This window comes from Methylotuvimicrobium buryatense 5G, assembly GCF_000341735.1.
Lineage (GTDB): Bacteria > Pseudomonadota > Gammaproteobacteria > Methylococcales > Methylomonadaceae > Methylotuvimicrobium > Methylotuvimicrobium buryatense.
The window spans coordinates 4,007,924-4,123,266 of record NZ_KB455575.1; the positions used below are offsets into that span (position 1 = coordinate 4,007,924).

A 115,343-nucleotide genomic window follows, 5' to 3' on the forward strand; every position below is an offset into this window, starting at 1 on the left:
CATGGGCGCCCGCAAACGGCAGGGAAACATTACGCGGCCGAGTCAATAAAACCCGTCCGGCGGGAGATTTAGCGGCGAGGGTGAAAACGATGGGTTTCGGCTTCCGCCTCTACCCATCCTACGCAAGAGCCACCCTGTAGGATGGGTAGCAGCGAAGCGCAAACCCATCATGGGCGCCCGCAAACGGCAGGAGCCACGCCAATCCCGTATTCCGCTACGCTGCATACGGGCTACGTGCTCCGGGTGGTGACCATTGTGAAGTTTCGCCAAGACTTTAGTTGATGTTTGGTGTTGATGTTGTTGCATGCATCTCTGTTGGGGTGGCAACACCCCTTTTTTTGAATTTATCGTTCGCACGGTCCGGTTATCGTTCCCGCGGTTCGGCCATCGTTCCCGCTCTCTAGCTATCGTTCCCACGCTCCAGCGTGGGAATGCATCCCACACCGCTCCGCGGTGCGAGGACGCTGAAGCGTGGGAGCCAACTTGATAGGGTGTTGTAAAACCCGTCCGGCGGCAGATTCGGCGGCGGGGTGAAAAAAGATGGGTTTCGGCTTCCGCCTGTACCCATCCTACGCAAGCTTATCGTTACCACGCCGGAGCGTGGAAACGAGATGGGGGAAAGTTGTCCTCATTCCTTAGCGCAGGCTTCGGAATGGGGTTTTTATTTACATTTGCATTGAGATTTGAAACTTTATGAAAAAGAGCACTTTACTTATTACCGCACTGCCTTTGTTGCTTGCCGCGAGCGTGGCCAGCGCCATGCAGCCGCCTGCGCCTATCGTCATCAACCCGTTCGGAAACCAAGGCAATGGCGGCTGCAATATCGCCTCGGAAGCGGGCGATAGCGTATATCACGGCCCTGCCAGCGTTAAAGTCACCATCAACAAAAACTTCGCGATCGCTTCTTGTACCGTCACTCCGGATACCGACGGCGATGTGCAACCGGCTTTCGTCGAACGCGACGACGTGCCTTGCCGGATTAAATACGATCATCCAGGGCCTTACTTTTACAACGGCTTCGGCGGCTTCACCGCCACGCCTAGCGGCAATGTCATTGCCCGTTGCAAGGCCGAATTAACTTCTGAATAGGTTGCGTGGATAGAGGGATTTGGCGGCGGGGGTGAAAACGATGGGTTTCGGCTTCCGCCTCTACCCATCCTACGCAAGCCCCCCGTTGTAGGATGGGTAGGAGCGAAGCGGAAACCCATCATGGGCCCCCGCAAACGGCAGGGAAACGTAACTTATAGAGAGAATAGATTTACATGGCGCTACCTTTTCGTTTTTTATCGTTGCTGTTACTCGCGGCATGTACGGCTTTCGCATTGGGCCCTTGGTGGACGATGCGTTCGATTGCCCAGGCCGCGGACGAGCGGGACGAGGCGCAATGGCATGCGCTGGTGAGAACCGATCATTTGCAAACCTATGCCGGTAAGTTGCTCGAAGCCATGTTGGATTTGCGCATGTACGCGGATATGAAAAACGACACGCGCGAAGCATTGCGCGACAATTCGGACGGCAAGCGGCTGGTCGAAAGCACCGCGCGGCTGTTGGCCGGGCCGCAAGGTTTCAGGCATTTGCTGTGCGGCGAGTTGACCGATGACCCGAACGGCGAAGCGCAGGGCCAAGCCGGTTGTTGGGCGCTGGACGGTTCCGTCCGTTGGGAGTCGCCGATCAAGGCGCGGGTCAGCTTTACCAATCCCGAAACGCTTTGGCAATCCGAATTGGTTTTGCTGCGCATCGGTTTGTTTCAATGGCAAGCGATCGCGGTCGATTTGCCGGCCGATGCCATTTTAAAACGCTTTACTCAGTCGCTGGGGTTGGAGTCTAAGTAAGTTTTAAACGATGGGTTTCGGCTTCCGCCTCTACCCATCCTACGCAAGTGCCACATTCCTCGTTCCCAAACTCTGTTTGGGAATGCCTACCCGGACGCTCTGCGTCCAACAACGCGGAGCGTTGCGACATGAATTCCCATGGAGACCGTAGGAACTGGAAATAAAACCCGTCCGGCGGGAGATTCGCCGGCGGGTTAAAAACGATGGGTTTCGGCTTCCGCCTCTACCCATCCTACGCAAGAGCTTCGTTGTAGGATGGGTAGAGGCGTAGCGGAAACCCATCATGGGCTACTTAAGCTGTTTTTTCAGAAGTGCTGTAGCGCCGATACTTTTTTACTTGTTATTTTCGGTAGTCGGATAATTATTACTCTAAATGAAACTGCCTCAATTTTTTTCACGTCCATCCCATACGCTGCTGTATATCACCGAAGTCAAAACGTTCCGTATCGATACCGACCGCAAGGGCGCTATCACAGACGCTTTGAACGTGTTCGACATTGACTGCGACAAGGCCGGAAAGCTGCCGGCCGCGCTTGAACAGATTATTTCCAAATCGTCTCCGCTGGGCCGCAAGGTCTGGGTGTTCTATGTCCGTTTGAATACGCACGCGTTGAGTTTGCCTTCGGCGCAGGTTGAAGGCATCGAGGGCGACATGCTGGAGCAGGCCTTGCAATTCGAATATGAGGCGATGACCGGCAGGTCTATCGGCAAAAACCGTTTGGCGTATTGCTTTCTCGGCAGCGATGAAGACATGAGTCATTATTGGTTGAATTTGATCGCGGAGGAAACTTTGGCCGACACCGCGGCCGTTTTAAAAAAAGCCGGTTGCGCGTTGGCCGGTTTGTCTCATCCGGGCGGCTTGCCTGTGCTGCTGTCCGAAGACGGCAAGTCGAGTTGGTGGCGTATCGAGTGTTGGTCGACGACGGTTTTCGCGCTTGCAAAAACGCCGGACCAGGGGATGACGTTGCAAATCATGATCAAGGAGCAACATCCGCAGTGGCATGAAGAACTCGATCAATGGCTGCTGGAAATCGGCGCGGTCGATAAGACCGAAGTGTTGTTGAATAATCAGATCGAATTTACTCCCGAGTCCGATGCGAAATTTCATTTGACCGATGAGGCCGCTTTGACGCAGTGGCTGGCGCACTGGGCGAAGCATCTGATCAAGCAGGATGCAGTCGGCGTACCGCTGTTGAATCCTAAGGTTCCGATCAATCGGGAGTTGTTTTATATGATCGGCAGCGGCGTTTCGGCGGCGTTGCTGTGCGTAAGTCACAGCGCCTGGCTGTTGTATCAAACGCAGGATTACGAATACAAGACCGAAGCGTTGACGCAAGCGGAACAAGATCTGAAAGTTTATCGCGAGTCGGTTTATAAAAATCAGCAGGAAATCGGCAAGCTCGATAAGAAGATAAAGACTTTGCAGGGTAATGTCGATTTGGTTCCGAAGGCGTTGAGCGCGTTTAAGGCGCGTCCGGCCGCGCTATTGAAGCATTTGGCCGTGGCCAGTCCCGATGATTTGTTGATCGAGAGCGTTGAGGTTGTCAATGGGGGTTTGCGGGTGTCGGGCGTCGCGCTAGAGGCCGATTTACCGAACCGGCTGAGCAATCGCTTGGAGCCGGTTTTGTCGACGCTCGGTTGGCGTGTCAATGCGCCGTCCAAGAAGGATATGGTCTTGCTTGAAGGGGGCGGTCCCTGGGAGTTTTCCGTGATGATCGACGATAACGGGTTGAGCGGTTTTATCGAGCATGCGGAGCAGACGCCGCTATGACGCCCGAGCAAAAGCGCGAGCGTCTGCTGAAACGGATTTTACCGGGGATGGCGATTACTGTGATTTATTTTGTGTTCGTTAGCGGGTTGCTATCCGAAAAGATGCAAAAGGCCGAAGAGACTTATCAGGGGCTGTATCGGCAAGGGATTTCGCCGGCGGCGCTGCCGGGCGTGATGAATCAGGTCGATCAAACGCGGCAGCAAATCGATACGCTGCAACGGCAGCAGTCCGAGCTGGGCAAGAAAATGTTGGAGATTGCCGGTTTTTTAAGCGGCGAGTCGTCGATCAACGAGGCGACGGCGCTGCTTTCCGAGATCATGATGCGGCATAACATTTGGGTGATCGAGGAAAAGCGCGAAAGTTTTCCGGCGGAGCAATTGAGCGTGTCGTTGCGGGAGGTGTTGCAATGGGTCGAGCCGGAGGGCGGATCGGATAGTTCCGGAGCCGGTAAAGGTCAGGGCAAATCGGCGCGGACGATTCTGGTCGGCCGGTTGTCGTTGCGCGGCGCTTATTTGGATATGTACCGGGCGATGGCTGAGTTGGCCGCGAGCGGTTTTAAGGGGGTGCCGGTGCAATTGACGATGCAGACGCCGGAAGACGGCGCGCTCAGGCAGGGCGAGTTGGAGTGGGAGTTGATTTTGTGGATGTAGTTATCGTTCCCGCGTTTCGGCGTGGGAATGCAGCCCGGTAGAGCTGTAGGATGGGTAGCAGCGAAGCGGAAACCCATCATGGGGACCCCGCAAACGGCAGGGAAACATTACGCGGCCGAGTCAAGAAAACTCGTCCGGCGGGAGATTTGGCGGCGAGGGTGAAAACGATGGGTTTCGGCTTCCGCCTCTACCCATCCTACGCAAGAGCCGCCCTGTAGGATGGGTAGTAGCGAAGCGGAAACCCATCATGGAAGCGGCTCAGCGCCGGGTTGCTGGAGCGTGGGGAAGCATAGTTTTAGCCGAAGACGGCACAATGAATTCTAATAAGTTGAAGATATGACGCAATTACCGGGGTTTTCGTTGAAGAATTGGCAAAATCAGGCGCAACAAAGCCATGAGGAATTACGTGCTCAGGCGCGGGAGCCGGTTCAGGATGGCGAGGCGATTTTATTTACCGACGATGTTCTGTCGCTGACCACGGCTGTCGAGGATATCTCTTCGGGTGGAGCCGGTTTGGTGCTGCGCGACGAGGTTTGCGCAATCCGGGAAAACGTGACCTTGACCTTGACGATACAGTCTGGGCATCAGCGCATGACGCGTCAGGCGGTCGTGCGATGGGTCAAGGTGTCGGGCCCGGAAACGCGCTTAGGTATCCAATATATCGATCATGTTTGTTTGTCGCCGGATTCGCATCGGTTGGACATTGAAAGCGTGCGCATCGATCCTTCTTGCGCGTTGCGCATTCCGGCATCGATCGCGGTGCGCCGAAAGTTGCTGCCGTTTTTGGCGATGGACGGGGTCGTGCATGTCGCGACGGGAAGCCTGATCAATGCCGGCTTGACCAATGCGGTGGAGCGGCTGGTCAAGTCGCCGGTTCGTTTATGGGATGTCGACAAGTCCGCATTGGATAAGGTCATTCACGAGGTTTACGGCAACGCCTTGACGGTCAAGGCGTTGCCGGTGGCGGGCGCGGCAAGCAACGATGCGGTCGACTTGGGCGATAAGTTGCTGTATGCGGCCTATATTCGCCAAGCTTCGGATATTCATATCGATCCGGGTTTCAACGGGGCGCGCATCCGGTTTCGCGTCGACGGTCAATTGGAAAATTACGATGTGGTTAAACACGGGGCCTATACCGAGTTGGCCAGCCGTCTGAAAGTCATGGCGAATTTGGATATCGCCGAAAAACGTTTGCCGCAAGACGGACGTTTTTCGCATCAATTCGTCAGAGGCGGGCGGCGCGTCGACATTCGCGTCGCGACACTGCCGACCAAATACGGCGAACGCATCACGATGCGGCTGTTGGCCTTGCAAACCGGCGCTTTGACGTTGGACCGGCTGGGCTTTATCGGCGAGCATCAGCGCATTATCGAAAGTTTTCTGCGCCGGACTCAAGGCATGATGATTTTGACCGGGCCGACCGGCAGCGGCAAAACGACGACGTTGTACGCGGCGATTCGGATGCTGCTCGAAAGCCGCGATTTAAACGTCATTACGATAGAAGATCCGATCGAATACGAAATCGAGGGCGTCGCGCAGTGCGAGGTCGATCCGACGTCGAACAAGGTCGATTTCGCGAAGGCCTTGCGCAGTATTTTACGGCACGACCCCGATGTCGTGATGCTCGGCGAGATTCGCGATCAGGAGACTGCGAATATCGCGATCAAGGCCGCGTTGACCGGGCATATGGTGCTTGGAACCTTGCATACCAATTCGGCGGCGGCGACCGTGACGCGCTTGATCGATATGGGCGTGGAGCCTTATTTGGTCGCGGCGGCGTTGCGTTTGGCGGTGGCCCAGCGCTTGTTGCGGCGCTTGTGCAAGCATTGCCGCATTTCGCGTCCGTTGACGGAACAAGAGGCGTTGATTTTAGGGCGAGCTAATTTGACCGGCGCGCGAATTTACGATCCGACCGGTTGCGTGTATTGCGGCAATCGCGGTTATGCCGGGCGTATCGGTTTGTACGAGTTGTTGGAGCTGCGTGCGGATTGGGCCCGCGATGTCGCGCAAGGTCGCGGCGAGGCGCAATTGGTCGAAAATATGCGCGAAGCCGGTATGCACGGTTTGATAGACGATGCGATCGACAAGATGATAACCGGGGAGACGTCGTTTCATGAGGTGCTGCAAGTGGTTTCTTCATGGTAGTGCGCGGCGCTGTTCCAGCAATTCCCAGTTTGAGCAGTTTCGCCGATCTTAGGGTGTGGGGTATGCCTGTCGAGGAACGCCGTAAACCCATCCATGGGGGCTTGGCGGCAGCTAAGCGCCAAGGATGGCGTGAATGCAGATTTTGCATTACGCCATGGATGGCGTGTATTAGGGCAATGCAGGAGCAATTGCCGAGGAGCAAAAATCTGTCCCGCTGCCGACATCCTCGCCAAGCATACCCCACACCCTTTTTGATCCCCAAATTGGGAATTGCTGGCGACATTCATCGGTGATTGCATAATGGCGTTATTTACTTATACCGCCCGCGATCGTGGCGGGCAGCAAGTCGCTGACAGTATCGAGTCGCCGAACCGGGAGCGCGCGATTGCCGCTTTGCGCAAGCAAGGTTTGTTGGTGCTGGGTATCGACGAGCAGAAACCCAAAGGCGAAGGCGGGCAATTTAGTCTGAATCCGCTGGATTACCGGTCGATGCATAACGGCGATATCGAGCATAATTTTCATCAAATCGCGGTGATGTTGCGTAGCGGTATCAGTTTATTGGAAGCACTGGAGTTGACGTTGGCGCATGCGCGGTTCGGCACCCGCAAGACTTGGCGCAAGCTGCGCGATCGGATTCAAGAAGGCAGTTCGTTTACCGAGGCGTTGGCGGAACATTCGATTTTTAGCCAGTTTACGATTCAGTTAGTGCGCGTCGGCGAGCAAACCGGTCATCTGGGGACGGTGCTGGATCAGGCGGCGCATGAGGTAAAAGCGAGCCGCAAGTTGAAAAAACAGATTATTTCGGCATTGAAATACCCGCTGTTTACGTTGTTGTTTGCGATCGGTTTGGTCGTTTTTATGTTGACCAGTCTCGTGCCGGAGATCAAAAAATTGCTGCAGATTACCGGTAAGCCGATGCCGCCGATTACGCAGGCGCTGATCGATGTGTCCGATTGGTTTTTGGCGAACGGTGTGTTTATCGGAATCGGTTTGGTATCGGCGGCGGCCTGTTTTATCGCGTTTTATAGTTGGCCGACGAGTCGTTGGTGGATAGACCGTTACGCGTTGCGGGTGCCGGTGTTCGGCTATGTTTTTCGTTTGTCCGGTACGGTGATGTTTTCGCGGGCGATGGGCTTATTGCTGCGTAGCGGCGTGGTGATCGTCGAAGCGTTGGAAACGATGGAAAAGCTGCATGTCAATCAATATATGGCTAGCTGCGTTGGTCATGCGCGAGACAGTATTTTGCACGGCGTCGCGCTGGGCGATGCGCTATCGCCGCGATCGGGTTATATGCCGTTGATGTTGCAAATGGTCCGTGTCGGCGAAAGTTCGGGCACATTGGATCAGCTCTTGCAGGAGATGGCTGACTATCACGATGAGCTGTTGCAACGGGCCATCGCGACCTTGACCGGGATGATCGCGCCGGCGATGACGATTATCGTCGGCGGCGTGGTCGGTTTTGTGTATGCCGCTTTTTTGGTGGCGATGTTTTCGGCCGCCGGAGGCAGTCCGTCATGAGGTTTTGGTTAGGAGTGTCGATGCTGGCTGCGATATGCGGTTCGGCTACCGGCGAAGTTGCCGGTGAAGATCGGGCGCCGCAAGCGGATGTTGTGCGCAGCAAGGCGTTGACGCGAGGCAATATTGCCGAAGCGACCGAGGTTTTGCGCGACCCGACGCAAATGAGCGGTAATTTTCGTCAAGCGGTGAAAAACATGGCGCCGGCTCAAGCCCCCTCATCAAGCGCCGGAGCCGCCCGGCAAAATTTTCCGACGATAGAGTTGGTCGCCAAGGCGATGCGCACCGAAAAGGCGGGCAAGGTTGTGTTACGCGTCGGCAATAGCTTGCTGCATATGCGGTTGGATAATAGCGTGTCGATCATGCACAACGGCGCGCTGTTGAACTTGCGCATCGATGAAATAACGGCCGAGCATGTTCAAGTTCATCTACTTGAATTCAATCAAACGTTGATTTTGCAGTGATGCTCGGTGTTTAGGTTTTTTCGGATTTAAGAATGCTCAGGATTTTTCGTTTTTGCGTATTGTTGGCCGGTTTGTTTATCGTTCCCACGCTCCAGCGTGGGAATGAATACCGAGACGCTCCAGCGTCTCGTGCCGTTGGGGCGGTACTCAAGCGTTCTCACGCAGAACGGGGGAACGATAAAAGTGCGGGCGCGTGGGGGAGGGTGCGGTCACTCGCCCGACAGGACGCCGTGAATACGTCCCTGTAGGCTCGACGGCGGCTTTCCCTGCCGCCGACGCCTGCCGGTCGAGCAACCGCACCCTCCTCGGAACCGGCATTTCTATCGTTCTCACGCAGAGCGTGGGAACGATAAAGTTCATCTGGTTGAATTCAATCAGTCTTTGATTTTGCAGTGATGCTCGGTGTTTAGGTTTTTTTCGGATTTAAGAATGCTCAGGATTTTTCGTTTTTGCGTGTTATTGGCCGGTTTGTTTATCGTTCCCACGCTCCAGCCGTGGAATGAATACCGAGACGCTCCAGCGTCTCGTGCCGTTGGGGCGGTACTCAAGCGTTCTCACGCAGAACGGGGGAACGATAAAAGTGCGGGCGCGTTGGGGGAGGGTGCGGTCACTCGCCCGACAGGACGCCGTGAATACGTCCCTGTAGGCTCGACGGCGGCTTTCCCTGCCGCCGACGCCTGCCGGTCGAGCAACCGCACCCTCCTCGGAACCGGCATTTCTGTCGTTCTCACGCAGAGCGTGGGAACGATAAAGTTCATCTGATTGAATTCAATCAGTCTTTGATTTTGCAGTGATGCTCGGTGTTTAGGTTTTTTTCGGATTTAAAAATGCTCAGGATTTTTCGTTTTTGCGTGTTATTGGCCGGTTTGTGGGCCGGGCTTTGCTTTCATACTTCGGCGCATGCGCTAAGGAGCCCGGAGCAGAAAATCGCGCAATTGGATTTTCGCGATATCTCTGTCGGCGATGCGCTGAAAGTCCTGTCGGATCAATCCGGCTTGAATGTGATCGCTTCGCAGGAAGCGGCGCAGATTCACATCACGATGTATTTGCAAGACATTACGCCGATGGAGGTGATCGATGCACTCTCCAAAACCTACAATTTGTGGTATCAGCACGACGGCAGCGCCAACATCATTCGTATTTACACGATCAAGGAATATCGGATGGAGCAGGTGGAGTTTAAAAGGGAAGAAACCGAAATCTTCACGATGAAGAACGCAAAGAACGCGCTGGATTTGGCCGAAACGATACAGAATTTGTTCATGGAGCGGGTGCGCTTGAGCTACGGGCGCAACCAAAACGAACTGATGATGGATTTGAGTCAGCGTTTTCAACGCTTCAATATGTTGGATAGCCAGACGACGCTGGGCTCCGGCGGGTCGCGCGGCGGCGGCGGAATGGGCGGAATGAGCGGCGGCATGGGAGGCATGGGCGGCGGCATGGGCGGCGGCATGGGCGGCGGTATGGGAGGCATGAGCGGCGGCATGGGTGGCGGTATGGGAGGCATGGGCGGCAGTATGGGAGGTATGGGCGGCCAACAAAACATGCGCTCCAATCGTCAAGTCGAAATGGACGAACAAATGCGTCTCCAGACCGAGTTGATGCGTAAATATGCGGACGACCCGCAAACCTTTCTGGCGGGCGATTCCGAACGCGGACGTACGTTGTTGAGAGAAAGCGTGCAATTGCAGGCGCCGATCTATGTCGGCGTTATCAAGCACCAGAACCGTGTTTTGGTTCGCACGCGCGATTTCGATGCGATGCAGGAAATACGTCAGTTGTACAAAACACTGGATACCGAGAGTTCCATGTTGTTGATGGAGGTCAAGATCCTGTCTCTGGATTTGTCGGACGGTTACGACTCTTTATTCGATTTCAAGATTCGTCAGGGCGATGCCAATATTTCGACCTTGAATGCGACCAGCGCGCTCAATAGCGCCATCAATACCGCGGCCGCCGTGTTCGATCCGAGTTTGCTGGCGACCGTGATCAGCGAAAAGTTCGAGATGCGTTTGCAGTTATTGGAAAAGGAAGGCCGCGTGACCGAGTTGGCGACGCCGATGTTGATGACCACCAACCAGGAAGTCAGCCGCGTGTTCGTCGGCGAGGAACGGCCGATCGTCAGCGGTTATTCGGCATCGAGCACGCCGGGCGGAACCGGCACCGTCCAGCAAATCGTTCAACCGATTCTGGTGCCGGAAACCGATACCCGCGCGATCGGCACGACTTTGTTGTTGACGCCGAATATCAATGCCGACCGCACCGTGACCATTCAATTGTTGGTCGAGCAATCCACGATCGCCAACGATCAAGCGACGATTCCGGTACAGGTGGCTAATGCGCTGGTCGAGGCGCGTATTGATTTGGTCCAGGAACGGACTTTCAGCGGCACGGTTGTCGCCAATGACGGTTCGTCGATCGCGGTCGGCGGCTTGATCGAGGAAGGCGCGCGCAGCCGGGAAAACAAGGTGCCTATCTTGGGCGATTTGCCCCTATTGGGTTTTTTCTTTCGCGAAGAGGCGCAGGCGCGCGAGCGGCGCGAACTGGTCATCGTCATCAAGCCGCATATCATCGGCACGCCGGCCGAAGCGCAAGACGTGAGCCGAGCCATGGCCGAGAAAAACAGCGTGCATCCGAACGCGCCGATGATGGACAACATGGATGTCTACAGCAATCCGGACCGGCGGCATAAAGGTTATGTGCTCGAACAGCCCTATAAGCAATACATGAAGCAAGATGCGACCGATAAGTATCGGGGGCGCGGGGATTCCAGAGAGTTTCCTGGACGATCCGGCGCTTCGCGCTCGGAATCGACTTCGGCGCAGCAAACTTATATGGACTTGACGCGCTATGCGGCCGAATCGATTCGGGTATTGCCGGAACAGCGCCAACCCCATGCCAAAATTCAACCGGCCGCATTGCAACAACAAACACCGCTGGCATTGTTGCCGAACGAGTCGATTCGGATATTGCCGTTTGAAAGTTGGCGGCAAGGCGGGGTTTATGTCACTGCGCTGGAAGTACGCAATGCGTCGCCGCAACCGGTCGCGATCGATCAAAGGCAGCTCAAGGGGCGCTGGCTGGCGGCGACTTTGGAGGGCGATCATCTTGCCGCGCAAGGCGATTTCGGCGATTCGACCTATTTGTATCTGATCTCCGCCGAACCGTTCGACGATATCATCGCCCATTTACCGGTAGGCGGAGGTTAGGAATATGCACAAAATAACTTCGCGAAACAGTCAGCTTTGTGGAGGTTCGGTAACTCGCTTGACAGGCCGCCGTGATTACATCCTTGTAGGCTTGACGGCGTCTGTCCCTGCCGCCGACACCAGTCAAGCGAGCCACCGAACCCCCTTCCTGCATTTGAAGAAGTTATTTCATGCTCGCTCTTTAATCGTAACAGGACCGGACAACATTCGACGGAGCCTTTTGGAAAAGCGGTGTCGGTTTCTTGCGCTAGTGGGATTGGTTTCCGTTTCGGCGTGGGGACAAGTGCCCGAGCTTAACATGCATGTCTTCGAGACGCCGCCCGCGCCGATTCCGGTAACGAATATAACGGCCGGACTCGATCAAGATGAAATGACGTCCTTTCAAATGGTCATTTTCGACCCGGAGGCCGAAGCCGAAACCTTGGACGAATATCCCCGGCATCGGCAACGGCGGCAGGTGGTCGACGATTTTAGCGTTTTGGTCGCCGGCGATATCGGTTATCAACGGGAAAGCCTGGCGTGGAGCGTCGCTTCGGCGGATGGTGCGATAGACCCGATTACGCGTGTCGAATGGCAAGACCTCGACACCTGGAAGTTAAAAGGCCGCATGGATATCGTTTCGCCGAGCGGCATTACGCTACGCGGCGATGCCGGTTACGCCTGGGTTTTGAACGGCAGCGGACAGGAAGCCGGCTTCGACGGCGCTCCGAATTCTCAAAATGCCGGTGACGGTTATAGTTGGGATGTCTCGGTCGGACTAGGCTACCGCCTACAGGTCGGCGATACCGAATCGGTTGCCTTCGCCGCGACGCCTTTGGCGGGTTATGCCTGGCGTCGGCAACGTTATGTAATGCAAGGCGTGGAAGAAAACCGCTATGCCGCGAGTTGGCAAGGGCCTTGGGTCGGCCTGGATACGTCTTTGACCTGGCTCGACTATCACCAGTTGTTTGTTTCCGCGCAGTATCATTGGGCTGATTACGAGGCATCCGGCGACTGGCGGCAGTTGGCCGATGTGCGTCATCCCGATAGTTTCGAGCATGAAGCCGATGCAACCGGTTATCTGGGATCGTTGGGATACCGTTATATGCGTCCCGAGGGCTGGGGCTTGAGTCTGAGTTTCGATTATCAAAAATGGCAGGGCGATCCAGGGCAGGAGCGGTTTTATTTTGCCAACGGCGAGGTCGTGGAGTCGCGATTCAAAGACCTGTCGCGCGAGTCGGTCGGCGTGAATTTAGGCATTAATTTACAATTTTGAATGCGTATGTTGGGAGCGATCCGGCTCCTTGTGGGCGCGACGCCTTCGTCGCGAATTCGAAGCGCTGCAGGATGGGTTTCCGCTTCGCTGCTACCCATCCTACAAGGCGGCTCTTGCGTAGGATGGGTAGAGGCGGAAGCCGAAACCCATCGTTTTCATGCCTCCGATGGATATTTTGCCGGATAGAGGTCATAAACCCGTCCGAAACCTTTTAATGGTTCCCACGCTCTGCGTGGGAACCCAGGCGGGGACGCTCCAGCGTCCCCGAACCGCGGAGCGGTTCGGGCTGCATTCCCACGCCGGAGCGTGGGAACGATGGGATGTTGGGAGCCATCCGGCTCCCTGTGGGAGCGACGTCTTCGTCGCGATTTCGAAGCGCTGCAGGATGGGTTTCCGCTTCGCTGCTACCCATCCTGCAAGGCGGCTCTTGCGTAGGATGGGTAGAGGCGGAAGCCGAAACCCATCGTTTCACTTAAATTTGAATGCTTATGATGAATCGATACCGTTTAGTGTTTTTATTGATGGTCTGTTGCGGCGTGTCGGCACAGGGCGCGGACATACGCTTGAGCAGTCATCTGCAACGCTTGCAAGCCGAATTCCGTCAGCATAGCGCTGCCGGCAAACCCGTTCAGAGTTTCGTTTCCGCCGACCGAACGCTGTCGGTGATCGATCATCGCTATGTCGTGATCGACATTTCGGCAGCCGATTCGGCACAGGCCGAAACGCTGCTCGAACACTTGCAATCACTCGGCATGATGCACGCGGTCCGCTATAAACAACTCGTTTCCGGCGTGTTTCCGATTGAAAGCTTGCATGAGCTCGAAGGATTGTCCGGCGTCAATTGGGTGCAAGCATCGAGCGCATCGCGCCATGCGCTGGGACCGCCAGGCGGCTTGGCCTACAACGCGGCCGATGCGGCGATGTTCACCGATGTCGTGCGCAAACGCTATAACGTCGACGGCAGCGGCGTGACGATCGGCGTCTTGTCCGACAGCTACAACTGTTTGGATGGCGCGGCGGACGACGTGCTAAGCGGCGATCTGCCGGACGATGTCGTCGTGTTGCAGGACTATCCGTTTTGCGATGAGGGTTTAAGCGACGAAGGCCGGGCGATGATGCAATTGGTTTACGACATCGCTCCGGGGGCGAAGCAGATGTTTTATACCGCATGGATGGGCGCGGCCGGCTTTGCCCAAGGCATTCAGCGTTTGGCCGATGCCGGCGCCGATATCATCGTCGACGACATCGCATACCTGACCATGCCGATGTTCCAAGACGGGCCGATCGCGCAATCGGTCGACGAAGTCAAGGCGCGCGGCGTCGCTTATTTTTCTTCGGCGGGGAACATGGCCAGGCTGTCTTACGAAAACGATTTCGTGTCGGGCCGCGAGCCCTTGTCGTACGATACTGCGCATGATTTCGGCAAGGCGGCGGGGCAGGCTTCCGATTTTTATCAGAAAATCACAATACCTCAAAACACGGGTGTGCGCATCGTGTTGCAATGGGACGACCCGGCTGAAATCGCCGGCGGAGCAGGCGCGAAAACCGATCTGGATTTGTTTTTATTGGATCACAGCAAACGGCGCATCGTGACCAGCAGCCAGGACAGCAATATCGGACACAATCCGGTCGAGATTCTTGGCATCGAACACTCGATGGAAACGACCGAGTTTTATTTATATATCAGCCATCGGGCCGGGCCCGCGCCCAAGCATGTTAAATATGTAATGTTCGGCCCGCCCGCGCCTTGGCCGGATGCAAAAGAAGACGAATTGGTACAGCTTAGCGTGCAATTTAACAACGGCGCCCCGGCTTTGGTCATGCCCGATGGGCAAGTGATGCAGCGAGGCAAGGCCGTTGTCGTATTGGAACGTGAAATTGTCGAAATCAATACGCAAGAGAGACCTTTATTTCTGGGCAGCGACAGCAATGTTCTAATCGAATACAAAGACGAATTTCATCGCATCGGTGCACCCTATTTGTCTATTTGGTTCATTCCAGAAGGTTTCAAGGCCGCGTTGATCGGCCGCGAACTGATTCTTTACCGCGATATCGAAGATGTCGTGCCCTTGACTATCGACCACTACCCCACCCACAGCGGCACCGTTTACGGTCATGCCAACGCGGCCGGCGCGATGGCGGTCGGCGCGATTCCCTACGAGGAAACGCCGTGGTTCGGAACGCCGATTACAGACAGCAAAATTCAGTATTTTTCATCGGCGGGCGGCACGCCGATTTATTTCAATCGGGACGGTATCAGGCACAATCAGGCAGAACAGCGCCTTAAACCCGATATCGTCGCGCCCGATAATAGCGACACGACATTTTTCGGCAATGACAACGACGGCAGCGGCTTTCCCAATTTTACCGGCACCTCGGCAGCAGCGCCGAATGCCGCCGCCTTGGCGGGCTTATTGAAACAGGCGTTTCCGTTTTTAAGCCCCGATCAAGTTCATCTGGCGATGCGTAAAGGCAGCCTGGCGCTACACGATCCCGCAGGCAATGTTTCACAACCGGCTCCACCCAATCCGGACTGTGAATTCGCGGACGACTTCAACTGGGGGACCGGTTGCGGTCTGGTAAAGGCGGACCGGATTTTTAGCGAAGCCGGTAATGCGGCCGACTCCGTGTATTTAACCCTAAAGGCAATCGAGCCTCTCGTCATTGCCGGCCGCGAATTCGCCTATCGCTTCGAAGTGCACAATTTCAGCGGACAAACCTTGACCAATTTACAGGTAAGCGCCAAGGGTCTGCCGAAATTCCTCCGCTATCGCTACGTCGACGGCTGCCCGAGCTTCAACAGAAAGAAAGTCGAATGCAAACTCCCCGACTTGCCTTCCGGCGGCACGGCGGCTTTTAGCATCGGCGTGATGCCGAGAAACAATCCGACCCGGCGCTTACTGCTCGAAGCGGAAGTGTCGACCGACGCGCCGGTCGATTTAAGCGGCGCGCAAGCCGTGCTGGATATCGAACTACTGGCGGTGCCCGGCGATATCAACGGCGACGGCTGCGTGGACAAAGCCGATTGGCGCCGCCTGTTCAGCGCCTATCGACGGGGCGATCATAAACCGGCCTACGACTTGGACGGCGACGGCCTGGTCGGACAAAGCGATTTGCAGATATTGAAAACGCTCTACTCCAGACCGGGAGGTAGACGATGCCGTTGATAGCGACCGACAGAATCGACCGAATGCCCGCCCCGAAACGTCGCCAGCGAGGACTCACCCTAGTCGAACTGACCGTAACGCTGTTGATACTAACCGTACTGGCAACCATCGCGATACGCTCGACCAACGACCTAGGCTTTCAAGTGCGTTACGAACAAACCAAAGAACGCCTGGAAATGATCCGAAACGCAATCCTCGGCAATCCGAGGTTGATCATTAACGGCCAGCAAGCGATTAGCGGGTTTGTGGCGGATATGGGGCGGTTGCCGGGGAGCGTACGTGATCTACTTCAGGCCAGTGCTTGCATAGTTGGCGGTGTCGCTACTCAAAAATCTTTATTGGAGTGTGAAAGTGATGGTGGATCGTGGACATGGTTTGACACTCCGTGTACTGATGATGTTTCCACAACGCAAATAGATTGTTCGATAGCTGGTGGTCTCTGGCTTGGTTGGCAAATTCATTTGGAGTCAGGCTTAGGTTATGGATGGCGCGGCCCATATCTAAATGTGTCTGGTAATCCCGATGGCACGGATACATTTACTGATGGTTGGGGACGAACAGGAGTGGATAAACCCGGAACTCTTTCAATTGATGAGGCAATAAGCAATTATGGTTGGGAGTTGGAAAATACACCAAGTATCAACGATTTAAAAATTATCAGTTACGGAAAGGATCAAGTCTATGACGGTGGTAGTTGTTCAAATGATTTCAATTGTGATTTCTTCACGCAGATTCTAGTAAGCGATTATCAAAAAGATATTTTCCCCGGCATTACTGTGAAACTCCAAGGAAGAGTGTTTTCAATGGATAGTCATTGCAGCAATGCGTCTTATACAACTCGGGTAGATTGCGAAGCAGCTCAAGGAATATGGTATGGCGGATGTAGTGAAGGTATTCCGGGCTCTCCTAGTCCTAGTTATTCCAATAAAACAACTTGTGAAGCTGCTAGTAAAACATGGAAATCCTGCAGCCTAGCAGTCTATACAACACAAACTGACTGCGAAGATAATGATGGTATTTGGTATGGCGAGGGATATGGTTGTTCCGATGCAGCATATTCTAATAAAACGGCTTGTAAAGATGCAGATGCTAGTAATACATGGAATAGTTGTAGTGATAAAGATGAAGAGACTCGTGCTGGTTGTGAGGCTACAACACCAGCATCTAACTGGTTTGGGGATGGAGTGGCTGGCGAGTCAAGGTTGGTTTGCCTCAGGGTATATCATTATTCAAATGGATCAATAGACACACTTATTCCAACATCTACGCCAGTTATTTATGAAGATGGAGCAATACATAATTTAGTCTTCGATTTTCCAGTAAACAGTTTGATCAAAACAGGTGAAGCACGTATTGCAATTTATTACCAGAGAGGTGTTGATGGCTGCAAAACCACGATACCTTATCCCTGGGAAAGTAAGCCACAACCAATAACAATATATCCCAGAACTTCATTGCCAGTAATAAATTGGTAGAAAAACGATGGGTTTCGGCTTCCGCCTCTACCCATCCTGCAGCGCTTCGAAATCGCGACGAAGGCGTCGCTCCCACAAGGAGTCGGATCGCTCCCAACATTCCATCGTTCCCATGCTCCGGCGTGGGAATGCAGCCCGAACCGCTCCGCGGTTCGGGGGCGCTGGAGCGTCCCCGCCTGGGTTCCCACGCCGGAGCGTGGGAACCATTAAAACGTTTCGGACGGGTTTATGATCTCTATCCGGCAAGATATCCGTCGGCGAGGCGAAAAACGATGGGTTTCGGCTTCCGCCTCTACCCATCCTACGCAAGAGCCACCTTGTAGGATGGGTAGCAGCGAAGCGGAAACCCATCATGGGTTCCCGCAAACGGCAGGAAACCCGTTCGGCAGCATGTATTTTGAGGATTTGAGCGAATGAAACGATGTTCTTGTTTTTTGCAACGCGGTTTGACGTTGTTGGAGTTGAGTGTTGTCTTGCTGGTGTTGATTGCGCTGGCCGGGTTGATGGTGCCTTATGTCGTCGGCACCGGGCAAATGGCGATGTGCCGGGCGACCGATGCGTCGATGACGGTTGTGAAAGAGGCAATCATGGGTGGTTCTGCGGGGCCGGGTTATTACATGGATACTTTGGGCCATTATCCTTCACCAAAAGACAATCCCGATCATAAATATGGCTTGCATTATTTATTCGTGGCTGGAGGTCGGGATAAATATAATCCCAAGACCGCAGTCGGTTTGCGAGATCCGTATTTATCGACCGGTGGCAGATCAACTGATCAATATCATGCCAGCTTCGGCGCTGTTTTTGATTCGTCGAGCAATCCAAACGGTACGGTGCATATCGATCACAATGATCTGGACCTAGATTTGTATCATGTATTCGACGCCTGGGGCAGACCGATTGTTCTACAAGTTCCAATCGATACCAGCGACTCAGAAGATCCCTTTAAATACGCGCGGTTGGTTTCGGCGGGACCTGGGCATGGGCTTGGGCCAAAAGACGCCGCAATTGATACCACGATTAGCAATCTAGATGCCTCCGACCGCAACGACGACCGGGTGCTTTATCTACGCATGCCCGATCCCGGTCGTAATGAGCCTTGCGATAACTATTAACACTGTTGCGGGTTCTGGCGGCACTGACCTGCGCGACATTATTTTCGACCGAGAAGGATTGACAGTATGGAACATGACTTAGAAGCGTTAATTAACCAAGCGAATCAAATTATTCTGGGTAAGGATCGGCAAATTCGATTGGCGGTGTGTTGTTTGCTGGCCAAAGGGCATTTGTTGATCGAGGATTTACCCGGCGTGGGGAAGACGACTTTGTCGCATGCGCTGGCTAAATTATTCGGTATGGATTATCAGCGTTTGCAATTTACCAGCGATCTGTTGCCGGCGGATATTATCGGTTCGTCGGTGTTTATGGCGAATGAGCATGCGTTTAAGTTTCATCCCGGCCCGATTTTCAGGCAAATGATCTTGGCCGATGAAATCAATCGCGCTTCGCCGAAGGCGCAAAGCGCTTTGCTCGAGGCGATGGAGGAACGGCAAGTAACGGTAGACGGCGAAACGTATGCTTTGCCCGAGTTGTTTTTTGTGATCGCCACGCAAAACCCGAATCATCATGTGGGTACGTTTTCTTTGCCCGAGTCGCAATTAGACCGGTTTTTGATGCGGATCGAGCTGGGTTATCCGGATCATCGCGCCGAGTTGTCGTTGTTGTCCGGCGAGGCGCGCTATCGCTTGCTTGAGGATTTGCCGGTGATGATGCCGGCAGAGCGTTTGTTGCAGTTGCAGGATCAAGTGGCGCGCGTGTATGCCTCGCCGGCTTTGTTGAATTATGTGTTGGCGGTCGTGACGTTTACTCGGCAATCCGATCAGTATCATTGCGGTTTATCGCCTCGGGCCGGTTTGGCTTTGCTGAACGCGGCTAAGGCTTGGGCGTTGTTGGCCAATCGCGACGCGGTGTTGCCCGAAGATGTGCAAGCGGTATTGCCGGCGGTTGCGGGGCACCGGATTCGTTCCGGGGTGGGGAATTCGGAGGCTATCGTGGCGCCGATTTTACAAAACGTGCCGGTGGTTTAAGTGCTGTCTTTACCTGCCGCCGACGCTCCGGTAAATGAAAGTTTGAGACGTGGGGGAGGGTGCGGTCACTCGCCCGACAGGACGCCGTGAACCCAGCACCTAAATTATCCAAGATAGTTAACCATAGCCAATGGGCTATGGAATTTAGGTGCTGGGTGAATACGTCCATGTAGGCTCGACGGCGGCTTTTCCTGCCGCCGACGCCTGTCGGTCGAGCAACCGAACCCTCTTCGGAACCGGTATCTGAGCAGGACGGGGTTTAAACCCCGTCCTAAACGTTTCGCCCGTGGCCAAAGCAAACCGAAAGTAACTATTCAGTCCCCCGGAAATTATCGTTCCCACGCTCTGCGTGGGAATGCCTGAGTACCGCTCCAGCGGTACGAGACGCTAGAGCGTCTCGGTTTTCATTTCCACGCCGGAGCGTGGGAACGATAGGGGCTGTGAATAATTACAACCGAAATGTTTGGAGCAAATCGAAACGTTCGGAGCGGGTTGAATAACCCGCCCCGCGCTCATCGTTATACATAAATTGTAGGGTACGCTGCGCGTACCAAAGCCGTGCCCTGACGGTTCGGCTGGCGCATGAACATCGAGGGGTTACCATGGTACGCACAGCGTACCCTACGCGGATCAACTAGCGTTAGGTGTGGGATATCCAAGGGTGTTAAGTGACAATAAATGGTATCGAGGTCTCATTGGTTAAGATTGCGAAAGGTATATTTTGAAACGAATTACGGTTAGAGGTGTGGGATGAACGCAGATCTAGCGTCATTGAAGCAAGGTTTCGGGTTCGGGCGTTTTTTCAGGCGGGGCGAGTCTGCGAGCGGTCCGTTGGAGTTGACGCGGCGGCGGGTTTTTATTTTGCCGACGCAGCGGGGGCTGAGCTTGGTTTATACCATTGTGTTATTGTTGTTGATCGCTCTGATTTATAACAATAATTTGGTGTACGGCTTGGCGTTTTTTCTGGCTAGCCTATTTTTTGTGTCGATTTTGCATACCTATCGGGCGCTGGCCGGGTTGGTGGTAAAAACCGGTTATGCGGCCCCGGTTTTTGCCGGCGAATCGGCGGGTTTGTCATTGACGGTGAGTAATCCGACGGACACTCGACGCTATGCTTTGTCGGCGCATCTGGAAAACGAGTCGGTTTTCGATTTGGAGGCTCGGCAAAGTAAAACGCTCACCTTATATATGCGTACTCAACAACGCGGTTGGCATTCGATTGGCGCGATAACGCTGGCCAGTCATTATCCGTTGGGTCTTTTCCGGGCCTGGTCGCCGCTGCGCTTTAGCGATCGGATTTTGGTTTATCCGAAGCCGGCTCGGGATGTCGTGCCTTTTCCGGACGCAAGCGGGTCTGACGCAGCCGGGCAGAGCGTTAGCGACCGCGGCGGGCAAGACGATTTTATCGGCACTCGCGAATATCAGGCGGGAGATTTGTTGCGCCAGATTCATTGGAAGGCTTATGCCAAGGGTCAAGGCTTGTTGTCTAAACAATATGCCGGCGAGTCGGTCGGCACCGAGTTGTGGTTGGATTATGGGCAGGCTTTCGGGGAGCGAACCGAAGATCGTTTGAGCAGTTTATGCCGCTGGATTTTGGATGCCGATACGGCCGGTTTGCGTTATGGCTTGCGTTTGCCGGGCTGCCGTATTCCGCCGGATCACGGTGCTTCGCATCGAGCCCGCTGCTTGAAGGCTTTGGCTCTTTTTGAGGGCGAGCGATCATGAATGCAGGTATCTTGCGAGGCTTGTTATTTGCGGTCGCTTTGATCGTGCTGCCTCACGTCGGTCATATTCCGCCGCTTTTATCCGTATTTTTTGGGGTGTTGTGGTTTTGGCGTTTTTGCGGTATTCGTTATCCGAATTGTCTGCCTAAGGGCATGGCTGCTTCGGTGTTGATGTTGGTCGGTATCGGTTTGCTGGTCGCTCATCATCGAGGCGAATGGGGGATCGGTAGCGGTACGGCCTTGTTTGTGACGGCCTTGGGCTTGAAGTTGTTGGAGTTGAATAAGCCGCGCGATGTTTATTTGATTGCTTATTTGGGCTTTATCGTCATTGCCGCTCAGTTTTTGTATTGGCAAAACATCGTTGCCGCCGTTTATGGTTTGTCGGTCAGTTTGTTGTTGTTGGCCTGTTTGGTCGCCGTGAATCAGCATGGCCGTCTGTTTCGCGTCGATGTATTGCGCAGGATTTCGTATTTGTTTTTGCAGGCCCTGCCGATGACGGCAATTTTATTCATGGTGTTCCCTCGGGTGCAGGCGCCTGCCTGGGCATTTTTGAATGACGATAAGCATCGGGCGCAGTCGGGCCTCGGCGATATTTTGGAGCCGGGCGCTTTCGATCAATTGGCTTTGTCGCCCAAACTGGCGTTCCGGGTCAAGTTTGACGGGGCGATGCCGCCTAAGGATCAATTGTATTGGCGCGGCCCGGTGTTTAGTTTTACCGACGGTGTTCGGTGGCGCAGGTCTACTAATGCTCATGCCAAGTATTATCAAGAACCCTTGCAGGTATCCGGTCAATCGTATGCCTATCGCTTGTTGCTGGAACCGCAAGCTCACTCATGGGTGTATGGGCTGGAGATGCCCGTCGAGTTTGATGACTCGTTGCGGCGCGATGCCAATTATCAGTTGCTTAGTCGGGTTCGGAGCGAGGAGGCCGCCGAATTTAAGCTGGTGTCTTATTCGCACTACAACACCGGTCGTATTACGCGTTCGGAGTATGCGGAAAACCGGCAATTACCCGGCGAGCCTTCCGTTGAAGTCGAGTCTTTGGTTCGGCAATTACACGGTTTTGACGAGGCGCCCGAGCGGTATTTGAATAATGTGTTGGCGTGGTTTCGGCGGCAGGGTTTTCAATACAGTCTGACACCGCCTTTGATGCCGGATCGTCCGATTGAAACATTTTTGTTCGAGGCCAAAACGGGTTTTTGCAATCACTATGCGACGGCGTTTGTTTATTTATTGAGGGTCGCCGATATTCCGGCCCGTGTGGTTACGGGTTATCAGGGCGGCGAGTTCAATAAAATCGGCCGATTTTTAGAAGTCCGGCAATCGGATGCGCATGCCTGGGCTGAGGTTTGGCTGGACGGCAAGGGTTGGGTTCGGGTCGATCCTACGAGTGCCGTTATGCCGGTTCAGACCTCGCAAGATTCGCTTAGGGATGAGCGTTCGGAGTTCGGAGAGGCGGGCGCGGCGCCCATTGACCGGGAAATTCGAGATTCCTGGTCCGATTTGAAGCCGGTCGAGCAGTTTTGGAATAGTTTGGAATATTACTGGCAGCGCTGGATCGTGAGTTATGGCAGCGGAACGCGTAGCGATCTGTTGAATCGCCTTCATCTGAAGCATTGGCAAGAGGTGTTGTTCGGCTTGCTGGCCGTATGGCTTGCGGTGATGTTGATTTTGGCGGGTATGTTGTTGAGGCCTTGGGGCAAGCGTGACGATCCGGTGGTGAAATTGTATCGGAAATTTTGCCGGAAAATGACCCGGTTGGGCGTGGAGAGAGCAAGCAGCGAAGGACCGATCGATTTTGCGCAAAGAGCAAAGGTGCATTGTCCGGAATTGGCGCGCGATATCGATGAGATTACCGAGATATTCGTTAGATTGAAATATCAGCGTGCGGATTCGGACGGCGATTTTAGGCGCTTGAGAAGGAAGGTTTCGGGGTTGCGATGTTGAATTCGGAAGGGCTACGCAAGAGCGACCCTGTAGGATGGGTAGCAGCGAAGCGGAAACCCATCATGGGTTCCCACAAACGGCAAAAAACATTACGGTCGGATTGATAACACCCGTCCGGCGGGAAAACCGGCGGCGAGGCGAAAAACGATGGGTTTCGGCTTCCGCCTCTACCCATCCTACGCAAGAGCGACCTTGTAGGATGGGTAGCAGCGAAGCGGAAACCCATCACGGGTACCCGCAAACGGCAAAAAAGCATTGCGACCGGATTGATAACACCCGTCCGGCAGGAAAACCGGCGGCGGCGAAAAACGATGGGTTTCGGCTTCCGCCTCTACCCATCCTACGCAAGAGCGACCCTGTTGGATGGATTGTTACCTACCGACTTCATGCCAAATAAATCCTCTCCAATGCACTGCGCGAGACATTGCCGCGTGAGTCTTCGGCTTCGATGTAGTAGCGCACATTGCCTGCCCCGACCGGTAAGGACGCGGTGCAATAATCGGCCGATACCGAGGCGCCGGTGTGGCTTGGATATGGGCCGTGATTGTTGAGATCTAGGCGTTTCTCGCCGGAAGCTGTGCGCAGTACGAGTGTCGAGCGCTTCAGGCCCGATAGATCGTGGATGAAAGTATGCAACGTGGCTTCTCTCGGCGCGGCTTTAAGACAACCCTGTCCCCAACAATCGCCGCCCGGGTTTTCCGGCGTAACCCAGGGGGCGAAAATGGTAGGTCCGGTGCTGTCGCCGACTTGTTTAACGGCGCTGCCGAGTAATTGCCAGCCTTTATTGGCCGCTTCGGTGACTTGTTTATCCCAGACGTCCTGACCGGTCCAATACCAGTAACAGCTGGTTTCGGCCGTGAGCATCAAGCGCGAGGCTTCTTGCAGCGCGGCATGTTCCGGCGCGCTGTCTTCGATCGTATGCACGAGGTTTTGCAGTGCCGTTAGAACGGCCCACGAGTTTAGGTCCGGTGAGTAGGGTTGGTCGTAGCGGCTGAACCATTTCATGAATTGCGGATCGCCGTTATCGGCACCGCTCCAGGAGCCGGGTTCGATATGCACGGCCTGAGCCGGGTCGGGCGGGAAACGCTGCAAATAATCCTCGCTGGTGGTCAGTTCGAAGCGCGGGTCTTGATGCAGCCAGCGCACCAGTTCGCCGGTGTTGTGATGATAATAACTGTCGGCACCGCCTCCGTGATTGTCGCCGTCTGAATGGAGCAGAAAAAAAGGCGGATGTTTCGGATCGAAACTGCCGGTTTCGACGATTCGATCGTAAACCTGACCGAGTACGTCAGCATATTGTAAGGCGCCGAAGCCGCCCCGGGCGTCTTCGTTGCCGATGTAGCGCTCGGCCGGAATGCCGATGATTTTATGAATCTTGCCGTCAGGGTCTTCGTAGGCGATATATTCGGGCCGCATCAGGCTTGGAGAAATTTTCGAGCCGGCCCAGATGTTGTGCAGTTGCAGCCAATCGTCGATCGGCGGGTTGACTTGTTCCGCGGGGTTGGGCGGCAGCATGCCTTCGTTGATACCGGCGTAAGGATAGTCGCGGCAGGCGCGGTAGCGGTGGATGGAATCGTAGATCACCGCCTCGATGCCTGCCTCCTTCAGTGCCGGAATCATGCGTACATGGAAGGCGGTCTCCGGGGGAAACAAGACTTTGGAGGCTTCGGCTCCGAAGTGGGCGCGTATGGCGTCTTGGTGCCACTGAATGTGGCGCACGATGTTGCGCTCCGGGATCAGCGCCATCAGCGGATGAAAGTAGCCGAACGCGGAAAAAGCCATGCGGGGATTGCCGAGTGCGGTTTTGGCGCCGGCGATGCCGCGCAACTCGTTTTTCCAGCCAGAGAAACGGCCGCCGCACAAGCCTTGCGCTTCGCAGCGATCGAGTTGTTCGATCAGCGAACCGCTCCAGCTGGTGGATAGGCCGGCATGCGGCAAGTTTCCTTCGTCATATTGGCGCACCGCGGCCGGTAGGAAACCGGTGTAATTGCCGACGCGGGAGCCGAAGATCTCGTCTTTTTCGCCATCCCAATAATCGGGGTCGGCCGCGCGGTAATAAGGTTGGTGCATGTGTTTGTGAATGCTGAAGTACACCTTGATGCCGTCTGCAATCTCTATTTTTCGTGCGGCGCGGGGAGGAGCTTCTAGCCGGAGATCTCGGTAGACTTTGATCCAGTCGTCTCCTCCGGCCCGGCTCAAGTCGGCCTGGCGGCAGCCTTCGATCTGTATATGGATGTGATTTGCGGCAAATAAACCGGCCGGTATCTTTGCGGTATAAATATAGCCGCCTTTGTCGTCGGCCCGGCTGCCGATCGCCTCATCCTTTATGATTTTTTGCCGGCCTTCGCCATGCAATATCACTTGGGGAAACGGGATTATGCCGTCGGCGCGAAAGCTGATCTCGAATGATGGATTTTTTCCCGAGGCATCGCAAGCAAGCGATTCGGGGCAATTGATATCCGATAGTTTGGAAAAAATACTCATCTTTATGTCCTATGATTTCAACGGCCGAGAATGATAAAAGTGTAGGTCTTCTTAATCAATCTGTCGACTATGCCGGCCGCTGCTTTTTGCACAATTGGTATATTTATACTTGTGTATAACGGTGAGAGCTACTGCTTGGGAAGGCGAGGAAAATTATAACTAATTAGATATTTTCGTGATTTGCGTGTGTTTTGTGGGCAACATGCTTGGGTTAATCATCGTCTTCCAGCAATTCGACGCCGATTCTGCTTCGATGCACGCAGTCGGCGTAGATATCGTCTGCATTCGACAAGCCGCGAGCTTCCAAATAACACTGGCGCGAAACAGTCAAATAGTCTTCTAAATCGATCTTAGGCGTTTTGTGTCCGGCAAAACGCATGCAGTTTGTAAAGGTGCCGGCATCGTAAAATATGGGGATTTCGACCTCGGTCATACCGCCCCCGGCCGGCACTTTTATGCGCTCCTTGCGCATCGAAGTTTTGAAGCAATTCGAGGCATCTATGAAGTAACCTCGATTGTTTTCTAGGGGTTCGGTTTGGGTGAATATACCAGAGCAACTTTGTAAAATAATCATCGCTATCGGCAAGGCGGCTTTTTTAAAACTGAGCATCATTATTAATTGGGGTAAAAGGGGCGACAGGTTATTATCGAGCCGAAATATGACAATTAAATGAATCGGCAATTTAGTTGGATCGAAACGATTTATGACTGACCATTCGAAGAGTTTCGTTGAGTTCTCGATTATCAAGGCAATCAATATTCAATAAATAAACCTAAAAAGAGCAGTTGACATGTGTTGTAGACCGTTCGTGCTGAGCCAAGTCGAAGCCTGAAGGGTCTACAACACTATCACCGTAAGTATTCAGTCCCCCTCTTTGAAAAAGAGGGGCTAGGGGAGATTTTTTAAATAAATCCCCCTCAATCCCCCTTTTTCAAAGGGGGAGGCCAACAATTGCGACTGAATGGCGGTAATTTGCCAACGGGGTCTGAATACTTACCTATCACCGGCTTGGTGAAGCCTCAAACTACCGATCACCCTTCGACAGGGCTCTCCTGAGCGCAGCCGAAGGGCTCAGGGCGAACGATAGTTTGAGACTCTCAACTGCTCTTTTCAGGATAAAAGCTTATTTTATCGTTCGGTAATGTATGGTCTGTTGTTATTAAAGGGTTTTTTAAAATTTAACGGGGCGGGGTATGAGTGAAGATATTCGAATGGGTCCGGTACGTTTGATTCAAGGTATTGAAGTCCCGAGTTTCTTTTATGGGACGGCCTGGAAGGAAGAACGGACCGAGGCATTGGTTTTGGCCGCGATCGAAGCCGGCTTCCGGGCCGTCGATACCGCGAATCAGCGGCGGCATTATTACGAAGAGGGCGTCGGACATGCGCTAAGCAAGGTGCTGGGGGAGGGCCGACTTAAACGCGGCGAGCTGTTTCTGCAAAGCAAGTTTACCTATGCGGCGAGTCAAGATCATCGGCTTCCTTACGATCCCGATGCGGATTACGCCACGCAGGTCGAGCAGTCGTTCAGCCGCACGCTAAAGCATTTGGGCACCGATTATCTGGATTCCTACATTTTGCATGGGCCTTCGCTAGGCCAAGGTCTGGCCGAAGCGGATCGCGAAGTATGGCGAGCGATGGAAAGTCTCTGCAAATCCGGTTCGGTTCGATTGATCGGCGTTTCGAATATCAGTGAGGATCAATTAAGGCTCTTGATTGAATTTGCCGAGATTAAGCCGGCATTCGTGCAAAACCGATGTTTTGCGCGGACGCAATGGGATTCCGAGGTTAGAAAGCAATGTCGCGATCATGGCATCGTTTACCAAGGCTTTTCGTTGTTGACGGCGAACGTTTCCGAATTGAACCGCCCTATCATGGATCAGGTTACAAAGCGTCACGGCTGTACCAAGGCACAGGCCGTGTTTCGTTTCGCGTTGCAACTCGGTATGATTCCGTTGACCGGCACGAGCGATCCGGAGCATATGAAACAAGACTTGTCGGTATATGACTTCGCGTTCAATGCAGATGAAATAGCTATGATTGAAAATGTTGCGGCTTGAATCGATGATTCGAGTCATTGTTCAATGATCCTCGTTCCCGCATGCCGGCAGTGGTTATGAGTTTCCGCTTCCGCCTCTACCCATCCTAGGCGAGAGCCATTTGATAGGGGCGGCTCGGCGTCGGGGGTAGCAGGGTAGTAGGATGGGTAGTAGCGAAGCGGAAACCCATCATGGGGAGCGGCAAGCGCTAGGCGATGCAGCTTGCACCGCTACCCGTCTGGGAATGCTGATCTTGTCTCGGTAGCCAAGGTAGGGATTCCCACGGAGGACCGCGCGAAGTATATATAAGTCATAAATTATCCTTATGCAATCTTAGCTAATGAGGCCTCGATACCATTTTATGTCACTTAACATTGTCGGCCTCGAAATCGCGATCAGGGGATCGCTCCCACAGCGCTTGCAATCCTCTGTGGGAGCGACGCCTTCGTCGCGACTATCGAAGCCACCGATACTCGGCAGCCGGGGATTTTATCGAAGCTCCCGATGCCACTTGCCGGACGGGTTTTATAAACCCGTTCGCAACGTTTTATCACCCTAAGATGGGTTTTCGCTTCGCCTCTACCCATCCTACTGCATTTTTTCCTGGTTCTCACGGTCCTCCGTGGGACCCCATACACATTTAGGGATGTTATTTTTACCGTATCTTAAGAGGAATTTGCGATGCCTTATTTAAAACTCAATACCAATACGCCCATCACCGATGAAAAATCTTCGCCATTACTGGCCGAAATGTCGCAACTGATGGCCAAAGAGACCGGTAAGTCGGAGCGCTATGTCATGGTCGAGCTGGCTTCCGGCAAGCCGATGTTGTTCGGCGGCAGCGATAAGCCATTGGCTTATCTCGAATGTAAAAGTATCGGCTTGAGCGGCGCTCAGGCGCGTTCGTTGTCGGCGTCATTAAGCCGCTTGCTGGAAAAGGAATTGTCGATACCGCCCGATCGCGTTTATATCGAATTCAGCAATTGCCCGGCGGAATTATGGGGATGGAACGGTTCAACATTCGGATGAGCGAGTGATAGGTTGCGCGGCGACTGTGCAGATTTGCCCTGCGATTCAGCCTTGGATAATTGTGATCACCTAACGTACATGAAGGTGCTATTATCACTCCGGCAAATGAAGGCTCGACGGCGGAATCTGATTGCCATGGATGGCGTGAATGCCGATTTTGCATGGAGCAAAAATCGGCCCTGCCGCCGACGCGCTTGTCGATCGAGCAACCGCACTCTCTTCGGAGCCGGCATTTTCGTTGCTGAGTTTTTGTATATCGAAAATTAGATAAAGAGTCTAAATCTACGAACTTTCACAGTAAGGAGAAAGGAGGTTTTATGTTATTTAAATTGATTATGGTCTTTGTCGATGAGGACAAGGTTGAAGACGTTATGGACGCGTCGAGAAACGCCGGTGCGACTGGTGCGACGATCATCAGCAAGGCTCGTGGGCAAGGTCTCGAAAAAGTCGTCGGTATTTTGGGTTTCGAAATATTGAGCCCGCGTGCGGTCGTGCTGATACTGGCCGAGGCGAGGCGGGCCGAACGTATTTTGGAGGCGGTTACCGAAGCCGGCAATCTCGATGAAAGTCTCGGCACCGGCATCGCGATTCAGCTCGATGTCGACAAGGCCTTGGGGCTCAGCGAGCATGTCAAAGAACTGGAAAAAAAGAAGCCGTTCGTATGAGCGACTGCCGTTGCTTTGAGTTATTTAACATTTTATTCGAAAACAAGCGCACCAACCGATGATAGAACAAGCCTTTGTGCAGATATTATTGATGCTCGGCACGTCCGTGGCTGCCGTCATCCTGTTTCAGAAACTGCACATTCCTTCAAGTCTCGGCTATCTGATGGTCGGGGTGCTGTTCGGCGCGCATACGCCGGGGCCGGTCATCGACGTTCAACAGATTCGGGAAGTTGCCGAATTCGGTATCGTGTTTTTGCTGTTCACGATCGGTCTGAGTTTTTCGTTGCCACAGATCCATGCCTTGCGCGGTCAAGTTTTGAGTCTCGGCACCGGGCAAGTCGTTTTGACGACAGCGTTGATCGGCACGGGCTGTTGGTTGCTCGGTTTGCCGCCGGCGACCTCGTTCGTGATCGGCGCGGTGTTCGCACAATCGTCGACGACGATCATCAGCAAACAACTCACCGAGCAGGGGGAGGAAAATAGCCGGCACGGCCGATTGGGTGTTGCGATGTCAGTGTTTCAGGACGTGACAGCCGTGCCTTTGATTGTTGTCATTCCGGTGCTCGGCGTGCTTGATGACGATGCCGGCGTGTTGTTCGAATCGCTCGGCTGGGCAATGGCCAAGGCTATTGTCGCATTTTTGCTGGTTTTCATGCTGGGCAGATGGTTGCTTCGCCCGTTGTTTCATAGCGTCGCGGCAAGGCGTTCCACCGAGCTGTTCACGCTGACGGTGCTGTTCGTATCGCTGTTGGCTGCGTGGACGACCAGCCAGCTCGGTTTGTCGATGGCGTTTGGCGCGTTTCTGGTCGGCATGATGCTCGGTGAGACCGAGTTTCGCCATCAGGTTGAATCGACGATCAGGCCGTTTCGCGATGTCTTGATCGGTTTGTTCTTCGTCAGCATCGGCATGCTGTTCGATCCTGCCGCAATTCCTCAGAATTGGCAATGGGCAACGATCGGCACCATCGCGATGCTCGTGTCGAAAACGGTCTTGGTCGCGCTGATCGTGCGCTGGTCGGGTCTCGACGGTCTGACTGCATGGCGTACCGGGTTCTTGCTCGCGGTCGGCGGAGAGTTCGGCTTTGCGTTGCTTGCGATCGCGCTCGACGTCAATGCCATTGCCAATCAATATTCACAGATCGTCTTTACTTCGGTATTGTTTTCAATGATAGTGGCGCCTTTTCTGATTCGCTATAACCATGTTCTGGCCGGCTTGTTGGTACGACGGTCGGTAAGGCGTCAAAATGATCCCGAAACGTTGCCGGTTAGTGCCGATGCGACGCAACATCTACACGATCATGCGATCATTTGCGGCTACGGTCGTATCGGACAGAGTGTCGGTCATTTTCTCGAAGAGGAAAAAATTCCTTATGTCGCGGTCGATCTCGATTCGGCGCGTATCAAAGAGGCTCATGTCGCTGGTGAACCGGTCTATTACGGCGACTCGTCGGAGCGCGACATTCTCGAGGCCTTGGGCATCGATAGCGCCAAATTGCTCGTGATCAGTTACGACGATGTGTTGTTGGCGAAAAAGATTTTGCATCACGTTCGCGCATTGCGTCCGGATTTGCCGGTCATGGTGCGAACGCGCGACGAGGCCCATGTCGATGAATTGCGGCAAGCCGGCGCGACCGAAGTCGTGCCCGAGGTGCTCGAAGCTGGACTGATGATTGCGTCTCATGCGTTGTTGTTGCTAAACGTGCCGTTCAAGCGTGTCGTGCGCAGGATGCAGCAGCAGCGGGCCGGCCGTTACCGGCTGCTGCGCGAATTGTATCGCGGCGAGGATGTGTTTTCGGATAATCCGAATATTCTGACGGAGGACGGGCTGCGCAGCGTTTTGATGTTGCCGGGTAGTCGGGGAATCGGCAAAAAACTTTCCGAGTTTGCTTTCGACGGCGTGACGGTTTCGTCTTTGGTCAGGCAAGGGAGCAGAGAGGAGGATCCGCTCGATGTGTTCATCGTCGAAGGTGATGTCGTCGTGCTGTTCGGAGCGCCCGGCACTTTGGACCGGGCCGAGCGGCTTTTGCTCGGTTGATGGCGCAAGCCTTGTTAGCCGAACGTTTTGCCGCGGCTAATATCTGACAGAAAATTGGACACTCCGATATAATAGCGCGCTTTTAGGCTGAATCTGCCGGAACTTCGCTCGGCTTTCTCATTTTTGATATGCAATTCGATTTACTCAATACGGACGGCCTTGCGCGGCGCGGCCGCCTGACTTTCGCGCGCGGCGTTGTTGAAACGCCCGTTTTTATGCCTGTCGGCACTTATGGTTCAGTCAAGGCGATGACGCCGGAAGAATTGAACGATGTCGGTGCGCAAATCATTCTTGGCAATACCTTTCATTTGATGTTGAGGCCGGGTGTCGAGGTCATGAACGCGCACGGCGATTTGCACGATTTCATGCATTGGGATAAGCCGATTTTGACCGATTCCGGCGGCTTTCAGGTGTTCAGTCTCGGCGCCTTGCGCAAGATCACCGAGCAGGGCGTGACCTTCAAATCGCCGATCAACGGCAGCTCGATTTTCATGGGGCCGGAAGAATCGATGTCTGTGCAACGGCATTTAGGCTCGGATATCGTGATGATTTTCGACGAATGCACGCCTTATCCGGCCTCGGTCGATCAGGCCGCCGATTCGATGCGCCTGTCTTTGCGCTGGGCCGAGCGCAGCAAGAAGGCGCATGGCGAGAATCCTTCGGCCTTGTTCGGTATCGTGCAGGGCGGCATGTATGAACACTTAAGGCGAGAATCGTTGGCGGGTTTGGTCGATATCGGTTTCGACGGTTATGCGATCGGAGGGCTATCGGTCGGCGAGCCGAAAGAGGAAATGCTGGCGATGCTCGATGTCGTGCAGCCGATGATGCCGTCCGATAAACCGCGATATTTGATGGGCGTCGGCACGCCCGAAGATCTGGTCGAGGCGGTCCGGCGCGGCGTCGATATGTTCGATTGCGTGATGCCGACTCGTAACGCGCGCAACGGCCATTTGTTCACGCGGAGCGGCGTCATTAAAATCCGCAATAGTCGTTACCAGTTCGATACCGGGCCGCTCGATGAAAATTGCGGCTGTTATACCTGCCGGCATTATTCGCGTTCTTACCTTAGGCATTTGGATAAGTGCGGCGAAATGCTCGGTTCGCGTCTTAATACGATTCACAATCTTTTTTATTATTTGCAATTGATGCAGGAACTTCGGCAGGCGATCGAAACTCGGAGCTTGGATGATTATGTCAAGCAGTTTTATCAACAACGAGGTAAAAACGTTCCCGATGTGGCATAATGGCGGCCTTTTTGTATAACAACTACTATAAAAGAGGATAACAATGAGTTTCTTAATTTCCGATGCCATGGCGCAAGCCGCGCCGGCGGCTCAGCAACCCGGTTTTGAAGGATTGCTGTTTCCGCTAGGGATTCTGGTGTTTTTCTATTTTTTGTTTCTGCGGCCGCAATCTAAGCGCAGCAAGGAACACAAGCAGATGATCGACTCGTTGACTAAAGGCGTCGAAGTCGTGACGAATGGCGGCATTCTGGGTAAGGTCGCGGATTTAGACGATAATTTTGTCAAGCTTGAAATCAGCGAGAATGTCTTCATTCAGGTTCAACGCCATGCCATTGGCAGTTTAATGCCGAAAGGCACCTATAAAGCGATCGCCAAAAAACCGAAAGTTTGATCGCGGGTTTAAAGTCGGAATAATAAAATGCAAAATCGTTTCCCACTCTGGAAAAATCTATTAATCCTGATCGTCTTTTTGATTGGGTTTATTTATGCCTTACCCAATCTTTTCGGCGACGATCCGTCGGTTCAGGTGTCCTTCTCGAATGTCAGTACGGTCGAGACCGCCCAGGTTCAGCAGATAGAAGAATTGGTCAAGCAAGCCGGAATGACCATTAAAGAAGTTGAAACCGGTAATGGCAATATCTTGATCCGTTTCAACGATACCAACGACCAATTGAAAGCGGCGGATTTACTGAGGGATAGACTGGGAAACGATGCTACGGTCGCGCTTAACTTGGCGCCCGCGACGCCGGGTTGGCTGCGCGCGTTCGGTGCAAGCCCTATGTATCTGGGCCTCGATTTGCGAGGCGGCGTGCATTTTATGCTTGAAGTCGATATGGATGCCGCGGTTAAGCAAGCCGAGGAGCGTTATAATGATGACGTTCGTTCGGCCTTGCGCGATGCCAAAATCCGTTACCAATCGGTGTCGCAAGAAACCGGCTATATCCGCGTTAAGCTTAGAGACGAGGAAGATACCAATGCTGCCGTTGCGGTGCTGGACAAGGATTTTTCGACGCTGAATATCGAACGGCCGAATGTCGAGAACGAGCTTTGGCTAAAAATTACCGAAGCCGAGCAAAAAGAAGTTAAAAAATTCGCTCTGGCGCAAAATATCACGACCTTGCGTAACCGGGTTAACGAATTAGGCGTTGCCGAGCCGGTCATTCAACAGCAAGGTAATAATCGTATCGTCGTGCAATTGCCCGGCATTCAGGACACGACCCGTGCCAAGGATATTCTAGGTACGACCGCGACATTAGAGTATCGCTTGGTCGATGTCGAGCATGACGTACAAAAAGCTTTACAAGGACGGCCGCCGGTCGGTAGCCGTATCTATTATGAGAAAAACGGTAATCCGATTCTATTGGATAGGCGAATTATCGTGACCGGCGATCAGATCGTCGATGCATCGTCCGGATTGGATCAAAATAATTCGCCCTCGGTATTTGTGACCTTGAACGGTATCGGCGCGAAGAAAATGGGTAAGGTGACCAGCGAGAATATCGGCCGGCCGATGGCGGTCGTGTTCGTCGAATATAAAGTAAAAACGCGTGAAGTTAACGGCGAAAAAGTTCGGACCAAGGAAAAGGTTGAAAAAGTGATCAGCGTCGCGACGATTCGCGATGCCTTTAGTAAGCGTTTCCAAACGACCGGTCTCGATAGCACTACGGAAGCCCGTAATTTAGCTTTATTGCTTAGAGCGGGCGCCTTGGCCGCGCCGGTCGATATCGTCGAAGAGCGCACCGTCGGTCCGAGCCTCGGCCAAGATAATATCGACCAAGGCATGCGGTCGGTCATGGTCGGTTTTGTTCTGGTGCTGTTATTCATGGCGGCTTATTACCGCGTGTTCGGTTTGGTCGCAAATCTGGCGTTGGGGTTCAATCTCGTCGTTATCGTAGCAATCTTGTCGATGTTGCAGGCGACGCTGACCATGCCGGGCATTGCCGGGATCGTGCTGACTATCGGTATGGCGGTCGATGCTAACGTATTGATTTTCGAACGCATTCGCGAGGAGATCAAAAACGGTAACACGCCGCAATCGAGTATTTATGCCGGTTACGAAAAGGCTTTCGGGACAATTTTCGACGCCAACATTACAACGCTTTTAGTGGCCTTGGTCTTGTTCGGATTCGGCACGGGGCCGGTCAAAGGTTTCGCGGTGACTTTGTCGATCGGTATTTTGTCGTCGATGTTTACGGCTATTTTAGGCACCCGGATGGTTATTAACTGGATATACGGCAGTCGCCGTGTCGAGAAATTATCCATTTAGGCGCATTTCGGATTAAGAAGACTGATTATGAATATTAAAACGATAGATTTTTTGGGAAAGCGTCAGTGGGCTTATATTTTTTCCTCGTTGCTGCTGCTCGTTTCGATCGGATCGTTAGCGACTCAGGGTTTAAAGATGGGCATCGACTTTACCGGCGGTACGTTGGTTGAAGTTGCTTATCAAAATGCGGCCGACTTGACGGTGATGCGCGCGGCGCTTGCCGATGAGGGGTTCGGAGATGCAATGGTGCAGCATTTCGGTAGCTCCAGGGACGTCTTGATCCGCTTGAAGCCCGATGAGACTGTGTCGAGTGCCGAGCTCAGCGCGCAGGTCGTTGCGGCGATCAATAAAAAAACGGCGGAACCGGCCGAATTGCGCCGTGTCGAATTCGTCGGGCCGCAAGTCGGCGATGAATTGGCCGAAGACGGCGGTTTGGCAATGCTGTATTCGATGTTCGGGGTGTTGATTTATATCGCGTGGCGTTTCGAATACAAATTTGCGTTGGGATCGGTTGCTGCCTTGATTCACGATGTCATCATAACGCTCGGCTTTTTTTCGCTGTTCGGGCTTGAGTTCGACTTGACGGTATTGGCTGCGTTGCTGGCGGTTATCGGTTATTCGCTGAACGATACGATCGTCGTATTCGACCGAATTCGCGACAATTTTAGACTTTTAAGACAGGTTGGTTCCGAGGAGGTCATGAATACTTCTTTAAATGAAACCTTGAGCCGTACCCTGATGACCTCGTTCACGACGATTTTAGTGTTGATCGCATTGGCTGTGCTCGGCGGCGAAATTATTCATAATTTTTCAGTGGCTTTGTTGGTCGGTATTTTGATAGGGACTTATTCTTCCATCTTTGTTGCGAGTCCGATCGTACTGGCATTAGGTATCACGCAAAAAGATTTGATGGTGCCGGTCAAAGAAGGTACCGATGTCGATGATTTGCCTTAAATTAAGTATTTGGTAATCGATCGGGGTAGTTGGGAAATGAATGATTTAGCTTATCATTGTTAGCAGTTAGCAGTTAGCAGTTAGCAGTTAGCAGTTAGCAGTGAATAGTGAATAGTGAATAGTGAATAGGTCCGGCCTTAGAAAAGCTATGTCTCGTTCCCAAGCTCCAGCTTGGGAACGCCTACCTTCAAGCTCTGCTTGACGAAGCTCGTAGGATGCGGTGAGGCGCGAACCGCATCGATCGCGACCTGTGCGGCGCACGTTGTTTAACGCATCCTGCACGCCTTCACAGGCTCTTTGGTTTGGGAAACCTTTTAGTTAAGCTCTTGCTTACCGGTTACGAGAAGCTGGAGCTTCTCGTACTGCATTCCCAAGCTGGAGCTTGGGAACGAGTGAAACAGAGGCTATCGAATATCCGGGAACGGTGCGGTTTGACAAATCTGCGGATATTGAACGGCAGTGGCTTCGAAATCGCGATCATGGGATCGCTCCCACAGAAGCATCCGCCCCCTTGTGGGAGCGACGCCTTCGTCTCGATTTCGAAGTCGGGCGCGCTAAGTGACAATAAATGTTATCGAAGTCGCATTAGCTAAGATGGCAAGATGGTAATGCGCATTTTATGTATAACGATGAACGCTCTGCGTGGGAATGCCTGAGTACCGCTCCAGCGGTACGAAACGCAAGAGCGTCTCGGCCTACGTTCCCACGCTGGAGCGTGGGAACGATAGAAAAGCGATCACACTATCGGATAGGTATTTGGTAGTTTAATTTTTTTAATATAATTTGGAGTTATTTAAGAATGGCAATAGAACGTACTTTTTCAATCATTAAGCCTGATGCAGTTGCGAAAAACGTCATTGGCGAAATTTACAGTCGCTTTGAAAAAAACGGTTTGCAAATCATTGCCGCGAAAATGCTGCACATGACCCGCGAGCAGGCCGAAGGTTTTTATGCCGTTCATAAAGAGCGTCCTTTCTTTAAAGACTTGGTCGATTTTATGATTACGGGTCCTGTTATGATGCAGGTTTTGGAAGGCGAAGATGCGATTGCGAAAAACCGCGATTTAATGGGCGCGACCAATCCTAAAGAAGCGGCGCCCGGAACGATTCGCGCCGATTTCGCCGACAGCATCGACGCTAATGCCGTACACGGTTCCGATGCGACTGAAACCGCTCAGCAAGAAATCGCTTTCTTTTTTACAGAAAATGAACTTTGCCCTCGCACCCGCTAAACTGAACAAGATCAATCTACTCGATTTCGACAGAAAAGGGCTCGAAGCCTTTTTCGTCGAAATCGGCGAAAAGCCTTTTCGCGCGACGCAATTGCTCAAATGGATTTACCAGGAAGGCGTCGAGGATTTTTCTCAAATGAGCAATCTGAGTAAGGCCTTGCGCACGCAGTTAGCCGAACAATGCTCGCTCGATACGCCTGAAATCGTGCTCGAACAACTCGCTTCGGACGGCACGCGTAAATGGGTCTTGGAGACTTCTTGCGGAAACCGTATCGAAACGGTATTTATACCGGAAGAAGGGCGGGGTACCTTGTGCGTATCTTCGCAAATCGGTTGCGCATTGGCGTGTACTTTTTGTTCGACCGCTCAGCAAGGGTTTAACCGAAATCTGACGACGGCCGAGATTATCGGTCAGTTGTTCGCCGCGCAAAAGCGTTTGGGTTCGGCACAAAAAATCACCAACGTCGTGATGATGGGCATGGGCGAGCCCTTGCTTAATTTCGACAATGTCGTAGCGGCAATGAATCTGATGATGGACGATTTCGCCTATGGTTTGTCGAAGCGGCGCGTGACGATCAGTACGTCCGGCATCGTGCCGGCGATGTACCGTTTGACCGAAGTTTGCGATGTTAGTCTAGCGGTGTCATTGCACGCTGTGACCGACGAACTGCGCGACGAGTTGGTGCCGATCAATAAGAAATACCCGTTAAAGGAATTGCTGGCGGCTTGCCGCGATAATGTTAAAAGTTCCCCGCGTCGTAGGATTACTTTCGAATATGTGATGCTCGAAGGCATTAATGATTCGGTGCAGGATGCTAAAGCAATGATCAGGCTATTGAAAACCGTACCGTCGAAAATTAATTTGATTCCTTTCAATCCTTTTCCGAATTCGTCCTATCGTTGTTCGAGCAGCGATGCAATCGATCGTTTTCGCGCTGTTTTGCATAATGCCGGCATGGTCACGACGATTAGAAAGACGCGCGGCGATGATATCGACGCCGCCTGCGGGCAGTTGGTCGGCAAAGTTCAGGATAAAAGCCGCCGACACTTAAAATTACAGTTGGCAGGATCTGAACGTGCCGCATAGGATGGCTCTATTTTGCCGCTTGGTTTCGGTAGTCAGTGTGTTGCTTGCAATGCCTGCATGTTCTTTGTTCGATTCTCGCGGTGACAAAGTGGAAGCCGCCGATACCCAATTACAATTGGGGGTCCGCTATATGAGCATGGATAAACTGGCCATTGCTAAGCAGCATTTGGAGCGATCTGTCGATTTAAATTCAAAAAATGTCGAGGCACATAATGCCTTGGCATTTTTGTATGAAAAGCTTAATGATGAGGAGTCGGCCCGGGAAAGCTATGAGTACGCCTTGAAATTGGATGCCGAGGATTTGAGCGTATTGAATAATTTCGGGCGTTTTCTTTGCGAACGAGGCGAATACCAGGAAGGCATGGCTTATCTGGAAAAGGCGGTGCGCAGTCCTTTGAATAATCGCCAGTGGCTTGCGGCAACGAATGCAGGGCGTTGCGCATTGACGCAAAAGAAGTCGACGATGGCCGAAGCCTACCTGAGGCAGGCATTACAGCGGCAACCCAATTATGCGCCGGCGCTTCAAGCGATGCAAAAGCTCAGTTATCAAAATGGCGATTATTGGGCGGCGAAGGGGTTTTATGAGCGTTATAGTAATGTTTCCCGGCAATCAGCTGAAGCGCTGTGGTATGCCTACCAAACCGAACGGGCGCTCGGCAATCAAGAGATCGCCGAGCGATACAAAAGTCAATTGATGGAATCATTTCCGTTGGCGGAAGAGACTCAGCGGATTTATTCAACGCAAGAAAAATTAAAACATGGCAAATAATATTCAGGCAATCCGTGGAATGCATGACATTCTGCCGGATCAATCGCCGCTTTGGCAGTATGCCGAACGGATAATTTCGGAAGTGCTAGGATCCTACGGGTACAGCGAAATAAGGTTGCCGATCGTCGAAAAAACCGAATTATTCAAGCGCTCGATCGGCGAGGTGACCGATATTGTCGAAAAAGAAATGTATACCTTCGACGACCGTAACGGCGATTCGTTGACGCTACGCCCCGAAGGCACGGCAGGTTGTTTGAGAGCCTCGCTCGAGCATGGCTTATTGCATAATCAAATGCATCGGTTATGGTATTACGGGCCGATGTTTCGGCATGAACGTCCGCAGAAAGGCCGTTACCGCCAGTTTTACCAATTGGGCGTCGAAGCTTATGGTATGCCGGGGCCCGATATCGATGCGGAATTGATTTTGCTGAGCCATCGATTTTGGCAGCGCTTAGGAATTGCCGATAAAGTCGAATTGCAGCTTAATACGCTCGGTACAATCGAAGAAAGGTTGGTATACCGCGAGAAGTTGGTCGATTATTTCAGCGAGCATCTTGAATTACTCGACGAAGATAGTCGCCGGCGTTTGCACACGAATCCACTACGGATTCTTGACACTAAGAATGAAGGGATGCGCGAGTTGATCGCTAATGCGCCCGAATTGACCGACTTTTTGGGCAGCGATAGTCAAGCGCATTTCAAGTCGTTAACCGAGACTTTGAAGACATTGGGTATAGAATTTGTCCTGAATACTCGTTTGGTGCGAGGCCTCGATTATTACAGTAAGACTGTTTTCGAATGGGTGACGGCCGAATTAGGCGCGCAAGGCACGATCTGTGCGGGCGGTCGTTATGACGGTTTAATCGAGCAATTGGGCGGAAAAGCCAATCATGCGGTCGGCTTTGCGATGGGTATGGAGCGTATTTTGGCTTTGATGGAAACTTTGCCGAATTTGCCGATCAAACCGGTAGTCGACGTTTATATGATTCGAGTCGGCGAACAAGCAGAGCGAATTAGCATGGAATGGGCCGAGACTATTCGCAATGAGTTGCCCGGATTAAGACTGCAAATTAATTGCGGCGGCGGCAGTTTTAAAAGTCAATTCAAGAAAGCCGATAAAAGCGGCGCCGAATATGCTTTGATCATCGGTGACGATGAAGCGGTGCGTGGAGAAGTGGGTATTAAAGCGCTGCGTCAGAATCAAGAACAGCAAAATCTGCCGCTGCAGCAAGCTTTGGAATTTTTAAAAAGTCGTTTTTGAATTGCTGGTAAGGCAGGAATCGGATAAGACAAAGTTTACGGATTGCGTCTCATTAAATAGAACGCTGATTGTGCTTAGGATTTGGTCATAAATTAAGCACCTCAAATGGTTCCCAACCTCTGTATCACTGCCATTAAGTTAAGGTAAGCCCGTCATTCCGCCATGGACTGGCGGAATCCAGTGCCATGGATGGCAAGCTTTTGAGGCACATTAGAGCCTGAATGCAAGCATTACTTATCTCTGTGACGGCTTAACTTAATGGCAGTGATCCTCTGCATGGGAACCCCGTGCGGGACGGGTTATTTAACCCGTCCCCAAAGTTTCGAATTGTTTTAGCCACAGTCGAAACGTTCAGGACGGGGTTGTAAGCCCCGTCCCGCATAAGAGCGCTGATCGTTCAAGTCAGTAATGTCCGTGTTCAATTAAAATAGTCAACGAACAAAACCAATTCAAAAAATCTGAGCAATCACTAATTTTTAGCAAAAGCACGATAGAGTATTTATGGCAATTTACGAAACAGAAGAAGAACAGGTCGAAGCCCTTAAACGTTGGTGGAAAGAAAATGGACGCTCTACGATTACCGGCGTGATTGTCGGTGTTGTGATTATCGTCGGCTGGAATATTTGGCAGGATTATAAGCAAAGCCAGGCTTTGCAAGCATCGGCTTTGTATGCGCAATTACTGAACGCGCAAACTGAAGGTAATTTGGAATCTGCCGAAAAAATCGCCGAACGGATACAGGACCAATTCGGTGGTACTGCTTACAGCGATTACGCTGGGCTATTCAATGCAAAAAACAAAGTGCAGCAGGGTGATTTAGCCGCTGCAAAACAAAGTCTCGAAGCAGTTGCAAAAAAGGGCAGCGACGAAATTGCTCAAGTTGCAAGGCTCGGCTTGATTCGTATTTTGCTGGCAAAGGGCGAGTATGAACAGGGTTTACAAATGATTGCCGAAGCAAAATACAGTGACGGGTTCTCCGGTGCTTATGACGAGCTGAAAGGCGATTTGTATGTTGCGCTTGAGCGGTTGGGAGAGGCGCGGACGGCTTATCAAGCCGCATTGCGTAGCGGGCATAAATCGCCGTTGTTGCAATTTAAGCTGGATGACATAACTGAAGCTGAAATCATTGTTAAGCAATAAATGAGACTTTTACTTGTTGCTCTGTTTGGCTTGAGCGTGGCGGGGTGTACGGCCCTGGAATCGTTAAGCGGGATTACCGATTATTTTTTAGGCGGTGAGGACAACACCGACCCGCCGAGCGAACTGACCCAGTATGAGCCTGAAATTGAATTAGAGTATCTATGGAAAGAGTCGGTCGGTTCGGGATCCGGCGAGAAGTTTTTAAAGTTGATTCCAGCGGTACATGAGGGAAAAATTATTGCCGCCGATACTAAAGGACTTGTATTGGCGTTGGATTTGAAAACCGGCGACGAGATTTGGGAAGCCGATACCGAGGCTAAATTTGCCGGAGGGCCGGGCGTTTCCGATTCGACCGTCGTGCTCGGTACCAACGACGGCAATGTTGTGGCGCTGAACATGGCCAATGGTTCGGTACGCTGGACCGTTCCGGTTTCGAGCGAAGTGATTTCGGTTCCGGTAATTTCCCAAGGCGTTATTGTCGTCAGAACGACCGACGGTAGAGTGATGGCGTTGAATGAAACCGATGGCGCCACGCTTTGGGAATACGAGCTTAGCGTCCCTGCGTTAAGTATCCGCGGCACCGGCGCGCCAATCGTGCTCAATGAAAATGTTATCTGCGGGTTTGCGAATGGAAAATTATTGTCGTTGAGGCTAACCGACGGTAAGCATATTTGGGAAACCAGTATTGCAATTCCGGGCGGGCGAACTGAAATTGAAAGACTGGTCGATTTAGTTGTCGACCCGGTCGCAACCGATGGCGTGATTTTTATTGCCAGTTATCGTGGTGGAACGAGTGCGGTGCTGGAGCAAAATGGCGATGTTATTTGGCGTAATGCCGATGTTTCGTCTTATACCGGTATGAGTCATGATTGGCGTTATCTTTATGTTAGCGATGTCAGCAGCGATGTATGGCAACTCGATCAGCGTAACGGCGCTTCATTATGGAAGCAAAGCGATTTACATCAACGAAAGCTAACGGCGCCGGTAGCCTACGATAATTATGTCGTGGTCGGCGATTTCGAAGGTTATCTGCATTGGTTGTCTAAAAGCGACGGCAGGCAGGTGGGGCGCATTCGGATTACCGATGCGGCGATCGACGCGCAGCCGGTCGTCGTTGACGACGTGCTGTATGTCTATGCAAAAAACGGCGTTCTTGCCGCATTAAAGGCACGGTTATTATAAATATGTTACCTGTGATTGCCCTAGTCGGGCGCCCCAATGTCGGTAAATCGACATTGTTCAATTATTTAACACGAAGCCGCGAGGCTTTAGTTGCCGATTATCCAGGGTTGACTCGCGACCGGCAATACGGTCGAGTCAAACGAGGTCAGCGCGATTGTCTGGTCGTCGATACCGGCGGGATTGCCGATGACGCGGACGGTATCGACAGCTTTGCCAAAAAGCAAGTGCAAGTCGCGCTCGAAGAGGCCGACGTGGTTTTTTTTATCGTCGATGCCCGCGAAGGACTCAATGCCTCCGATCAAAGCATTGCCGAAAATCTTAGAAGACTCGATAAGCCGGTCGTCTTAGTCGTCAATAAAATCGACGGCGTCGATGCGAATGCGGCTGTCGCCGATTTTTATGCGCTGGCGCTCGGCGAGCCTTATAAGGTCGCCGCGACACACGGGCGCGGCGTTTTCGAGTTATTGGCGCATGTCGATGAATTGCTGCCTATGACCGAGGCGGACGAGACCGAGGTCGATGCCGGAATCGGCATTGCAATCGTCGGACGGCCTAATGTCGGTAAATCGACGCTGGTTAATAGGTTATTGGGGGAAGAGAGGGTCGTCGTTTTCGATGAGCCGGGTACGACTCGCGATAGCATCTATATTCCGTTTGAGCGTAACGGTCAAAAATTTACGCTGATCGATACGGCCGGGATGCGGCGGCGGTCTAAAATTGCACTGACCGTTGAAAAGTTCAGTGTCATTAAATCATTGCAAGCGATCGAAAAAGCCAATGTGGTCATTTATTTGATCGATGCCGCCGAAGGCGTGACCGATCAGGATGCGCATTTGTTGGGGCTAGTCTTGGAAGCAGGGCGGGCATTGATTATCGGCTTGAATAAATGGGACGGGTTGGGCGTCGATCAAAAGGATCTGATCAAACGGCAACTGGATATTAAGCTGTCTTTCGTCGATTTTGCGCAAAAGCATCCGATTTCCGCTTTGCACGGAAGTGGAGTCGGTAAATTGTTCGATGTCGTGCATGAATTATATGATGCGGCGATGATCGATATGTCGACTCCGGTGCTGACCAACTTATTGAAGGATGCGGTGACCACACACCAACCGCCGCTGGTTAATGGACGGCGCATTAAGCTGAAATATGCGCATCAAGGAGGCAGAAACCCTCCGGTCGTGGTGATACACGGTACGCAAACCGATGCTTTACCGGGATCGTATAAACGGTTTTTGATGAATTATTTCCGTGATCGTTTGGGGCTCAAAGGGACGCCGATTCGTCTCGAATTCAAATCGCCGGTCAATCCGTTCGCCGGAATCAAAAATAAGTTGACCGATCGTCAAGTCAAGAAAAAGCAAAGACTGGTCAAGCATGCGAAAAAAAAATAGCTCTCTCATCATAATGCTGTTTACAACCTATGTTTTACTCCCTTTTGATCGAAAAACCGTCTAAGAATAAAAGGTATGGGATGTGTCTTTCGAGGAACGCCGTTAACCCATCCATGGAGGCTTGACGGTAGCACTCGAACGCCATCCTCGCTATACCCTTTGCTGGTCAAATTTCGGCGCCGGGATGTCCGTCAAAGGACGCCGTGAATACGTCCCTGTAGGCTCTGTGACAGCATCCCTGCTGTCAAAGCCTTGGCGTTCGAGCTGCCGCCAAGCCCCTATGGATGGGTTTACGGCGTTCCTCGACAGGCATACCCCACACCCTAAAATCGGCGAAACTGCTCAAACTGGGAATTGCTGGCATGCACCGATTGCGATCCTATTGACCTGAAGATGCTTTCATCCTCTCGGAGAATTAATATTGCTTGTAACTATTCAGTCTCCCGGCAATTATCGTTCCCACTCTCTGCTTCACTGCCATTAAGTTAAGAACTTTTCCGTTCATCCTGAGCCCTTCGGCTGCGCTCAGGAGAGCCTTGTCAAAGGGTGTAATGTTAACCCATGCCAAAAAAAATCAATCATTGCTGGTTTTTTTGACGTAATAAATGTACAAAGTGGCCTTTGAAATAACCATGAGAATGTTGCTTTAATTGATTTATGGACGATTTAAATTCAGTAAGAGCGATAAGCGATCAGGAACTTTCCGATCGTCTAGCGCTTATCCAATTGTCGGCTCGCGATATCGAGTTACTAAAAAACTTGCATGTTCGGTTGAAAGGCATTCGCATGGACTTTCTCGATGAATTTTACGTGCAAATGTTACAGTTTGAGGAAACGAGCAGGCTTTTATCGGATCCCGAACAAGTCGAACGCTTGAAAACAAAACAAGCTGCCTATTTCGAACGTTTAATTGAAGGTCGATATGACCACGATTATGTCAAGGATAGGGTGCAAATCGGCGCAACGCATCATCGCATCGGTTTGAAGCCGCAATGGTATATTGGCGCTTATCATTTTTACTTGGCTTGGCTTTTCGAGCAAATGCAACACACACCGCATACAGAAGACAAGGAGTGTTTTGCGGCTTTGTTGGCCGTTATCAAAGTTATTTTGTTCGATATTGAATTGGCGATCGACGCGTATTTTCAGGCCGATCACGATATGCTCAGGCTCATGGCTCAAGTGTTCGAAAGCAATGTCGAGGGAGTGCTAATTAGCGATACTCGAGGGCGCATCCTGCATGCAAACCGTAAAGTTTCGTCGATTGCGGGCTATTCGCATGAGGAATTATTGCGTTTGCCGGTGACAACTTTATTGGCGCCGCAAGAGCGGAACGTGTTTGTCGACTACTGGCAGGGCATTAACGTCGGATCGCCTTGGCAAGGCGAAACGTATTTGCAAAAACGTGACGGAAAATCGTTTCCAGCCTGGGTTAATGTCAGTGCAGTGATGGATGATAATAATCGGGTGACTCATTTTGTCATCGAATTTTCCGATATTAGCGCTTATCGCTTAGCGCAAGAAGCATTGCAGCAACGTACCGAGGAGTTGGCAAGATCCAATAAAGAATTGGAGCAATTTGCCTATGTTGCATCGCATGACTTACAAGAACCGCTGCGCATGGTGGCCAGTTTTACGCAATTATTGGCGCGCCGGTATGAGGGTAAGCTGGATGCCGATGCCGACGAGTTTATTCATTATGCGGTCGATGGCGCGACACGAATGCAAACCCTGATCAACGATTTGTTGGCATATTCCAGAGTTGGAACGCGTGTGAAACCGTTCGAGCTGGTGAGTCTTGAAATCGTGTTGCAAAAGGCCTTGGATAATTTACGGCTTGCTGTCGAGGAAAGCGGCGCGGAAATCGTTCGGCCAACCCTGCCTACTATCTTGGGCGATACTGTCCAATTGACTCAATTGTTTCAAAACTTGATCGCTAATGCGATCAAGTTCCGTGGCGAAGCATCACCGAAAATAAATATTTCGGTATCATGCTCGGACGATTTTTGGCGAGTCGAATTAAACGATAACGGAATCGGAATAGCGCCTGAATTTTTTGAGCGTATTTTTGTAATTTTTCAACGCCTGCATACGAAGGAGGATTATCCCGGAACCGGAATCGGCCTTGCGATCTGCAAAAAGATCGTCGAGCGACACGGAGGAACGATTAGCGTCGAATCGGAGCCCGATCAGGGCGCTACTTTTATTGTGATATTACCTAAAATCAAAAGCGAGGAAGTGAACCAATGAGTCTGGAAGAGATTGGCCGTGCTGCGGAGTTTTTGCTGGTAGAGGATAATCCGGGCGATGTGCGCTTGACTAAAGAGGCTTTGACAGAGAGTAAAGTCAAAAATAATTTGAACGTGGTCGGCGATGGCGAGGAAGCAATGGCTTTTTTGAGGCGGCAGGGAAAATATGCCGAAGCGCCAAGGCCCGATGTTATTCTGCTCGATCTCAATTTACCCAAAAAAAACGGGCGCGAAGTCTTGGAAGAAATTAAAGCCGACCCGAGTCTAAAGCGAATTCCGGTTGTCATTATTACCTCTTCCGAAGCCGAACAGGACGTTTTGAGAACTTATGATCTGCATGTCAATTGTTATGTCAACAAGCCGGTGGATTTAGAACAATTTGTCAAGGTGGTGCAATCCATCGAAACGTTTTGGTTGACAATCGTCAAGTTGCCTTCCGAAATAGAGGAATAATGATGAGCCAGGTTGCCGCTAAAGTATTGCTGATAGAGGATAATCCGGGCGATGTTAAATTAGTTCAAGTATTGCTGGAGTCGAGTGATGAGCATCAGCAGCCTTTTGAATTGATTAGAGTCGGGCAGCTAAGCGATGCTTTTCCTCTTTTGTCGAAAGGCGGCATCATGGCGATATTGCTCGATTTAGGGCTGCCGGATGGTAACGGGATCGATACCTTGATTCGAGTACATGCTGCCGCACCTATGATTCCGATAGTCGTACTCAGCGCCGAGGAAGATGAAATGCTGGCGATACGCTCGGTACAATTGGGTGCACAGGATTTCCTGGTCAAACAGGGTATTTCGGGGATGTTACTCAGGCGGGCGATCTGTTATGCGATGGAACGAAAACGCTTGATGGAGCAATTGCAATATTTGGCTCATTACGATGTATTGACAGGACTGGCCAATCGAAAGTTGTTTTACGATAGGTTGAAGCATGATGTCATCGGAGCAAAGCGTTCGAAAAAATCATTGGCATTGATTTTTCTCGATCTGAACGACTTTAAACAAGTTAATGATTCTTTGGGGCATCATGCCGGCGACGAATTGCTCAAAAATGTTGCGAAACGTTTATCCGGTAGTGTGCGCGCTAGCGATTGCGTGGCCAGAATGGGAGGCGATGAATTTACGATTATCCTCAATGGTTTGAATAACGCAGAGGAAGCCGCCTTGATTGCCGATAAGATTTTGAAGGCTTTGGTCGAGCCGTTTCAGCTTGGCGGTTCCGTGATGGTCATTCGCGCCAGTTTGGGAATCGCAACCTATCCCGATGATAGCGATGAATTGGACAAGCTAATCGGGGCGGCCGATTCGGCAATGTACAAAGCCAAAGAGTCGGGCAGCGAAAAAATCAGCCGGTTTTGTTTTTATTCGGCGGCAATGACTGCCAAGGTCCAGCATGAGGTAAAAAAAGTTCATCAACTTAAGCGAGCCCACGAAAACGGCGAGTTCGAGTTGTATTACCAGCCGGAAGTCGACGTGCATAGCGGAAAGATCATTGGTATGGAAGCTTTGTTGCGTTGGCGCCATCCCAATCAGGGAGTTTTGACGCCGTCCTCGTTTATGCAGGATTTAGAAGATACCGGTCTCATCGTTCCTATCGGCGAATGGGTCATCCGGAAAGCCTGCGAGCAATGCAAAGTTTGGCAAGACCAAGGTTTTCCGACATTGACGGTGTCGATCAATATATCGGCAAAACAATTTCGTCATAATGGTTTTGCCGATGGTGTATTGGGTGCTATTGATCAGTTAAGTGTGAATCCGGCTTTGGTTGAGTTGGGTTTTAACGAAGAGACTCTATGGGAAGAAGAGGCGCGTTCCGTTATCGTGCTTGACCGATTAAGCAAAGCCGGTGTGAAATTGTCGTTGGATCATTTCGGTAGTGGATCGATTTCTTTTAAAACGTTAACGCGCTTTCCGATTCACGCCATTAAAATTGACCATGCGTTGATTGCCCAGGCGTCATCTGACTCGGCTGAAACGGCGATAGCCAAGGCAGCTATCGAAATTGCTCACGTATTCAATATCAAAGGCTTGGCTGGAGGTATTGAAACTCAGGACCAACTCGATTGGGCTCGCCGAATCGCTTGCGACGAGGTGCAGGGACATCTCTATAGTAAGCCTCTCCCGGTTGACGAGGCGACCGAATTAATGGCTCGGCATGATTTCTTGAGTCCGCAAGACTAATATGGCTATCCGTTAAAATGAAAATTTTACTAATTGAGGATCATAAGCCGGATGCGATATTGCTGCGTGAATTGTTGAGCGAAAATAGCACCGATCAGATTCATTTATTTCATTTGGAGCGATTAGGCGATGCGCTTGAGGCTCTGAAAAGTAGGGAGTTCGATATTGCCTTACTCGACTTGTCGTTGCCGGATGCCTTTGGACAGGAAACCTTTCGACGCTTGAATCGAGTTGCGCCGAGTCTGCCGATCATTGTCTTGACCGGGACCGACGATCAAGAGCTGGCAATGGATTTGGCGCAGGCGGGGGCTCAAGATTATCTAGTCAAGAGCGAATTGAGCAGCGGGCTTTTGCACCGTTCGCTGCATTATGCGATAGAACGTAAACGGACCGAATTAAAACTTCGTTTAGCGGCCACGGTATTCGAAAGTACGCTCGAAGGCATCATGATTACAGATGCCAAAACTAATATCATCAGCGTCAACGAGGCATTTTGCGAAATCACAGGCTATAGTACCGAGGAAATAGTCGGGTGTACGCCTACGATGTTCGAGTCGGAGCGTCATAGTAAGGCTTTTTTTCGTCAATTATGGGATATTCTCAATAAAACCGGTCAATGGCGAGGAGAGATATGGAATCGTCGTAAAAGCGGTGAGGTGTTTCCAGCCTGGGTTAATATCAGCGCGGTACCCAACATAGCGGATGATAAAATCGGACATTATGTCGCGGTATTTACAGAAATTACCGAACTTAAATTATCCGAAGAAAGGTTAAATTATCTGGCGCATCACGATCCGTTAACCGGGCTTCCCAATCGCTTATTATTTCAAGACCGATTGGCGCAAGGCATTCTGCAAGCGCAGCGCGGAAAGAGCATGATTGCCGTAATGTTTTTGGACTTGGATCGGTTTAAATTAATCAACGATACGCTCGGTCACCCGATTGGCGACGAGCTTTTGGTTGCGGTTGCCGAGCGTCTTCGTCGATGTGCGCGCGAAACCGATACGATTGCCCGTTTGGGCGGTGATGAGTTTGCGGTTGTTTTATCGAGCATGACGCATGAAGAAGATGTTGAGCATGTGGCGCAAAAGATTATTCAAGCCTTGTCTTCGGTGTTTTGCGTGGGCGGGCATGAGGTCTTCGTCACCACGAGTATCGGAATTACATTTTATCCGGGACTCAATAACGATCGAAGTAAATTGTTAGAGCAGGCCGATGTCGCCATGTATCATGCGAAAAAGCAAGGCCGCAATAACTATCAATATTATACGGCGGATATGAATGCCGCAGCGTATGAGCGGTTGATGCTCGAAACAAATTTGCGAAGAGCGTTGGAAAGGGAAGAATTCAGGCTGTACTATCAACCTCAGATTGATGTTCAAAGTGGGGCTGTGACCGGTGTCGAGGCGTTGATTCGTTGGCAAAGTCCGGAGCTTGGCTTGGTTTCTCCGGGCGGATTCATTCCTTTGCTGGAAGAGACCGGTTTAATCGTTCCGGTTGGCGAATGGGTTTTAGAAACCGCTTGCCGGCAAATGAAAGAATGGCTTGATGCCGGTTATCCGGCCATGACGATGGCGGTTAATTTATCCGCAAGGCAATTTCATCAAGCCGATTTAGTAGAAAGAATCGCGCAGATTTTACAAGAGCTTGATTTACCACCTGAGTTGTTGGAGTTGGAATTGACCGAAAGCATGGTTATGGAGAGCGTCGATTCGGCAGTTGAAATTCTGCACAAGCTAAAGCGAATGGGCGTCAAGGTGGCAATCGACGATTTCGGCACGGGGGTTTCATCTTTGGGGTATTTAAAGCATTTTCCGATCGATACCCTAAAAATCAGTCATGATTTCGTGTTGAATTTGCCCCGCGATTCGGTGGATGCCTCCATCGCTTCGGCGGTCATTAATCTTGCGCGTAATATGCAGTTAAGTAGTGTCGCCGAAGGCGTGGAAAATTCCGAGCAAATGGATTTTTTGCGTAACCAAGACTGCGAGCGATTACAAGGATATTTATTCAGTCGCCCGATTCCTGCAGAAAAGATGTCTGAATTGCTCGGAACTTGGCAAGCGATGCCGAAAAAATCGGGCTGAGTTGGATTATTAAGGAATATGCACAAAGTAACTTATACAAGTAGTAGGCTTTGTGGCGGTTTGGTGACTCGCTTGACAGGACGCCGTGAATACGTCCATGTAGGCTTGACGGCGGCTATCCCTGTCGCCGACACCTGTCAATCGAGCCACCAAACCTCCTCCAACAGTTGTCTAAGTTATTTCATGCTCGTTCCTAATAGGCTTTTCGGCGATTCGGTGACTCGTTTGACAGGATGCCGTGAATACTTCCATGTAGGCTTGACGGCGGAATCTGATTGGCATGGATGGCATGAACCTAAAAAGAGCAGTTGGCATGTGTTGTAGACCGTTCGTGCTGAGTAAAGTCGAAGCATGAAGGGTCTACAACACGTTCACCGGCCTGGTGAAGCCTCAAACTACCGTTCACCCTTCGACAAGTTCAGGGCGAACGGTAGTTTGAGGATCTCAACTGCTCTTTTTAGGATGAATGCAGATTTTGCAGGAGCAAAAGTCTGTCCTGCTGCCGACATCCTCGCCAAGCATACCCCACACCCTTTTTGATCTCCAAATTGGGAATTGCTGACCGAACCCCTCCCAGAAGTTGTCGAAGCTATTTCATGTTCGTTCCTAAAAATTAATCCCGAGCGAGTAAACAAGTCATGTGGATTCAAAAGCAAATTAAAATAAGCTCAAAAAAACGCGGCTTTCATTTAATCTCGCATGAAATTCGTCAAGGCTTTCCTGAGATAGGCGCGATGAAGTGCGGGTTATTACATCTATTTATACAGCATACTTCGGCATCGTTGGCGATTAATGAAAATGCCGATCCCGATGTCAGAATGGATATGGAGGCTTATTTTTCCAAAACGGTCCCGGAAAATGAACCTTATTATAGGCATACGCTCGAAGGGAGTGATGATATGCCGGCGCATTTAAAAAATATTATGATCGGTTGCCAGTTGACGATACCGGTTGGTTCGGGTCGAATGCTGTTGGGTACATGGCAAGGCATTTATTTGTGCGAGCATCGGGAAGATGCGGGTGCTAGAAACATAATTGCGACCATGACGGGTGATCTGCTTCACGAATAAATAGTGAGGCTACCTATTTACCCATCGGAGATCAAAATTCGGCGCCGAGGTGTTCGTCAAAGGACGCCGTGAATACGTCCATGTAGGCTCTATGCCAGCTCCATGCTGGCAAAGCCTTTGCCGAACACCCCGGTGCCTCCATGCGTCAATGCCCAAATTTGAAGCGCAATGGGTATGCATTCTCCGAGGCGGGAAAAAGTTGGGTGAGGTCAAATGAAAAATAATTTCTTGTCGATTCCATAGGAGTAATTAATGAAAAAAATATCGGCGATAATGATTATGTTGCCTTTTGTTTTTGCCGGAAGCTTAGCTCGGTCTGAAATTGGAGAGGTTAAGGATGTTGTGGTTTATCGAAGTCCTTCGTGTGGATGTTGTGGAAAATGGGTCAAACATCTTAAGGATAATAACTTTAATGTGATTGACAATATTGTTCACGATGTGGACTCGGTTAAACGTAAATATGGGGTTCCCAGCGAGTTGGCTTCCTGTCATACGGCGATAGTGGGCGATTATGTGATCGAAGGTCATGTGCCTGCCGAAGATATCGAAAAGCTCTTGAGTTTAAAATCCGATGTTTCAGGTATTGCCGTACCGGGGATGCCTGTCGGGACGCCTGGAATGGAAATGGGCGATCGCAAAGACGCTTATAAAGTCATTGCTTTCGATAAGGAAAGCCGTAAGCAGGTTTTTAGTGTGCATGAAGAATAAGATTATTTACTGTGCCAGCCAAGTTTCGGCGTCGGGAGGTCAAGAAGGCAGTAAATACCTCTATCAAAGAACGTTATGATTCTAGGCGCGAGGCTGAAGTCTTTGCGATTCGCCCCGGATACTGCTTGGCCGATGCCGAAATTTGACGTGCGATAGGCATGATTTAAAAATCGGCAAAAAAATGCCCTCTAAAAGAGGGCATTTTTTTTGCGGCGAATTGGGTTGAGGAGGCGCTTATCGGTTTATAGCTCGTCAATGCCCGATAATCCGTCAACCGACCAATTGTCAGTATTCAAAATGCCCGATTGATCATCGCCTTTTTTGTATTTTATCCGGCAAGCATATCTTCTTGTTATGCTTGCCGTGTCAGGGCTCGCTATTTCAACTTCCGCATTGATGACATATTGATAGTTGCCGATGCCCCATGCATTAAGCGGCTGTGCCGAAAAGAATGCCGAATACTTAGTATCAAGCTCTTCTTTTATATAGTTGTTACAGAAGGTAAAAGCAAGATCGGTCATTTCATTGGAAATGCTTTCTAAATCACCGATGTCCTGTGAGTCAACGAGAAAAAGGTCGGAGCTGACTACTTTATGTACAAAAGGCATGATGGCTTCACGCTGAAATAAGATAAGCCCGATGAAGCCGATGATAATAAACAAGAATTTAAAATTTTTCATTGAGGTTTTTAGTATATGGGGTTATGAAAACAAATGCGATTCTAACAGAATTCAGGCTGTAGGAAACTCAATTTGACAATATGAAAAGTATTGTGATTTTAGACTGTTAGCGTAAAAAACGGTCAGTGTAGCAAGTCGTTAACAAGTCTGGACAGTTGAAACAAGTCGATCAATGAAGACTCAAGAATAATGATAGCTAATTGTCATTAAGCATTTTTATCAGGCGTGATGCTTGAGTCAATAGCTAATTACTTGCAGATGGAATAAAGCCTTGAATTTTTAATCAAGCTGTCCGAAAAAAGACGATAAGCGCGAAGATTTTATTTCGGCACCAGGGGGCCCGTCAAAGGGCGTTGTGAATACGCCCATGCAGGCTCTATGCCGGCATCCATGCCGGAAAAGCCTTTGCCGAACATTTCGGCGCTTCCTTAAGCAATGCCGAAATTCGAAGTGCGAAAGGTATAGTTATCACGAAATCCTTGCTCTTGGGAGTCGACACCAAGATGGTGATTGTATAGTCACCGAAGCAATCGACTATGGCATTGAAAAAATTGATAATCGCTACCGTAACGTCATAACTACCAGCTCAATATGTCGTTACGGCAGTCCATAGCGGAATAACGAAGCATTAATTAGGTATGTGTAAATGCCCGGTCGGAAATGGAAAGTTTGCCTTCGCCTCTTGCGCATGTTGCCTAACAGCTTATTTATTTTTCCTGATTAGCAAGATGCTTCGGCTTGCCAAAGCCAGGTGTCGGAGCAGGGTCCAGTCGTAGTCGCAAAAACTAAAATATGCTGTTACCCAAGCTCCAACGCTCATCGTTATACATAAGTCAAAAATTTCTCTTTTGCAATCTTAGCCAATGAGACCTCGATGCCATTTATTGCCACCCAACGAAACCGGCTTCGAAATCGCGGATCAGGGGATCGCTCCCACAGAGCGTTCATCGCCGCCTTCGTCGCGACTATCGAAACCAATGACGATCAATATCCACAGATTTATCAAACATCAACGCTCCCAGTGATTCGATAAACTCAGTTCAGCAAGTGTGCCGGCACTTATGTATAACGATGAGAGCTCTAGCTTGGGTAACCTGTTCAGGAAACTGGAGCTTCCGGGGGGGGGGGCTTTCCTAAGCTGGATCTTGGGAAAGAGCGTGATGTGGCTTGGCCGTTTTTAGCTTGACGCGCATGGCTTACGAACTCCGTCCTGCTAGGGAGATGCTGAATCTTTGGGCTTTAGCTGAAGAAACTTGCTAATCAGGTTATTTTTTGGCATTGCTATGATCGAAATGGAATGAAAATGATCCGAAAAACAGGCTTTTGTAAGCAACCGATAAATAAGAGGTTAAGGGCTGGAAGATAAATGAAAATCAGGGTGGATAAAGAACTAATGATTAATAGCGCACTAGATCGGTCATAAATTAAGTTGACAAGCCTTTTCGAAATGATAAACTGAGCAGCACCAAATTGGACTGGTAGAGCTTAAATAAAAGCGTTAAAGGGATGTTTTAAAACAACCGCCCTTCGGGGTTTTTAAAAATTTTTTAGGAGGTAGAAATGGCTGCTACAACTGAGTCAGTTAAAGCTGATGCTGCAGAAGCACCACTTTTGAACAAAAAAAATATAATTGCCGGTGCATCTTTGTACCTGGTATTTTATGCTTGGGTTCGTTGGTATGAAGGCGTTTATGGCTGGTCCGCCGGTCTTGACTCTTTCGCTCCGGAATTCGAAACTTACTGGATGAACTTCCTGTACATCGAAATGGTTCTGGAAGTATTGACAGCTTCTATCTTGTGGGGTTATATCTGGAAAACTCGTGATCGTAAAGTGATGTCAATCACTCCACGTGAAGAGTTGAGAAGACATTTTACTCACTGGACATGGCTAATGATGTACGGCATCGCGATCTACTTCGGTGCTAGCTACTTCACAGAGCAAGACGGTACATGGCATCAAACCATCGTACGTGATACTGACTTCACTCCAAGTCATATCATTGAGTTCTACTTGAGCTACCCAATCTATATCATCACTGGTGGCGCTTCTTTCTTGTACGCTAAAACAAGACTTCCAACTTACCAACAAGGTTTGTCTCTGCAATACCTGGTTGTTGTTGTAGGTCCATTCATGATTCTGCCAAACGTTGGTTTGAACGAGTGGGGTCATACTTTCTGGTTTATGGAAGAATTGTTTGTTGCTCCTCTGCACTATGGTTTCGTCTTCTTCGGATGGTCGGCTCTGGGTGTATTGGGTGTAATCAACATCGAGTTGGGCGCATTGTCCAAGCTGCTGAAAAAAGACTTAGCATAAGTTAGGTCTGTAAAAACTATCTCCTGGTCGCTTCTTCTTCATTGAAGAAGCGATACAGAAAATAGTAAAAATAAATAATAATTTTTAAATCCTTTAGGAGGTAAGCTAATGAGCGCATCTCAATCAGCTGTTCGTTCACGCGCAGAAGCTGTCAAAGTTTCTCGTACGTTCGACTACATGATTCTCTTTACGGCGTTTTTTGTTGTTCTCGGTGGTTATCATATCCACTATATGTTGACTGGCGGTGACTGGGATTTCTGGACCGATTGGAAAGATAGACGTCTATGGGTAACTGTAGCGCCAATCGTTTCAATTACTTTCCCTGCTGCGGTTCAAGCTGTACTTTGGTGGCGCTATCGCATCGCTTGGGGTGCAACTCTGTGTATCTTAGGTCTGTTACTCGGTGAGTGGATCAACAGATACTTCAACTTCTGGGGATGGACATACTTCCCAGTTAACTTTGTATTCCCTTCAAACCTGATGCCAGGTGCGATCGTATTAGACGTTATCCTGATGCTTTCTAACAGCATGACTCTGACTGCGGTTGTTGGTGGTTTGGCTTGGGGCTTACTGTTCTATCCAGGTAACTGGCCAATCATTGCTCCATTACATGTTCCTGTTGAATACAACGGCATGATGATGACTCTGGCTGACCTTCAAGGTTACCACTATGTTAGAACTGGTACTCCTGAGTACATCCGTATGGTTGAAAAAGGAACACTGAGAACATTTGGTAAAGACGTTGCTCCAGTATCAGCGTTCTTCTCTGGTTTCGTAAGTATCTTGATTTACTTCTTGTGGCACTTCTTCGGAAGATGGTTCGGAAGTGAAAAATTTGTACAAGGTTCTTGATACAAACTTAATAATCAAAAAACCACGGTATATTCATTTCGAATCTACTGGATGCTTATAAAACTATTAATTCTCTGTAATAGAGGAGGATATATGAAAATAATAAAAGACAAAGTTGCTAAATTGTCCTTTGTCGCACTGCTCGTATCTGTAACGGCAGCGATGTTTTACACTCCGACAGCATCTGCTCATGGTGAGAAATCACAGGCGGCGTTCATGCGTATGCGGACCATTCACTGGTTCGATTTGAACTGGTCTAAAGACCAAGTTGCAGTCAATGAAACTATGTCAATTTCAGGTAAATTCCACGTATTCGCGGGATGGCCGGAAACTGTCGATAAGCCAGAAGTTTCTTTCTTGAACATCGGTATTCCTGGTCCTGTATTTATTCGTGCAGGTTCTTGGATCGGTGGTCAATTAGTTCCTCGTTCAGTAACTTTGGAACTTGGCGAAACTTATGAGTTTAAAGTTTTATTGAAAGCACGTCGTCCAGGTGACTGGCACGTTCATACTATGATGAACGTTCAAGGCGGTGGTCCTATCATTGGCCCAGGTAAATGGGTAACTATTACTGGTAAAATGAGCGATTTCAGAAACCCAATCACTACTTTGACCGGTGAAACCATTGATCTGGAAAACTATGCATTAGACGGTGTCTATGGATGGCATTTGTTCTGGTACGTTTTGGGTATTGCTTGGATGGTATACTGGTGCCGCAAGCCTGTATTCATTCCACGTAGAATAGCTGTCGATGCTGGTAAAGCCGATTCATTGATCACACCAACTGACAAAAAAGTTGGTATGGCTTTCGCTGCTGGTACTATGGCAATCGTTGCTATCTCAATGGGTCAAGCCAACGAGAAATATCCTGTTACGACTCCATTGCAAGCAGGTTTGATGCGCGGTATTAAATCTTTAGAACTTCCACAACCTACAGTTTCTGTAAAAGTTGTTGACGCTTCTTACCGTGTACCAGGTCGTGCAATGCAAATGACTTTGGAACTCGTTAACAACGGTGATTCTGCAGTTCGTTTGGCTGAGTTCAACACAGCTGCTGTTCGTTTCTTGGATTCTGAAGTGTACGAAGACGACACTAACTATCCAGATGATTTGTTAGCCGAAGACGGTTTGACTGTTAGCGATAACAGCCCGCTGGCTCCAGGCGAAACAAGAACAGTTGAAGTTACTGCTTCTGACGCAGCATGGGAAGTTTACCGTTTAGCTGACTTGATCTACGATCCAGACAGCCGTTTCGCGGGTCTGTTGTTCTTCATCGATGAAGACGGCAACCGTCAAATGGTAATGGTAGATGCACCATTGATCCCAACATTCATCTAATGAATAGCTTGGTCTAATTATATAGACTAAGTAGGGTTAAAGCCCTCGTGCTGAAAAGCACGGGGGCTTTTTTATTTGTATCGAAAAAGTGAGAGTGTTTGATTTAGCTTGAATGCGCGACTGGCTAAGGGGTTAAGTAGAAAAACCAGTGGAGAGTTGTCATAAAAGAGCAGTTGACATGTGATGTAGTCGGAGCATACCGTTTTCGTATTCCTCTGCGCTGCATAAGGGGTAAGGAATATGCACAAAATAACTTATACAAGTAGTAGGCTTTGTGGCGGTTTGGTGACTCGCTTGACAGGACGCCGTGAATACGTCCCTGTAGGCTTGACGGTGGCTATCCCTGCCGCCGACACCTGTCAATCGAGCCACCAAACCCCCTTCCAACAGTTGTCTAAGTTATTTCATGCTCGTTCCTAAGTGATTTAATAGCAACTTGGAAAGAGTGGATATGTATTGGGTGTTTTACTCCCTTTTGATTGAAAAACCGCCTAAGAATAAAAGGTATGGGATATGTCTATCGAGGCAGCAATTCCCAGTTTGAGCAGTTTCGCCGATTTTAGAGTGTGGGGTATGCCTGCCGACATCCTCGCTAGCTGCACCCAATATCTTCATAAAGCTAACCATTTTTTGAGTATAAAGGGAGTAGCTTGATGCGTATGGTGTGTATGTCTTTTGCACTTCAAATTTCGGCAGTGCCAGAGGAGGAGCCTGGGTGTCCGATAAAGGCTTTGCCAGCATGGAGCTGGGATAGGGGCTACATGAACGTTTCACGGCGCCCTTTAGCGGACACCCAGGCGCCGAATTTTGATCTACGACGGGTATTACTCCCATTTGGTTGAAAAACCGTTAAACCTAAATTCGGAAGTTTAACCATGAAGTTGATGGAGTTCATAAAGCATTTCAAGAAATTATAAACATTCTCGCTAACCGTCTTGGTGAGCCAATGATCTATGTGTATATTCTGGCCCAAACTGAACACTTTCCGGATTTTCCAGAATCGGTGTTCCAGTTACCAGAATCCCATCTAACGCATTGTTTATCTAATCAGTTTATCCTTCCCGCCTTATTGTGGAAAAGATAAGGTCAGCGAATAGAACGGCCATTCGAAAATTACGAGAAGTACTCAGGCTTCGCTACAGCGCCGTATTAAACAAAAAAACCTAAATTCGCAAGTCAGGCCACTAAAATCACGAAATACACCATAGAGTAGACACTAAGTTGGCGCTTATGGAGGGGTGAACGGCGGCTTGAAGGGTAAGTGTTGGCAACTCAAAGCAGAAAAATGCTCTTGAATGCTCAGCATTCATTACATCTTTGCCAAGCACATCCCACGCCCTTTTTGATCCCCAAATGGGGAATTGCTGCTAGCTAAGCCTTATACCTTCATGAGGTTAGCTAATTTTTGACTGCAAATCTAGAAAAAATTCACTATGAAGATCATAAAGAATAAGAAGTTGATTCAATAAATTGGTGTGCCTTCTTATGGGGGTGGGCAGCGCAATGTTTATAGCTTGTTTTTTATTGCCATGAGGATAATGAAGGGAAGAGAATTGAGTGCTTTGTGAGCGGTCTCAATATCACGAATGAACTCAATAGATAAACTCAATGCGGTAATACAGCATTTTCAAATCAAACACTCCAATGGCAATAATGATGACATAGACTGTTAATGGTTATACCCATCGCACTTCAAATTTCGTCATTGACGCGTGGAGGTGCCGGGGTGTTCGGCAAAGGTCTTGACAGCAGGGGTGCTGTCAAGAGCCTACATGGACGTTTCACGGCGTCCATTGACGAACACCCCTGCGCCGAAATTTGACCAGCAAAGGGTATAGTAACGCGATTAAATAGAATACGCTGTGTCTTCAAGTTATTCATACTCTTCATGGTAGAACTAAAATCATATTTTTTTGAATCAACGCCCGTTCTTATAAAGATTTAGCTCGCCCGATAGGTTAGCGGGACTGCACGGTTAATATAGTGAGTGACTTAATGAGCTTCAGGCGCTTAATGGTTAAGCTATCAAATTTAGGATATAGGGAATAATTATATATTTCCTATGTCAAATTTCGGCACTGCTTGAGGAGGCGCCGGGGGGTGCGGAAAAGGCTTGGCCAGCATGGAGGTGGCATAGAGGCTGCTAGTATGTATTAACGGCGTTCTTTGACGGACATCACGGGGCCGAATTTTGATCTACGATGGGTATACGTCTAAAAGTTTTGATGGGTGGGCTCTATGGATGGGCTCTTAATTCGCTACATATATTGAAAACTATTGCGGCAATTAATGTGGAGATGGGGCTGATCGCATGGGAACCTGCTTAAAGAATTAGAAATATAATTCGAAGCGCGGTAAAGGCTATTAAAAAGTTGGAAAGCTGAGGAGAATATTTCTAAGAAAAATTGCGGAAGGAGCAGGGAGAGGAATAAGGTGACGAGATGATTGTATGGAGTTGAGAAAGCTAAAATTGAATATGAATCCAGCTTATTTGAAAACAAGCTGGATTCATTAGGTCAAAGCTTACAATCTAATAGTTGTATTTTCAACTTTTTGTTTGGAGCTATCAGGATCGTCCAGGCAGCCTGTTAAACCAACGATCATTAATGCCATAGCTAAAAGTGATAAAACTTTTTTCATACTATCCTCCAAAAGAATTTATTTTTATATTAATAAAATTACAGTACTAAATGCTTAGCACGGTATTTTTATATCATGGCAAAAATATCTATGCAACATTTAAATTAAAATGAGCGTAGATGTCATAATGGTAGGGGGGGAGATTTATGCTAAAAAGTATGTTGTTGTTTATAGTAAGCTATTGTTCTAAAAAGAAACATAAATAATGAGAATTAACTCGATGCTTACTTGGGTTATTCGAATAGTTCGCTCGTAACTCACGCAGCTGTATGGTGAAGTCACTCAAGCTTTAGAATGGAGGAATTGTCTGGTCCGGCAATCGGTTTTGGTAAATATTTAGTCCTCCTCTTTTAAAAAGACGACGGCATGGACAACTAGAGGTAGAACGCAGGAGCAGTTGCCGAGGGGTTAGGTGAAGTTTTTTTAATGAATAACTTTATTCAAAGGGGTAGAGTCATAAGCGCCAGATTAGAGCCTATTCTCCTCCCTAAAATCTGCGACATCCTCGCTAGCCACACCTCATACCTTCATAAAGCTAACCATTTTTAGAGTATAAAGGGAGTATGGTGCGTTTATGGCTTTATTCGTCATATCGGTATGGGTTGTCGATATCCATGGTGCATTGATGTGGTGCTACGCATTGCCATCCTTGGTCCTGGATTCCGCCAATCCCTGGCGGAATGACGCGTTCCTTCCTTAAATTAGTACTTATGGGGTATAAGTATCTACACATTTTTATCATTTAAAATCATGCTGTTATACCTTTTGCACTTCAAGTTTCGGCGGTGCCCGAGGAGGCTCCGGGGTGTCCGACAAAGGCTTTGCCAGCATGGAGCTGGCATAGAGCCTACATGGGCCTATTCACGGCGTCCTTAGGTGAACGCCCCGGCGCCGAATTTTGATCTACGATAGGTATTTAAAGTTTCTTCTGGTTTATTATGAAGATAGGGACTAAAAATTGAAGTTTTTAGTCTACTTTTTTATCCTAGATAACAGAAAAATTAACTTAACTAATTGTTTTATAAAGCTGAAAACTTGTGTAGATACCTATGGCTTATGGGGGGGGGGGGGCTGCATGTTTGAAATGTAGGGGTCTGAATAATTACTATTTATGAGTATAAGGGGAGTAAATTGCAAAACCTTGTCGTTATTCAGGTGTGACAGTAGGCCAATAGCTTGATTTAAGGGAGGCATGATTGAGCAGCATTTGGCTTAGGTTGCTATGGAATTGCTGATGTTTCCAATGGACTGTGCCAAGGTTTGACCATTCTCCACTGAGGTTTTGATTCAGCAAGTCATAAACCCAGAATGATGGCGCCGAGTTTGTCTTGATCTTGATGGTGAACACAGTGTCATCAAGGTTTAGCTCAAGTCTATGGGACCAGTATGCAGTGATTTTCATGATCAGTTTGTTGAGCCTGATAACATCGATATTCGGTGTGACGGCAATATTGGCCCACATTGAATGAACGCGTCCCCAGTGAGGGGCAAGTATTCGCCCTTCTTGGTTGATGAACGGTAACCAGGCTTCATCTCCTTCATTATTGGTATAGGTGATTGCGAGTAATGAGTCATAGCCCTCAAAATGGTCGTGTAAATAAAGAGCGTGGGGTGTTATACCGATGAATGAATGGGATAGTAACAAAATCGAATTGCTGGCCTGGGTTAGTGTGAGCGTCATAGGGTTGTTGCGTGTGTCGACATTAAGTCGATATAGCAGTCCGTAGTGCAAGGAGCTATTGATTTGTAGTATACAAATGATAAAAAGGGCTTTAGACAGCGTTTTTAAGTTTTTTCTTAAACGAGGGTTGTCGGTCTCAAATAAGCGGTCATAAAAGGTGGGTAATTTACATTGGGTTGTATTTGGGATGATGCAGTCTTGATTGCATGGCGTGCGTTGTCTGTTGTCGGCTATGTTGCGATAGATTGTTTTGGTCAGATGATAAATGCCAGGAATACTCATTAACCAGCCGAATAAGAATGGATAGCGCATTTTTATTAGGATTCGTATATAGGTATTGATGCCGCTATAAACTTTTCCGTTTTCATCGACGGCATAAAGATCCGTTAGTAGGGTGTTTAGTGGTATGGAAGATAGAGCGGGTTGTTTATTTGAAAAGGTTTGAGCGTCTTTAAATTCAATGCATTTGAAAATATCGAAATGATTGACGGTTAATGCGGTCCGGTTGCATAAAGGGCAGTCTTTGTCGTAATAGACAAGTAATAAAGGCTGAGTGGGTCTTAAGGTTTTCGCTAAGCAACGCCACCATGAAAATGGAACCAGTAGAATGTAAAAAATGAGCATGCTAAGGCCAAACGGATAAATGTTTAGAGAAATCGTTATGCCAAGGTGTAAGCCAATGCCAATAAAAAGGTAGATGGGGCGTAAGTGACGGTTTGAAAATAAGAATAGAAAGCTGAATTGAAAAATGATAATGGTATAGCCAATCATCTTTTGTAAGACTTCCTGGTTGAGCAGCCAGGACATATTGATCGCGGATACATAATAAGGCTGTGTGGACGGAAGCCAGGCGCCTAGGCCGTTTCGCCAGTGTTCAGCAAATAATTTATGAATCGCCGAGTCGAAATATAGAAAGCCCAGGCAGATCAATATAGGGAGGTGGTAGCTGAGGATTGAAACAGTAGGTTTTTGATGTTGCGAATAATGACGAAAAGGTGTGCTGAGTTTTAGCCTTAATTGATCAATTGCAAAGGCTTTGTCGGTCGGCATGAAGAGTAGAAAAAATCCTGCTCCGGTCATAAATGCATCGAATCCGCCGTCAAAGTCGCGCTGCATGGGGGTAAATTGTACAAAGACGATCCAAAAAATGTAGCTGACAATCAGGGCGTATTGGCATTGGTAGCCAGCGATTATGAATAAGGCAGCAATCGCCCAGAGGCAAAGAAAAAAAGGAATGAGTGGGAATTCGACGTCAATGTAAGGAGTAGGGTCGAAAATTAGATGGTTGAAATATAACAAGAAGCAGATTTCTTGAAATAACACCATTCCGTAGAATAGTCGGAATAAGCCGATGCCGGTGGCTGGGGCGGGTTTAGTATGGAGTTGGTATATCTTGGTGTAAATAAAATGATACATTTAATAAAGCAATGTGCTGATTAAATGTACAAATTATAAGGTATTTAGGCGGCGAGTGGATAAAAAAACAAAGGCCGCCTCTAATACTTTAACGGAATTAGCAGGGGCGGCCTTGTAATCTTTATTTAAACTAACGGAGTGTTAGTTTATTTGTCTTCGTCGTTAGGCTCAGCAAAAACCCATTTTACTAAGAAGTAACCGGCTGCGATAACGACAATCGCACCGATCATGCCAGCTGGTTCTTTTAACATTTCAGTCAAATCTAAGATCGCACCCATGAGTGTCCTACCTGTATTTTTATATTTTAGAAAATGCTATAGACATAGCAAATGAGCCATCAATGATACTTTAGACACAGCTAATGTCAAGATTTATTGTTGAAATTTTAAAGCGATGCACAATAAGTTAGGGGAATGTAAAAACTAGAGTAGCGGTGGGTGTGTGTTATAATCCGAAAGACCTATAAAATTCAAAGTAAAAAGGTGGGAAAATGAATATAAAAATGAGAATACATGCAATATGGCCCGCTGTTTTATTGGCTTTTGCAGCGAATGCGGAAGTCTTATTGAAAGATCAGTCTGAAATTTTGGGAAGTTGGAATCTCTATGCGGAATCTGCTAAGTTGGATGGAGAGAAAAAAGCGTTAAGCGTCGAGTGGGATTTTAAAACTGACGGGGTGTTGAACACTAAATCGATCGATACGTTCGGGCGAACTAAGACGTTTGAAGTGGCATTAAAATATTCTGTCGAAGATGGCATGATTAGAAAGCAAGCGACTCCCGGTCGCGAAAAATACGAATCTTGCAAAGTGATCGAAAAATCGGATTCGGATATGATTTTGAAGTGTACCTATCTTTTTTTCTTTTTAACTAAAAAATAATAACTAAAACAGGAGGGTGTGCAATGATTGGTGGTATTGTGATGATTCTGGTAGCCGTTTGGGTCTACCAGTCGGCTTCGCGAGCTAAAGTAGAAAAAACCCTTTTTTGGGTGGTTTTGTGCTCGGTCGTTTTTTTAGCGGTTCAATTTACGGCTGTTTATTTCAATGTGTATTTACTCGAGACCTTTAAAGGCGGCGGTTTCGAAGGCGGCTATGAGCGGGATTTGGCTTCCGTCGGCGACCGAAAAACCAAAGGCGGCATATTTCAAGGATTTACCGGAACTCTGTTGTCCATTGTGTTTGAATTGATGCCGCCGCTTCTGGGTGTCTTAGCCGTTGCATTTATTAGAACTAAGTTTATGCTCAAAGAAGCATTGACAGTTTCTAATTTATTCAGCGGAATGAAAGAGTTATTCGTCTCGATCAAGAATAGCTTCAAACCGGAATAGTCTCTCGTTTTACAAGGCAAAAAAGCCCAAGTCCTGCTTGGGCTTTTTTGTTAATCAGCCAGTAATTTTTGCAACAAGTAATGCCAAAAGAGCGACAAATAAAACGGTAAAAATAATGCCGACAATGATGTACGTGGATAAGTTGCCGTGTTCGAAATCCCGTTGCCTGTTTTTGTCACTTTGTACGCCGACTGCGGCGGCGAAAACGCTTTTTATTACACTGAGTATCGTCGGTTTCGACATAACCATCCCCCTAGAAATCCGTTAAGCATAATATGGTGCGACAGCTTGTCAAGCCAAGCTTTATCCGGGCGCTCTGCCCTTATTTAACTTCTAGCATGTAAGCACATGAGTAAATTAGAAAATTTTAAAAAAAGACTGTCCCAAAGTATCCTGTTTTTAGATGGCGCTATGGGCACGATGATTCAAAGCTACAAATTGGAAGAAAAAGATTATCGGGGCAAACGTTTTTCGGACTGGACTGTCGATCTAAAAGGTAATAATGACCTGTTGTCTTTGACTCAGCCGGATATTATTAAAGCGATTCACAGCGCATATCTCGATGTCGGTTGCGATATTATCGAGACTAATACCTTTAATGCGACGCAAATTGCGATGGCCGATTACAAAATGGAATCATTGGCCTATGAGATCAATTTGGAATCGGCGCGACTGGCTAGACAGGCTGCTGACGAATATACCCACAAAACACCTGATAAGCCGCGCTTCGTAGCCGGTATTTTAGGGCCGACCAACCGAACTGCATCGATGTCGCCGGATGTCAACGACCCCGGTTTTCGTAATATCGACTTCGATACTTTGGTTGATGCTTATACCGAAGCGACGCGGGGCTTGATTGACGGCGGTTCCGATATTATTTTGATCGAAACGGTATTCGATACGCTCAATGCCAAGGCGGCAATTTTCGCGGTCGATCAATATTTCGAAGCGCTCGGCTATAAACTGCCAGTCATGATTTCCGGCACGATTACCGATGCGTCCGGCAGAACCCTGTCGGGTCAAACCGTCGCGGCGTTTTGGAATTCACTCAGTCATATCGAGCCGATTTCATTCGGCTTCAACTGTGCCTTAGGTGCGAAAGAACTCAGACAACATATCGAAGAGTTATCTTCGATAGCCGATACGCATGTGTCGGCTCATCCAAACGCGGGCTTGCCGAACGAATTCGGCGAATATGACGAATCGCCGGAAGATATGGCCTTGGAGTTGGCTGATTGGGCCGCGAACGGTTATTTGAACATCATCGGCGGCTGTTGCGGCACGTCGCCCGAGCATATCAAAGCGATTGTCGAGGCGGTCAAGCAATATCCGCCGAGAGTCGTTCCCGTTATTGAAAAGCAATGCCGCCTGGCCGGCCTGGAACCGATGAATATTGGGCCGGATTCGTTGTTCGTTAATGTCGGCGAACGGACCAATGTCACCGGCTCGGCAAAATTCAAGCGCTTAGTTGTCGACGGCGATTTTGAAACGGCATTGGAAATAGCCAAGGACCAGGTCGAAAACGGCGCGCAAATCATCGATATCAACATGGACGAAGGCATGTTGGAGTCGAAAGAAGCGATGGTGCGCTTTCTCAGTCTGATCGCGGCAGAACCCGATATCGCTAAGGTGCCGATCATGCTCGATTCGTCGAAATGGGATATTCTCGAAGCCGGATTGAAGTGCATTCAAGGCAAGGGTGTCGTTAATTCTATCTCGATGAAGGAAGGCGAGGAGGCATTTATACGACATGCCAAATTGATACGTCGCTATGGTGCGGCTGCAATCGTGATGGCTTTCGACGAACAAGGTCAAGCCGATACGCGTGATAGAAAGGTCGAAATCTGCAGTCGGGCCTATCGTATTTTGACCGAGCAATTGAATTTTCCGGCCGAGGACATTATTTTCGACCCGAACATCTTTGCGATTGCAACCGGTATCGATGAGCACAATAACTACGGCATGGATTTTATCGAGGCGACCCGCGAAATCAAGCGAACGCTACCTCATGCCTTGATTTCGGGCGGCGTGTCGAACGTGTCTTTTTCGTTCCGAGGGAACAATCCGGTTCGCGAGGCGATACATGCGGTATTTTTGTATCATGCGATCAAGGCCGGCATGGATATGGGCATCGTCAATGCCGGCCAATTGGCGATTTACGAAGATATTCCGATAGAATTGCGCGATGCGGTTGAGGATGTTGTGCTCAATCGTAATGACCGCGCGACCGAACGCTTGCTTGAGTTGGCCGAAAAATATCGAGGCGACGGTAGTACGGTAGCCAAGCCGGAAGAGCTGGAATGGCGTAGTTGGCCGGTTACTAAAAGGCTCGAGCATGCCTTGGTTAAAGGCATCGCCGATTTCATCGACGAAGATACCGAGCAGGCACGACAGGAAGCCGAAAAGCCGCTGCATGTAATCGAAGGCGCGTTGATGGACGGCATGAATGTGGTCGGCGATTTGTTTGGAGCCGGCAAAATGTTTTTGCCGCAAGTCGTCAAGTCGGCGCGTGTCATGAAAAAGGCGGTCGCTTATTTGATGCCGTTCATGGAAGCTGAGCAAGACGGCGAAATGCAGACCAACGGCAAAATACTGATGGCCACCGTCAAAGGCGACGTGCACGATATCGGTAAAAACATCGTCGGAGTGGTGCTGCAATGCAATAATTTTCAGGTTATCGACTTGGGAGTGATGGTGCCGGCCGAAAAAATATTGCAGACCGCGCGAGATGAAAAAGTCGATATCATCGGTCTCAGCGGATTGATTACGCCGTCTCTCGATGAAATGGTGCATATGGCCAAGGAAATGGAACGACAAGGCTTCGACATTCCGTTGATGATCGGCGGCGCAACGACTTCACGAGCGCATACTGCGGTCAAGATCGAGCCTAACTATCATGGCCCGGTTGTTTATGTTGCCGACGCCTCCAGAAGCGTCGGTGTCGCCAGTCATTTGGTCAGCGACGATTCCAAGGAGGCATTTACCCAAAAAATCAAGGAAGAATACAAGGAGGTTCGGGAAAGGCATCAGGGCCGTAAAGCCAAGACCAAGCAGCACAGTATTGAGCAGGCGAGGCGCAATAAATTCAATTGGACCGATTTCGAGCCGGTCAAGCCCACTTTTTTAGGCACCAAAGTCATCGATCGCTTTCCTCTCGATACGTTGGTTTGGTATATCGATTGGACGCCGTTCTTCCATACCTGGGAATTGGCCGGTAAATATCCCGATATTTTCGAAGATCGGGTTGTCGGCGTCGAAGCGCGAAAGTTATTTGAAGATGCGCAGACCATGTTGAAAAAAATCATCAACGAAGAATGGCTTCAGGCTCGAGCCGTTATCGGTTTTTTTTCGGCCAACAGCGACGGCGACGACATCATTTTATATAAAGACGATTCGCGGCTTGAAAAGCGAGAAATTTTGCATCATTTGCGGCAGCAAAGTGTCAAGGCGCCGGGGCGGCCGAATTATTGTTTGTCCGATTTCATCGCGCCTATCGATAGCGGCAAGACCGATTATTTGGGCGGCTTTGCGGTAACGACCGGCATCGGCATCGAAGCTAAGCTCGAAGAATTCGAAAAAGACCATGACGATTACAGTTCGATCATGCTCAAGGCCTTGGCAGACCGATTGGCAGAAGCCTTCGCCGAGTATATGCATGAAGCGGTTAGGAAGGATTTTTGGGGTTATGCAAAAGACGAACAATACCGTAACGATGAGTTGATCGCAGAATCTTATCAAGGCATAAGGCCGGCTCCGGGTTATCCCGCTTGTCCGGATCATACCGAAAAGAGCAAATTGTTCGAGTTGCTCAATGTTACGGCGACGACCGGCATCGAGTTGACCGAGAGTTACGCGATGTATCCGGCTTCGGCGGTCAGCGGCTGGTATTTTTCGCATCCGGAAGCGCAGTATTTCAATGTTGGCAAGATCGATCACGATCAGCTCGAAGACTATGCGCGCCGAAAAGGCATCGCGAAGGAAGTAGCTGAGCGGTGGTTGTCCGCGCATTTGCATCACTGAGGAGCTTTCTATGATTGAACGCGCGATCGAGCGCATCATGTATGCGAGTCGCTGGATTTTGGCGCCGGTGTATCTAGGAATGAGCGTAGCCTTGTTGGCAATATCGGTAAAATTTTTTCAGGAGATCATTCATTTTGTCCCTCACATTCTTGAGATCGATGAAGCGAATTTGACTTTGAAGTTATTGACTTTGATCGATCTGACTCTGGTTGGTAGTCTAGTCATCATCGTGATGTTCAGCGGTTACGAAAATTTCGTTTCGCAAATGGATATCGGTTTGTCGACCGAAAAGCTGGGTTGGCTCGGAACGCATGATTACGGTTCTCTAAAAATCAAGCTGGCATCGTCGATTGTCGCGATCTCGTCGATTCATTTGTTGAAAGTATTCATGAATATACAAGGGACTGACAACGACAAGATTTTATGGTATGTCGCCGTGCATTTAACTCTCGTAATTTCTGCGCTGTTGATGGGTTTTCTCGATAAAATCAGCAAGCATCATGATTAAGTTGATTCTGTTCGGGACGCAAGGCTGCCATTTGTGCGAGCAAGCGGAGGAAATGCTGAATAGTTATCTGGCAGATAATAACGATATCGAGATTGAGTCGATCGATATAGCCGAGCAAACGCAATGGCAGGAGCGTTACGCGATACGCATCCCGGTGTTGTTGCACGAGGCGTCGGGTTCAGAACTTTGTTGGCCGTTCGATCGACTCGATGTAGAGAGGCTTGTCGCAATGATTAGCGGAAAGTATGATGGTAAGCGGTAAGCCCTGTATTGCTTGATCCCATACGCGGGGCGGGTTATTTAACCCGCCCTTGAATTGAATTTAGGCCGCTTCGAAGGCTTCGAAATAAACCGTGGGTGACGAGCATCAGTGACTTTCCCTCGCCTAGCCTTAGGAGAGGGACGGTGGAAGTGTTGTTCCCGCTGAGGATGGCGGATGCACTGTGGGAGCGATCCCTAGATCGCGATTTCGAGGCCAAGAATGCTAAGTTACATTAAATGGCATCGAGGTCAAAAAGGCTAAAATATGTGGCTACCCAAGCGCCAGATCGGGTAGCCTGTTCAGGAAGCTCTAGTTTCCGGGGTGTCTTTCACAAGCTGGAGTTTGGGAAAGAGCGTGATGCGGGTTGGCCGTTTTAAGCTTGATGCGCATGGATTACAAACCCCGTCCAGCCAAGGGCGACTGATAATGGCTTGCGTCTTAAACCGAACTCAGGTTGCATAAGTTTTTTGAGTCCATTGGTTGATCAGCTTGAAAGGTTTAACTAATTGAATATTTTCGTGATTTTCGTAAATAAAAAATGCTTTTTACAGCTGATGGCTGTTTCCTAATGACCAAACCGGGTGAGTCGATTGGCTCCCGGTTTGGCAGGTCGAACCGAGGAAGCTGGTTATTTTTTCTCGGGCTGTTTCGGTTGCGCGAGTTCGAAAATAATTAATTCGGCGGTGCCTTTGCCGACATTTTCGACCGACATGACATCGCCGGACTCCCAGAATACGTCTCCGGCCGAATAGACTCCCGTTTTATCGCCTTCGATGACTTTTAACTTGCCTTTGACGACATAGCGAGGGCCAGGGCCGTCGTGGGTATGGTCCGGTGTTTTGAATCCTGCAGGTATGGTGACTTTGATTGTTTTGGCATTGACGGTATTCGACGGTAATTCGATCTGTTGTTCTAATAATAGTTTTCTGTCGAATTTGCCTTGAGTTTGCGCGGTCGCCGTTGAAATTCCAAGCGTCAGCATGGCTAACGGTAACCCGAACATTCCTGCGTATTTTAAATAACAATTATTGTTCATCTTGCTTTCTCCCGTATAAATTTATTGTGAGATTGTTTGATCGTTAGCTGGTGATTTTGTTGCATCGAATTTTGCTATTTCAATAAGAAATTACCAAATCAAGTCGTCCGGTATTTGATAATCGGCATAGGGATCGTCAGTCGCGGGTTGTTTGGGAGGCTCATTGATTAAAACGATCACGCCGGGTAAGCGTTGTTCGATTTTTTGGGCAATTTCGAGCGGTACGATTTGATATTGTTTTTCGCAAATGACGATTGCCGCGCGGCCATTGACGATTTGATTTCGTACGAACTCCGAAACATATACCGATTTAACTTTGCCGTTATCGTTAAAATTGTATTTTACGCCTTCATTGCTTTGCGCAAGCTTATGTTGCTCGACCAGTTGTTTGATCTGAGCGGCCAGTTGTTTTCGTTCCGTTTCTTCTTTTTTTAGTTGGTTGAGCAGACGGTCTTTTTCTTGTTGTTCCGTTTTAGCTTTTTGTATCTCCAGTCGAGTTTGCTCCGTAGCGGCATGGGCATTCTTTTTGGGTTGTTTACGTTTTTCGGCCCGAATTTGTTTAGCCTTGGTGTCGCTGGCAAGGCCGGACTTCAGCAGTTGTTCCTGTAGACTTAATTTTTTTTGAGTCATGGTTTTTTCGTGACGGCAATAAGTTAAATAGTAGTGACCGAAAAGATCAGATAACAGGTGTAACCGATGTAGGCCGATAATAATAATCCGCCTTCTATACGGTTGATTCGTCCTCCGCCATTGTTGGAGTAACCCAGGACAAAAAGGGAAGCCGTTAGTGCGGCCATGACAGGCCAATCTCGGAGCAAAATATCTTCGGGGATCGTCATGGGATGTATGGCTCCTGCAATCCCTACGACCGCAGTCGTATTGAATAGATTGGACCCGATAATATTTCCCAAGGCAATATCGTGCTCGCCCTTCTTGGCGGCGATGACTGATGACGCCAGTTCCGGCAAAGATGTGCCGATTGCAACGACGGTTAGTCCAATGATTAAATCGCTGATACCTAGACTTTGTGCAATCGTGACTGCGCCTGAGACCAGCATCTGTGAGCTGACGATCAATAACACCAAGCCTAAGGCAACCCAAAATAACGCACGACCAAGTGTCATCTCGTGGGCTTGTAATTCGGATTCCATTTCCTTTTCGAAACTATCGGAATCTTTTTTCATGCCTTGGATGATGGTCCAGCCCATGATCATGCCAAACACCGCTAATAAAAGCCAAGCATCCAATTGAGTAAATTCGTTGTCATAAATTTGCAAGGCGGCGAACAACGTGACCGCGCTAAGGATAGGGAGTTCTTTTCGAAGCACTTGAGAGTGTACGGCAATCGGACTTATGATCGCGGTGATGCCGAGAATTAATGCGATATTGGTGATATTTGAGCCGTAGCCGTTGCCTAATGCGATATTCGGATTGCCTTGCCATGCCGATATTGAAGACACCGCCATTTCCGGGGCGGAGGTGCCGAAACCGACGATGACCATGCCGATCAATAGCGGCGACATTCCGGCAAAATGCGCAACAGCGGACGCGCCCTCGACAAAGCGATCGGCACTCCAGACTAATAATGCTAAACCGACAATAATTAGAACAACAGATAACGCCATGGAGACTCCAAAAAAGAAATACAGAGTTTTATGATTCTGTATATGGAAGGGAAAAGGAAATCGATTACAATCGAGCTTTGAAAGAGCCATTGTTGTACCGGTTTTATTTACCCATCGTAGATAAAAATTCGGCACCGGGGCCCGTCAAAGGATGCCGTGAATACGCCCATGTAAGCTCTAGCCAGCATCCATGCTGGCAAAGCCTTTGCCAGGCATCTCGGTGCCTCCTTAGGCACTGCCGAAATTTGAAGTGCGAAAGGTAAAACCGAATTATATTCCAATTCGAATGATAGCTTGCCACTAAATCAAGGGGGCGCAATGAGAATAGGTGTTCCGAAAGAAATTAAGGATCAAGAAGGAAGGGTGGGACTGACTCCGGCGGCCGCCGGAATATTGGTCGAGCGAGGCCACGAAGTGTTAGTTGAAATCGGTGCCGGATTAGATTCGGGGTTTACCGATAATCATTACAAGCAGCTTGGTGTTAATTTGGTTTCAGCATCGGAGGCTTGGCAGGCGGACCTAGTGGTTAAGGTCAAGGAGCCGTTGCCTGCCGAGTATCAGTATTTGAAGCAACAAAAGATCTTTACTTTTTTGCATTTGGCCGGTGTCGATCCGGCTTTGACCGATGCCTTGCTGACTAATGGCACCACCGCGATTGCCTACGAACTGGTTGAAGATGAGCAAGGCCGGTTGCCGATTCTAGTGCCGATGAGTGCGATAGCCGGCAATGTCGCGGTCTTGATGGGCGCGTATTACCTGGCTAAGTTCAATGGCGGCAAAGGCGTTCAATTAGGCCGCATTGGCAAGAACAGGCATGGTAATGTGTTGGTCGTCGGCGATGGGGTGGTTGGCATGCATGCCGCTCGCGTGGCATCGGCAATGGGAGCCGAGGTTTATGTCGCCGGTATCGACAAATCGCACATGGATTGGTTGAGAAGAAACGAGTTGCCGGAAGTCAATTTCGTATTATCGACGCCGGAAAATATAAGCCGCATTGTTACCGAGGCAGACCTTATTATTGGGGCCGTGTTGTGCAGGGGAGACAAAGCGCCTAAAGTCATCACCGAACAAATGATAGCGACGATGATGCCCGGCTCGGTCGTTGTCGACGTCAGTATCGACCAAGGCGGTTGCATCGAAACTTCGCGGCCGACATCGCATACCGAGCCCGTTTACAGGACGCATGGCGTGATTCATTATTGCGTTAGCAATATGCCCGGCGCCTACCCTCGAACCTCGACACTGGCGCTCAATGAAGCGACTTTGCCTTTTGTTCTAAAGCTGGCCGAAGCAGATAAAGAAGGGCTTGAGCATCTTGACAGTGGATTAAAGAAAGCAGTCATGACTTATCACGGACAGTTGACCAATCATGCTGCAGCTGCAGCGCTTGACAAATTAAAGCATTATCGGGCTTTGGTTGATTAGCGTGGGAAAAATCAGCAATTCCCATTTTGAGCAGTTTCGCCGATTTTAGGGTGTGGGGTATGCCTGTCGAGGAACGCCGTAAACCCATCCATGGGGGCTTGGCGGCAGCTCGAACGCCAAGGATGGCCTGAATGCAGATTTTGCATTACGTCAAGGATGGCGTGTAGTAGGGCAATGCAGGAGCAATTGCCGAGGAGCAAAAATCTGCCCTGCTGCCGACATCCTCGCCAAGCATACCCCACACCCTTTTTGATCTCCAAATTGGGAATTGCTGGGGAAAAATAGTTCGGATTTCGATAGTTGGTTTTTTTGATAGTCCTTTAACGAGAAGTTTTTCCAGAGGTTAACGCTGCTGCCGCCAACGGTAATACACTTTCCCGTCATCGCATTGCCAACTCAAGCGTTGACTCCCGCTGTCGTTGATAAACGGTTGGCAATCGTGGTCGATTTTAAATTGTGCCCATTCGCCGTCGTCGATATTGGAACTGATGTAAGCACCGATCAACTTAAAAATGACAATACCGAATAACAGAACAATGATGGTTGTTGCAAGGTTATGTCGTAATAACAATATTATTTTTGCGGCTTTATGGAATAAGTACATGGCAGCCTTCCTGTTCGGTTATTGAATATGATTATCCTAAGAAGAGCAGTTGGCATGTGTTGTAGACCGTTCGTGCTGAGCCAAGTCGAAGCATGAACGGTCTACAACACTTTCACCGGCTTGGTGAAGCATCAAACTACCCTCACCCTTCGACAAGGCTCTCTTGAGCGCAGACGAAGGGCTCAGAGCGAACGGGTAGTTTGAGTCTCTTAGCTGCTCTTTTTAGGATTATTGTTTGTTCATCGATGCCTATTTGAGTTTTGTGTTGCTTTATTCGGGCTCCGAATTCAACGGCAGTTCCCGAGGAGCTTGGTCGGTGGATTGCTTGGCTTTTCTCGCGGCCTGTATCATTTCGTTGCGCCGTTTCTCGAGTACCAGTAGCTCGATATCCCTGCGTAAATATTCGGAAGTTTCCTGAGTGGCTTCATAGCGTTTTTTCTGCTCTTCGATCTGCATCGCCAGTTCCATTTCCTTCAGGCGGCTTTCGTGTTGCAGCCTTTCCGCATGCAACTTTTCCTGCAATTTCTGAGCTTCTGATTGTTTTTGCGCAGCTAAAGCCCGTTCCGCTTCGGATTCGATTTGTTTTAAGCGCTGTTCCTGTTTGAGCTTTTCTTGTTGCATGCGTTCTTTCGCGGCATTCCATTGAGCTTGTTGTTCTTCGAACAGTTTGAGTTCGGCTGCGAGCTCTTTTTCTTTCAGTAACTGTTGATGCCTCAACTTTTCTTCTTGCAGTCGTTGCTCGTTTTCAAGTTGTTTAGCCAGTTGTTGGCGTTGCAATTCTCGTTGCGTTTCCTGCTCGAGTTCTTGCAGACGGGTTTGATGCCGGACGCGCTCCATGTACAGGCGTTCTTCCAGGTTGAATTGCTCGGTTATTTGTCGCTCTTGCTCCTTTAGTAAGCGCAAATTGGATTCTGCCTCAAGTGCTTGTTCTTTGATTTTTAATTCCGTTTCCCGGTTTCTTTTTTCGATAAGCAGGCGTTCTTGTTCTTCTTGTTGGCGCAGGTTTTCCCTATTTTGACGTTCCTTGAATTCGAAGTTTTTCTTTTGGATTTTTAAATAAATATCTTCACGAGCAAAACCATTGTTCAGGTTTTGCGATTGCGCAACATCGGCAAAAGACGGTTGTATCGAGCATAACGCACGACACTGGATATGTTGAGTGATTAGTGTTTCGTTGATTTGCGATTGAATTTGCTTTTCGATCGGCGCTAAACCGGATTCTATCCATTCGCCATTGTCGAGCTTTTTAATTTCCTGGTCGATGACATCGCGAACCAGGCTTTCATAAGCTTTTTTGATATGTCGGTTGATCTCGGGCAAGGTCTCAAGATGTGCCATCGCATAGTGAATCGAGGCTTGAAAATGAATCGTCAGATTGATCTCAAGTGAGCAAAAACCGCCGTAGAGTTCGGCACGACAGATCATCAGCCAGTCTTCGATCGGTAGATGATAAATACGATGGTAAAAACGCGGAGTAAATGTTGTGGGACGTGGAAAGGCCTTCCGATAAGGACCTAGTTTTGCGACGACTAAACGTCGGCTGCCGTCGAAGCCCGGGTCCCAAGTTTCATCTTGGTCGTTCGCTTCGCTGGCGATATCGGCTAGCCAGAGGTCCAGAGGCGATTTAGTGCTGTTCATGGGTAGCGGGTTCGGTATTCATCGTTACAGGTTCTGCGCGTCCGGATTGCTCCTTGATTTTTTGTAGTTTATCGCCAAGCTTTTCGGCAATTAACGGATAAAGCGTCGGCGCGAATTCCACAGTACGGTCATCGACTTTACGCAAAAAGCCCCGGCTAAGCAACAGGCCGACCGCAAACATTCTCGGCCAGTCAATATAGCGTTTGGCTTTTTCGATTTCGGTTTTTTCGATAATCATTTCCAGGGCATCGTTTTCGTTGATGCGAAATTGCGTGAATTGTCTAAGGCACTCGAAAACCAACTCTTCCTCTTGTTCAGTTAGTGGGCCGGGAGCGGTGAATTCCAGGCGGTAGGAGAGCAGTACGGTAAAAAAATCGACCATGCCCGCGCACACTAAAGCAAAGGTCGAAAAGCCCGTCCACATTGCAAATGACGGTTTGATGCCTTGGATATATTGCGAGTAAGGCATCAATACCGGTGCCGCGGGTAAATGGGTGTTGAATTTGGCGACTTGTCGATTGAATTGCAATTGAACGGTCTGCAAACCGCTCGATATCTGTTGATATATTTCTCGAATAGCTTCGGAATCCTGGTCAAGTTGGTTTAGATTGGCTTGTAGTGCGCCGATTTGGGCGTCGAGAAGTGCAAGTTGTTCTTCAAGTCCTGCCAATTCAGATTTTTTGTTTTGATAAAGCTCGTTATAGTGCCGCCATATTCGGCCTTCGCCGATTTGGTTTCTTAACGATGGAGGGATTTCAGGATGCGTGCCGAAATAAGCTTGAGTGACTTGTTGGTTCAACTGTTCCACTTCAAGCCGCTCTTTCGCCAGCAATTCCCCTTTGATGGCGATAATGTTGCTTAAATAATCCTCGACTTTATTGCGGACCTCGTTGAGGCGTTGGATATGAATCGTGTCTTGCTCGGAGATTTCATAAAATTTGAAATAAGAAAACGACACCGATGCGCCCAATGCAATCAACAGCGAGGCAAGCACGCTGAAATAACGCAATCGATTGGCACGCCAATGAATCCCTGCGATTTCGAATGAGCAAATTACGATGATCGATTGAATCGCGACCGTGATGATCAGCGCGATCCAGGGTGTGATGAAATGCGACATGCCGTAATATGTCGTAAACCCGGAAGCCAAACTGAGCGCGAGAACGATGGGAATGGTCCATATTCGCATCAGACTCACGAACATGGTTTGTATGATGTTGATGAGACGTCCTAGGCCGCCGCTTTTCATTTTTATTATTATTCGGTTGTCCATCGTCTGACTTTATGTTGTTATTCGAGTAAGCGTAATCCTAAAAAATCAGCTGGAGCGCTTGGAATCCGTTCGTGCTGAGTCCTTCGGACTGCGCTCAGGAGAGCCTTGTCGAAGTATGAGCGAATCCAAGCGCCACCCATTGGGTGAGCATTCTAAATCCCGCCCACCCTTCGACTAGGCTCAGGGCGAACGGGATTTAGAATGCTCAACTGATTTTTTAGCGTTATTGCGGAAATTAGCAAGATTAAAAAAATTCTGCTAATAGTATCACATTGAATTTAAATAGTTTCTATTGAAAACAAATCAAGCAGTTGTCTTTATTCCGGCTATTGCGTGAGGGTTTTAACCGTATATTTGAGATTGAGTGTCAATCATGAAAATAGCCATAATCGGAGCCGGCCATGTCGGTTCGTCGTTAGCGTATGCGCTGGTGTTGAAGGGGTTGGGCAATTATTTGTTGTTGGTCAATCGTGATGCGACCAAAGCGTTGGGAAATGCATTAGATTTACAGCATACACTGGCTTTTTGCGAACGACCGATGCAAATCGAGGGCGGCCCGCTTGAAGAGGCGGTGGGTTGCGATATCGTCGCGATCACCGCTTCGACGCCGATGGCAAAAGGCATGACTTCTCGTATGGAATTAGGCAAAGCGAATGTCGAGTTATTCAAATCGATTATCCCGATGCTGGCCGAAAATAATCCTGAAGCTGTTTTTATTATCATCACCAATCCGGTCGATGTGATGACCTGCTGTGCTACGCGGCTTTCGGGATTGCCGTCGTCACAAATCGTCGGAATCGGCACGCTGGTCGACTCGGCTCGATTCAGAACCTTATTGTCCAAGGCCGAGCAGATTCATCCCGACGATTTAAGAGCCTATATTCTTGGCGAACACGGACCGAATCAGTTTCCGGTATTCAGCCATGCTTCGGCTGGCGGCGAGCTGATAACCGATAGTCCGAGGCATAGAGAGATTTTTGAAGAGGTCAACAAGGCCGGTTTCGAGGTCTATCGATTGAAAGGTTATACCAATTTTGCGATTGCTTCAGCCGCTTGCGAAGTCATCAGAACCATAGTTCACGACGAACATCGAACGATGCCGCTCAGTACTTGTTTCGATGACTGGCAGGGGATCAAAGACAATTGTTTCAGCATTCCGGTCGTACTAGGCCGTTCCGGTATTATCCGGTATTTGCAGCCCGACCTAAACAGTCTGGAGATCGAGGCGCTGGAGCAATCGGCCAGAACGGTCCGAGCCAATATCGATAGTTTATTGCTTGGGGTAGGTGAAAGAGGAAAGGTGAAAGGTGAAAGATGAAAGGTGAAAGGTGAAAGGTGAAAGGTGAAAGGTGAAAGGGGAAAGGTGAAAGGGGAAAGGGGAAAGGGGAAAGAGGAAAGAGGAAAGAGGAAAGAGGAAAGAGGAAAGAGGAAAGAGGAAAGAGGAAAGAGGAATGGAGTCTTGTGGGAGCGATCCCCAGATCGCGATTTCGAAGCCGGTAAGCTTGGATGATAATAAAGGGTATCGAAGTCACATTGGTCAAGGTTCCTCGTTACCGCCGCTCCAGCGTGGGAATGCATACCAAAGCTGAAAGATGAAGGGAGAAACGTGGCCGACTCAAGTATCGTGTTTGTGGCGCAGTAGCGGCCGAATATCGAACCACGTTGCGGTAACTAGATAAGCTGCAAGGCTTGCCGAAGCGCTGAGCCAGGTGTTGATAAGATAGACTTCTGTCGCGAAATGATGGGCAACATATAAAATTAAACCGAAGGTGATATAGCCGATGATCTTGCCTAGCCTATAAGGGACCGGATAATAGCGGCGCCCGAGTAGCCAAGAGATGACGGCCATGAATAGATAGCACGCCAGCGTCGCCCAGGCAGAACCGTGATAACCCCAAATCGGGATCCACCAAATATTCAGCCAAGCGGTCAAACCGGCGCCCGCCAACGAAACCCAAGCGCCCATGCCGGTGCGGTCGGTCAATTTGTACCAGATCGACAGATTGACATAGATGCCGAGCAGTAGATTTGCGATCAATAAGACCGGCACAATATCGAGGCCTTCACGGAAATCCGAGCCGATAAAATATTGAAAGAAATCGATGAATAGCGTCACGACTAGAAAAATAAACACGCCGAAGATTACAAAATAATTCATGATCAATGCATAAGACTTTTGTGCATCCTCACGTCCGGCTATGCTAAAGAAAAACGGTTCGCCGGCATAGCGGAAAGCTTGCACGAACAGGCTCATTAGAATCGATAATTTATAACAGGCGCCATAGATACCGAGCATTTGCAAATTGGTATCCAAATCATAAGGCAGCATATATTTCAATATTGCCCGGTCGAGCATTTCGTTGACCATGCCGGCGAATCCGATGATGACCATAGGCAATGAATAGATCAACATCGGTTTGAGTATTGTCGGGCTTAGCTGCAGGCGTATGCCGCGCAGTTGCGGAATCAGTAACAGGAATTTAAAACAACTGGCCAGCAGGTTGGCTAGGAAAATATATCCGACACCGATCGCCGGGTCGTAAATAAAACGAATCGCCGAATCCGGCCAGGCCGCAGCGATTTTAGGACAAGCAACCAGAAAAAACAGATTGAGGCCGATGGTCAAGAAAATCTCGGTCAATTTGATGCCGGCAAAACGCCATGCCCGGTTTTCCGCGCGTAACCGCGCGAACGGCAGCGCCGTTATCGCGTCCAGAACTAGAATCGATGCAAACCAAAGAATATATTCAGGATGTTCGCCGTAATGCAGAAGCTCCGCCAAAGTTTCGTTGAAAAATACGATGAACCCGAGAAAAGTCAGATTAACCAAAACTAAAAAGCTTTGCGCGCCGGCATAGACTGTCTCTTTCGAAAAATCCTTTTTATTGTGAAATCGAAAATATCCGGTTTCAAGGCCGCCGATCAACAGTACCGCGAAAAAACCGGCGTATGCATAAAATTCCGAGACCACGCCGTATTCACCGGTATTGAATGTGTAGGTGTAGAGCGGGACCAAAAGATAATTAAGAAAACGGCCGATGATGCTGCTAAGGCCGTAAATTGCGGTCTGTGAAACGAGTTGACGTAAAGGGTTCAAGACAAAGGGTCCGGTTAACAGAGTAGCTATAGCTATCGTAGATCAATATTCGGCGTCGGGGTGTCCGTTAAAGGGCATGGTGCATATGTCCATGTAGGCAAAGCCTTTGCCGAATACCCCGGCGCCTAAGTCTGTTGAAAAAAGCCATTTTAGCTAATTTCTGTATTACCGCTTTTTAATCTCAAAATAACTTGGAAATTGTTGATGGTCATAGGCTATAAAGCGCTAGGTGTAGGGTGAACATCGCGCACCAAGGTCGGGCATCCGTCGTGTTAGGCGGTTTTTCAATCAAAAGGGAGTAGATCGTTTTTCAACCACCGAGAACACAAGGCATGAATATCTATACCTTTGTGAACTCTGCGGTTTTATTAAGCGTTAAATGAAAAATTCAAAGAGTTGAGTGATAAGAGACTAAGGATAAATAACCTTAGGCTGGAAATAGGCGGCCGGATATTTGGGATCGAATTCCGCTATCGAGGCCGGTTCGCTGCTTGATTTTTTATCGGCTTTTTGGGCGTCCGGTGCGGTATCCAATTGATCTGCTAATTCTTCATCGATAAAAACGACTTTCGGTTGAAAGTTGCTGGCAGGGTATTGCTCGTCACTGCCGGCTGAAGCAGTCGTTGACGCTAAAGTGAAGCCGAATGCGGCAAAGCCTAATAGGATTCTTTTGAACATTATTGTATGGTCCTCCGGGTCGTTGAATATCAGCCCGCTATTATACCTTTCGTACTTCAAAATTCGGCAGGTGACTAAGGAGGCACCGGGGTGCTCGACAAAGGCTTTGCCAGCATGGAGCTGGCATAGAGCCTACATGGACGTATTCACGGCGTCCTTTGACGGGCACCCCGGCGCCGAATTTTGATCTGCGATGAGTATATCTAGGATAGCGGGGGCATAAAGGGCTATAAGTATCGGGTATTTTTCCCGGTCCTGCAACAGTGCAGGACGTTTAAACGACTGCCGGTAAGCTCATAAAAGCGCCCTGATTTCAGGATGATCCTGAAGCAATTTTTGTCTGAACGCCTCGATAGCCGTTTCGTCGTCGCGTTTGTCTCTCGGAATGTTCACGCGGATTTCGCTGATCGCCTGCATCGGCGGCGAAGACAGGAAAACCAGGCGATCCGCTAGCGCGATCGCTTCGCGCAGGTCGTGCGTGACGAACAAGACCGTATGCGGACGCTGTTGCCAGAGTCTTATCAACAATTCCCTGACCTGACGCGCGGTTGGAGCATCGAGCGACACGAAAGGCTCGTCCATCAATAGCACGTCGGGATCGATCGCAAAGGCCCTGATGATCGAAACGCGCCGACTCATGCCCAAGGACAGGCGTTCCGGATAGACCTGTTGGGCATCGGTCAATTGCATCGTGTCGAGCAAGGCGTCAACCGTTTTCGGGTCATGATCGGTCGGCAGGGCCAGCGTGATGTTTTCTCGGACGGTCTTCCACGGCAAAAGCCGAGGGTTCTGAAAGACATAGCCGATTTTCGGTGTTTTGTGCCGATGTTCGACCGTGATTTCGCCCCGGTAATCCCGGTCTAATCCGGCCAGGATGTTCAGCAGCGTGGTCTTGCCGCAGCCGGACGGGCCGACCAGGCAAATGAATTCATTGGACGGCAATTCCAGTTTCAGATCGGCGATGGCACGGTGACCCGGGGATTGTCGTTGCGATGGATAGGTTTTGTCAACGATGTCGATGCGGATCGCGGTCATCGGCGCCACCTTCCGGCTTTTCGGTCGAGCGGTTTCAGAATGAGTATCTCGATCACTTGAATCACCGCCACAAACGCGACCGTATAGGCCAGAATGCCGGCGACGTCGAACATTTGAAAGAATAAATGCAATTGGTAGCCCATGCCGTTACTGCGGCCGAGCAGTTCGACGACGAGAATGATTTTCCAAATCAATGCTAAACCCGAACGCGTTGCGCCCATGACAAAAGGATGCAGTTGTGGCCAGATGACATGAACCAGAGTTTTGCGTTTACCGAAATGGTAACAGCGGGCCATTTCCAGTAAATCCTTGTCCAGGGCTCGAGTGCCTTCTCGAATCGTGACGACGACGTTCGGCAGTTTGTTGATGACGACCGCAAGAATAGCGGCTGATTCGATCAGTCCAAACCAGACATAGCACAAGATAATCGTCACCAAGGCCGGGATATTCAAAAAAATGACCAGCCAGTTATCGAAAAAGGCATCCAGTTTTTGATTCCGGCCTAAGACGATACCGATGGCGCAACCGAGTAGCATCGCAACGGCAAAACTGGAAACCAATCTAAGCAAGGTCACGCCCAGATGATAAGGAAGTTGGCCGGATAAGGTTTCTTGCCAGAATACCTCGGTCACCGATGCCGGCGTTGGTAGGCTATTGTCGCTGAGATAAAGGGCAAGGCCCTGCCATAGCCCTATAAAGAGCAGGATCGACAACAGATTGAGTGTTCTGTAATGGCTTAGCTTAGTTGAAGTCATGTTTGGATTAAGTGCAGCAGCATTTCAGTGATAACGCTGCTATTGACGAAAGCGCTTCCTTTAATTCAGTGACATCCGAGCATTATTCTTGGTCGATGGCCCAAAAAGTACCTGGCTGCAGATTGTCGTCTTTTCCGGTCAGTTTGTTGTGGCTGACCGTTTTCAAAATACGGTAGATGCGGTTAGCCGCATTTTTTTCTGGGTCACCCCACTGTTTTACGGCGCCTTCGCAATAACGCTTGCGCAGTACGCTTTGAGTATGCGTATCATCGGTTTGCGTTAACGGCAGGATTTTTTGCCAGGCTTCATCCGATTCGCATAGCAATGCGCGGGCTTGTCGAGCGGCTTGCAAAAAACCGGTCAGTACTTGTTTATGTTGCTCGGCCCAGCTTTGTTTGAAGACATAGCCAAGCGCCGGCACCTCCTCTTCTATTCCTAGTGTTTTGATCAACGCTTGACCGTCGATAATTTGGCGATATCCTTGAGCTTCAAGTTTGGCGGCAAAATGCCAATATGTCATGACGGCATCAAGGCGGTTGTTGAGCATTTGCTGATTGAGTAAGGGTGGAGCGCCGTAGACCTTTTCGATAGATGAAGCGATTTCGCTATTGCCTTGTTGTTGGAAAGCGGCTTGCATCAGCAACCCGTTTTTGTCGAGTTCTCCGCCGGCGATACCTAAGCGTTTATCTTTAAGGTCGTTTAGCGTTTTGATCGGGCTGTTTTCAGTAACGACGAGCCCGCCCGAGACATTTGAGTAAGGATAAAACGTATAATCGGCACCCGTCGAGCGCAATTTCGATACCCATATCCAGTCGGAGACGATAATGTCGACCGCACCTGATTGCAGTGCAATTTTACCGGCTTCAGGGTTGGCCAGTGGATGAATAGCCAATTCAAATTTGCCGGATTCGTCGAGTTTAGCACTTTGTAAGGTTTGCACTTCCCAGGCTGCCGTGCCGAACTCCAAAATACCCAGACGTATAATAACGGGTTCTGCAGCGAAGCTGTTGAGCGAGAACAACAAGCCAAGCCAGAAAAAGTGTAATTGTTTTTTCATTGGAGTCATCCTTTCTGTTCGATAGTCAATAACCGAAACATTCTAACTTGTTTTGGCTCTGAAATGGGGAGGCTATACTTCGCGCGGTCATGTTTTCGGCTTTTATGGCAATGCTATTTTGTTCGACGCTTACAGGGAGGTAAGCGGTAGACTGCGTCTGGAACCGGCAGTCGACGCTTACAGGGAGGTAAGCGGTAGACTGCGTCTGGAACCGGCAGTCGAGAGCAAACCACTAAAACAGACTATGAGCCGTATTGTGATAATATTGCCACATTAGTCAACCGATATAACTTATGAGTTCATTATCCAACACGACGCAATTGATCGACCGCTTCGGCAGAATTGTCGATTATGTAAGAATTTCAATCACCGACCGCTGCGATTTTCGATGTCAATATTGTATGGCCGAAGACATGGTGTTTTTGCCGCGTGCGCAAATTTTAACGCTCGAAGAAATCCATACGATAGCCCGGGCGTTTACTGAATTGGGCGTCAAAAAAATCCGTGTGACCGGGGGCGAGCCGTTGGTGCGCAAAGGCGCATTGCAATTGCTCGAAAATCTGGGGCGTTTGTCGGGACTGAATGAACTGGTTCTGACCTCCAACGGTTCTCAATTGGCGACGATGGCGCAAGCGATTAAATCGGCCGGCGTAAAGAGGCTCAATGTCAGCTTGGATACGCTCGATGCAAAAAAATTCAAGGATATTACCCGAACCGGCGACTTGCATCAGGTGTTGCGAGGTATCGAGGCGGCGAGGCAGGCGCGGTTCAAACGCATCAAAATCAATGCGGTCGTTTTGAAAAATCGTAATCATGAAGAAACGACCGATTTGGTTCAGTTTGCAATCGACCGTGATTTGGATATCAGCTTCATCGAAGAAATGCCGCTCGGTGTCATCGGCAGTCACGATCGCGCCGAAGCGTATTACTCCAGCGATGAAATTAAAGCCGATTTGGAACGGCATTTCAATTTGATTGCGAGTACCGAAAAAACCGGTGGGCCTTCGAAATACTTCCAGGTTGCAGGAACTTCGACCAAGGTCGGGTTTATCTCGCCGCATAGCCACAATTTTTGTAGCACCTGCAATCGTGTCCGATTGACCGTTGAAGGCCGATTGCTGTTGTGCCTCGGCAACGAGCACTCGGTCGATCTAAAAAAAGTCATTCGAGCAAATCCGGGGAATCTCGATGCGCTTAAAAATGCGATCGTCGAGGCGATGAAAATCAAACCGGAAAAGCATGAATTCAATCTAAACGAACAACCGGTTATTTTCAGACATATGAATGTAACGGGGGGGTGAAAGGTGAAAGATGACAAGCGCGCCAAGATTTTTCGCGAAAGCTGAAATGGGGTCCGTCCGATTTCAGCAGCGAAAAATTACTTGGCGATTATTGCCTTCGGCGGCCCCGATTCGCCCTGCGTCCGTGCCACTACGCCACATCATCGTAAACTCGATGCGGCTCCGTAGCACTCCCACAAATGGCTTTACGCCGTGTCGCGATGCCTTGTATTTTGCCTCCGCCTGCGCTATTCGCGCAGACTCCGGCAAAACACCCGGCGCTACGGCTATCGGGGACTAAAAATCTTCACTTCGCTGGCGCTCCGTTTCCAAGATTTTCAGCGAAGGTGAAAGATGAAAGATGAAAGATGAAAGATGAAAGATGAAAGATGAAAGATGAAAGATGAAAGATGAAAGATGAAAGATGGGTTCTTATGTTCTCGCCAAATGTATCCCACAGCGCCAAAAATTGTCGTTCATTGAGGCGAAGGTGACGAGCCAATAGACGCCAACATAAAGAAAAAATGCGTCATTCCGCCAGGGATTGGCGGAATCCAGTGCCATGGATGGCAATGCGAAGCTTCACATTTATGTAATCTGGATATCTGCAATCTATTCCGACATGACGAATAATGCCGCAAAAGCACTACAGAATAGGCGCTAATTTGGCGCTTATGGGTGTTCCCCCACCAGTGAATTAGTCTGAGCCGTCTGTTTTAATTGGCAAAGGGCCAATTTTTATTAACCCGCAACTTTATTTCCCCCACCTAAAAATTATGACATTCGAATCTCTAGGGCTTATTGCCCAACTCCAAACAGCAGTTGCGGAACAGGGTTATGAAACGCCTACGCCGATACAGCAAAAAGCTATTCCGCTTATTCTTGACGGACGCGATGTCATGGCCGGCGCGCAAACCGGAACCGGTAAAACGGCCGGTTTTGCGTTACCGATCCTGCAGCGGTTGAGCGAGACGATTAACAAAAAACCTCGGCCGGTTCGTACATTGGTATTGGTGCCGACTCGCGAACTGGCAGTACAAGTGCATCAAAGTTTCAAGGATTACGGCAAGCATGTCGCGTTGTTTAGTGAGGTGGTTTTCGGTGGTGTGAGCATGAACGGTCAAGCTCAACAGTTGCGGCGCGGTTGCGATATTGTTGTCGCGACTCCGGGACGATTGCTAGACCATGCTCGCCAAGGCAATGTCGATTTGGGGCGAGTCGAAATATTGGTTCTTGATGAAGCCGACCGAATGCTGGATATGGGTTTCAAGCGTGAAGTCGATGCAATACTGGCATTGCTGCCTAGACAGCGTCAAAATTTGTTATTTTCGGCGACTTTTTCTAATGAGATAAAAACCCTGGCAGGGCGCTTACTGCATGATCCGGTCGCAATTGAAGCGCCGCGGCAAACGATCGATGCCGATACCGTCGAACAACGTATTTATCCGATTAAGCGCGAATACAAGCGGGAATTATTATCTTACCTGATCGGTAGCGGTAATTGGCGACAAGTCTTGGTGTTCGTTAGAACCCGGCATGGGGCGGACCGTTTGGCCGAGCAATTAATCAAAGATGGTATTCGGACTGGGGTATTGCACGGTGACAAATCTCAAGGCGCGAGGATGCGTGCTTTGGCGGGATTCAAATCCGGGAAAATAGCGGTTTTGGTGGCGACCGATATTGCCGCGCGAGGCCTCGATATCGATCAATTGCCGCATGTGGTTAATTTCGATCTACCATCCGTGGCCGAGGATTATGTGCATCGTATTGGCAGAACCGGTCGCGCAGGATGGGTCGGCGAGGCTATTTCGCTAGTTTGCCCCGAGGAAGCGCCGATGCTCTTGGCGATTGAGAAATTATTAAAACGGTCGATACCGCGCGTTGCCGATACCGGTTACGAAGCCGTTTCATTGGAGGATCGGTCGGGAGCGGAAAAAAAGGATAATAAACGCACTACGCGTAGCGCTCCGCCCGTTAGAAAAAAAGCGCACCGAGGAGTGGCTTTCGTTAATAAAAAACGAGGGGACAAGCAAGGCAAGCGCTTGAGGAAAACTTGAATATATACCCTTTGCTTGTCAAATTTCGGTGCCGGGGTGCCCGTCAAAGGACGCCGTAAATACGACCATGTAGGCTCTATGATAGCATCCATGCTATCAAAGCCTTTGCGGAGCACCCCGGCGCCTCCTGAGGCAATGCCGAAATTTGAAGTGCGAAAGGTATACTTCTGCGTATTTCTAATCAACCAAGCTCAACAAAATCCCGGCCGCGACGGCGGAGCCGATCACGCCGGCAACGTTCGGTCCCATTGCATGCATCAGCAGGAAGTTATGAGGGTTGCTTTCAAGACCTAGCTTATTGGCGACCCTGGCCGCCATCGGGACCGCCGATACACCGGCCGCGCCTATTAGCGGGTTGACCGGTGTTTTGCTGAATTTATTCATGATTTTTGCCATGATGACGCCGGCGGCGGTGCCGATGCAAAAAGCGATCGCGCCCAAACCCAAAATACCGAGTGTTTCGAATTTCAGAAATGCTTCGGCGCTCAGTTTAGAGCCGACCGAAAGGCCTAAGAAAATCGTGACGATGTTGATCAATTCGTTTTGCGCGGTCTTGCTCAGACGGTCGACCGCCCCGCAAGTATTCATTAGGTTACCTAAACAAAACATGCCTACCAAGGGCGCGGCCGAGGGCAAAAGCAAGGCAGTTAACAGTAATAGCAGCAGTGGAAACAAGATTTTTTCGGATTTACTGACGGCTCTGAGCTGCTCCATTTCGATCATGCGCTCTTTTTCCGTAGTCAATGCGCGCATGATCGGCGGTTGGATGAGCGGCACCAGAGCCATATAGGAATAAGCGGCAACTGCGATCGCTCCGAGCAGGTCAGGGGCTAACTTCGAAGCAACATAGATGGCCGTAGGCCCGTCGGCGCCGCCGATAATGGCAATTGCCGCGGCATCCTTAAGCGAAAACTCGAGGCCGGGCACCATGTTTAGCGCTAATGCGCCTAATAATGTTGAAAAAATACCGAATTGAGCCGCAGCGCCTAGTAATAAGGTCTTCGGGTTGGCCAGCATCGGTCCGAAGTCCGTCATTGCTCCGACGCCCATGAAGATCAATAATGGAAATATGCCGGTTTTAATGCCGAAATATAAATAGTATAAAAGACCGCCTTCTTCGGCCATGTCTGCAATCGGTATGTTGCTCAGCACTGCGCCGAAACCGATCGGTAGTAGTAATAGAGGCTCAAAACCTTTCTTGATGGCCAGGAACAGAAGTAAAAAACCTACCATCATCATAAAAGCCTGGCCGGTTTGGATGTTGTAGATCCCGGTGCTTTGCCAGAGCGAATTTAAATTTTCCATAAATGATCTCGATTGAAGTTGATTTTTATTCTGAATAGTTGTTGAGTGCATCACGCATTAGCAGAGACAAGGCCAGGAATTAGGAAATGCTAATGGACTGAATTCGTTAACCTAGGATTTGGTCGTAAATAACTTCCCTATTTTCGGAGGGTTCGGTAACTCGATTGGCAGGTGTCGGCGGCAGGGAAAGCCGCCGTCAAGCCTACACGGACGTATTTGCGGCGTCCTGTCAAGCGAGTTACCGAACCCTCAACAACGCTCATAGTTCCTGGACATTATTTATCACGAAATCCCTAGGGCTTTTTTATTATAAATTGAAGAGCGCTTTTATTTATCCTCATCGGCGCGCCTTAGTCCTTATTTAATAAAGAAGGGGTTGGGGTTCGGGAAGGTGCCGGCGCGATGTTAAGGGGAGGACCGTTCATGCTTTGGCAGTGCTAGGCACGAACGGTGGTTTATCTCTGGCTCTTGTGGCTTTATAAGGTAATCAGGGCGTCGCCGACCGTCACTGCGGAACCTTCCTTGATATGGACGATAGATACCGTGCCGCTGGTTTTGGAGCGAACTTCGGTTTCCATTTTCATGGCCTCCATGATCACGACTACATCGCCGGCTTTTACCGTGCCGCCAATACTGACATTGATCTTTAAGATATTTCCCGCCATTGGCGCTTGAACGATCGCGCCTCCGGAGTTGATTGGCTGAGCTGGTTCTGCAGGTGTTATTCCCGGCTTGATGTCGAATGTTGTTCCGCCCGGCGCAACCGAGACATTAAAGGTTTTGCCGTCAACGTTGACGCTATAGGTTTCGGCTTGACATGCGGTTTTTTGCGGTACGGTCGGAACGGGGACTGCAGGTTCGTTCGAAGGCGGGGCTTCGAAGGCTTCGGCCTGGCCGCGATGGCTAATGAATTTCCAGCCGATTTGGGCGAATAAGCCATAAATCAGAGCGTCTTCTTCGAGATTGTCGGCTAATGTTACGTCTTCGGCTTTCGCTTTGGCGCGGACTTCTTCGATTAATTTGTCCATTTCGGGTTCCAGCAAATCGGCTGGACGGCAGGTGATCGGTTTGGCGCCGACCAGCACCTTGGCTTGAAGCTCGGCATTAACCGGAGCCGGCGTAGCACCGTATTCGCCTTTCAGTACACCTGCAGATTCCTTGGTGATAGTTTTATAGCGCTCGCCGGTCAATACATTGATGACCGCTTGCGTGCCGACGATTTGCGATGTTGGTGTCACAAGTGGAATGAAGCCTAGGTCTTCTCGGACTCGCGGTATTTCTTCCAAGACCTCATCGAAGCGGTCTGCGGCATTTTGTTCCTTTAATTGGCTTTCCATGTTGGTCAGCATTCCGCCGGGTACTTGGCTAGTCAGGATGCGGCTGTCGACGCCTTTTAAATTGCCTTCGAAACGTGCGTATTTTTTGCGAATTTCTCGGAAATAGGCGGCAATGTCTTCTAATTTCTTGATGTTGAGTCCGGTATCTCTCGCTTGACCCTCAAGTGCGGCGACCATGGTTTCGGTAGGGCTGTGTCCGTAAGTCATGCTAAGCGAGGAAATTGCCGTGTCGACATTATCGATTCCGGCTTCCGCGGCTTTAATCAGCGTTCCGACGCTTAGCCCTGTCGTCGCATGGCAATGTAAGTGCACCGGAATCGATAAACTTTGCTTGAGGCGGCCAACTAACTCATAAGCGGCATAGGGCGTCAACAAGCCGGCCATATCCTTGATACAAACCGAATGCGCGCCCATGTCTTCGATTTGTTTGCCTTGATCGACCCACATGTCGAGCGTATGTACCGGACTGACCGTATAAGAAATGGTGCCTTGGGCGTGTTTGTCCGTGGCCAGTACCGCTTTTACCGCGCGCTCGATATTGCGCATATCGTTCATCGCGTCGAAAATTCGAAAGACGTCGATGCCGTTTACCGCGCAGCGTTCGACGAATTTATCGACGACATCGTCGGCATAATGCCGATAACCGAGAATATTTTGGCCGCGAAACAGCATTTGTTGCGGCGTGTTGGGCATCGCGGCCTTCAGTTGGCGAAGGCGTTCCCAGGGGTCTTCGCCCAAATAACGGATGCAGGCGTCGAATGTGGCGCCGCCCCAGGTTTCCAAAGACCAGTAGCCGACTTTGTCAAGTTTTTCACAGATCGGCAACATGTCTTCGATGCGAAGGCGTGTCGCCAGAATCGACTGGTGCGCGTCGCGTAATACGACTTCCGTGATTCCTAAAGGTTTGGTGTTGGCTGCTGTCATAGCTTGGGTTCTCCGTGGACCTTATGGGAGGTCAAATCATTAAAAGTTGATGCGACTTTAAGTTTTAACCAGGGCGTTCAATTAACTTCGGTTGCGAATAAAAAAGGCGCTTGGCTGCGAGTATGGTTAGTATCCGGAGTCCTACGGCAGATGCAAATGGGCTGAAATTAAAGTCGTTTGGCGTGCATTATATTGAAAAAACAAGGCAACATCATCTTGAATTGCTTTGCGGGAAAAATGAGCAGGCCTTGTTTATGAGAATATTCGAGGCTTAGGCGTTGCGGTTTTACTCCCTTTTGATCGAAAAACCGTCTAAGAATAAAAGGTATGGGATGTGTCTAACGAGGACCGTCGTGAACCCATTCATGGGGGCTTGACGGCAGCGATCGAACGCCAAGGATGGCGTGAATGCAGATTTTGCATGGAGCAAAAATCTGCCCTGTTGCCGACATCCTCGCTAGCCACACCCCATACCTTCATAAAGCTAGCCATTTTTTGAGTATAAAGGGAGTATGTCGTTTTCGCATCGGTTTCATAGCATAGGTTTATTTCATTATTATAGGGTTGAGAGATGATTGTTATGCTTGAAAGAGGTATCTCTTCGGTGCAAGTCCTTATGGCGCAATGATCGTCGCACCTAAATTGTGCTTTTGTTTATTAATACGCCCTAGAAAAGAGCGGTTGCTTTCATGTTGGTAGAGGTTTTATTTTCTTATATGTTGTTTGTTAAGGGTATTTCAATGGTGGCACATTATCTGCATTAGACAAGTTGGGTTGTATCTTTAATGCTACAATTTGCGTAAAACGCAACAAAAGCTACGCTTAAATCATGGCGAATCAATAGGTTTAGGGGTTTTAGTTAATAAGCAAGATTAATCTAAGTTAGTCGAATAACTGATTCACAAGAATGTTTTTCGATAGTTACTCTACTTAAAAAGGCGACACTTATGTACATAAATAAAAAGCAAAATGGTTGGCGATTGACTCTTGTAAGCGCGATACTGATGTCATCGGCGGCGCATGCTGAAGATAAAGGTCTCATTGAGAGTTTAACGGGTTCCGATATCAATAAAACCGCGCCGATGCGAGATTTGGGTTTGAAATTCGGCGGCTGGGTTTCGGGCGGTATAGCGGGTAATCCGCATGATCCGCGCGACAAGACTAATGGTCCGGTAACATTCAATAACCGTTCGAACGAATTCCATATGCATCAATTATATGGCTATATCGAAAAAGCGGTCGATACCGAGAGCAATAAGTGGGACTTGGGTTTTCGCGCAGATGTGGTTTACGGCGTGGATGCTGCTTATACGACACAGGCTAATTTCGACGATAATCTTGTCGTCGATTCTTCCTCGCGATTTTATAAGCTGGCATTTCCGCAAGTGTATGCCGAATTGTTTGCGCCGATCGGCAACGGTTTGACGACTAAGGTCGGTCACTTTTATACGATTATCGGCAATGAGGTGGTTACCGCGCCGGATAACTTCTTCTTTTCGCATGCTTATACGATGCAATATGGCGAACCGTTTACGCATACCGGCGTTTTAATGTCCTATCCTTTGACAAGTAACATCGAGTTGACGGGCGGGGTGGTCTCCGGTTGGGATTCATTCTTTCAGCAGCCTGCCAATTTCTTGGGCGGCGTGACTTATACGACCGACGATGAAAAAACAACATTGGCGGTTTCTTATATTACGGGCGATACCGTCGTTGCGGAAAGGGGCGACTCGGTTGATGGATCTAAAGTCGAGCGCCATCGTTCAATGTATAGTGTGGTGTTGTATCATGATTTTACCGACGAGCTGCACTATACCTTGCAGCACGATTTAGGTGTGCAAGACAATGTTTACCAAAGGGGCGGCGATTCCAAGTGGTATGGCGTCAATCAGTATTTAACTTACGACGTCAATGATCAATTGGCTACTGGTCTTCGTTTTGAATGGTTCCGTGATCAAGACGGGACTCAAGTTTCTGCCGCGGGCAATAAAAATCACTACTTCGCGATTACCGCGGGCGTGAATTATTCTCCGTTATCCTGGTTAATGATTAGACCTGAAGTCAGGTACGACTGGGTGACCGGCGCCAATGAATTCGATGCCGGTGCGGCCAGTGATCAAGTGCTGATATCTGCGGATGCGATCATTCGTTTCTAGGGTTTTGAAAACGGCCTCAAATGGTAACTTATACCCGTCGTAGATCAAAATTTGGCGCCTGGTTGTCCGCTAAAGGACGCCGTGAATACGTCCATGTAGTCTCTATGCCAGCTCCATGCTGGCAAAGCCTTTATTGGACACCCAGGCGCCTCCTCGGGCACTGCCGAAATTTGAAGTGCGAAAGGTATAAATACGTTCAAGGAGCTTTCGATTCTTTTTCTAGTGTTAAGAGAGGTGGCTCCCTTATGATCGAAAAACCATCTAAGAATAAAAGGCATGGGATGTGTCTATCGAGGTCCGTGTTGCCGACATCCTCGCTAGCCACACACCATATCTTCATAAAGTTAGCTATTTTTTGAGTATAAAGGCAGTAGTAAGGTCCTTTATTTTTAGTCTAAATAGGGGGATAAAAGCGGATTTTGATCCAACAAAATCCGCCAACCACTTCAGTGCCCAAGCTATCCAGTGAGTTTTTTTGTTATACCCATCGCAGATCAAAATTCGGAACCAGGGGGCCGTCAAAGGGCGCCGTAAATACGTCCATTTAGGCAAAGCCTTTGCCGAGCACCCTGGTGCCTCCTTAAGCATCGCCGAAATTTGAAGTGTGAAAGGTATAACTCCCCTTAAAATTCAGAAAGTTCCTCAGCCATCTGTCGGTGAAACTCGGCCATTTTGCGACTATCTTCGGCTGCTACTTCTAGGTCTCTTGTCATCTTGGCGGCTTGCGATTTCAGTCCATGAATCCTTTTGCCTTGCTTCCAAGGTCGGGCTCTGTATTCCCTGAGCATTTGCCGTTCTTCTTCTGCATTAGCTTCCAGGGTTTTTGCAACTTCATCGTAATGTTCGGCCAAACGCAAATGGTCTTCGCGCGTTTGCGCTGTTTTTACGGCATGCGCCCAGTTAGAGGACGTTGTAGGTTGAGAAGCGCAAGCCGTTAACATGGTCGAAACACAAAAAATTAAAAGAATTTTTTTCATTGTCATCAATATTTTCCTGTAACTGAAGATTCCCACAAATTATAAGAACTGCTGAGACCCGGGGGCAACCTACAAGTTCAATTCTTAATGAATGGGCATGAGATAAGTTAGGCCGCTGACTCCGCGATTTTTGTTCGTATTGAAGGAGCGCAAACAGGCCTTAAAGATTTGGTCGTAAATAACTTCCCCATTTTAAGGGGCGGTTGCTCAATTGGCAGGTGTCGGCGGCTCAGCGTCCTGTCAAACGAGTCACTGAATATCCACACAGCCTACTACTTATAGAAGTTATTTTGTGAGCATTCCTTAATTTTGAGTATAAAGTGAGTGTTATGGAAATAAGGAGGGTGGGAAGGGGGGGGTTAAATGTTTATGCAAATGATATTGATTACTATTAGCACTTGTTGTATTGTATTCGCTAATTTTTTTGATCTATAAAAATCATTCCGGCTTGCTTCCGGTTATAAAACAATCAATATCATTTGTGGGGGAGTTATGTTTCATTCGAAACGCGTCATTGGGTCGTTATCTTTGGCCTGTTTATCATTTGGGATAGCGCCTCAGGCGCAAGGTGTCGATAAGGATGCTCCGCCGACCGTGCTCGATACGGTTAAGATTATCGGCGACCCTGACAAGGCTCGGGATATGCCTGCGTCGGCACATTACATCGATACTAGCGATATTCGCGATCAAACCTATAGCGATATCAATCGAATTTTACGTAAGGCCCCCGGCGTTAATATCCGCGAAGAGGACGGTTTCGGTCTGTTTCCTAACATCAGTTTCCGCGGGGTCGATACGACGCGCAGTGCAAAAATTACTGTGATGGAAGACGGCGTGTTGACGGCGCCGGCCCCTTATTCAGCGCCTGCCGCTTATTTTAATCCGGCCGGCGGTCGTATGAGCGGCATCGAGGTTATGAAAGGCGGCAGTCAGGTCAAATACGGTCCGCATATTACCGGCGGGGTGTTGAACTATCTGTCAACGCCGATTCCCGAAGACGGCAAGGCTTATCTGAAGACGATTTACGGCAGTTACGATGAAGTCCGCTCGCACGGTTATGTCGGCAACACTCATGATACCGAGTTCGGCCGCTTCGGTTATCTGGTCGAGGGTTTTTATCGGCGGTCCGACGGCTTCAAGACGATCGATTCGACTACAGGTTTTGAAGGGAGTGATAGGACCGGTTTTTCACAAGTTGAACCGATGATTCGCTTATCCTGGGAGCCGAATACCGAAATGTACCAAAGGCTCGAGGTCAAGTTCGGTTATTCGAACATGGATGCCGACGAAACTTATCTCGGCTTGAGTGAAGCCGATTTTAGAAACGATCCGTATCGGCGCTATGCGGCATCACGATTCGATAATATCACGACCGAGCATTTCAGAGGCTTCGCGCGGTATTTCATTTCGCCGACCGACGACTTGGATATCGTCACGACGGCTTACTATAGCGAATTCGCAAGGAATTGGAGTAAATTGCATGATATTCGTGGAGGGGCGTCGGGGAATATGGGCTTGGCCAGTGCATTGGCAGGCGCAAATGGCGGGTTGGGCTTGGATTGTCTTAAGGGTCGTGTGAACTGTGGGCTTCGGGTCCGGGACAACAATCGCGAATATTACCTTGGAGGTGTCGAATCGGTAGCGAACTATCGAATCGATTTAGGCGCTACGCATCATGAGCTAAGCGGCGGTTTTCGATATCACGAAGATGGAGAGAAAAGGCATCAGCATCAAATTACGTATTCTCAAGATGCCAATGGCGTGATTACCGGGAACAATTTCGGTGACCGGCTGGATACATTACCCGGTGGTCAAAATAATGCTAAAAGCGATACGCGCGCCTATGCCTTTTTCCTAAAGGATCGTATCGAATTCGGTAATTGGGGCTTTACGCCTGGTATTCGTTACGAGCATCTTTATCAAGAATATAAGAAGCACGTTCCTTTGGATAGACAACGAACCGTGGCCGATACAGTCTCCACATCCTTCGATTTGTATGCTGGCGGAGCAAGTCTCGATTATAAATTCAATGATGAATGGATGGTATTCGGTAGCGTTCATCGAGGGTTTTCTCCGCCCGGACCTTCCGACATAGAAGCCAAAAGAGAGGCCGAAACGAATAATGCTTACGAATTGGGAATGCGTTTTGCAAAAGGAGCGTTTTCTGCCGAAGTTATCGGATTCTATACGCAATTCGAAAACTTGATCGTGGTGAACAGTATCGGTGGTGCCGGAGCTGATTTTGGTGAAAACTTCGGGGAAGTCGATACCCGAGGCGTCGAACTGGCGCTTAATTTCGATGCAGGACAGGCTTTCGGCTGGGGTTTCCGTAATCCTTACTTCGTTTCCTTTACCTACACCGATACCGTCCAATTAAACGATGCGGCCTCGACCGACGCCGAATCGATTTTCAGCTTCGGCAAAAAAGGCAATCGCGTGCCTTATATCCCCGAATATGCGGTCAGTTTCGGCAGCGGTATTCATTTCGACAAATGGGGTTTCGACGTGACCGGCAACTATGTCGGTGAAACGTATACCAGCGCGAGCAATACATCCCTGCAAATAGACGGCAATGGCAATCCCGATTCGCGTTTCGGTAAAACAGACGACTATGTCATCGTCGATGTTTCGGCCTATTACCAGGTGACGAAAGGCATAAAATTGCTCGGCGGCGTACAAAATGCCAATAATGAAGAGTACAACGTTTCGAGGCAGCCCTACGGCCCCCGCCCCGGCATGCCGATTTTCGCCTACGGCGGTTTCGAGCTAGACTTCGATATTTAAGTTTGTCTTGACCGGCCCGGAGCGGGCCGGTTTTAGAGTGGTCTTTCCTAAATCTAACACAAGGATGTGCCTTTTTTCTCGATTAGCGAGCGTTAGTCGCTAAGCATGACTCCGCCTGCCCAAGCGAAAAATAGAAGTCCACCAATTCTGGCGCTGATTGCGGCATTGAATGGGCTTAATTTTTCGGGCGTTATGATCAAGGTTAATACCAGCATGCCGGTAATGTTCATCAGGCCGACCGAAAACATCACGAGCATTTCGGCCCAGCAACAGCCCAAACAAACAACTCCATGTTGTATGCCCATTCGATAAGCGCCCATTGCTCCATCGCGCCATCGGTTCATTAAAAATCCTACCGGGCTTTGGCAATAGCTTAGGCAAGCATTTTTAGTCGGGGAAAACTGATAGGCGCCGGCCATTACTAATATCGCAATCGCGAGAATCCGATTGTTGTTGTCCATCATTGGAGACAGCCAGAGCAGGCCGTGCATTTGCCACTGCAATAGCGCTAAAACAATGCTGAATAAAAGCCAGATGCTCAAATAGCCGAGCACGAACAGCGGGGATAAACGAAAAAGGTTTTGACCTCGTTTGCGGCAAATGGTGGCAAATGCCATCACGGTCGGAAATGCGGAAGGAAGCATCATCGCGATCATCATGACGGCCCACATAGAAAAGACGATACCGAAATCGAAGGCCGACCATGCTGAAGTCGCGGAGGGCGCATCCACATTTCCGTCATTGGCGTTTCGGACATGTAGCGGTATTGCCAGAATACTCCGGCCCATGCCATGAGATTGACGGCCAGTAAGGCCGCAAACAGCGTATTTTGGGTTCGGGTCACGGCTTAGGGGTGGTATTCGAAATCGGAATAAAAGCCGTTGCGTTCCGAGAAGGTCCAGTCGTATTGGTAATCTTTATAACGGTAATGTTTGGAGCGTGCGACGATCGAGGCGTGTGAAGGAACCACGCACAGAGGCGGATTGCTGATTGTCGATTCGCCGCCGGATATGCCTTGAATGCTTTCGATTTCGGCTTCGGCGATGCCCGGAATGCTCAGGCGGCGTTGGTTTTTTTCGGACGAATAGTGTATCGGCGTTTTTTCGATGCCAAGTACTTCACTAACTAAACTCATCAAAATTTGCGGATGCCCGCCCGCGCGGCCGCCGAATATTTCGGTAATCGCGTTTGCTTGGTTGTCGTCGGCGCGGTCGTCGATGTAGAGAGCGGCTTGCCAGTTGCCTTCGATCATCGTCCCTGGCGAGTAGCAGGCCAGGACTACATTAAGATTGTCGAGCGTAATCTGTTGGTAATGGCCTGTCTCGATATGCCAAGCGACCAGTAATTTACAGGCGCCTTCGCTAGGAGGTTTTAGCCAGATGCAAGGGCAGGCGGTTTCGCAGTTACAAGCTTCGAAATAGCGCCTTGTAAATGCCAAGTTTTATCGGTCTGGTTCATAACGTTCTGTCAAAAAGATTCTTTAAAAGGTCGCAAGTCGAGCTCGTGCGTCCAAGCGCTCCGATGTTGTTGATGCATCGCCCAATAGGTGTCGGCGATTGCATCGAGTTGCATCAAGCCTTCCGGGCCCTTTTGTGCGACAAATTCGGGGAATTGCTTTCTGGCTCGTTCGCCGTCGATCACGCCGTCGAGAATCGTATGCACGACGTGAATCCCGCGCGGCGAGAATTCTCGCGCCATACCTTGCGCCAAGGCTCTAAGTCCGGCTTTGGCGGAAGCAAAAGCGGTAAACGGCGGTTTTGCTCTCAGTGAAGCGGTGGCGCCTGTAAAAAACAGCGTACCTTTGCCGCGTTCGAGCATGAGAGAGACGGCTTCCTTGCCGAATAAAAATCCACCCAAACAATTTTGCTGCCACAAACGAGCGAATGTTTCGTTTTCGGTTTCCAAAAGTGGGCTACGAATATTGCTGTCGACATTGTAGGCGGCAATTTCGAGTGGATAACCCTGTAAGGCTATCGTTTCGAAAAGATGCGCGATGTCATGTTCAACCGTTGCATCGGCGACGACTAAGGTGGCCGATCCGCCTTGTTGGCGGATGGTTTTGACCACATGTAGCAGCTTATCCTCACTTCGGCCTGCAATAAAAACGTGCAAGCCTTTTGATGAAAAACATTTGGCGAGTGTGGCGCCCAATCCTTGTTCCGGACCTACCCCAATAACTACGGCTGAACATGGCTGCTGCATCGTTATGCGCGTCCCGCCGCAGTCGCTTCGGGAACTTCTATCAATTTACCGTCTTTGACGTCATAGATATAGCCGTAAATCGGAATATCGGACGGTACCAGCGGGCTGTTTCTGATGCGCATCACGTCCTCCGTCACGCTTTGCGCCTGATCCTTGATGGTCAGCCAATTGATGTATTTGCCGTCGGTGCAACCGGGCCCTTCGCAACTGTCATGCCAGCCATCGGCATCGACCGAGGCGGTTTTTAGACTGCTAGATAATAAATCGCCCATAATTTCATTCGTGAAGGTTTCCATACCGCAATCGGTGTGATGGATTACGAACCATTCTCGGGTACCCAAGAGTTTGTAGGAAATAACTAGCGAACGGATTGCGTCGTCGCTGGCGCGTCCGCCGGCATTGCGGATGACGTGAGCGTCGCCTTCGGAAAGGCCGGCGTATTTAGCGGGGTCGAGACGAGCATCCATGCAGGTCAAGATTGCGAAACGACGTCCCGGCGGCATCGGCAGGTCGCCTTTGTCGAAACTATTGGCGTATTCGCGGTTGGCAAGTAAAACTTCATTCAATACATTGCTCATGTGTTTCTCCTCATTATCGTTGTTTTAATAGTGCTTCGTTATTATCGTCTGCGTATTTAGTATAAATGGGTTGGGTTTCCAAAGGATTAAGCGCAGGCTGATATTTTAAATTGGGACTCATTTCAAAAGGTTTATCTTATAAAGTCAGGCATTTTGCATGCCATCGAATCGCAAAATTATAAGGTTTGTGAATACAATGGGTTAGAAAGTTTCCTGGGAAATATTGTGAAATTATGGTTCAATTAGTGAAATTAGATTTCACACGAGAGCCGCATGAATGAGACTTCATTTTCCGATTTAACGCCAACCTTTTTTTTACAGACTTTTGTGTTGGAGTTGATGCATGCTGCCGAACAGCAAGGCAAAACTCATAGCGAGGAGCTTATCGAATACATCGCTCGAACTGCGGGAAGGTTTTTTGAAGAAACTTATCGAGAAGAGCGCAATATCAAAGATGCGTTGGAACTGGAAAGTTATATCGAGTTAATTGTTGGGTTAAAAAATAAAATCGGCGGTGGGTTTTCTCTGGTCTCGGCGGATAGTCAATGTGTTCGGGTTAAAAATAGTTGCTGTCCCTTTGGGGAAGGGGTTACGCACTTTCCCGAATTATGCCGGATGACCTCTAGTGTTTTCGGCGGGATTGCGGCCAGAAACTTCGGTTATGCCAAGGTGGAAATCGCTAAGAGCATCGCTCGTAAGGACGGCGGCTGCGATGTGTCGGTATATCTGAATGAGGAAGAGGCAAAAGGACGTCCGGGGCTTGAATATGGTCATCGAAATAGTGAAGAAGGTGAGAAGGATATGACGGATTTACATTCTCGCATTGAAGAGAGCATGCAAAAAATATGGCGATTGAAATCGCCAAGGCCTACTAAAAAGCAGCCGCCCGTTATAGTGGCAAAATCTCCGGTCATGCAAAAAGTATTGCAGGCGATTGAAAAAATTGCGCCGACTGTTGCGACGGTGTTGATTCAAGGGGAAACCGGGGTTGGTAAAGAGTTAGTTGCGCGCGCTATTCATGCGATGAGCTGGCGTAGTGGTCAAGCTTTCATGGCAATTAATTGCGGTGCGATTCCCGATACCTTAATAGAGAGTGCGTTATTCGGGCATGAAAAAGGGGCATTTACCGGGGCGGTGGAGATCCAGCAAGGTGTTTTTGAGCGCGCCGATGGCGGTACGCTGTTTCTAGATGAGGTGGATTCGTTGTCTGCGGCCGCACAGACCCGTCTGTTAAGAGTGGTGCAAGAGGGTGAGTTGGAGCGCGTTGGTGGAAAAAAAACCATTGAGGTCGATGTGCGTTTGATTTCTGCGACAAATCAGGATTTGCAGGAGCGTGTCGAGCAGGGCTTGTTTCGGAAAGACTTGTTTTATCGTTTGAATGTGGTGAGGTTATCTATTCCGCCATTGGCGCAAAGAGGGGAGGATTTTCCGTATTTGGTTCAGGTTATCTTGAAAAGGTTGGGCGAAAAATATAATAAAACGGTGCTTTCGGTTAGCCGGGGCGTGATGCAAAAGATTCGCGCTTATCATTGGCCCGGTAATGTCAGAGAGTTGGAGAATGTATTGGAGCGTGCGGTTTTGTTTGTATCCGGCTCCGAAATTACGCAGCTTGATCTGGAGATGCCCTCTCCTGAGGCGGTTGGCGATAATTGGCGAGACATCAAGGAAGGCGTAGTCGCGGATGCGGAGCGGAATTTTTTGCAAGCGTCTTTACGCCAGCATCGCGGTGATGTCAAAAAGGTGGCTGCAGCGATGGATCTGACGCCGAGAGCGGTGTACGGAAAGCTAAAAAAGTACGGAATGGATGCCGGTCAATTTCGCGTTAATCCGGGTTTGGATGTCGATGGTTAATAATTTCGCTGAACCGAAAATTCGGCGAGAGCAATCAGGGCGGCCTTGTAAGTTGAGTCAGGTAATATGGTTAGTGCGTCGATTGCTTTTTGGGCTTCTTCGTGGGCTCTTTGTTCGGTGTAGGCGATAGCTTGGGTTTTTTGTACGACGGTATAGACTTCTTGAAAGGCGTCGCGGTCGCCGGTTTTGATTGCGTCTATGATGATTTGCGTTTCTTCGGGGGTGCCGACTTGAATTGCATGAATCAACGGTAGTGTGGGCTTGCCTTCGGCCAGGTCGTCGCCGAGATTCTTACCGAGTTCTTCCTTGGTGGCTTTGTAGTCGAGGGCGTCGTCGATTAATTGAAAAGCGATGCCAAGATGTTGTCCGTATCGTGCGAGGTTGTCTTCAATTTCCGGGGCGCTTTGCGAAATTACTGCGCCGAGTCGCGTGGCGGCGCTGAATAAAATTGCGGTTTTGCGCGAGATGACCTCAAGATATTTGGCTTCGGTGGTCTCCGGGTTGTTGCAGTTAAGTAGTTGCAATACCTCGCCTTCGGCAATCGCGGTCGTGGTTTTGGATAGGATCTCCATTACGCGCATGTTGTTGGTTCTTACCATCATTTCAAAGGCGCTCGAATACAGGTAGTCGCCTACTAAAACGCTGGCAGCATTGCCCCAAACCGCATTAGCGGATTCCTTGCCGCGTCGTAATTCCGATTCGTCCACCACGTCGTCATGCAGTAAAGTTGCGGTATGGATGAATTCAATGACTGCGGCTAAAATGAGATGATGATTATGGATTGGGCCGAGCGCTTTGGCTGCCAATAATAGTAACATCGGGCGCAAACGCTTGCCGCCGTTGCCGACAATATAATGGCCTACTTGATTAATGAGAATGACATCGGAGCTTAACTCGTCGAGGATTAGCTGGTCGACCGCTTTAGTTTCCTCGGTTGTGAGTTCCTTGATAGTGTTGAAATCCGGATGTTGCTTAGTATTCGGGCTAAGGTTGGTTTGGGATGCCATGAGTCGATGAGTGCTCAATAATGTCAATTAAAGTTTGATTCGGGTGTGCTGCCCGTGAAATCCGATTAATAAAGTTATTTTCGGGTAAAGGCTAAGATAACTGACCATGCTATTGAATAAAGTATATTGGTGTCAATAGCTTTGTTGTGTTATTTTATGCATTGCAATCGAATAGTTCGTTGGATATAAGTTTGACGTAACTTTTTTTTAAAAATATAATTGTCTGTTTACTTTTAACAGATAGTTGCTTGATGGAGCTGACGCGGATGTATGCGGTAATTCAAACAGGTGGAAAACAGTACCGGGTTGAGGAAGGTGCGACCTTAAAAATAGAAAAACTTGAGCTGGGAACAGGCGATAGCGTTGAATTCGATAAAGTGCTGATGGTTCAGTCGGGTGATGCTGTAAAAGTCGGTCAGCCTTATGTCGAAGGCGGCAAGGTTACGGCGACTGTGGTGTCTCAAGGTAGGCACAAAAAAATCAAAATTATTAAATTCAGAAGACGTAAGCACCATATGAAGCAAATGGGGCATCGTCAGTATTTCACAGAAGTCCAGATTACTGGTATTTCTGCTTAAATTTTTTTGGGAGTAGGGTAATGGCTCATAAGAAAGCGGGTGGTAGTACTCGGAACGGTCGCGATTCCAATGCAAAACGCTTGGGTGTTAAAATGTTCGGCGGCCAAGTCGTAAAAGCGGGAAATATTATCGTGCGTCAGCGCGGCACTAAATTTCATGCGGGCGATAATGTTAGCTGCGGTAGAGATCATACTTTATTTGCAACGGCAGAGGGCAAAATCGTTTTTCAGGTCAAAGGGCCTAATAAACGCAAGTTTGTCAGTATTGTTGCTGCATAAGACGTTGCGCCGCATTCGCGGCAAGCAGTGTTTAATGAAAAGCCTCGCCCTTCAAGGTGGGGCTTTTTTGTTTGTGAACGGATGAAGATGCGACGTGTAAGCGATGAAATTTGTTGATGATGCGGTGATTCGGGTTGAGGCGGGTGATGGCGGCAATGGCGCTGTCGGTTTTCGTCGTGAAAAGTTTATTCCGAAAGGCGGGCCGGATGGTGGTGACGGAGGTGATGGCGGTAGTGTCTATTTGGTGGCTACCGAAAACGTTAATACCTTGGTGGATTTTCGTTATCAGCCGGTGCATAGGGCGCAGCGAGGGCAAAACGGTATGGCCCGCAACTGTACCGGTAAGAAAGGTGAGGATTGCTTGGTGCCTGTGCCGCCCGGAACCTTGGTGACTGAGGCTGAAACCGGTGAGGTTTTGGGTGAGTTGGTCAAGGCGGGTGAGCGGTTACTGGTCGCTCAAGGCGGTTTTCATGGTCTGGGAAATACGCGGTTCAAGAGTAGCATTAATCGTACGCCGATGCAGGCGACGAAAGGGACGCCGGGCGAGCATCGTATGCTCAAGCTGGAATTGACTCTGATTGCCGATGTCGGGCTTTTGGGTTTGCCCAATGCCGGTAAATCCAGTCTGATACGAGCGGTGTCGTCGGCTCGTCCGAAAGTCGCCGATTATCCCTTTACGACTTTGCATCCGAATTTGGGCGTGGTTAGGGTCGATGATTTGCGCAGTTTCGTTATCGCCGATATTCCCGGTGTAATCGAGGGTGCGGCCGAAGGTGCCGGATTGGGCTTGCAGTTTTTAAAGCACTTATCGCGTACCGGATTGTTGCTGCATTTGATCGATGTAATGCCTTATGAATCGATGGATTCGCCGGTGGTGTCGGCGCGTAAGATTATTCGGGAGGTGAAGTCGTGGAGTGATGATTTGGCCGATAAGCCTCGCTGGTTGGTGCTGAATAAAATCGACAGGCTTGAACCCGATTCGGTTGAACAGTATTGCCAGGCTATTGTCGACGAATTGGAGTGGCAGGGGCCCGTGTTCAAGGTTTCGGCCTTGCAGGGTGAAGGAACGCGTGAATTGATGTTTGCGATCATGATTTTTTTGGAAGAGCGACGGCGGGGCGACAGTGAGCAGAAGTGATTTTGCTAAAACGAAAAGGGTAGTGGTCAAGATCGGTAGTTCTTTATTGACCGCCGGCGGGCGAGGTCTCAACAAGGAGGCGATTGCGGCTTGGGTCGAGCAAATGGCAAGTTTGCGCGCGCGCGGCATCGAAGTGATTTTGGTGTCTTCGGGGGCGGTGGCCGAGGGTATGGCTCGTTTGGGTTTGAGGGTTCGTCCGAAAACATTGCATGAATTGCAGGCGGCGGCTTCGGTGGGGCAGATGGGGTTGGTCCGAGTTTTTGAAAATAATTTTCAGCAACACGGATTGCATGCGGCTCAGGTTTTGTTGACGCATGATGACTTGTCGGATCGGCGGCGTTATTTAAATGCCAGAAGCACGCTGTTGGCGCTGCTCAAATTCGGTGTCGTGCCGGTAATTAATGAAAATGACGCGGTGGCGACTGAAGAAATTCGTTTCGGCGATAACGATACATTGGGTGCGTTGGTGGCGAACCTTATTGAAGCCGAGTTGTTGATTATCTTAACTGATCAGCAAGGGTTGTTTACCGCTGATCCCGGTGTCGATCCGGCTGCGCGTTTGGTTTCGGAGATCAATGTGAATGATGCCAGTCTCGATACCATGGCTGGAGATAGTCGTAGCGGGCTTGGTCGAGGAGGGATGTATACCAAGGTGCGTGCGGCAAGATTGGCTTCGCGTTCCGGCGCGGCCACGGTGATTGCGGCCGGTGTCGCGGAGAACGTGATTGCTGAAGTCGTTGCGGGTAAATTGATTGGTACCTATATGGTGCCGAGTATTGGGCCGTTATTGGCGAGAAAGCGTTGGTTGGCCGGGCAGTTGCAGGTCAAGGGACGTCTGGAATTGGATGACGGTGCGGTGAGGGTTTTAAGGGATGCCGGCAAAAGCTTGTTGGCGGTGGGGGTAAAAAACGTAATCGGCGGGTTTCAGCGCGGCGAATTGGTTTCTTGCGTGAGTGCTCAAGGGATGGAGGTTGCGCGAGGGTTGATTAATTATAGCGCGGAAGATGTGAGAAAAGTTGTCGGAAGGCCGAGTTCGGAATTCGAGCGTATTCTCGGGTATGCAGACGATGAGGAATTAATTCATCGTGACAATATGGTGGTGATGTAAGGGGGGTAAAAAGCCGAAGGGCGTTGCATTCGGCTTTTTTATCGATTAAGCAAGGCCGCGAATTTTGGCGTTTAATCTGCTTTTGCTGCGTGCGGCTTTGTTTTTGTGGATCAGGCCTTTGTTGACTGCGGAATCGATAATGGGGACCGCAGTTTGAAAAGCGGCTTGCGCTTTTTCTTTGTCGCCTGCGTTGACCGCAGCCAGAACTTTTTTGATGAAAGTACGCAGATTGCTGCGTTGTCCAGCGTTACGAATGCGGCTTTTTTCCGCTTGTCGCGCCCGCTTCTTAGCTTGTGCTGTATTAGCCATAGTATATCGATTCGTAAAGGGTGAGTTAATAAGACCGCATATTATCTTGCGTAGTGCTACTATTGTCAATTTTTAATGATGTGAGAAATAGTCGTTTTGGGCAGGGAGATTGTTAAAACAACAATGATCGCCAGTTTTATGACGATGCTTTCGCGTATTGTGGATGCCTTAGAAATATGTTGATTGCCAGGCTTTTCGGCGTCGATGCGGCTCCTGATGCATTTTTCGTGGCTTTCAAAATACCAAATTTTTTGCGGCGCCGATAGTGGCTTTGGCCTGGAGCGTTTTACTTGCGGGTTTGTTGTGACTTAGGTTGAGTATAGGCGGCGCGTTTTTCCAGCAATTCCCAGTTTGAGCAGTTTCGCCGATTTTAGGGTGTGGGGTATGCCTGTCGAGGAACGCCGTAAACCCATCCATGGGGGCTTGGCGGCAGCTAAGCGCCAAGGATGGTGTGAATGCAGATTTTGCATTACGCCAAGGATGGCGTGTAGTAGGGCAATGCAGGACAGAAAAATGCTCCTGCATTTTCTGCATTCATTACATCCATGTAACTCAGCAATTGCCGAGGAGCAAAAATCTGCCCCTGCTGCCGACATCCTCGCCAAGCATACCCCACACCCTTTTTGATTTCCAAATTGGGAATTGCTGCTGGGGTGCAAATTGTCGGTCACATACGCCGGATAATGGTAGAATTCACTGTTTTTCCAGCAAGATGTGTTCATGCGATTGATAAGAGGATTGGCTCACATTGAGCCCATGCCGAAAGGTTGTGTGCTGACGATAGGCAATTTCGACGGTTTGCACTTAGGTCACCGGGCGGTTATCGACAAATTGGCACGGCAAGGCCGGGAAATGGGGTTGCCGTCGGTCGCTTTGATATTCGAACCCCAGCCATTGGAATATTTTCAAGGCAGAAATGCGCCGTCGCGTCTGACCCGATTACGGGAAAAAATTATTCAGTTCTCGGATTCGCCGATTGATCGAGTATTGATACTACGTTTTAATCGCTTCTTTGCCGATTTGGATGCAGAGGCTTTTATCGAAGGTATTTTGCTGAAACGGCTGAATGTCAAATATCTCGTGGTCGGTGATGATTTTCATTTCGGCAAGGCGCGGCGCGGTAATTTCGCGATGCTGAAGGAAAAGGGCCTTGAATTCGGCTTTCAAGTCGAAGATACGCCTTCTTACCAATTGGACGGGCATCGAGTTAGCAGCACGATGATTCGGGATGCCTTGGGCGAGGGCGACTTGGATTATGCGGCCAGTATGCTGGGGCGTTCTTATTCGGTTTGTGGTCGAGTGGCCTATGGCGATAAGATAGGGCGCACGATAGGATTTCCAACCGCGAACATTCAGCTATCGCGAAAAAACACGCCGATCGAGGGTGTGTTCGCGGTTGTCATGACAGGCATCGACGGACGGGAAATTCCCGGTGTTGCTAATGTCGGAACCCGGCCGACCGTGGGCGGCGGTTCGAAGGTGATTTTGGAAACCCATTTATTCGATTTCAATCGCGATATTTACGGGCACTATGTCGAAGTGCATTTCAAGAAGAAAATAAGAAATGAAATGCGTTTTCCTTCGCTGACCGAACTCAAGGCGCAAATCGTCAACGATGTGGCCGAAGCTAAAAAAATTTTACTGATTTAACTTAAGTTAACGACGATGGATTATAAAACTACACTGAATTTACCTAAAACGGACTTTCCGATGAAAGCCAATCTGGCGCAACGCGAACCGGAGCGGCTGGCGGCTTGGAACGACATCGATCTGTATCGAAAAATCAGGGAAGAGTTTGCCGGCCGCCCTCGCTTCATTCTGCATGACGGACCTCCTTATGCGAACGGTGCGATTCATATCGGTCACGCGGTCAATAAAGTTTTGAAAGATATCATCGTCAAGTCTAAATCATTGAGCGGATTTGATGCGCCTTATGTACCGGGTTGGGATTGTCACGGTCTACCGATCGAGCTGATGGTCGAAAAGAAAGTCGGCAAGGCCGGCGGCAAAGTTTCCGAGGCCGAATTCCGCAATGCCTGCCGCGACTATGCGGCCAAGCAAGTCGAGATGCAAAAGGGCGAATTCATTCGCTTGGGTGTATTGGGCGAATGGGATAACCCGTATTTGACGATGAATTACAAGTTCGAAGCCGATATCGTTCGCGCACTCGGCAAGATCAGCAAAAACGGTCATCTCAGTAAAGGCGCTAAACCTGTACATTGGTGTACCGATTGCGGTTCGGCGCTGGCCGAGGCCGAAGTCGAATATGAAGACAAGCATTCGCCGGCCATCGATGTGCGTTTTCAGGTCGTCGATGAAGCCGCATTTTTGGCGCGCTGTCATCATGTGCCCGAGCACGAAGGCGAAGGCCCAATCTCGGTCGTGATTTGGACGACCACGCCGTGGACCTTGCCGGCCAACCAGGCTGTAGCATTGAACCCGGAATTGGAATATGCGGTCGTGCAATGCGAAAAAGACGGCGCGAAGGAAAGGCTGGTCTTGGCCGAAGCCTTACTGAAAGATGCAATGCTTCGTTATGGCTTTGAAGATTATCATGTGATCGCTTATTGCAAGGGCGACGCTTTGGAAAATCAGTTGTTGCAACATCCGTTCTATGCGCGCCAAGTGCCGGTGATACTCGGCGATCATGTCACGATCGAGGCAGGTACCGGGGCGGTACATACTGCGCCCGGTCATGGTCAGGAAGACTATGTCGTCGGCTTGAAGTACGATTTGCCGGTCGATAACCCGGTCGGCGACAACGGTGTATTCTTGCCGAATACCGAATTGTTTGCCGGCGAGCATGTTTTTACCGCGAACGATCATGTCTTGGCTGTTTTGGCTGAGCGAGGAAAACTGGTGCATCACGAATCGATGCTGCACAGTTATCCGCATTGCTGGCGGCATAAGACGCCGATCATCTTCCGCGCGACGCCGCAATGGTTTATCTCGATGGAGAAAAACGGTTTGCGCGACAAGGCGCTTGAGGAGATAGGCAAGGTCCAATGGATACCGGACTGGGGGCAGGCCCGTATCGAAGGCATGGTCGGCGGCCGTCCGGATTGGTGCGTATCGCGTCAGCGTACCTGGGGCGTGCCGATTGCGTTATTCGTGCATAAGGAAACCGGCGACTTGCATCCGAACACCGAGGCATTGATCGAACAAGTGGCTCTGCGCATCGAACAAAAAGGCATCGACGCCTGGTTCGAATTGGACGCGGCCGAATTACTCGGTGCCGATGCCGAACATTACGAAAAAATGCAAGATACGCTCGATGTCTGGTTCGATTCCGGTGTGACGCATTATGCCGTACTCGATGCCCGGGATAACCTGGATTTTCCGGCAGACTTGTATTTGGAAGGGTCGGATCAACATCGCGGTTGGTTTCAATCGTCCCTCTTGGCATCGGTTGCGATGCGCGGTGTGGCGCCTTATAAAGCGGTATTGACGCACGGCTTCACGGTTGATGCGGACGGCAAAAAAATGTCCAAGTCGAGCGGTAACGTTGTCGCGCCGCAAACGATCATGAAAACCTTGGGTGCCGATGTGTTGCGTTTGTGGGTTTCGGCGACCGATTATCGCGCCGAAATGAATGTCTCGGACGAAATTCTGAAAAGAACCTCCGATGTCTACCGACGCTTGCGTAATACCGCGCGTTTCTTGCTGTCCAATTTGGACGGCTTCGATCCGGCCCTGCATAAGGTTCCTGCGAACGAACTATTGGCATTGGACCGCTGGGTCGTCGACCGCGCTTATTGTTTGCAGCAAGAGGTCGTTGCCGCATACGAAAGCTATCAATTCCACCAGGTCTACCAAAAAGTGCATAACTTCTGCGCAGTCGACCTCGGCGGGTTTTATCTGGACATCATCAAAGACCGGCAATATACCGCGAAAGAGGACGGTTTGGCGCGCCGTTCCGCGCAAACCGCGATGTATCATGTCGCCGAGGCATTGACGCGTTGGCTATCGCCAATCATCAGCTATACCGCCGACGAAATCTGGCACTATTTGCCGGGGCAGCGCAGTCAATCCGTATTTCTCGAAACTTGGTACCAAGGGCTTTTCGAGTTGGACAAAGATTCTTCGATGGACAGAGCCTTTTGGGTAAAGGTAATGGCCGTGCGCGAAGCGGTCAGCAAGGAATTGGAGCGGGTGCGCAAAACCGGTGCGATCGGCGCATCCCTCAATGCCGAGGTCGCTTTGTATGCCGACGAACGCTACTTCCCTGTCTTGAAACAACTCGAGAGCGAATTGCACTTTGTGTTTATTACGTCTGCGGCAACTGTTCAAGAGCTGGCATCGAGTCCCGATGATGCCGTTCAATCCGAGTTGGAAGGATTAAAGATCAAGGTTTCGGTATCCGAGCATGCCAAATGCGTGCGCTGCTGGCACCAGCGCGCCGATATTGGCGTCGATCCGAATCATCCGGAATTGTGCGGACGCTGCGTCGAGAATATAGTCGGCGACGGCGAAGTCAGGCATTACGCGTAAATAAGGACTAGTCGTATGTATAAATGGCTTTGGTTATCGTTTGTCGTGCTGGTTCTGGATCAAGTTACCAAGCTTGCGGTAGCGGCAAACATGCAGCTTTATCAATCGATTCAAGTATTGCCGTTTTTTAATCTGACCTATGTGCATAATACCGGTGCGGCGTTCAGTTTCTTGAGCGAAGCCGGCGGCTGGCAGCGCTGGTTTTTTGCCGTGCTGGCCTTCGTGATCAGCGTTGTGATAACGGTTTGGTTGGCAAGGCTCAAGCGGCATGAAACCCTGTTGGCGGTTTCGTTGGCATTGGTGCTGGGCGGTGCGGTCGGCAATTTGATCGACCGGCTCGCTTACGGTTATGTAATCGACTTTCTCGATGTTTATTATCAGGATTGGCATTGGCCGGCGTTCAACATCGCCGACTCGGCAATTACGATCGGTGTCGCGTTGATGATTGCCGAGTCGTTCGGTTTTGGCAAAAAAGACGAAGCCTCGTGAAAAAGCGGTGTGTACGCAATGCGTACCTTTTGATGAGTATCCTGACCCGGTTCGCTCGAAAGGGTTCTCGAAGCCTACACTACGTTACTCCCTTTATACTCAAAAAATGGCTAACTTTATGAAGGTGTGGGGTGTGGCTAGCGAGGATGTCGGCAGCAGGGATCGCTGCCGTCAAGCCCCCATGGAAGGGTTCACGGCGGTCCTCGATAGACACATCCCATACCTTTTATTCTTAGACGGTTTTTCAATCAAAAGGGAGTAGGAATATGCACAAAATAACTTCTACAAGCATTAAGCATTGTGGCGGTTCGGTGACTCGCTTGACAGGACGCCGTGAATACGCCCATGTAGGCTTGACGGCGGAATCTGATTGCCATGGATGGCATGAATGCAGATTTTGCATTACGCCATGGATGGCGTGTAGTAGAGCAATGCAGGAGCAATTGCCGAGGAGCAAAAATCTGCCCTGCCGCCGTCACCTGTCAATCGAGCCACCGAACCCCCTTTCCACATTTGTCGAAGTTATTTCATGCTCGTTCCTTAATAAATCGAGCAGCCTATCCCAATCGAACGACGGGCCCGGGTCGGTCTTGCGGTTAGGTGCAATATCGCTGTGTCCGGTCAGCGTTTGTTTGGACAATTTCGGATAATGCTTAAATAGACACTGGAGCGTTGCCGCGAGTTGTTCATATTGCTCGTCGGTGTAGGGAGATGTTTCGGTCCCTTCGAGCTCGATGCCGATTGAAAAATCATTACAGCGTTCGCGGCCTCGATAGCTTGAAAGGCCCGCATGCCAGGCGCGTTTGTCGAATGGTACGTATTGTACGACTTCGCCGGTCCTTCGGATCAGCAAATGCGCCGAGACTCTTATTTGATGAATGTCTTGAAAATAAGGGTGATCGCCGGGACATAATGTATTGCTAAACAAGCGGTCGATATGCGGCGTGCCGAATTCGCCGGGCGGCAAGCTGATGCAATGAATCACAATTAGCGAAATATCGTTAGGGTCGGGGCGTTCGTCATGATTCGGTGAAGGCCTTTGCGTACAATCATCGAGACAGTGATTCGAGAGTATCATGGGCTTTTTAAAATTATGCGGAGCATTAAAGTATGAACCAATCGTCCATTATTGAGCAAATTCAACTTTTCCTCGAAGAAGATATCGGTACCGGCGATATTACCGCGCAAATCATTCCCGAAAACAAAAACGCTCGGGCTGAAGTCATCACGCGTGAAGACATGGTTTTGTGCGGACACGCCTGTTTCGACGCCGTGTTCCGGCTCCTAGACGAAAATGTACATATCGAATGGCTAGTCACCGAAGGTGATAAGGTCTCCAAGGATACTGTGCTATGTCGGTTACAGGGTAATGCTCGTGCCTTGTTGACCGGCGAACGAAGTGCGTTAAATATTCTACAAACAATGTCCGCAACCGCGACGCAAGCGAGAGAATACGCCGATGCCGTAGCCGGAACGAATTGCCGAATCCTCGACACGCGCAAAACCCTACCCGGTTTGAGAAAACTTCAAAAATACGCAGTGGCTTGCGGCGGCTGTATTAATCATCGGCTTGGGCTGTTCGACGGTATCTTGATCAAAGAAAATCATATCATTGCGGCGGGCTCGATTGCCGCCGCAGTGCAAATGGCGCGCGAAATATCCGAATTGCCGGTCGAAATTGAAGTGGAGAATCTTCAAGAGTTTGAACAGGCGCTTGCTGCCGCGCCGGACCGGATCATGCTCGATAATTTCAGCCTTCACGATTTGAAGGCCGCGGTTAAGCTAAACGGCGACCGGGTCGAGTTGGAAGCGTCCGGTAATGTCGATCTGAAAAGCGTTAAAAAAATTGCCGAAACCGGCGTCGATTTTATTTCAGTAGGGGCTTTGACCAAAAATGTTAAAGCGATCGACCTTTCGATGCGTATCAACCTGGTGAATTGACATGAGCGAAAAAATAGCGGATTTATGCCGGCTAATCAATCACGGCGTTTATGTGATCGGCGTGCGCGACCGCGAAAAAACCAATGCCTTTACCGCAGCGTGGCTCATGCAGGTGTCTTTCGATCCGGTCATGTTGGCGCTGAGCATCAATCCTGAGCACAATTCTTATCGGCTGCTCGAATCGGGCCGATGCTGTACAGTCAATGTCCTAGGTCGAGATCAAATGGCTATCGCGGAACATTTCGGCCGCTCCGTACCCGATAAAATGACGGGATATGCCTGGCAACAGGCGAAAACCGGCGCACCGGTATTACCTGAAAGTCTCGCCTATTTCGATTGCGAGCTCAGCCATTTCACCGATGCCGGCGATCATCGCATCGCTGTGTTGAGCGTCGTCGATGCGGCGATGCTTAGAAGCGGTCCTTCGATGCTCTATAGTCAGACCGGCGATATGGATGGCAGCAGTGAGCTTTACCAGGAATAGCAAGAATAAGCCTTCCGCTGTTGTTTGATAGACCCCACATGGCTGATGTACGCGATGATCAGCTGTTTCATCCTTCGATGCCGCTCGGGATTCTTTCCATTCCTTGGTCTAGCTAAATTTCATTAGCAAAAGCTACGGGTCGATTTGCTGCCAGAAGCAGATCTCTCTTATTCGATTTTCTGTACTCTGAAACATCAGTTCGTAAGTATTCATACGTATAGTTTTCAGATGATGATTCATAGATACTAACCCCCCGATAAAACAGAATAATCCTATATCTTAAGAGAGAGCTCACCATGATGAATCGTACCTTTAATCTTAAGGTCTCATCTTCACAATCCCATAGAGAAATTAGCCGTAACATCGCTTTCCATGAAGCGGGCCATGCTGCAGCCATACATTTGGGCAACCAACAGAAAGGACTGCCGCCGGTTTTTTTTCAGATATGTGTCAAACCGTTAAATACCGACTTTCAGTCGTCCGAGCGTTTGGGAGATCGATCGGCTCGCTATATGGCTAAAGTAGAAGGTGGTCGCTTGATTCATACGATAGCAACCTCGTTTCACGAAACGACAAAATACTTTTCTAATGCACAAAAGCTTGTTTATCAGTGTGCTTTCGAAGCCGATATCATCAATTTACTCGTTGGACCGCTGGCCGAAGCCAGATATATCGCATTGCGCGACAATGAGCCCATAAACCCTCGGCTAGTGAATATCGAGGCGCTGCAATATTATGGCGGATCATCCGATTTGGAGCTAGTCAACGAGTATCTTGATTGCTTTGTTGTGACTCGGGAACTTAGAGAGAAAAAACTCAATACGCTCTTCATGGACGCATTCAATTTTATCAATGATAGGTCAAATTGGCTCGCAATTACTGCGCTGGCCGACTTTGTGTTATCGACCGATAGAAATGTCCTTCAATTTGAACAAATTGGATCAATACTTGACCAGGGCAAGATACTGACAAAGAACTAACTAAAAAGGCGCTATCGACAACTAGTCTAGGTTCATTGTTTTCAATAAATTCGAGGGGGTTAGCTGTTTTATGAAAAAGATGCCCCATAGCACTATCGATGACAGCCATCTGCCTCAGCAAACTGAACTACAACTCAGTAAAATGTCGGCGGCAATCGCCCAAAAAGCGACAGGTTCCCAAAATCTACAACGCCAACTAAAAGCCCGCCGGGGCGAACTGGACAAGTTGCGCATTGCCCCGACTCAACTTGATGCCTCGTTAGAACGTTACAACAAGCTCGACGATTTTATACCCGTTGCCTATTTCATGCTGGCCTCCGATAGCAGCATTGTCGATGCTAATCAGGCTGCAGAGTGGCTGCTTGGCATACCGCGGTCGACTTTATGCCTACAACATTTTGCAAAGCTAGTCGCTGAAGAGTCTCAATCTACATTCAATGCTTTTCTGGAGAAAACATTTTCAATCAGGCATCATCAAAGCTGCGAGGTGACGTTAAAAATAGCCGGGCGAATGATTTGGATAGAAATTAAGGCCATTGCCGATCCTTTACTTCAAATCTGTCGTGCCGCGGTTTCGGACATTACCGAACGCAAGCAAACCGAGCGTCGATTACAAATTGCCACAATGGCCTATCAGGCGATAGACGAAGCTATTTTGATTACCGACGCCAGTTACCGTATCGTTGCCGTCAATCCCGCTTTCACAAAACTTACCGGCTACACCGAAGAGGAAGTCGTCGGTCAATTCGCACATTTTTATAAATCCGAGTGCCATGACAGTCGTTTCTATTTGAATATCTGGAAGGCCTTGCGGAAAACCGGACATTGGCAGGGCGAGATTTGGAAGCGTCGCAAGAATGGTGAAATTTATCTTGAATGGTTGAGAATCAATACCAATTACGACAGCAACGGTAAGGTACTGCAGCGTGTCGCGATTAGCACCGACATTACCGACCGCAAGCGCGCGGAAGAAACGATGTGGAAACGAGCAAACTTCGATCAGCTAACCTGCTTACCCAACCGGTATTTGTTTTATGACCGCATGCAATTGGCAATCAAACAAGCCTACAGGGAAGGTCGGACGATGGCTTTGATGTTGCTTGACCTCGACCGTTTCAAGGAAATCAATGATACCTTGGGGCACGACATGGGTGACAGTCTGTTGTTGGAGATTGCGCGGCGGTTGAACCATTGTGTGCGCGAGACCGACACGGTGGCGCGCTTGGGCGGCGATGAGTTCGCCATTATTCTGAATGAAATGGAGGATCGTGTCAGCATTGAACGCATTGCTCAAGGTATATTGCAACAACTGGCTGAGCCGCTTTTGTTGAATGGCAAAAAGGTCAATATTTCCGCTAGTATCGGTATCACATTTTATCCGGAGGATGCCTCCGAAATTGAAACATTGATGAAGAATGCCGATCAAGCCATGTATGACGCCAAAGAGGCGGGCCGTAACCGGTTCAGTTATTTCACTCATACCATACAGGAGACTGTTCGATCCCAAGCCATTT

91 protein-coding genes (1 of these 91 cut by a window edge) are annotated in these 115,343 nt (G+C 49.5%); 64 read left to right on the top strand and 27 right to left on the bottom strand.

The annotated features are described in order from the left end of the window. Positions 1–693: 693 nt before the first annotated feature. The 15 genes from METBU_RS0118010 to METBU_RS0118100 all read left to right on the top strand — a co-directional run bounded on the left by METBU_RS0118010 (position 694) and on the right by METBU_RS0118100 (position 23,241). Positions 694–1,089: a hypothetical protein gene (locus METBU_RS0118010; RefSeq protein ID WP_017841948.1), complete on the top strand. Its 396-nt coding sequence runs from the start codon at positions 694–696 to the stop codon at positions 1,087–1,089. 173 nt (positions 1,090–1,262) lie between these two features. After that, positions 1,263–1,832 (top strand): DUF2939 domain-containing protein, encoded by a 570-nt coding sequence (locus METBU_RS0118015; protein WP_017841949.1) that lies wholly within the window; start codon positions 1,263–1,265, stop codon positions 1,830–1,832. A gap of 373 nt (positions 1,833–2,205) precedes the next feature. Further along, positions 2,206–3,603 carry a hypothetical protein gene (locus tag METBU_RS0118020; RefSeq protein ID WP_017841950.1) on the top strand — a complete coding sequence of 466 codons (1,398 nt, stop codon included), beginning with the start codon at positions 2,206–2,208 and terminating at the stop codon, positions 3,601–3,603. Further along, complete coding sequence (locus METBU_RS0118025; protein ID WP_017841951.1) at positions 3,600–4,253, top strand: hypothetical protein; 654 nt, start codon at positions 3,600–3,602, stop codon at positions 4,251–4,253. The genes METBU_RS0118020 and METBU_RS0118025 overlap by 4 nt, the downstream gene beginning before the upstream one ends. Positions 4,254–4,589: 336 nt before the next feature. Further along, positions 4,590–6,398 carry an ATPase, T2SS/T4P/T4SS family gene (locus METBU_RS0118035; RefSeq protein WP_017841953.1) on the top strand — a complete coding sequence of 603 codons (1,809 nt, stop codon included), beginning with the start codon at positions 4,590–4,592 and terminating at the stop codon, positions 6,396–6,398. 300 nt (positions 6,399–6,698) lie between these two features. Next, positions 6,699–7,916: a type II secretion system F family protein gene (locus tag METBU_RS0118040; protein ID WP_017841954.1), complete on the top strand. Its 1,218-nt coding sequence runs from the start codon at positions 6,699–6,701 to the stop codon at positions 7,914–7,916. A 20-nt stretch (positions 7,917–7,936) separates the two neighbouring features. Continuing rightward, positions 7,937–8,377, top strand: coding sequence for a hypothetical protein (locus tag METBU_RS0118045; RefSeq protein ID WP_017841955.1), 441 nt, complete (start codon positions 7,937–7,939; stop codon positions 8,375–8,377). Between the two features lie 827 nt (positions 8,378–9,204). Continuing rightward, on the top strand, positions 9,205–11,586 hold the full coding sequence (locus METBU_RS0118060; RefSeq protein WP_017841958.1) for a DUF3438 family protein: 2,382 nt from the start codon (positions 9,205–9,207) through the stop codon (positions 11,584–11,586). Between the two features lie 4 nt (positions 11,587–11,590). Then, positions 11,591–12,841, top strand: a complete 1,251-nt coding sequence (locus METBU_RS0118065; protein WP_138767233.1) for a hypothetical protein — start codon at positions 11,591–11,593, stop codon at positions 12,839–12,841. Positions 12,842–13,329: 488 nt separating this feature from the next. Then, entirely contained in the window at positions 13,330–16,008 is a 2,679-nt protein-coding gene (locus METBU_RS25475) for a S8 family serine peptidase (RefSeq protein ID WP_175421707.1), read from the top strand. After that, a complete protein-coding gene (locus METBU_RS0118075) occupies positions 15,999–17,483 on the top strand; it encodes a type II secretion system protein (protein WP_017841961.1) in 1,485 nt (494 codons plus the stop codon). Before METBU_RS25475 ends, METBU_RS0118075 begins: the two co-directional genes overlap by 10 nt. Positions 17,484–17,896: 413 nt before the next feature. After that, the gene (locus tag METBU_RS24665; protein WP_014146991.1) at positions 17,897–18,598 is read left to right on the top strand and encodes a hypothetical protein; all 702 of its coding nucleotides are present in this window, start codon (positions 17,897–17,899) and stop codon (positions 18,596–18,598) included. Positions 18,599–18,664: 66 nt separating this feature from the next. Continuing rightward, on the top strand, positions 18,665–19,570 hold the full coding sequence (locus METBU_RS0118090; RefSeq protein WP_014146992.1) for an AAA family ATPase: 906 nt from the start codon (positions 18,665–18,667) through the stop codon (positions 19,568–19,570). Between the two features lie 750 nt (positions 19,571–20,320). Then, positions 20,321–21,295: a DUF58 domain-containing protein gene (locus METBU_RS0118095; RefSeq protein WP_017841963.1), complete on the top strand. Its 975-nt coding sequence runs from the start codon at positions 20,321–20,323 to the stop codon at positions 21,293–21,295. Continuing rightward, on the top strand, positions 21,292–23,241 hold the full coding sequence (locus tag METBU_RS0118100; protein ID WP_017841964.1) for a transglutaminase TgpA family protein: 1,950 nt from the start codon (positions 21,292–21,294) through the stop codon (positions 23,239–23,241). Before METBU_RS0118095 ends, METBU_RS0118100 begins: the two co-directional genes overlap by 4 nt. A 384-nt stretch (positions 23,242–23,625) precedes the next feature. On the opposite strand, the gene METBU_RS0118110 is transcribed toward METBU_RS0118100, so the two are convergent. Together METBU_RS0118110 and METBU_RS24670 are read right to left on the bottom strand one after the other, a co-directional pair. After that, positions 23,626–25,725 carry a polysaccharide deacetylase family protein gene (locus METBU_RS0118110; protein WP_017841966.1) on the bottom strand — a complete coding sequence of 700 codons (2,100 nt, stop codon included), beginning with the start codon at positions 25,723–25,725 and terminating at the stop codon, positions 23,626–23,628. Positions 25,726–25,936: 211 nt separating this feature from the next. After that, a complete protein-coding gene (locus tag METBU_RS24670) occupies positions 25,937–26,335 on the bottom strand; it encodes a hypothetical protein (protein ID WP_144053592.1) in 399 nt (132 codons plus the stop codon). Between the two features lie 584 nt (positions 26,336–26,919). Between METBU_RS24670 and METBU_RS0118120 the strand changes: the two genes are divergently transcribed. The 22 genes from METBU_RS0118120 (at position 26,920) to METBU_RS0118230 (ending at position 52,313) form a co-directional block, all read left to right on the top strand. Next, complete coding sequence (locus METBU_RS0118120) at positions 26,920–27,783, top strand: aldo/keto reductase family protein (RefSeq protein ID WP_138767232.1); 864 nt, start codon at positions 26,920–26,922, stop codon at positions 27,781–27,783. Between the two features lie 660 nt (positions 27,784–28,443). After that, entirely contained in the window at positions 28,444–28,791 is a 348-nt protein-coding gene (locus METBU_RS0118125) for a phenylpyruvate tautomerase MIF-related protein (protein WP_017841969.1), read from the top strand. A gap of 148 nt (positions 28,792–28,939) precedes the next feature. Then, positions 28,940–29,062 carry a hypothetical protein gene (locus tag METBU_RS29050; protein ID WP_017841970.1) on the top strand — a complete coding sequence of 41 codons (123 nt, stop codon included), beginning with the start codon at positions 28,940–28,942 and terminating at the stop codon, positions 29,060–29,062. A gap of 46 nt (positions 29,063–29,108) precedes the next feature. Next, positions 29,109–29,456: a P-II family nitrogen regulator gene (locus METBU_RS0118135; RefSeq protein ID WP_014146999.1), complete on the top strand. Its 348-nt coding sequence runs from the start codon at positions 29,109–29,111 to the stop codon at positions 29,454–29,456. A gap of 58 nt (positions 29,457–29,514) precedes the next feature. After that, positions 29,515–31,491, top strand: coding sequence for a monovalent cation:proton antiporter family protein (locus METBU_RS0118140; RefSeq protein WP_017841971.1), 1,977 nt, complete (start codon positions 29,515–29,517; stop codon positions 31,489–31,491). Between the two features lie 128 nt (positions 31,492–31,619). Then, a complete protein-coding gene (gene tgt, locus METBU_RS0118150) occupies positions 31,620–32,735 on the top strand; it encodes a tRNA guanosine(34) transglycosylase Tgt (protein WP_017841973.1) in 1,116 nt (371 codons plus the stop codon). Between the two features lie 43 nt (positions 32,736–32,778). Then, entirely contained in the window at positions 32,779–33,126 is a 348-nt protein-coding gene (gene yajC, locus METBU_RS0118155) for a preprotein translocase subunit YajC (protein WP_017841974.1), read from the top strand. Positions 33,127–33,153: 27 nt separating this feature from the next. Beyond that, positions 33,154–35,001, top strand: coding sequence for a protein translocase subunit SecD (gene secD, locus METBU_RS0118160; protein ID WP_017841975.1), 1,848 nt, complete (start codon positions 33,154–33,156; stop codon positions 34,999–35,001). 27 nt (positions 35,002–35,028) lie between these two features. Continuing rightward, positions 35,029–35,955 carry a protein translocase subunit SecF gene (gene secF / locus METBU_RS0118165; protein WP_017841976.1) on the top strand — a complete coding sequence of 309 codons (927 nt, stop codon included), beginning with the start codon at positions 35,029–35,031 and terminating at the stop codon, positions 35,953–35,955. Between the two features lie 799 nt (positions 35,956–36,754). Then, the gene (gene ndk / locus METBU_RS0118170; protein WP_017841977.1) at positions 36,755–37,186 is read left to right on the top strand and encodes a nucleoside-diphosphate kinase; all 432 of its coding nucleotides are present in this window, start codon (positions 36,755–36,757) and stop codon (positions 37,184–37,186) included. Next, positions 37,161–38,273 (top strand): dual-specificity RNA methyltransferase RlmN, encoded by a 1,113-nt coding sequence (rlmN, locus tag METBU_RS0118175; RefSeq protein WP_017841978.1) that lies wholly within the window; start codon positions 37,161–37,163, stop codon positions 38,271–38,273. Before ndk ends, rlmN begins: the two co-directional genes overlap by 26 nt. Continuing rightward, positions 38,263–39,042, top strand: coding sequence for a type IV pilus biogenesis/stability protein PilW (pilW, locus tag METBU_RS0118180; protein WP_235726426.1), 780 nt, complete (start codon positions 38,263–38,265; stop codon positions 39,040–39,042). Before rlmN ends, pilW begins: the two co-directional genes overlap by 11 nt. After that, complete coding sequence (gene hisS, locus METBU_RS0118185) at positions 39,032–40,303, top strand: histidine--tRNA ligase (RefSeq protein WP_026130313.1); 1,272 nt, start codon at positions 39,032–39,034, stop codon at positions 40,301–40,303. The genes pilW and hisS overlap by 11 nt, the downstream gene beginning before the upstream one ends. Before the next feature lie 501 nt (positions 40,304–40,804). After that, positions 40,805–41,443: a tetratricopeptide repeat protein gene (locus METBU_RS0118190; protein ID WP_017841981.1), complete on the top strand. Its 639-nt coding sequence runs from the start codon at positions 40,805–40,807 to the stop codon at positions 41,441–41,443. Further along, complete coding sequence (gene bamB, locus METBU_RS0118195) at positions 41,444–42,625, top strand: outer membrane protein assembly factor BamB (protein WP_017841982.1); 1,182 nt, start codon at positions 41,444–41,446, stop codon at positions 42,623–42,625. Positions 42,626–42,627: 2 nt separating this feature from the next. Next, positions 42,628–44,016 carry a ribosome biogenesis GTPase Der gene (gene der / locus METBU_RS0118200; protein WP_017841983.1) on the top strand — a complete coding sequence of 463 codons (1,389 nt, stop codon included), beginning with the start codon at positions 42,628–42,630 and terminating at the stop codon, positions 44,014–44,016. Positions 44,017–44,673: 657 nt separating this feature from the next. Further along, positions 44,674–46,266: a sensor histidine kinase gene (locus METBU_RS24675; protein WP_017841984.1), complete on the top strand. Its 1,593-nt coding sequence runs from the start codon at positions 44,674–44,676 to the stop codon at positions 46,264–46,266. Continuing rightward, positions 46,263–46,718: a response regulator gene (locus tag METBU_RS0118210; protein ID WP_017841985.1), complete on the top strand. Its 456-nt coding sequence runs from the start codon at positions 46,263–46,265 to the stop codon at positions 46,716–46,718. Before METBU_RS24675 ends, METBU_RS0118210 begins: the two co-directional genes overlap by 4 nt. Positions 46,719–46,720: 2 nt before the next feature. Further along, positions 46,721–48,448, top strand: a complete 1,728-nt coding sequence (locus METBU_RS0118215) for a GGDEF/EAL domain-containing response regulator (RefSeq protein ID WP_026130314.1) — start codon at positions 46,721–46,723, stop codon at positions 48,446–48,448. Between the two features lie 17 nt (positions 48,449–48,465). Then, positions 48,466–50,535, top strand: a complete 2,070-nt coding sequence (locus METBU_RS0118220) for a putative bifunctional diguanylate cyclase/phosphodiesterase (RefSeq protein WP_017841987.1) — start codon at positions 48,466–48,468, stop codon at positions 50,533–50,535. 638 nt (positions 50,536–51,173) lie between these two features. After that, the gene (locus tag METBU_RS0118225) at positions 51,174–51,605 is read left to right on the top strand and encodes a secondary thiamine-phosphate synthase enzyme YjbQ (RefSeq protein WP_017841988.1); all 432 of its coding nucleotides are present in this window, start codon (positions 51,174–51,176) and stop codon (positions 51,603–51,605) included. Positions 51,606–51,857: 252 nt separating this feature from the next. Further along, positions 51,858–52,313: a DUF411 domain-containing protein gene (locus METBU_RS0118230; RefSeq protein ID WP_017841989.1), complete on the top strand. Its 456-nt coding sequence runs from the start codon at positions 51,858–51,860 to the stop codon at positions 52,311–52,313. 242 nt (positions 52,314–52,555) lie between these two features. On the opposite strand, the gene METBU_RS0118235 is transcribed toward METBU_RS0118230, so the two are convergent. Continuing rightward, positions 52,556–52,993: a hypothetical protein gene (locus METBU_RS0118235; protein WP_017841990.1), complete on the bottom strand. Its 438-nt coding sequence runs from the start codon at positions 52,991–52,993 to the stop codon at positions 52,556–52,558. A 1,560-nt stretch (positions 52,994–54,553) separates the two neighbouring features. Between METBU_RS0118235 and amoC the strand changes: the two genes are divergently transcribed. The 3 genes from amoC to amoB all read left to right on the top strand — a co-directional run bounded on the left by amoC (position 54,554) and on the right by amoB (position 57,496). Beyond that, positions 54,554–55,306, top strand: a complete 753-nt coding sequence (gene amoC / locus METBU_RS0118245) for a bacterial ammonia monooxygenase, subunit AmoC (RefSeq protein ID WP_017841992.1) — start codon at positions 54,554–54,556, stop codon at positions 55,304–55,306. 108 nt (positions 55,307–55,414) lie between these two features. Further along, complete coding sequence (gene amoA, locus METBU_RS0118250) at positions 55,415–56,158, top strand: bacterial ammonia monooxygenase, subunit AmoA (protein WP_017841993.1); 744 nt, start codon at positions 55,415–55,417, stop codon at positions 56,156–56,158. Between the two features lie 93 nt (positions 56,159–56,251). Next, a complete protein-coding gene (gene amoB / locus METBU_RS0118255; protein WP_017841994.1) occupies positions 56,252–57,496 on the top strand; it encodes a bacterial ammonia monooxygenase, subunit AmoB in 1,245 nt (414 codons plus the stop codon). 3,787 nt (positions 57,497–61,283) lie between these two features. Here the strand turns inward: amoB and METBU_RS0118260 are convergent. Continuing rightward, a complete protein-coding gene (locus METBU_RS0118260; RefSeq protein WP_026130315.1) occupies positions 61,284–63,233 on the bottom strand; it encodes a DCC1-like thiol-disulfide oxidoreductase family protein in 1,950 nt (649 codons plus the stop codon). A 146-nt stretch (positions 63,234–63,379) separates the two neighbouring features. Beyond that, positions 63,380–63,511, bottom strand: a complete 132-nt coding sequence (locus METBU_RS29055; RefSeq protein ID WP_017841996.1) for a hypothetical protein — start codon at positions 63,509–63,511, stop codon at positions 63,380–63,382. A 212-nt stretch (positions 63,512–63,723) separates the two neighbouring features. Between METBU_RS29055 and METBU_RS0118270 the strand changes: the two genes are divergently transcribed. Both METBU_RS0118270 and METBU_RS0118275 read left to right on the top strand, forming a co-directional pair. Then, on the top strand, positions 63,724–64,113 hold the full coding sequence (locus METBU_RS0118270; RefSeq protein ID WP_017841997.1) for a hypothetical protein: 390 nt from the start codon (positions 63,724–63,726) through the stop codon (positions 64,111–64,113). Between the two features lie 23 nt (positions 64,114–64,136). Continuing rightward, entirely contained in the window at positions 64,137–64,562 is a 426-nt protein-coding gene (locus tag METBU_RS0118275) for a hypothetical protein (protein WP_017841998.1), read from the top strand. A 54-nt stretch (positions 64,563–64,616) separates the two neighbouring features. Here the strand turns inward: METBU_RS0118275 and METBU_RS0118280 are convergent, their stop codons facing one another. Beyond that, positions 64,617–64,805 (bottom strand): DUF2970 domain-containing protein, encoded by a 189-nt coding sequence (locus METBU_RS0118280; protein WP_017841999.1) that lies wholly within the window; start codon positions 64,803–64,805, stop codon positions 64,617–64,619. Positions 64,806–64,910: 105 nt separating this feature from the next. On the opposite strand from METBU_RS0118280, the gene metH reads away from it, so the two are divergent. From metH to METBU_RS0118295, 3 genes are read left to right on the top strand one after another with little or no spacing between them, the layout of a single operon-like run. After that, entirely contained in the window at positions 64,911–68,582 is a 3,672-nt protein-coding gene (gene metH / locus METBU_RS0118285) for a methionine synthase (protein ID WP_017842000.1), read from the top strand. Positions 68,583–68,592: 10 nt separating this feature from the next. Then, entirely contained in the window at positions 68,593–69,090 is a 498-nt protein-coding gene (locus tag METBU_RS0118290) for a TIGR00645 family protein (protein WP_014147030.1), read from the top strand. Continuing rightward, positions 69,083–69,352 carry a glutaredoxin family protein gene (locus tag METBU_RS0118295; RefSeq protein ID WP_017842001.1) on the top strand — a complete coding sequence of 90 codons (270 nt, stop codon included), beginning with the start codon at positions 69,083–69,085 and terminating at the stop codon, positions 69,350–69,352. The genes METBU_RS0118290 and METBU_RS0118295 overlap by 8 nt, the downstream gene beginning before the upstream one ends. Before the next feature lie 628 nt (positions 69,353–69,980). Here METBU_RS0118295 and METBU_RS0118300 read toward each other — a convergent pair. The 3 genes from METBU_RS0118300 to METBU_RS0118310 all read right to left on the bottom strand — a co-directional run bounded on the left by METBU_RS0118300 (position 69,981) and on the right by METBU_RS0118310 (position 72,013). After that, positions 69,981–70,388, bottom strand: a complete 408-nt coding sequence (locus METBU_RS0118300; RefSeq protein WP_017842002.1) for a cupin domain-containing protein — start codon at positions 70,386–70,388, stop codon at positions 69,981–69,983. 90 nt (positions 70,389–70,478) lie between these two features. After that, on the bottom strand, positions 70,479–71,018 hold the full coding sequence (locus METBU_RS0118305; RefSeq protein WP_017842003.1) for a DUF2058 domain-containing protein: 540 nt from the start codon (positions 71,016–71,018) through the stop codon (positions 70,479–70,481). A gap of 23 nt (positions 71,019–71,041) precedes the next feature. Beyond that, positions 71,042–72,013, bottom strand: coding sequence for a calcium/sodium antiporter (locus METBU_RS0118310; protein ID WP_017842004.1), 972 nt, complete (start codon positions 72,011–72,013; stop codon positions 71,042–71,044). 318 nt (positions 72,014–72,331) lie between these two features. Here METBU_RS0118310 and ald point away from each other — a divergent pair, with 318 nt between their 5' ends. After that, positions 72,332–73,438 (top strand): alanine dehydrogenase, encoded by a 1,107-nt coding sequence (gene ald / locus METBU_RS0118315; protein ID WP_017842005.1) that lies wholly within the window; start codon positions 72,332–72,334, stop codon positions 73,436–73,438. Positions 73,439–73,781: 343 nt separating this feature from the next. Here ald and METBU_RS0118320 read toward each other — a convergent pair whose 3' ends face one another. The 3 genes from METBU_RS0118320 to METBU_RS0118330 all read right to left on the bottom strand — a co-directional run bounded on the left by METBU_RS0118320 (position 73,782) and on the right by METBU_RS0118330 (position 76,953). Then, positions 73,782–74,042 (bottom strand): hypothetical protein, encoded by a 261-nt coding sequence (locus METBU_RS0118320; RefSeq protein WP_017842006.1) that lies wholly within the window; start codon positions 74,040–74,042, stop codon positions 73,782–73,784. Positions 74,043–74,312: 270 nt separating this feature from the next. Next, positions 74,313–75,680, bottom strand: a complete 1,368-nt coding sequence (locus METBU_RS0118325) for a coiled-coil domain-containing protein (protein WP_017842007.1) — start codon at positions 75,678–75,680, stop codon at positions 74,313–74,315. Then, positions 75,667–76,953 carry a GumC domain-containing protein gene (locus METBU_RS0118330; RefSeq protein ID WP_040575352.1) on the bottom strand — a complete coding sequence of 429 codons (1,287 nt, stop codon included), beginning with the start codon at positions 76,951–76,953 and terminating at the stop codon, positions 75,667–75,669. The genes METBU_RS0118325 and METBU_RS0118330 overlap by 14 nt, the downstream gene beginning before the upstream one ends. A 373-nt stretch (positions 76,954–77,326) precedes the next feature. Here METBU_RS0118330 and METBU_RS0118335 point away from each other — a divergent pair, with 373 nt between their 5' ends. Further along, the gene (locus METBU_RS0118335; RefSeq protein WP_017842009.1) at positions 77,327–78,271 is read left to right on the top strand and encodes a malate dehydrogenase; all 945 of its coding nucleotides are present in this window, start codon (positions 77,327–77,329) and stop codon (positions 78,269–78,271) included. A gap of 297 nt (positions 78,272–78,568) precedes the next feature. Here METBU_RS0118335 and METBU_RS0118345 read toward each other — a convergent pair whose 3' ends face one another. From METBU_RS0118345 to METBU_RS0118365, 5 genes are all read right to left on the bottom strand, one after another. Then, positions 78,569–80,050 carry a lipopolysaccharide biosynthesis protein gene (locus METBU_RS0118345; RefSeq protein ID WP_017842011.1) on the bottom strand — a complete coding sequence of 494 codons (1,482 nt, stop codon included), beginning with the start codon at positions 80,048–80,050 and terminating at the stop codon, positions 78,569–78,571. Between the two features lie 411 nt (positions 80,051–80,461). Further along, positions 80,462–80,728, bottom strand: a complete 267-nt coding sequence (locus METBU_RS0118350) for a hypothetical protein (protein ID WP_017842012.1) — start codon at positions 80,726–80,728, stop codon at positions 80,462–80,464. Between the two features lie 294 nt (positions 80,729–81,022). Further along, on the bottom strand, positions 81,023–81,763 hold the full coding sequence (locus tag METBU_RS0118355; protein ID WP_017842013.1) for an ABC transporter ATP-binding protein: 741 nt from the start codon (positions 81,761–81,763) through the stop codon (positions 81,023–81,025). Continuing rightward, positions 81,760–82,518, bottom strand: coding sequence for an ABC transporter permease (locus tag METBU_RS0118360; RefSeq protein WP_026130318.1), 759 nt, complete (start codon positions 82,516–82,518; stop codon positions 81,760–81,762). Before METBU_RS0118360 ends, METBU_RS0118355 begins: the two co-directional genes overlap by 4 nt. 82 nt (positions 82,519–82,600) lie before the next feature. Next, positions 82,601–83,575: an ABC transporter substrate-binding protein gene (locus METBU_RS0118365; RefSeq protein WP_017842015.1), complete on the bottom strand. Its 975-nt coding sequence runs from the start codon at positions 83,573–83,575 to the stop codon at positions 82,601–82,603. A 293-nt stretch (positions 83,576–83,868) separates the two neighbouring features. Between METBU_RS0118365 and moaA the strand changes: the two genes are divergently transcribed. After that, complete coding sequence (moaA, locus tag METBU_RS0118370; RefSeq protein WP_017842016.1) at positions 83,869–84,876, top strand: GTP 3',8-cyclase MoaA; 1,008 nt, start codon at positions 83,869–83,871, stop codon at positions 84,874–84,876. Positions 84,877–85,631: 755 nt separating this feature from the next. Continuing rightward, complete coding sequence (locus METBU_RS0118375; RefSeq protein ID WP_017842017.1) at positions 85,632–86,912, top strand: DEAD/DEAH box helicase; 1,281 nt, start codon at positions 85,632–85,634, stop codon at positions 86,910–86,912. Between the two features lie 177 nt (positions 86,913–87,089). Here METBU_RS0118375 and METBU_RS0118380 read toward each other — a convergent pair whose 3' ends face one another. Together METBU_RS0118380 and oadA are read right to left on the bottom strand one after the other, a co-directional pair. Beyond that, entirely contained in the window at positions 87,090–88,217 is a 1,128-nt protein-coding gene (locus METBU_RS0118380) for a sodium ion-translocating decarboxylase subunit beta (RefSeq protein ID WP_017842018.1), read from the bottom strand. Between the two features lie 476 nt (positions 88,218–88,693). Continuing rightward, positions 88,694–90,478: a sodium-extruding oxaloacetate decarboxylase subunit alpha gene (gene oadA / locus METBU_RS0118385; RefSeq protein ID WP_017842019.1), complete on the bottom strand. Its 1,785-nt coding sequence runs from the start codon at positions 90,476–90,478 to the stop codon at positions 88,694–88,696. A 947-nt stretch (positions 90,479–91,425) separates the two neighbouring features. On the opposite strand from oadA, the gene METBU_RS0118390 reads away from it, so the two are divergent. Beyond that, the gene (locus tag METBU_RS0118390) at positions 91,426–92,634 is read left to right on the top strand and encodes a porin (protein WP_017842020.1); all 1,209 of its coding nucleotides are present in this window, start codon (positions 91,426–91,428) and stop codon (positions 92,632–92,634) included. A gap of 623 nt (positions 92,635–93,257) precedes the next feature. Here METBU_RS0118390 and METBU_RS0118405 read toward each other — a convergent pair. After that, positions 93,258–93,617 carry a hypothetical protein gene (locus METBU_RS0118405; RefSeq protein ID WP_017842023.1) on the bottom strand — a complete coding sequence of 120 codons (360 nt, stop codon included), beginning with the start codon at positions 93,615–93,617 and terminating at the stop codon, positions 93,258–93,260. Positions 93,618–94,103: 486 nt separating this feature from the next. On the opposite strand from METBU_RS0118405, the gene METBU_RS0118410 reads away from it, so the two are divergent. After that, positions 94,104–96,395 (top strand): TonB-dependent receptor family protein, encoded by a 2,292-nt coding sequence (locus tag METBU_RS0118410; RefSeq protein ID WP_017842024.1) that lies wholly within the window; start codon positions 94,104–94,106, stop codon positions 96,393–96,395. A 92-nt stretch (positions 96,396–96,487) separates the two neighbouring features. Here METBU_RS0118410 and METBU_RS24680 read toward each other — a convergent pair whose 3' ends face one another. From METBU_RS24680 to METBU_RS0118430, 4 genes are read right to left on the bottom strand one after another with little or no spacing between them, the layout of a single operon-like run. Further along, the gene (locus tag METBU_RS24680; RefSeq protein ID WP_085986406.1) at positions 96,488–97,183 is read right to left on the bottom strand and encodes a DUF2182 domain-containing protein; all 696 of its coding nucleotides are present in this window, start codon (positions 97,181–97,183) and stop codon (positions 96,488–96,490) included. 59 nt (positions 97,184–97,242) lie between these two features. After that, a complete protein-coding gene (locus METBU_RS0118420; protein WP_017842025.1) occupies positions 97,243–97,833 on the bottom strand; it encodes a DUF1326 domain-containing protein in 591 nt (196 codons plus the stop codon). A gap of 29 nt (positions 97,834–97,862) precedes the next feature. Beyond that, complete coding sequence (locus tag METBU_RS0118425; RefSeq protein ID WP_017842026.1) at positions 97,863–98,597, bottom strand: SDR family NAD(P)-dependent oxidoreductase; 735 nt, start codon at positions 98,595–98,597, stop codon at positions 97,863–97,865. Positions 98,598–98,599: 2 nt separating this feature from the next. Beyond that, positions 98,600–99,175, bottom strand: coding sequence for a beta-class carbonic anhydrase (locus tag METBU_RS0118430; protein WP_017842027.1), 576 nt, complete (start codon positions 99,173–99,175; stop codon positions 98,600–98,602). Positions 99,176–99,448: 273 nt separating this feature from the next. Here METBU_RS0118430 and METBU_RS0118435 point away from each other — a divergent pair, with 273 nt between their 5' ends. Next, positions 99,449–101,026, top strand: a complete 1,578-nt coding sequence (locus tag METBU_RS0118435; RefSeq protein ID WP_017842028.1) for a sigma 54-interacting transcriptional regulator — start codon at positions 99,449–99,451, stop codon at positions 101,024–101,026. Here METBU_RS0118435 and ispB read toward each other — a convergent pair. Continuing rightward, positions 101,023–102,033, bottom strand: coding sequence for an octaprenyl diphosphate synthase (ispB, locus tag METBU_RS0118440; protein ID WP_017842029.1), 1,011 nt, complete (start codon positions 102,031–102,033; stop codon positions 101,023–101,025). The two genes, METBU_RS0118435 and ispB, sit on opposite strands and share 4 nt — an antisense overlap. A 266-nt stretch (positions 102,034–102,299) precedes the next feature. Here ispB and rplU point away from each other — a divergent pair, with 266 nt between their 5' ends. The 4 genes from rplU (at position 102,300) to proB (ending at position 105,135) form a co-directional block, all read left to right on the top strand. Then, the gene (gene rplU, locus METBU_RS0118445) at positions 102,300–102,611 is read left to right on the top strand and encodes a 50S ribosomal protein L21 (protein WP_017842030.1); all 312 of its coding nucleotides are present in this window, start codon (positions 102,300–102,302) and stop codon (positions 102,609–102,611) included. 20 nt (positions 102,612–102,631) lie between these two features. Continuing rightward, positions 102,632–102,889 carry a 50S ribosomal protein L27 gene (rpmA, locus tag METBU_RS0118450; protein WP_014150001.1) on the top strand — a complete coding sequence of 86 codons (258 nt, stop codon included), beginning with the start codon at positions 102,632–102,634 and terminating at the stop codon, positions 102,887–102,889. Positions 102,890–102,992: 103 nt separating this feature from the next. Further along, positions 102,993–104,027: an Obg family GTPase CgtA gene (gene cgtA / locus METBU_RS0118455; RefSeq protein ID WP_017842031.1), complete on the top strand. Its 1,035-nt coding sequence runs from the start codon at positions 102,993–102,995 to the stop codon at positions 104,025–104,027. Next, on the top strand, positions 104,014–105,135 hold the full coding sequence (proB, locus tag METBU_RS0118460) for a glutamate 5-kinase (protein ID WP_026130319.1): 1,122 nt from the start codon (positions 104,014–104,016) through the stop codon (positions 105,133–105,135). Before cgtA ends, proB begins: the two co-directional genes overlap by 14 nt. Positions 105,136–105,180: 45 nt before the next feature. Here the strand turns inward: proB and rpsT are convergent, their stop codons facing one another. Continuing rightward, positions 105,181–105,444, bottom strand: coding sequence for a 30S ribosomal protein S20 (gene rpsT, locus METBU_RS0118465; protein ID WP_017842033.1), 264 nt, complete (start codon positions 105,442–105,444; stop codon positions 105,181–105,183). A gap of 176 nt (positions 105,445–105,620) precedes the next feature. On the opposite strand from rpsT, the gene METBU_RS28800 reads away from it, so the two are divergent. The 4 genes from METBU_RS28800 to lspA all read left to right on the top strand — a co-directional run bounded on the left by METBU_RS28800 (position 105,621) and on the right by lspA (position 110,424). Beyond that, the gene (locus METBU_RS28800) at positions 105,621–105,710 is read left to right on the top strand and encodes a lipid II flippase MurJ (RefSeq protein ID WP_017842034.1); all 90 of its coding nucleotides are present in this window, start codon (positions 105,621–105,623) and stop codon (positions 105,708–105,710) included. Positions 105,711–106,164: 454 nt separating this feature from the next. Continuing rightward, positions 106,165–107,094 (top strand): bifunctional riboflavin kinase/FAD synthetase, encoded by a 930-nt coding sequence (gene ribF, locus METBU_RS0118475; RefSeq protein ID WP_026130320.1) that lies wholly within the window; start codon positions 106,165–106,167, stop codon positions 107,092–107,094. Between the two features lie 15 nt (positions 107,095–107,109). After that, positions 107,110–109,935, top strand: coding sequence for an isoleucine--tRNA ligase (gene ileS / locus METBU_RS0118480; protein ID WP_017842036.1), 2,826 nt, complete (start codon positions 107,110–107,112; stop codon positions 109,933–109,935). A 15-nt stretch (positions 109,936–109,950) separates the two neighbouring features. After that, positions 109,951–110,424 (top strand): signal peptidase II, encoded by a 474-nt coding sequence (gene lspA, locus METBU_RS0118485; RefSeq protein WP_017842037.1) that lies wholly within the window; start codon positions 109,951–109,953, stop codon positions 110,422–110,424. A gap of 475 nt (positions 110,425–110,899) precedes the next feature. Here the strand turns inward: lspA and ampD are convergent, their stop codons facing one another. Continuing rightward, entirely contained in the window at positions 110,900–111,502 is a 603-nt protein-coding gene (gene ampD, locus METBU_RS0118495) for a 1,6-anhydro-N-acetylmuramyl-L-alanine amidase AmpD (protein WP_014149994.1), read from the bottom strand. Positions 111,503–111,534: 32 nt separating this feature from the next. Here ampD and nadC point away from each other — a divergent pair, with 32 nt between their 5' ends. The 4 genes from nadC to METBU_RS0118515 all read left to right on the top strand — a co-directional run. Further along, positions 111,535–112,365, top strand: coding sequence for a carboxylating nicotinate-nucleotide diphosphorylase (nadC, locus tag METBU_RS0118500; RefSeq protein WP_017842039.1), 831 nt, complete (start codon positions 111,535–111,537; stop codon positions 112,363–112,365). A 1-nt stretch (position 112,366) separates the two neighbouring features. Next, positions 112,367–112,849, top strand: coding sequence for a flavin reductase family protein (locus METBU_RS0118505; protein ID WP_017842040.1), 483 nt, complete (start codon positions 112,367–112,369; stop codon positions 112,847–112,849). Positions 112,850–113,145: 296 nt separating this feature from the next. After that, the gene (locus METBU_RS0118510) at positions 113,146–113,829 is read left to right on the top strand and encodes a hypothetical protein (protein ID WP_017842041.1); all 684 of its coding nucleotides are present in this window, start codon (positions 113,146–113,148) and stop codon (positions 113,827–113,829) included. A gap of 70 nt (positions 113,830–113,899) precedes the next feature. Beyond that, positions 113,900–115,343, top strand: partial view of a putative bifunctional diguanylate cyclase/phosphodiesterase gene (locus METBU_RS0118515; RefSeq protein ID WP_017842042.1) — the 5' portion only. 761 nt of this gene lie beyond the right edge of the window; 1,444 of the gene's 2,205 nt are visible here — the first part of the coding sequence; the start codon lies at positions 113,900–113,902; its stop codon lies beyond the right edge, outside the window.

Excerpts from the sequence above, each read along its gene's own strand:
- METBU_RS0118320 (WP_017842006.1), bottom strand. The coding sequence starts at position 74,042 with ATGTACTTATTCCATAAAGCCGCAAAAATAATATTGTTATTACGACAT.
- METBU_RS0118210 (WP_017841985.1), top strand. The coding sequence starts at position 46,263 with ATGAGTCTGGAAGAGATTGGCCGTGCTGCGGAGTTTTTGCTGGTAGAG.
- ileS (WP_017842036.1), top strand. The coding sequence starts at position 107,110 with ATGGATTATAAAACTACACTGAATTTACCTAAAACGGACTTTCCGATG.
- METBU_RS0118360 (WP_026130318.1), bottom strand. The coding sequence starts at position 82,518 with ATGACTTCAACTAAGCTAAGCCATTACAGAACACTCAATCTGTTGTCG.
- METBU_RS0118220 (WP_017841987.1), top strand. The coding sequence starts at position 48,466 with ATGAAAATTTTACTAATTGAGGATCATAAGCCGGATGCGATATTGCTG.
- METBU_RS0118410 (WP_017842024.1), top strand. The coding sequence starts at position 94,104 with ATGTTTCATTCGAAACGCGTCATTGGGTCGTTATCTTTGGCCTGTTTA.
- METBU_RS0118110 (WP_017841966.1), bottom strand. The coding sequence starts at position 25,725 with ATGAGTATTTTTTCCAAACTATCGGATATCAATTGCCCCGAATCGCTT.
- METBU_RS0118140 (WP_017841971.1), top strand. The coding sequence starts at position 29,515 with ATGATAGAACAAGCCTTTGTGCAGATATTATTGATGCTCGGCACGTCC.
- METBU_RS0118065 (WP_138767233.1), top strand. The coding sequence starts at position 11,591 with ATGCACAAAATAACTTCGCGAAACAGTCAGCTTTGTGGAGGTTCGGTA.
- METBU_RS0118090 (WP_014146992.1), top strand. The coding sequence starts at position 18,665 with ATGGAACATGACTTAGAAGCGTTAATTAACCAAGCGAATCAAATTATT.
- METBU_RS0118325 (WP_017842007.1), bottom strand. The coding sequence starts at position 75,680 with ATGAACAGCACTAAATCGCCTCTGGACCTCTGGCTAGCCGATATCGCC.
- METBU_RS0118505 (WP_017842040.1), top strand. The coding sequence starts at position 112,367 with ATGAGCGAAAAAATAGCGGATTTATGCCGGCTAATCAATCACGGCGTT.
- rpsT (WP_017842033.1), bottom strand. The coding sequence starts at position 105,444 with ATGGCTAATACAGCACAAGCTAAGAAGCGGGCGCGACAAGCGGAAAAA.
- METBU_RS0118045 (WP_017841955.1), top strand. The coding sequence starts at position 7,937 with ATGCTGGCTGCGATATGCGGTTCGGCTACCGGCGAAGTTGCCGGTGAA.
- amoC (WP_017841992.1), top strand. The coding sequence starts at position 54,554 with ATGGCTGCTACAACTGAGTCAGTTAAAGCTGATGCTGCAGAAGCACCA.
- METBU_RS0118015 (WP_017841949.1), top strand. The coding sequence starts at position 1,263 with ATGGCGCTACCTTTTCGTTTTTTATCGTTGCTGTTACTCGCGGCATGT.
- METBU_RS24665 (WP_014146991.1), top strand. The coding sequence starts at position 17,897 with ATGAAACGATGTTCTTGTTTTTTGCAACGCGGTTTGACGTTGTTGGAG.
- ndk (WP_017841977.1), top strand. The coding sequence starts at position 36,755 with ATGGCAATAGAACGTACTTTTTCAATCATTAAGCCTGATGCAGTTGCG.
- METBU_RS0118275 (WP_017841998.1), top strand. The coding sequence starts at position 64,137 with ATGATTGGTGGTATTGTGATGATTCTGGTAGCCGTTTGGGTCTACCAG.
- METBU_RS0118100 (WP_017841964.1), top strand. The coding sequence starts at position 21,292 with ATGAATGCAGGTATCTTGCGAGGCTTGTTATTTGCGGTCGCTTTGATC.
- METBU_RS28800 (WP_017842034.1), top strand. The coding sequence starts at position 105,621 with ATGTTGATTGCCAGGCTTTTCGGCGTCGATGCGGCTCCTGATGCATTT.
- METBU_RS0118355 (WP_017842013.1), bottom strand. The coding sequence starts at position 81,763 with ATGACCGCGATCCGCATCGACATCGTTGACAAAACCTATCCATCGCAA.
- rpmA (WP_014150001.1), top strand. The coding sequence starts at position 102,632 with ATGGCTCATAAGAAAGCGGGTGGTAGTACTCGGAACGGTCGCGATTCC.
- METBU_RS0118365 (WP_017842015.1), bottom strand. The coding sequence starts at position 83,575 with ATGAAAAAACAATTACACTTTTTCTGGCTTGGCTTGTTGTTCTCGCTC.
- METBU_RS0118235 (WP_017841990.1), bottom strand. The coding sequence starts at position 52,993 with ATGAAAAATTTTAAATTCTTGTTTATTATCATCGGCTTCATCGGGCTT.
- rlmN (WP_017841978.1), top strand. The coding sequence starts at position 37,161 with ATGAACTTTGCCCTCGCACCCGCTAAACTGAACAAGATCAATCTACTC.
- METBU_RS0118390 (WP_017842020.1), top strand. The coding sequence starts at position 91,426 with ATGTACATAAATAAAAAGCAAAATGGTTGGCGATTGACTCTTGTAAGC.
- METBU_RS0118350 (WP_017842012.1), bottom strand. The coding sequence starts at position 80,728 with ATGTTCAAAAGAATCCTATTAGGCTTTGCCGCATTCGGCTTCACTTTA.
- METBU_RS25475 (WP_175421707.1), top strand. The coding sequence starts at position 13,330 with ATGATGAATCGATACCGTTTAGTGTTTTTATTGATGGTCTGTTGCGGC.
- METBU_RS0118215 (WP_026130314.1), top strand. The coding sequence starts at position 46,721 with ATGAGCCAGGTTGCCGCTAAAGTATTGCTGATAGAGGATAATCCGGGC.
- tgt (WP_017841973.1), top strand. The coding sequence starts at position 31,620 with ATGCAATTCGATTTACTCAATACGGACGGCCTTGCGCGGCGCGGCCGC.
- METBU_RS0118430 (WP_017842027.1), bottom strand. The coding sequence starts at position 99,175 with ATGAGCAATGTATTGAATGAAGTTTTACTTGCCAACCGCGAATACGCC.
- METBU_RS0118335 (WP_017842009.1), top strand. The coding sequence starts at position 77,327 with ATGAAAATAGCCATAATCGGAGCCGGCCATGTCGGTTCGTCGTTAGCG.
- ispB (WP_017842029.1), bottom strand. The coding sequence starts at position 102,033 with ATGGCATCCCAAACCAACCTTAGCCCGAATACTAAGCAACATCCGGAT.
- amoA (WP_017841993.1), top strand. The coding sequence starts at position 55,415 with ATGAGCGCATCTCAATCAGCTGTTCGTTCACGCGCAGAAGCTGTCAAA.
- der (WP_017841983.1), top strand. The coding sequence starts at position 42,628 with ATGTTACCTGTGATTGCCCTAGTCGGGCGCCCCAATGTCGGTAAATCG.
- METBU_RS0118190 (WP_017841981.1), top strand. The coding sequence starts at position 40,805 with ATGGCAATTTACGAAACAGAAGAAGAACAGGTCGAAGCCCTTAAACGT.
- METBU_RS24675 (WP_017841984.1), top strand. The coding sequence starts at position 44,674 with ATGGACGATTTAAATTCAGTAAGAGCGATAAGCGATCAGGAACTTTCC.
- secF (WP_017841976.1), top strand. The coding sequence starts at position 35,029 with ATGAATATTAAAACGATAGATTTTTTGGGAAAGCGTCAGTGGGCTTAT.
- amoB (WP_017841994.1), top strand. The coding sequence starts at position 56,252 with ATGAAAATAATAAAAGACAAAGTTGCTAAATTGTCCTTTGTCGCACTG.
- lspA (WP_017842037.1), top strand. The coding sequence starts at position 109,951 with ATGTATAAATGGCTTTGGTTATCGTTTGTCGTGCTGGTTCTGGATCAA.
- METBU_RS0118305 (WP_017842003.1), bottom strand. The coding sequence starts at position 71,018 with ATGACTCAAAAAAAATTAAGTCTACAGGAACAACTGCTGAAGTCCGGC.
- METBU_RS0118290 (WP_014147030.1), top strand. The coding sequence starts at position 68,593 with ATGATTGAACGCGCGATCGAGCGCATCATGTATGCGAGTCGCTGGATT.
- METBU_RS0118510 (WP_017842041.1), top strand. The coding sequence starts at position 113,146 with ATGATGAATCGTACCTTTAATCTTAAGGTCTCATCTTCACAATCCCAT.
- METBU_RS0118120 (WP_138767232.1), top strand. The coding sequence starts at position 26,920 with ATGAGTGAAGATATTCGAATGGGTCCGGTACGTTTGATTCAAGGTATT.
- cgtA (WP_017842031.1), top strand. The coding sequence starts at position 102,993 with ATGAAATTTGTTGATGATGCGGTGATTCGGGTTGAGGCGGGTGATGGC.
- oadA (WP_017842019.1), bottom strand. The coding sequence starts at position 90,478 with ATGACAGCAGCCAACACCAAACCTTTAGGAATCACGGAAGTCGTATTA.
- ald (WP_017842005.1), top strand. The coding sequence starts at position 72,332 with ATGAGAATAGGTGTTCCGAAAGAAATTAAGGATCAAGAAGGAAGGGTG.
- METBU_RS0118435 (WP_017842028.1), top strand. The coding sequence starts at position 99,449 with ATGAATGAGACTTCATTTTCCGATTTAACGCCAACCTTTTTTTTACAG.
- metH (WP_017842000.1), top strand. The coding sequence starts at position 64,911 with ATGAGTAAATTAGAAAATTTTAAAAAAAGACTGTCCCAAAGTATCCTG.
- METBU_RS0118010 (WP_017841948.1), top strand. The coding sequence starts at position 694 with ATGAAAAAGAGCACTTTACTTATTACCGCACTGCCTTTGTTGCTTGCC.
- METBU_RS29055 (WP_017841996.1), bottom strand. The coding sequence starts at position 63,511 with ATGGGTGCGATCTTAGATTTGACTGAAATGTTAAAAGAACCAGCTGGC.
- METBU_RS0118075 (WP_017841961.1), top strand. The coding sequence starts at position 15,999 with ATGCCGTTGATAGCGACCGACAGAATCGACCGAATGCCCGCCCCGAAA.
- ampD (WP_014149994.1), bottom strand. The coding sequence starts at position 111,502 with ATGATACTCTCGAATCACTGTCTCGATGATTGTACGCAAAGGCCTTCA.
- METBU_RS0118405 (WP_017842023.1), bottom strand. The coding sequence starts at position 93,617 with ATGACAATGAAAAAAATTCTTTTAATTTTTTGTGTTTCGACCATGTTA.
- METBU_RS0118095 (WP_017841963.1), top strand. The coding sequence starts at position 20,321 with ATGAACGCAGATCTAGCGTCATTGAAGCAAGGTTTCGGGTTCGGGCGT.
- METBU_RS29050 (WP_017841970.1), top strand. The coding sequence starts at position 28,940 with ATGCCGATTTTGCATGGAGCAAAAATCGGCCCTGCCGCCGACGCGCTT.
- yajC (WP_017841974.1), top strand. The coding sequence starts at position 32,779 with ATGAGTTTCTTAATTTCCGATGCCATGGCGCAAGCCGCGCCGGCGGCT.
- bamB (WP_017841982.1), top strand. The coding sequence starts at position 41,444 with ATGAGACTTTTACTTGTTGCTCTGTTTGGCTTGAGCGTGGCGGGGTGT.
- METBU_RS0118310 (WP_017842004.1), bottom strand. The coding sequence starts at position 72,013 with ATGGCGTTATCTGTTGTTCTAATTATTGTCGGTTTAGCATTATTAGTC.
- rplU (WP_017842030.1), top strand. The coding sequence starts at position 102,300 with ATGTATGCGGTAATTCAAACAGGTGGAAAACAGTACCGGGTTGAGGAA.
- METBU_RS0118035 (WP_017841953.1), top strand. The coding sequence starts at position 4,590 with ATGACGCAATTACCGGGGTTTTCGTTGAAGAATTGGCAAAATCAGGCG.
- METBU_RS0118330 (WP_040575352.1), bottom strand. The coding sequence starts at position 76,953 with ATGGACAACCGAATAATAATAAAAATGAAAAGCGGCGGCCTAGGACGT.
- METBU_RS0118280 (WP_017841999.1), bottom strand. The coding sequence starts at position 64,805 with ATGTCGAAACCGACGATACTCAGTGTAATAAAAAGCGTTTTCGCCGCC.
- hisS (WP_026130313.1), top strand. The coding sequence starts at position 39,032 with ATGGCAAATAATATTCAGGCAATCCGTGGAATGCATGACATTCTGCCG.
- nadC (WP_017842039.1), top strand. The coding sequence starts at position 111,535 with ATGAACCAATCGTCCATTATTGAGCAAATTCAACTTTTCCTCGAAGAA.
- METBU_RS0118020 (WP_017841950.1), top strand. The coding sequence starts at position 2,206 with ATGAAACTGCCTCAATTTTTTTCACGTCCATCCCATACGCTGCTGTAT.
- METBU_RS0118040 (WP_017841954.1), top strand. The coding sequence starts at position 6,699 with ATGGCGTTATTTACTTATACCGCCCGCGATCGTGGCGGGCAGCAAGTC.
- secD (WP_017841975.1), top strand. The coding sequence starts at position 33,154 with ATGCAAAATCGTTTCCCACTCTGGAAAAATCTATTAATCCTGATCGTC.
- METBU_RS24670 (WP_144053592.1), bottom strand. The coding sequence starts at position 26,335 with ATGCTCAGTTTTAAAAAAGCCGCCTTGCCGATAGCGATGATTATTTTA.
- METBU_RS0118375 (WP_017842017.1), top strand. The coding sequence starts at position 85,632 with ATGACATTCGAATCTCTAGGGCTTATTGCCCAACTCCAAACAGCAGTT.
- METBU_RS0118135 (WP_014146999.1), top strand. The coding sequence starts at position 29,109 with ATGTTATTTAAATTGATTATGGTCTTTGTCGATGAGGACAAGGTTGAA.
- METBU_RS0118295 (WP_017842001.1), top strand. The coding sequence starts at position 69,083 with ATGATTAAGTTGATTCTGTTCGGGACGCAAGGCTGCCATTTGTGCGAG.
- METBU_RS0118025 (WP_017841951.1), top strand. The coding sequence starts at position 3,600 with ATGACGCCCGAGCAAAAGCGCGAGCGTCTGCTGAAACGGATTTTACCG.
- METBU_RS0118225 (WP_017841988.1), top strand. The coding sequence starts at position 51,174 with ATGTGGATTCAAAAGCAAATTAAAATAAGCTCAAAAAAACGCGGCTTT.
- METBU_RS0118300 (WP_017842002.1), bottom strand. The coding sequence starts at position 70,388 with ATGAACAATAATTGTTATTTAAAATACGCAGGAATGTTCGGGTTACCG.
- METBU_RS0118380 (WP_017842018.1), bottom strand. The coding sequence starts at position 88,217 with ATGGAAAATTTAAATTCGCTCTGGCAAAGCACCGGGATCTACAACATC.
- METBU_RS0118060 (WP_017841958.1), top strand. The coding sequence starts at position 9,205 with ATGCTCAGGATTTTTCGTTTTTGCGTGTTATTGGCCGGTTTGTGGGCC.
- METBU_RS0118125 (WP_017841969.1), top strand. The coding sequence starts at position 28,444 with ATGCCTTATTTAAAACTCAATACCAATACGCCCATCACCGATGAAAAA.
- METBU_RS0118425 (WP_017842026.1), bottom strand. The coding sequence starts at position 98,597 with ATGCAGCAGCCATGTTCAGCCGTAGTTATTGGGGTAGGTCCGGAACAA.
- moaA (WP_017842016.1), top strand. The coding sequence starts at position 83,869 with ATGAGTTCATTATCCAACACGACGCAATTGATCGACCGCTTCGGCAGA.
- METBU_RS0118230 (WP_017841989.1), top strand. The coding sequence starts at position 51,858 with ATGAAAAAAATATCGGCGATAATGATTATGTTGCCTTTTGTTTTTGCC.
- METBU_RS24680 (WP_085986406.1), bottom strand. The coding sequence starts at position 97,183 with ATGGGCCGGAGTATTCTGGCAATACCGCTACATGTCCGAAACGCCAAT.
- ribF (WP_026130320.1), top strand. The coding sequence starts at position 106,165 with ATGCGATTGATAAGAGGATTGGCTCACATTGAGCCCATGCCGAAAGGT.
- METBU_RS0118260 (WP_026130315.1), bottom strand. The coding sequence starts at position 63,233 with ATGTATCATTTTATTTACACCAAGATATACCAACTCCATACTAAACCC.
- METBU_RS0118270 (WP_017841997.1), top strand. The coding sequence starts at position 63,724 with ATGAATATAAAAATGAGAATACATGCAATATGGCCCGCTGTTTTATTG.